The 115,343-nt window shown below is 66.7% G+C and carries 103 protein-coding genes, 2 tRNA genes and 1 pseudogene (1 of these 106 running past the window's edge); 53 read left to right on the forward strand and 53 right to left on the reverse strand.

The window, feature by feature from the left end; genetic code table 11:
* Nucleotides 1-1,194, forward strand: a 1,194-nt coding sequence (locus GM1_RS10765) for a low temperature requirement protein A (protein ID WP_008378737.1), incomplete at its 5' end; no start/stop codon positions are given.
* On the opposite strand, the gene GM1_RS10770 is transcribed toward GM1_RS10765, so the two are convergent.
* The 8 genes from GM1_RS10770 to GM1_RS10805 are packed head-to-tail and all read right to left on the reverse strand — an operon-like array spanning nt 1,179 to nt 11,978.
* A complete protein-coding gene (locus tag GM1_RS10770; protein ID WP_008378738.1) occupies nt 1,179-2,213 on the reverse strand; it encodes an agmatine deiminase family protein in 1,035 nt (344 codons plus the stop codon). The genes GM1_RS10765 and GM1_RS10770 overlap by 16 nt on opposite strands.
* Nucleotides 2,210-3,208 carry a nitrilase-related carbon-nitrogen hydrolase gene (locus GM1_RS10775; protein WP_008378740.1) on the reverse strand — a complete coding sequence of 333 codons (999 nt, stop codon included), beginning with the start codon at nt 3,206-3,208 and terminating at the stop codon, nt 2,210-2,212. The genes GM1_RS10770 and GM1_RS10775 overlap by 4 nt, the downstream gene beginning before the upstream one ends.
* On the reverse strand, nt 3,208-4,746 hold the full coding sequence (locus tag GM1_RS10780; RefSeq protein ID WP_008378742.1) for an APC family permease: 1,539 nt from the start codon (nt 4,744-4,746) through the stop codon (nt 3,208-3,210). Before GM1_RS10780 ends, GM1_RS10775 begins: the two co-directional genes overlap by 1 nt.
* Before the next feature lie 32 nt (nt 4,747-4,778).
* Entirely contained in the window at nt 4,779-6,254 is a 1,476-nt protein-coding gene (locus tag GM1_RS10785; RefSeq protein WP_008378744.1) for an NAD-dependent succinate-semialdehyde dehydrogenase, read from the reverse strand.
* Complete coding sequence (gabT, locus tag GM1_RS10790) at nt 6,251-7,600, reverse strand: 4-aminobutyrate--2-oxoglutarate transaminase (RefSeq protein WP_008378746.1); 1,350 nt, start codon at nt 7,598-7,600, stop codon at nt 6,251-6,253. Before gabT ends, GM1_RS10785 begins: the two co-directional genes overlap by 4 nt.
* Nucleotides 7,601-7,648: 48 nt before the next feature.
* Nucleotides 7,649-8,503 (reverse strand): universal stress protein, encoded by an 855-nt coding sequence (locus GM1_RS10795; protein ID WP_008378748.1) that lies wholly within the window; start codon nt 8,501-8,503, stop codon nt 7,649-7,651.
* Between the two features lie 10 nt (nt 8,504-8,513).
* Entirely contained in the window at nt 8,514-10,505 is a 1,992-nt protein-coding gene (locus GM1_RS10800; RefSeq protein ID WP_008378750.1) for a primary-amine oxidase, read from the reverse strand.
* Between the two features lie 45 nt (nt 10,506-10,550).
* A complete protein-coding gene (locus GM1_RS10805) occupies nt 10,551-11,978 on the reverse strand; it encodes an aminobutyraldehyde dehydrogenase (RefSeq protein ID WP_008378752.1) in 1,428 nt (475 codons plus the stop codon).
* A 138-nt stretch (nt 11,979-12,116) separates the two neighbouring features.
* Between GM1_RS10805 and GM1_RS10810 the strand changes: the two genes are divergently transcribed.
* Complete coding sequence (locus tag GM1_RS10810; protein ID WP_008378754.1) at nt 12,117-13,649, forward strand: PucR family transcriptional regulator; 1,533 nt, start codon at nt 12,117-12,119, stop codon at nt 13,647-13,649.
* A gap of 4 nt (nt 13,650-13,653) precedes the next feature.
* Here GM1_RS10810 and GM1_RS10815 read toward each other — a convergent pair whose 3' ends face one another.
* The 3 genes from GM1_RS10815 to GM1_RS10825 are packed head-to-tail and all read right to left on the reverse strand — an operon-like array spanning nt 13,654 to nt 17,127.
* Nucleotides 13,654-15,153: a class I adenylate-forming enzyme family protein gene (locus GM1_RS10815; RefSeq protein WP_040519931.1), complete on the reverse strand. Its 1,500-nt coding sequence runs from the start codon at nt 15,151-15,153 to the stop codon at nt 13,654-13,656.
* A gap of 5 nt (nt 15,154-15,158) precedes the next feature.
* Complete coding sequence (locus GM1_RS10820; protein WP_008378757.1) at nt 15,159-16,286, reverse strand: DUF5938 domain-containing protein; 1,128 nt, start codon at nt 16,284-16,286, stop codon at nt 15,159-15,161.
* Nucleotides 16,287-16,332: 46 nt separating this feature from the next.
* Nucleotides 16,333-17,127 (reverse strand): SDR family NAD(P)-dependent oxidoreductase, encoded by a 795-nt coding sequence (locus tag GM1_RS10825; RefSeq protein ID WP_008378759.1) that lies wholly within the window; start codon nt 17,125-17,127, stop codon nt 16,333-16,335.
* Between the two features lie 187 nt (nt 17,128-17,314).
* On the opposite strand from GM1_RS10825, the gene GM1_RS10830 reads away from it, so the two are divergent.
* Together GM1_RS10830 and nucS are read left to right on the forward strand one after the other, a co-directional pair.
* Nucleotides 17,315-17,971 (forward strand): TetR/AcrR family transcriptional regulator, encoded by a 657-nt coding sequence (locus GM1_RS10830; protein ID WP_052005379.1) that lies wholly within the window; start codon nt 17,315-17,317, stop codon nt 17,969-17,971.
* Between the two features lie 21 nt (nt 17,972-17,992).
* Nucleotides 17,993-18,676, forward strand: coding sequence for an endonuclease NucS (gene nucS / locus GM1_RS10835; RefSeq protein WP_040519897.1), 684 nt, complete (start codon nt 17,993-17,995; stop codon nt 18,674-18,676).
* A 12-nt stretch (nt 18,677-18,688) separates the two neighbouring features.
* On the opposite strand, the gene GM1_RS10840 is transcribed toward nucS, so the two are convergent.
* Together GM1_RS10840 and mce are read right to left on the reverse strand one after the other, a co-directional pair.
* On the reverse strand, nt 18,689-19,645 hold the full coding sequence (locus GM1_RS10840) for a hypothetical protein (RefSeq protein ID WP_008378765.1): 957 nt from the start codon (nt 19,643-19,645) through the stop codon (nt 18,689-18,691).
* Between the two features lie 82 nt (nt 19,646-19,727).
* Nucleotides 19,728-20,219, reverse strand: coding sequence for a methylmalonyl-CoA epimerase (gene mce / locus GM1_RS10845; RefSeq protein WP_008378767.1), 492 nt, complete (start codon nt 20,217-20,219; stop codon nt 19,728-19,730).
* 88 nt (nt 20,220-20,307) lie between these two features.
* Between mce and GM1_RS10850 the strand changes: the two genes are divergently transcribed.
* Genes GM1_RS10850 through GM1_RS10860 form a run of 3 tightly spaced genes read left to right on the forward strand, consistent with a single transcriptional unit; the run spans nt 20,308 to nt 22,809 of the window.
* Nucleotides 20,308-21,501 (forward strand): acetyl-CoA C-acetyltransferase, encoded by a 1,194-nt coding sequence (locus GM1_RS10850; RefSeq protein ID WP_008378768.1) that lies wholly within the window; start codon nt 20,308-20,310, stop codon nt 21,499-21,501.
* A gap of 7 nt (nt 21,502-21,508) precedes the next feature.
* The gene (locus tag GM1_RS10855) at nt 21,509-21,928 is read left to right on the forward strand and encodes a DUF3817 domain-containing protein (RefSeq protein WP_008378771.1); all 420 of its coding nucleotides are present in this window, start codon (nt 21,509-21,511) and stop codon (nt 21,926-21,928) included.
* The gene (locus GM1_RS10860; RefSeq protein ID WP_008378773.1) at nt 21,925-22,809 is read left to right on the forward strand and encodes a tetratricopeptide repeat protein; all 885 of its coding nucleotides are present in this window, start codon (nt 21,925-21,927) and stop codon (nt 22,807-22,809) included. The genes GM1_RS10855 and GM1_RS10860 overlap by 4 nt, the downstream gene beginning before the upstream one ends.
* Nucleotides 22,810-22,935: 126 nt before the next feature.
* On the opposite strand, the gene glgB is transcribed toward GM1_RS10860, so the two are convergent.
* From glgB to GM1_RS10880, 4 genes are read right to left on the reverse strand one after another with little or no spacing between them, the layout of a single operon-like run.
* Nucleotides 22,936-25,023, reverse strand: coding sequence for a 1,4-alpha-glucan branching protein GlgB (gene glgB, locus GM1_RS10865; protein WP_008378774.1), 2,088 nt, complete (start codon nt 25,021-25,023; stop codon nt 22,936-22,938).
* A 3-nt stretch (nt 25,024-25,026) separates the two neighbouring features.
* Complete coding sequence (locus GM1_RS10870) at nt 25,027-27,033, reverse strand: ATP-dependent DNA helicase (RefSeq protein ID WP_008378775.1); 2,007 nt, start codon at nt 27,031-27,033, stop codon at nt 25,027-25,029.
* Nucleotides 27,030-27,635 (reverse strand): isochorismatase family protein, encoded by a 606-nt coding sequence (locus GM1_RS10875; protein ID WP_008378777.1) that lies wholly within the window; start codon nt 27,633-27,635, stop codon nt 27,030-27,032. Before GM1_RS10875 ends, GM1_RS10870 begins: the two co-directional genes overlap by 4 nt.
* Entirely contained in the window at nt 27,635-28,978 is a 1,344-nt protein-coding gene (locus tag GM1_RS10880) for a nicotinate phosphoribosyltransferase (RefSeq protein WP_040519900.1), read from the reverse strand. The genes GM1_RS10875 and GM1_RS10880 overlap by 1 nt, the downstream gene beginning before the upstream one ends.
* On the opposite strand from GM1_RS10880, the gene clpS reads away from it, so the two are divergent.
* From clpS to murD, 6 genes are read left to right on the forward strand one after another with little or no spacing between them, the layout of a single operon-like run.
* Entirely contained in the window at nt 28,977-29,279 is a 303-nt protein-coding gene (gene clpS / locus GM1_RS10885) for an ATP-dependent Clp protease adapter ClpS (protein ID WP_008378781.1), read from the forward strand. The two genes, GM1_RS10880 and clpS, sit on opposite strands and share 2 nt — an antisense overlap.
* Before the next feature lie 39 nt (nt 29,280-29,318).
* Nucleotides 29,319-29,930 carry an oxidative stress transcriptional regulator AosR gene (gene aosR, locus GM1_RS10890; RefSeq protein WP_008378783.1) on the forward strand — a complete coding sequence of 204 codons (612 nt, stop codon included), beginning with the start codon at nt 29,319-29,321 and terminating at the stop codon, nt 29,928-29,930.
* The gene (locus GM1_RS10895) at nt 29,927-31,048 is read left to right on the forward strand and encodes a P1 family peptidase (RefSeq protein ID WP_008378784.1); all 1,122 of its coding nucleotides are present in this window, start codon (nt 29,927-29,929) and stop codon (nt 31,046-31,048) included. The genes aosR and GM1_RS10895 overlap by 4 nt, the downstream gene beginning before the upstream one ends.
* Nucleotides 31,045-31,647, forward strand: a complete 603-nt coding sequence (locus GM1_RS10900) for a rhomboid family intramembrane serine protease (RefSeq protein ID WP_008378785.1) — start codon at nt 31,045-31,047, stop codon at nt 31,645-31,647. The genes GM1_RS10895 and GM1_RS10900 overlap by 4 nt, the downstream gene beginning before the upstream one ends.
* Nucleotides 31,648-31,650: 3 nt before the next feature.
* Complete coding sequence (locus GM1_RS10905) at nt 31,651-33,006, forward strand: MurL-like N-terminal domain-containing (RefSeq protein WP_008378787.1); 1,356 nt, start codon at nt 31,651-31,653, stop codon at nt 33,004-33,006.
* Complete coding sequence (gene murD, locus GM1_RS10910; RefSeq protein ID WP_008378788.1) at nt 32,987-34,321, forward strand: UDP-N-acetylmuramoyl-L-alanine--D-glutamate ligase; 1,335 nt, start codon at nt 32,987-32,989, stop codon at nt 34,319-34,321. The genes GM1_RS10905 and murD overlap by 20 nt, the downstream gene beginning before the upstream one ends.
* On the opposite strand, the gene GM1_RS10915 is transcribed toward murD, so the two are convergent.
* A complete protein-coding gene (locus tag GM1_RS10915) occupies nt 34,311-35,411 on the reverse strand; it encodes a GNAT family N-acetyltransferase (protein ID WP_223291337.1) in 1,101 nt (366 codons plus the stop codon). The genes murD and GM1_RS10915 overlap by 11 nt on opposite strands.
* Nucleotides 35,412-35,683: 272 nt before the next feature.
* Here GM1_RS10915 and GM1_RS10920 point away from each other — a divergent pair, with 272 nt between their 5' ends.
* The 4 genes from GM1_RS10920 to rdgB all read left to right on the forward strand — a co-directional run bounded on the left by GM1_RS10920 (nt 35,684) and on the right by rdgB (nt 38,454).
* Nucleotides 35,684-36,457 carry a cyclic nucleotide-degrading phosphodiesterase gene (locus GM1_RS10920; RefSeq protein WP_008378792.1) on the forward strand — a complete coding sequence of 258 codons (774 nt, stop codon included), beginning with the start codon at nt 35,684-35,686 and terminating at the stop codon, nt 36,455-36,457.
* Nucleotides 36,458-36,801: 344 nt separating this feature from the next.
* Nucleotides 36,802-37,047, forward strand: a complete 246-nt coding sequence (locus GM1_RS22300) for a bacteriocin immunity protein (protein ID WP_157435953.1) — start codon at nt 36,802-36,804, stop codon at nt 37,045-37,047.
* A 28-nt stretch (nt 37,048-37,075) separates the two neighbouring features.
* A complete protein-coding gene (rph, locus tag GM1_RS10930) occupies nt 37,076-37,831 on the forward strand; it encodes a ribonuclease PH (RefSeq protein ID WP_008378795.1) in 756 nt (251 codons plus the stop codon).
* On the forward strand, nt 37,828-38,454 hold the full coding sequence (rdgB, locus tag GM1_RS10935; RefSeq protein WP_008378797.1) for an RdgB/HAM1 family non-canonical purine NTP pyrophosphatase: 627 nt from the start codon (nt 37,828-37,830) through the stop codon (nt 38,452-38,454). The genes rph and rdgB overlap by 4 nt, the downstream gene beginning before the upstream one ends.
* Nucleotides 38,455-38,476: 22 nt before the next feature.
* Here the strand turns inward: rdgB and GM1_RS10940 are convergent, their stop codons facing one another.
* Genes GM1_RS10940 through GM1_RS10965 form a run of 6 tightly spaced genes read right to left on the reverse strand, consistent with a single transcriptional unit; the run spans nt 38,477 to nt 42,625 of the window.
* The gene (locus tag GM1_RS10940) at nt 38,477-38,833 is read right to left on the reverse strand and encodes a DUF3817 domain-containing protein (RefSeq protein WP_040519940.1); all 357 of its coding nucleotides are present in this window, start codon (nt 38,831-38,833) and stop codon (nt 38,477-38,479) included.
* 43 nt (nt 38,834-38,876) lie between these two features.
* Nucleotides 38,877-39,281, reverse strand: a complete 405-nt coding sequence (locus GM1_RS10945; protein WP_040519903.1) for a glucitol operon activator — start codon at nt 39,279-39,281, stop codon at nt 38,877-38,879.
* A 37-nt stretch (nt 39,282-39,318) separates the two neighbouring features.
* The gene (locus GM1_RS10950) at nt 39,319-39,855 is read right to left on the reverse strand and encodes a M15 family metallopeptidase (RefSeq protein ID WP_008378800.1); all 537 of its coding nucleotides are present in this window, start codon (nt 39,853-39,855) and stop codon (nt 39,319-39,321) included.
* A 29-nt stretch (nt 39,856-39,884) separates the two neighbouring features.
* Complete coding sequence (locus tag GM1_RS10955; RefSeq protein WP_008378801.1) at nt 39,885-41,276, reverse strand: sensor histidine kinase; 1,392 nt, start codon at nt 41,274-41,276, stop codon at nt 39,885-39,887.
* Between the two features lie 4 nt (nt 41,277-41,280).
* On the reverse strand, nt 41,281-41,967 hold the full coding sequence (locus tag GM1_RS10960) for a response regulator transcription factor (RefSeq protein WP_040519906.1): 687 nt from the start codon (nt 41,965-41,967) through the stop codon (nt 41,281-41,283).
* A gap of 7 nt (nt 41,968-41,974) precedes the next feature.
* Nucleotides 41,975-42,625: a phosphatase PAP2 family protein gene (locus GM1_RS10965; protein WP_008378803.1), complete on the reverse strand. Its 651-nt coding sequence runs from the start codon at nt 42,623-42,625 to the stop codon at nt 41,975-41,977.
* Between the two features lie 54 nt (nt 42,626-42,679).
* On the opposite strand from GM1_RS10965, the gene GM1_RS10970 reads away from it, so the two are divergent.
* From GM1_RS10970 to GM1_RS10985, 4 genes are all read left to right on the forward strand, one after another.
* Nucleotides 42,680-43,375 carry a DNA alkylation repair protein gene (locus GM1_RS10970; protein ID WP_052005380.1) on the forward strand — a complete coding sequence of 232 codons (696 nt, stop codon included), beginning with the start codon at nt 42,680-42,682 and terminating at the stop codon, nt 43,373-43,375.
* Between the two features lie 44 nt (nt 43,376-43,419).
* The gene (locus GM1_RS10975; protein ID WP_008378806.1) at nt 43,420-45,915 is read left to right on the forward strand and encodes an ABC transporter ATP-binding protein/permease; all 2,496 of its coding nucleotides are present in this window, start codon (nt 43,420-43,422) and stop codon (nt 45,913-45,915) included.
* Nucleotides 45,912-47,606 carry an ABC transporter ATP-binding protein gene (locus tag GM1_RS10980; RefSeq protein ID WP_008378807.1) on the forward strand — a complete coding sequence of 565 codons (1,695 nt, stop codon included), beginning with the start codon at nt 45,912-45,914 and terminating at the stop codon, nt 47,604-47,606. The genes GM1_RS10975 and GM1_RS10980 overlap by 4 nt, the downstream gene beginning before the upstream one ends.
* Nucleotides 47,607-47,910: 304 nt before the next feature.
* Entirely contained in the window at nt 47,911-48,879 is a 969-nt protein-coding gene (locus tag GM1_RS10985) for an acyl-CoA thioesterase (protein WP_008378809.1), read from the forward strand.
* Nucleotide 48,880: 1 nt separating this feature from the next.
* Here the strand turns inward: GM1_RS10985 and GM1_RS10990 are convergent, their stop codons facing one another.
* Both GM1_RS10990 and GM1_RS10995 read right to left on the reverse strand, forming a co-directional pair.
* On the reverse strand, nt 48,881-49,492 hold the full coding sequence (locus tag GM1_RS10990) for a LysE family translocator (protein ID WP_040519943.1): 612 nt from the start codon (nt 49,490-49,492) through the stop codon (nt 48,881-48,883).
* 142 nt (nt 49,493-49,634) lie between these two features.
* Nucleotides 49,635-49,716: transfer RNA gene (locus GM1_RS10995), tRNA-Leu, on the reverse strand.
* A 54-nt stretch (nt 49,717-49,770) separates the two neighbouring features.
* On the opposite strand from GM1_RS10995, the gene GM1_RS11000 reads away from it, so the two are divergent.
* Entirely contained in the window at nt 49,771-51,270 is a 1,500-nt protein-coding gene (locus GM1_RS11000; RefSeq protein WP_008378812.1) for a DUF7782 domain-containing protein, read from the forward strand.
* Between the two features lie 11 nt (nt 51,271-51,281).
* On the opposite strand, the gene GM1_RS11005 is transcribed toward GM1_RS11000, so the two are convergent.
* Nucleotides 51,282-51,947 (reverse strand): lysophospholipid acyltransferase family protein, encoded by a 666-nt coding sequence (locus GM1_RS11005; protein WP_008378815.1) that lies wholly within the window; start codon nt 51,945-51,947, stop codon nt 51,282-51,284.
* Between the two features lie 69 nt (nt 51,948-52,016).
* On the opposite strand from GM1_RS11005, the gene GM1_RS11010 reads away from it, so the two are divergent.
* The gene (locus GM1_RS11010) at nt 52,017-52,526 is read left to right on the forward strand and encodes a TetR/AcrR family transcriptional regulator (RefSeq protein WP_008378817.1); all 510 of its coding nucleotides are present in this window, start codon (nt 52,017-52,019) and stop codon (nt 52,524-52,526) included.
* Nucleotides 52,527-52,559: 33 nt separating this feature from the next.
* Here the strand turns inward: GM1_RS11010 and GM1_RS11015 are convergent.
* The 3 genes and pseudogenes from GM1_RS11015 to GM1_RS11025 all read right to left on the reverse strand — a co-directional run bounded on the left by GM1_RS11015 (nt 52,560) and on the right by GM1_RS11025 (nt 56,740).
* Nucleotides 52,560-53,779, reverse strand: a pseudogene (locus GM1_RS11015) (trans-sulfuration enzyme family protein).
* Nucleotides 53,776-54,924 carry an OpgC domain-containing protein gene (gene opgC, locus GM1_RS11020; RefSeq protein WP_008378823.1) on the reverse strand — a complete coding sequence of 383 codons (1,149 nt, stop codon included), beginning with the start codon at nt 54,922-54,924 and terminating at the stop codon, nt 53,776-53,778. Before opgC ends, GM1_RS11015 begins: the two are co-directional and overlap by 4 nt.
* Before the next feature lie 28 nt (nt 54,925-54,952).
* Complete coding sequence (locus GM1_RS11025) at nt 54,953-56,740, reverse strand: AMP-dependent synthetase/ligase (protein ID WP_008378824.1); 1,788 nt, start codon at nt 56,738-56,740, stop codon at nt 54,953-54,955.
* Between the two features lie 120 nt (nt 56,741-56,860).
* On the opposite strand from GM1_RS11025, the gene GM1_RS11030 reads away from it, so the two are divergent.
* The gene (locus GM1_RS11030) at nt 56,861-58,585 is read left to right on the forward strand and encodes a DEAD/DEAH box helicase (RefSeq protein ID WP_008378826.1); all 1,725 of its coding nucleotides are present in this window, start codon (nt 56,861-56,863) and stop codon (nt 58,583-58,585) included.
* Nucleotides 58,586-58,667: 82 nt separating this feature from the next.
* Here the strand turns inward: GM1_RS11030 and GM1_RS11035 are convergent, their stop codons facing one another.
* Nucleotides 58,668-59,273: a TetR/AcrR family transcriptional regulator gene (locus tag GM1_RS11035; protein WP_008378828.1), complete on the reverse strand. Its 606-nt coding sequence runs from the start codon at nt 59,271-59,273 to the stop codon at nt 58,668-58,670.
* 100 nt (nt 59,274-59,373) lie between these two features.
* Between GM1_RS11035 and GM1_RS11040 the strand changes: the two genes are divergently transcribed.
* Nucleotides 59,374-60,366 carry a hypothetical protein gene (locus GM1_RS11040; protein ID WP_008378830.1) on the forward strand — a complete coding sequence of 331 codons (993 nt, stop codon included), beginning with the start codon at nt 59,374-59,376 and terminating at the stop codon, nt 60,364-60,366.
* A 27-nt stretch (nt 60,367-60,393) separates the two neighbouring features.
* Here GM1_RS11040 and GM1_RS11045 read toward each other — a convergent pair whose 3' ends face one another.
* Genes GM1_RS11045 through GM1_RS11065 form a run of 5 tightly spaced genes read right to left on the reverse strand, consistent with a single transcriptional unit; the run spans nt 60,394 to nt 63,401 of the window.
* Nucleotides 60,394-60,948 (reverse strand): hypothetical protein, encoded by a 555-nt coding sequence (locus GM1_RS11045; protein WP_008378832.1) that lies wholly within the window; start codon nt 60,946-60,948, stop codon nt 60,394-60,396.
* Nucleotides 60,945-61,679: an SIR2 family NAD-dependent protein deacylase gene (locus GM1_RS11050; protein ID WP_008378834.1), complete on the reverse strand. Its 735-nt coding sequence runs from the start codon at nt 61,677-61,679 to the stop codon at nt 60,945-60,947. Before GM1_RS11050 ends, GM1_RS11045 begins: the two co-directional genes overlap by 4 nt.
* Nucleotides 61,676-62,107, reverse strand: coding sequence for an HIT family protein (locus GM1_RS11055; RefSeq protein ID WP_008378835.1), 432 nt, complete (start codon nt 62,105-62,107; stop codon nt 61,676-61,678). The genes GM1_RS11050 and GM1_RS11055 overlap by 4 nt, the downstream gene beginning before the upstream one ends.
* Nucleotides 62,108-62,166: 59 nt before the next feature.
* Nucleotides 62,167-62,556 (reverse strand): DUF4189 domain-containing protein, encoded by a 390-nt coding sequence (locus tag GM1_RS11060; protein WP_008378837.1) that lies wholly within the window; start codon nt 62,554-62,556, stop codon nt 62,167-62,169.
* Nucleotides 62,557-62,600: 44 nt separating this feature from the next.
* Nucleotides 62,601-63,401 carry an LppX_LprAFG lipoprotein gene (locus tag GM1_RS11065; RefSeq protein WP_008378839.1) on the reverse strand — a complete coding sequence of 267 codons (801 nt, stop codon included), beginning with the start codon at nt 63,399-63,401 and terminating at the stop codon, nt 62,601-62,603.
* 298 nt (nt 63,402-63,699) lie between these two features.
* On the opposite strand from GM1_RS11065, the gene GM1_RS11070 reads away from it, so the two are divergent.
* Nucleotides 63,700-72,918 carry a type I polyketide synthase gene (locus GM1_RS11070; protein WP_008378841.1) on the forward strand — a complete coding sequence of 3,073 codons (9,219 nt, stop codon included), beginning with the start codon at nt 63,700-63,702 and terminating at the stop codon, nt 72,916-72,918.
* A 16-nt stretch (nt 72,919-72,934) separates the two neighbouring features.
* Nucleotides 72,935-73,327: a holo-ACP synthase AcpS gene (acpS, locus tag GM1_RS11075; RefSeq protein WP_008378843.1), complete on the forward strand. Its 393-nt coding sequence runs from the start codon at nt 72,935-72,937 to the stop codon at nt 73,325-73,327.
* 4 nt (nt 73,328-73,331) lie between these two features.
* Here acpS and GM1_RS11080 read toward each other — a convergent pair whose 3' ends face one another.
* Complete coding sequence (locus GM1_RS11080) at nt 73,332-73,946, reverse strand: TetR/AcrR family transcriptional regulator (RefSeq protein ID WP_008378844.1); 615 nt, start codon at nt 73,944-73,946, stop codon at nt 73,332-73,334.
* A gap of 14 nt (nt 73,947-73,960) precedes the next feature.
* A complete protein-coding gene (gene bcp / locus GM1_RS11085; RefSeq protein ID WP_008378846.1) occupies nt 73,961-74,434 on the reverse strand; it encodes a thioredoxin-dependent thiol peroxidase in 474 nt (157 codons plus the stop codon).
* A gap of 117 nt (nt 74,435-74,551) precedes the next feature.
* Between bcp and GM1_RS11090 the strand changes: the two genes are divergently transcribed.
* The 5 genes from GM1_RS11090 to GM1_RS11110 all read left to right on the forward strand — a co-directional run bounded on the left by GM1_RS11090 (nt 74,552) and on the right by GM1_RS11110 (nt 78,669).
* Nucleotides 74,552-74,773 carry a DUF3618 domain-containing protein gene (locus tag GM1_RS11090; RefSeq protein ID WP_008378848.1) on the forward strand — a complete coding sequence of 74 codons (222 nt, stop codon included), beginning with the start codon at nt 74,552-74,554 and terminating at the stop codon, nt 74,771-74,773.
* A 90-nt stretch (nt 74,774-74,863) separates the two neighbouring features.
* Nucleotides 74,864-74,936 (forward strand) — tRNA-Lys (locus tag GM1_RS11095).
* Nucleotides 74,937-75,068: 132 nt separating this feature from the next.
* On the forward strand, nt 75,069-75,857 hold the full coding sequence (locus GM1_RS11100) for an esterase/lipase family protein (protein ID WP_008378849.1): 789 nt from the start codon (nt 75,069-75,071) through the stop codon (nt 75,855-75,857).
* Between the two features lie 303 nt (nt 75,858-76,160).
* On the forward strand, nt 76,161-77,387 hold the full coding sequence (locus GM1_RS11105) for a L,D-transpeptidase (protein ID WP_040519915.1): 1,227 nt from the start codon (nt 76,161-76,163) through the stop codon (nt 77,385-77,387).
* A 142-nt stretch (nt 77,388-77,529) separates the two neighbouring features.
* Nucleotides 77,530-78,669, forward strand: coding sequence for an acyl-CoA dehydrogenase family protein (locus GM1_RS11110; protein ID WP_040519946.1), 1,140 nt, complete (start codon nt 77,530-77,532; stop codon nt 78,667-78,669).
* A gap of 22 nt (nt 78,670-78,691) precedes the next feature.
* Here the strand turns inward: GM1_RS11110 and GM1_RS11115 are convergent, their stop codons facing one another.
* Genes GM1_RS11115 through GM1_RS11125 form a run of 3 tightly spaced genes read right to left on the reverse strand, consistent with a single transcriptional unit; the run spans nt 78,692 to nt 82,832 of the window.
* Nucleotides 78,692-80,176, reverse strand: a complete 1,485-nt coding sequence (locus GM1_RS11115) for a pyridoxal phosphate-dependent decarboxylase family protein (protein ID WP_008378856.1) — start codon at nt 80,174-80,176, stop codon at nt 78,692-78,694.
* Nucleotides 80,173-81,489, reverse strand: a complete 1,317-nt coding sequence (locus tag GM1_RS11120) for an MFS transporter (RefSeq protein ID WP_008378858.1) — start codon at nt 81,487-81,489, stop codon at nt 80,173-80,175. The genes GM1_RS11115 and GM1_RS11120 overlap by 4 nt, the downstream gene beginning before the upstream one ends.
* Nucleotides 81,486-82,832 carry an amidohydrolase family protein gene (locus GM1_RS11125; protein WP_008378860.1) on the reverse strand — a complete coding sequence of 449 codons (1,347 nt, stop codon included), beginning with the start codon at nt 82,830-82,832 and terminating at the stop codon, nt 81,486-81,488. Before GM1_RS11125 ends, GM1_RS11120 begins: the two co-directional genes overlap by 4 nt.
* Before the next feature lie 592 nt (nt 82,833-83,424).
* On the opposite strand from GM1_RS11125, the gene GM1_RS11130 reads away from it, so the two are divergent.
* The 6 genes from GM1_RS11130 to GM1_RS11155 all read left to right on the forward strand — a co-directional run bounded on the left by GM1_RS11130 (nt 83,425) and on the right by GM1_RS11155 (nt 90,582).
* Entirely contained in the window at nt 83,425-83,922 is a 498-nt protein-coding gene (locus GM1_RS11130) for a nuclear transport factor 2 family protein (protein WP_008378862.1), read from the forward strand.
* A gap of 88 nt (nt 83,923-84,010) precedes the next feature.
* Nucleotides 84,011-86,254 carry a glycerol-3-phosphate 1-O-acyltransferase gene (locus GM1_RS11135; protein ID WP_008378863.1) on the forward strand — a complete coding sequence of 748 codons (2,244 nt, stop codon included), beginning with the start codon at nt 84,011-84,013 and terminating at the stop codon, nt 86,252-86,254.
* On the forward strand, nt 86,251-87,759 hold the full coding sequence (locus GM1_RS11140; protein ID WP_008378865.1) for an HAD-IB family hydrolase: 1,509 nt from the start codon (nt 86,251-86,253) through the stop codon (nt 87,757-87,759). The genes GM1_RS11135 and GM1_RS11140 overlap by 4 nt, the downstream gene beginning before the upstream one ends.
* A complete protein-coding gene (locus GM1_RS11145; protein ID WP_008378867.1) occupies nt 87,752-89,188 on the forward strand; it encodes a wax ester/triacylglycerol synthase domain-containing protein in 1,437 nt (478 codons plus the stop codon). The genes GM1_RS11140 and GM1_RS11145 overlap by 8 nt, the downstream gene beginning before the upstream one ends.
* 19 nt (nt 89,189-89,207) lie before the next feature.
* Nucleotides 89,208-89,996, forward strand: coding sequence for a bifunctional hydroxymethylpyrimidine kinase/phosphomethylpyrimidine kinase (thiD, locus tag GM1_RS11150; protein ID WP_008378869.1), 789 nt, complete (start codon nt 89,208-89,210; stop codon nt 89,994-89,996).
* A 25-nt stretch (nt 89,997-90,021) separates the two neighbouring features.
* Nucleotides 90,022-90,582 carry a dihydrofolate reductase family protein gene (locus GM1_RS11155; protein ID WP_008378871.1) on the forward strand — a complete coding sequence of 187 codons (561 nt, stop codon included), beginning with the start codon at nt 90,022-90,024 and terminating at the stop codon, nt 90,580-90,582.
* Nucleotides 90,583-90,722: 140 nt separating this feature from the next.
* On the opposite strand, the gene GM1_RS11160 is transcribed toward GM1_RS11155, so the two are convergent.
* A complete protein-coding gene (locus GM1_RS11160) occupies nt 90,723-92,231 on the reverse strand; it encodes an HNH endonuclease signature motif containing protein (RefSeq protein WP_008378872.1) in 1,509 nt (502 codons plus the stop codon).
* A 213-nt stretch (nt 92,232-92,444) separates the two neighbouring features.
* Here GM1_RS11160 and GM1_RS11165 point away from each other — a divergent pair, with 213 nt between their 5' ends.
* The 3 genes from GM1_RS11165 to GM1_RS11175 are packed head-to-tail and all read left to right on the forward strand — an operon-like array spanning nt 92,445 to nt 94,140.
* Nucleotides 92,445-92,819 (forward strand): VOC family protein, encoded by a 375-nt coding sequence (locus tag GM1_RS11165; protein WP_008378874.1) that lies wholly within the window; start codon nt 92,445-92,447, stop codon nt 92,817-92,819.
* A gap of 42 nt (nt 92,820-92,861) precedes the next feature.
* Nucleotides 92,862-93,371 carry a GNAT family N-acetyltransferase gene (locus GM1_RS11170; RefSeq protein ID WP_008378875.1) on the forward strand — a complete coding sequence of 170 codons (510 nt, stop codon included), beginning with the start codon at nt 92,862-92,864 and terminating at the stop codon, nt 93,369-93,371.
* Between the two features lies 1 nt (nt 93,372).
* Nucleotides 93,373-94,140, forward strand: coding sequence for a crotonase/enoyl-CoA hydratase family protein (locus GM1_RS11175; RefSeq protein WP_008378877.1), 768 nt, complete (start codon nt 93,373-93,375; stop codon nt 94,138-94,140).
* A 19-nt stretch (nt 94,141-94,159) separates the two neighbouring features.
* On the opposite strand, the gene GM1_RS11180 is transcribed toward GM1_RS11175, so the two are convergent.
* Entirely contained in the window at nt 94,160-94,720 is a 561-nt protein-coding gene (locus GM1_RS11180) for a Type 1 glutamine amidotransferase-like domain-containing protein (protein WP_008378879.1), read from the reverse strand.
* A complete protein-coding gene (gene allB, locus GM1_RS11185) occupies nt 94,721-96,094 on the reverse strand; it encodes an allantoinase AllB (protein WP_008378880.1) in 1,374 nt (457 codons plus the stop codon).
* A 234-nt stretch (nt 96,095-96,328) separates the two neighbouring features.
* Here allB and GM1_RS11190 point away from each other — a divergent pair, with 234 nt between their 5' ends.
* Both GM1_RS11190 and GM1_RS11195 read left to right on the forward strand, forming a co-directional pair.
* On the forward strand, nt 96,329-97,822 hold the full coding sequence (locus tag GM1_RS11190; protein ID WP_373278341.1) for an NCS1 family nucleobase:cation symporter-1: 1,494 nt from the start codon (nt 96,329-96,331) through the stop codon (nt 97,820-97,822).
* A gap of 25 nt (nt 97,823-97,847) precedes the next feature.
* Nucleotides 97,848-98,570, forward strand: a complete 723-nt coding sequence (locus tag GM1_RS11195) for an aspartate/glutamate racemase family protein (protein WP_008378884.1) — start codon at nt 97,848-97,850, stop codon at nt 98,568-98,570.
* A gap of 200 nt (nt 98,571-98,770) precedes the next feature.
* On the opposite strand, the gene GM1_RS11200 is transcribed toward GM1_RS11195, so the two are convergent.
* Both GM1_RS11200 and GM1_RS11205 read right to left on the reverse strand, forming a co-directional pair.
* Nucleotides 98,771-99,586 (reverse strand): bifunctional allantoicase/(S)-ureidoglycine aminohydrolase, encoded by an 816-nt coding sequence (locus tag GM1_RS11200; RefSeq protein ID WP_008378886.1) that lies wholly within the window; start codon nt 99,584-99,586, stop codon nt 98,771-98,773.
* Complete coding sequence (locus GM1_RS11205; RefSeq protein ID WP_008378888.1) at nt 99,583-100,857, reverse strand: DUF6986 family protein; 1,275 nt, start codon at nt 100,855-100,857, stop codon at nt 99,583-99,585. Before GM1_RS11205 ends, GM1_RS11200 begins: the two co-directional genes overlap by 4 nt.
* A 150-nt stretch (nt 100,858-101,007) precedes the next feature.
* Here GM1_RS11205 and GM1_RS11210 point away from each other — a divergent pair, with 150 nt between their 5' ends.
* The 5 genes from GM1_RS11210 (at nt 101,008) to GM1_RS11230 (ending at nt 104,810) form a co-directional block, all read left to right on the forward strand.
* Complete coding sequence (locus GM1_RS11210; RefSeq protein WP_008378890.1) at nt 101,008-101,781, forward strand: IclR family transcriptional regulator; 774 nt, start codon at nt 101,008-101,010, stop codon at nt 101,779-101,781.
* Nucleotides 101,782-101,856: 75 nt separating this feature from the next.
* Nucleotides 101,857-102,351: a helix-turn-helix domain-containing protein gene (locus GM1_RS21580; RefSeq protein WP_075051976.1), complete on the forward strand. Its 495-nt coding sequence runs from the start codon at nt 101,857-101,859 to the stop codon at nt 102,349-102,351.
* Nucleotides 102,344-103,030, forward strand: a complete 687-nt coding sequence (locus tag GM1_RS11220; RefSeq protein WP_008378894.1) for a nucleotidyl transferase AbiEii/AbiGii toxin family protein — start codon at nt 102,344-102,346, stop codon at nt 103,028-103,030. The genes GM1_RS21580 and GM1_RS11220 overlap by 8 nt, the downstream gene beginning before the upstream one ends.
* A 236-nt stretch (nt 103,031-103,266) precedes the next feature.
* Entirely contained in the window at nt 103,267-104,073 is an 807-nt protein-coding gene (locus GM1_RS11225; RefSeq protein ID WP_008378896.1) for a hypothetical protein, read from the forward strand.
* Nucleotides 104,074-104,240: 167 nt separating this feature from the next.
* Nucleotides 104,241-104,810 carry a hypothetical protein gene (locus GM1_RS11230; protein WP_008378898.1) on the forward strand — a complete coding sequence of 190 codons (570 nt, stop codon included), beginning with the start codon at nt 104,241-104,243 and terminating at the stop codon, nt 104,808-104,810.
* A 33-nt stretch (nt 104,811-104,843) separates the two neighbouring features.
* Here GM1_RS11230 and GM1_RS11235 read toward each other — a convergent pair whose 3' ends face one another.
* A complete protein-coding gene (locus GM1_RS11235) occupies nt 104,844-105,692 on the reverse strand; it encodes an alpha/beta fold hydrolase (RefSeq protein WP_008378900.1) in 849 nt (282 codons plus the stop codon).
* Between the two features lie 43 nt (nt 105,693-105,735).
* On the opposite strand from GM1_RS11235, the gene GM1_RS11240 reads away from it, so the two are divergent.
* The 5 genes from GM1_RS11240 (at nt 105,736) to GM1_RS11260 (ending at nt 108,359) form a co-directional block, all read left to right on the forward strand.
* The gene (locus GM1_RS11240; RefSeq protein ID WP_157435955.1) at nt 105,736-106,011 is read left to right on the forward strand and encodes a 4a-hydroxytetrahydrobiopterin dehydratase; all 276 of its coding nucleotides are present in this window, start codon (nt 105,736-105,738) and stop codon (nt 106,009-106,011) included.
* Nucleotides 106,012-106,125: 114 nt separating this feature from the next.
* Nucleotides 106,126-106,455, forward strand: a complete 330-nt coding sequence (locus GM1_RS11245; protein WP_008378904.1) for a PadR family transcriptional regulator — start codon at nt 106,126-106,128, stop codon at nt 106,453-106,455.
* A gap of 1 nt (nt 106,456) precedes the next feature.
* Nucleotides 106,457-106,813 carry a DUF1048 domain-containing protein gene (locus GM1_RS11250; protein ID WP_008378906.1) on the forward strand — a complete coding sequence of 119 codons (357 nt, stop codon included), beginning with the start codon at nt 106,457-106,459 and terminating at the stop codon, nt 106,811-106,813.
* Nucleotides 106,810-107,586 (forward strand): ABC transporter ATP-binding protein, encoded by a 777-nt coding sequence (locus GM1_RS11255; RefSeq protein WP_008378907.1) that lies wholly within the window; start codon nt 106,810-106,812, stop codon nt 107,584-107,586. The genes GM1_RS11250 and GM1_RS11255 overlap by 4 nt, the downstream gene beginning before the upstream one ends.
* Nucleotides 107,583-108,359: an ABC transporter permease gene (locus GM1_RS11260; RefSeq protein ID WP_008378909.1), complete on the forward strand. Its 777-nt coding sequence runs from the start codon at nt 107,583-107,585 to the stop codon at nt 108,357-108,359. Before GM1_RS11255 ends, GM1_RS11260 begins: the two co-directional genes overlap by 4 nt.
* 224 nt (nt 108,360-108,583) lie before the next feature.
* Here GM1_RS11260 and nuoN read toward each other — a convergent pair whose 3' ends face one another.
* The 6 genes in view from nuoN to nuoI are tightly spaced (at most 4 nt apart) and all read right to left on the reverse strand, a layout consistent with a single transcriptional unit that may run on beyond the window.
* Nucleotides 108,584-110,269: an NADH-quinone oxidoreductase subunit NuoN gene (nuoN, locus tag GM1_RS11265; protein ID WP_008378910.1), complete on the reverse strand. Its 1,686-nt coding sequence runs from the start codon at nt 110,267-110,269 to the stop codon at nt 108,584-108,586.
* On the reverse strand, nt 110,266-111,822 hold the full coding sequence (locus tag GM1_RS11270) for an NADH-quinone oxidoreductase subunit M (protein WP_008378912.1): 1,557 nt from the start codon (nt 111,820-111,822) through the stop codon (nt 110,266-110,268). Before GM1_RS11270 ends, nuoN begins: the two co-directional genes overlap by 4 nt.
* A complete protein-coding gene (nuoL, locus tag GM1_RS11275) occupies nt 111,819-113,735 on the reverse strand; it encodes an NADH-quinone oxidoreductase subunit L (RefSeq protein WP_008378914.1) in 1,917 nt (638 codons plus the stop codon). Before nuoL ends, GM1_RS11270 begins: the two co-directional genes overlap by 4 nt.
* Before the next feature lie 4 nt (nt 113,736-113,739).
* The gene (gene nuoK / locus GM1_RS11280; protein WP_008378915.1) at nt 113,740-114,039 is read right to left on the reverse strand and encodes an NADH-quinone oxidoreductase subunit NuoK; all 300 of its coding nucleotides are present in this window, start codon (nt 114,037-114,039) and stop codon (nt 113,740-113,742) included.
* A complete protein-coding gene (locus tag GM1_RS11285; protein ID WP_008378917.1) occupies nt 114,036-114,911 on the reverse strand; it encodes an NADH-quinone oxidoreductase subunit J in 876 nt (291 codons plus the stop codon). The genes nuoK and GM1_RS11285 overlap by 4 nt, the downstream gene beginning before the upstream one ends.
* On the reverse strand, nt 114,908-115,343 hold the 3' portion of the coding sequence (gene nuoI, locus GM1_RS11290; RefSeq protein ID WP_008378920.1) for an NADH-quinone oxidoreductase subunit NuoI. It continues 83 nt past the right edge of the window; 436 of the gene's 519 nt are visible here — the last part of the coding sequence; its start codon lies beyond the right edge, outside the window; its stop codon occupies nt 114,908-114,910. The genes GM1_RS11285 and nuoI overlap by 4 nt, the downstream gene beginning before the upstream one ends.

Below are 115,343 nucleotides of genomic sequence, written 5' to 3' on the forward strand. Positions count from 1 at the left end.
ACAGCCTGTATGACGGGCGCATCCACTATCGTTCTCAAGATGAGCGAGCAGGCGACGACGACACCGACCGACGACGAACAGCGGGGTGCGTCCACGCTCGAGCTGTTCTTCGACCTCGTCTTCGTCTTCACGATCACACAGTTCACTCACGCGTTCGGCCACGAACCGACGTGGAAGTCAGCCGGAACGATCGCACTGCTCTTCGCGGTCATCTGGTGGATGTACTCGGGATATGTGTGGCTCACCAACGAAGTCGCTCCGTCGACGCCGGCACGACGAACGGTGCTCGTCGTCGGAATGTTCGGCTTCTTCACCCTCGCTCTCGCGGTGCCCGATGCAGTCCATGGTCACGGGGTCGTGTTCGGGTGGGCATTCCTCGGCGTCACGCTCGTTCACGCTGTGCTGTTCCGAGTCAGTGGAGGTGACGACGCGTCCGCGGCGATCCTGCGTATTCTGCCGACCAATCTGGCGGCGGCGATCTGCATGGTCATTGGCGGGTATGCCCACGGCAGCGCGACATACCTCTGGTGGGTCGGCGCCCTGCTGGTGATCGGGGTGTCGCCGCTACTGAGCACGGCTCGGGGATTCGTCCTGCGGACCAAGCACTTCTGCGAACGCCATGCTCTGGTCCTGATCATCGCCATCGGCGAATCCATCATCGGCGTCGGGACCGGTCTGGCAGAGGAGACGATGAACCTGCAGTTCTTCGTTCAAGTATTGCTCGGATTGACGGTGATCTACGTGATGTGGTGGTCGTTCTTCGGAAACGACAACGAGCACGGTGAAGCTGCGCTCGACGACCTGCCCATGACCGACCGGACGCGCACTGCGCTCATCGCGTACGGATACTGCTTCGTCCCGATGCTGCTCGGCATCGTCTTCGCCGCGGCAGGACTCGGCATGGCGATCGGACAGGGGGAGCGACAAGCGAGCTGGGCGGCGGCCACAGCGTTGTCTGGAGGTGTGGCGCTCTATCTCGCCGGACAGGCGTTGTTCCGGGCCGCACTCGGACTACCTCGACCGTGGATGCGACTTCTGGCCGCGATTCTGGCCGTGCTGACCACTGCACTCGGCGTGTACGTCGCCGAATGGGTCCAACTGGCTGCGATCGCCGTCGTCGTGTACGGGGCGATCATCGTGGACGACGTCATCGGCCTACGAGCCGGTGAACGCAGCAGCTACCTCGCAGGCTGATTCTGCGTGATGCAGTGGATTCCGCCGCCACGGGCGAAGATCGGACGGGCGTCGACGGAGACCACTGTGCGTCCGGGATACACCGAACTCAAGATCTCGACGGCCTCCGCGTCCGACGGGTCGTCGAACGAGCACGCCACGACGAGTCCGTTCGCCACGTAATGGTTGATATAGCTGTAGTCGACGAACCCTTCGTCGTCAGTCAGGGTGCGCGGAGCAGGGACGTCCACGATTGTCATCGGAGAGCCGTCCGACGTGACGGCGCCGTTCAACACGTCGCGGATGCGACGGGACACCTCGTGGTCCGGATGACCGGGATCCCGCTGGTCGTGGACGATCACCGTGCCGGGAATCGGCATGGCGGCGACGATGTCGACGTGCCCGCGAGTGCCGTACTGCTCAGAATCCCGAGTGAGTCCGCACGGAAGCCAGATGACTGTGTCGACACCGAGTGTCCGTGCGAGTTCGCGTTCGACGCCCGACTTGGCCAGCTGCGGATTTCGCCCGGGGTCGAGCTGCACGGTCTCGGTGACGAGAACAGTGCCTGCACCGTCTACCTGGATGCCTCCGCCTTCGTTGACAAGCGTTGAACCGATGCGCTCGACGCCGGCGCTCGCGATCACTGCCCGGGCGATGTGCTGGTCGTGGCCCCACGCGGCCCAATCCTGTCCGCCCCACCCGTTGAACACCCAGTCGACGCCGCCGACGCCTCCGTTCTCGGAGACGACGAACGTCGGCCCGATGTCGCGCATCCATGCGTCATCGAGTGGCGCCTCGACGATGTCGACGGTCGCGGACAAGTACTTCTTCGCGAACTCCGTCTGAGTCGGGTCGACGACGACGGTGACCGGTTCGTGGTCGACGATCGTGTTCGCCACCGCCGACCAGGCGGTCCGAGCCTCGTGATGGTCGGTTTCGGTGTCACCGAGGGAGTAGCCGGGAGCAGGGAACGCCATCCACGTTCGTTCGTGCGGTTCGTGCTCGGCGGGCATCCGCCAGGGGCCGGTGTCCAGCGTCATTGTGCTGATCCCGTCCGCGCCGAACCGAAGGGCGCCGCGCGATCGACCGGTTCGGTCAAACGGTCGTAGGTGTCGGGACGACGCGTGGCCAAGAACGGAAACAAGGTGAGCCAGTCGCGGCGCTGATCGAGATCGAGGTCGGCGACGAGTACAGCGGACGCGTCACGCGGTGCCTGAACGAGTACGCGGCCGTACGGATCGGAGATGAACGAGGAGCCGTAGAAGGTGATCGCCCCCTCGTCGCCATAGCGGTTGGGAGCGATCATGAACGTGCCGTTCGAGATGCCGTTACCCACGATGACCTGCTGCCACAGTGGCTGGGTGTCGAAGTCCGGATGGCCGGGCTCCGATCCGATGGCTGTCGGGTAGACGATCATCTCGGCGCCGCCGAGCGAGTACATGCGTGCGACCTCGGGGAACCATTCATCCCAGCAGGTCGGCATCGCGATGCGAGCGTCGTCGAGGCCGTCGGGCGTGTGGACGGTGTACGCCTCCTCGTCTGCGGGGCCGCCGCGGAAGTACGTGTCTTCGTAGTAGCCCTCGGTGACGGGGATGTGCAGCTTGCGGGTGCGGGCCACGAGCCCGTTCGCGTCGGCGAGGATCGCGGTGTTGAATCCGAGACCGTCGTCATAGGTGTGCTCGCCCGAGGACGAGGACTTCTCGTACAGCGACGCGTGGACGTAGATCCCGTTGCGTTCAGCCGCCGCCGTGGCGAACGCCAGGGTCGGGCCGGTGGCGAGGTCCTCAGCGGTCTCGCCCGGATCGTCTCCACCGCGGACGAATGCGGGATAGCGACTCAGCGTCAGTTCGGGGAGGAAGACGACACGGGCGCCCTGCGCGGCGGCAGCGTCGATTCCCTCGTCGAGTTCGGCGAGCATCTCCTCATCCGACTCGTGCCAACGGTGCTGGACCACCCCGACTCGCAGGGGAGCGCGTGTCGGTTCGTCGACGCGGGCGAATGAGGCCGGGGGAGTGAGGGCTGTGATGACCTGCATCAGAGAACTTCCTTCGAGGGTTCGGGAGTGCTGCGCTTCAGCGTCTCGCCGACGAAGAACGCAGGCGACGCGATGCGCATGACGACCATGAGGACGGCGCCGAGAATGAGGAGGCCGAAGCCGATGTAGAAGACGAGGCCGATGCCGAAGATCTGGGCGCCGCTGCCGTTGTCCGGGTTCAGGCTCTCTCGAACCGATACGACGAAGACCACGAGCAAGGCGACGCCACCGAGAAGCGGGAAGAGGAACCGGAAGACCACGTTGTGGACGTTGTCGAACAACGAGTGGCGGAAGTACCAGACGCACGCGAACGCCGTGATGCCGTAGTACCAGCAGATCATGATGCCGAGTGCGGCGATCGTGTCGCCGAGTGTCTTCTCCGACAGCAGTGTGACCGCCGTGTAGAAGACCGCGGTGACGACTCCGGCGACGATCGCGGCGAAAGCAGGGGAGAGGAACCGTGGGCTGATCTCGGCGAACTTCGCAGGGAAGGCACGGTAGCTGCCCATCGCGAGCATGGTGCGGGCGACGGGCAGGAAGGTCGTCTGCAGGCTCGCGACAGCGGACGCGAGGATCGCGAGGAACAGGAACATGCCACCCCATCGACCCATCACCGGCTCGGCCAATGCGCCGAACACGTTGTCGCTGATGTCCTCGTTGCCCAGCCCCAGTCCGGTGTCGCCGACCCCCGCGTACATCATCGTGGCGAGCGCGACCATGAGGTAGGTGCCGAGAATCGTCAACACGCAGAGCAGCCCGGCGCGACCGGGAGTGCGTTTGGAGTCCTTCGACTCCTCACCGAGGGTCAGACACGTGTCCCAGCCCCAGAACGCGAAGATCGATCCGGTGAGGCCGAGTGCGAACGACGCGATCGACAGGCTCCCGAGGCCGCCGAACGGGTTGAACCATGACCAGCTGAAATCCAGGTGTCCCACATGGCCGCCCGCTTTCGCGAACGCGATCACCGAGAACACCACCAGCACGATCATCTGGAACCCGACCAGCCAGTACTGCAAGCGCTCACTCGTGGTGATGCCGCGCATCGACACATACGTGGCCGCCGCCAACAGGACGAGCGTGGTCAGGATGTTGACCGGCTTGTTAGACGTCCCCAGCTGCTCCCAGCTCGGGTGATCGAACAGCCTCGCGAGCATCAGGTAGAAGAACTGGACACCGACGGCCGCCAGGTTCGACAGGACGATGATCGTCGCGAGCACCATTCCCCAACCGCACATCCACCCCACGTACGGGCCGAATGCCTTCGTCGACCACGTGAACGACGCGCCGGCGTCGGTCGTGTCCGAGTTGAGCTCGCGATACGCGTACGCGGTGAGGAACATCGGGATGAACCCGGCGATGAAGATCGCGGGCATCTTGAGACCGACCGCCGCGACGATCAGTCCGATGCTCGCGGTGAGCGTGTATCCGGGCGCCACCGTGGACACGCCGAGCACTGCTCCGGAGAGGACACCGACCTTGTTCGCGGCGAGGCCCTTGTTAGAGATCTGTGGTGTAGCCGATTCTGCTGGTGTAGCCATCGGTGACTCCTCGGGACTGGGGATGGGAGGTACTACGGGGTGAGCGCGATGTACTTGGTGTTGAGGTACTCGTCGATGCCTTCGCTGCCGCCCTCGCTGCCGAGGCCCGACTGTTTGACACCGCCGAACGGTGCGGCGGGATCGGAGATGACTCCGCGGTTGACACCGACCATCCCCGCTTCGAGTGCCGACGACACTCGCAGCATCCGGTCGAGACTCTGCGTGTAGAAGTACGCGGCGAGGCCGTACTCGGTGTTGTTCGCCAGCGCGATCGCCTCGTCCTCGGTGTCGAAGCCGGTGATGACTGCGACGGGGCCGAAGATCTCCTCGCTGAGGATTCGTTGACCGGCGGGGACCTCGTCGATGACTGTCGGCTCGAAGAAGTACCCGGGGGCATCGACCGCCGCACCGCCGGTGCGGACTCGGGCGCCGGATTCGACGGCCTCACTGACGAGGGCCGCCACGGAGTCGCGCTGGCGGGCGTTGATGAGAGGGCCGAGAGCCGTTCCCTCGACATAGCCTGCTCCCACCGTGGTGGCCGCGATCCTCTCGGTGAGCGCCGCGGTGAACTCTTCGCGGACGCTGTTGTGCACCAGCAGACGGTTGGCCGCAGTGCACGCCTCGCCGCCGTTGCGCATCTTCGCCGCCATCGCACCGTCGACGGCCGCGCTGATGTCGGCGTCGTCGAACACGATGAACGGCGCGTTGCCGCCGAGCTCCATCGATGTCCGCAGCACCTGATCGGCAGACTGCGCGATCAACTTCTTGCCCACCCTGGTCGACCCGGTGAACGACACCTTCCGCAGACGCGGATCACTCATCAGCGCGGCGACGACGTTCGGTGCGTCCATGGTGGGCAGTACCGACAGCACGCCCGCCGGTAGTCCGGCGTCGGCGAAGACCTGCGCCAGCAGCATCGTGGTGAGCGGTGTGTCCTCGGCAGGCTTCACGATGACCGTGCATCCCGCGGCCAGGGCGGGACCGATCTTTCGGGTGCCCATCGCGAGCGGGAAGTTCCACGGGGTGATCGCCAGACACGGTCCGACGGGCTCCTTGGTGACCAGGATCCGTCCGTTGCCGGACGGGGCGGTGGCGGTGCGCCCGCCGACGCGGACCGCTTCTTCAGAGAACCATCGCAGGAACTCGGCGCCGTAGGCGACTTCGCCACGACTCTCCGCAAGCGTCTTGCCCATCTCGATGGTCATCAGAAGCGCAAAATCCTCGGTGCGCTCGATGACCAGTTCCCATGCGCGCCGCAGGATCGTCGACCGTTCGCGTGGAGCTGTCGCGGCCCACGCCTTCGCCGCTGCGGTGGCCGATGTGAGTGCGGCGTCGGCGTCGGCGACGGTCGCGTCTGCGATTGTCGTGAGGACGTCGCCGGTCGCGGGATTCCGGACCTCGAACTCGGCCGATCCCGACGCGGGTCGGGCTGCTCCGTCGATCCAGACTCCGGTGGGCACCGATGCGATCAGAGCCGACGCGTTCGCGGGGAGTTCGGTGCGGGTCACGATGCGGCCCCTGCAACTGCGGTGCGGACAGAGTCCTCGAGGACGGTCAGACCGTCGTCGAGCAGCTCGTCGGAGATCGACAGTGGCGGCAGCAGCCGGAACACGTTGCCGTACGTGCCGCAGGTCAAAGTGACGACTCCCGCTGCGAGCGCGGCGGCCGCCACCGCCTTCGTCAGGTCGGGGTCGGGAGTGTCGGTGCCCTTCTTGACCAGTTCGACGGCCAGCATCGCGCCACGGCCACGGACGTCGCCGATGACGCCGGTCTCCTCGGCCAGTGCCTTCAATCGCGGGACGACCTGATCGGCGATGGCCCTGGCCCGAGCTGCGAGATCCTGCTTCTCCATCACGTCGATCGCCGCGAGGGCGGCCGCACACGCTACGGGATTTCCTCCGTACGTGCCGCCGAGTCCGCCCGGGTGGACCTTGTCGAGAAGGTCCGCGCGACCGGTGACAGCGGACAGCGGCATGCCGCCGGCGATGCCTTTCGCCATCGTGATCATGTCGGGGACGACACCCTCGTGATCGCATGCGAACCACGAACCGGTGCGTGCGAATCCGGTCTGGACTTCGTCGGCGATGAACACGATGCCCTTGTCTCGTGCCCACTGGGCGAGCGCCGGCAGGAATCCCGGTGCGGGCACGATGAAACCGCCCTCACCCTGAATCGGCTCGATGATGATCGCGGCGACCGAGTCGGAGCCGATCTGCTTGTCGATCTGGGTTATCGCCCGCTCGGCGGCCTGCGCGCCGGTCATGCCCTGCGGGTCCCGGTACGGGTACGACATCGGCATCCGGTACACCTCGGGGGCGAACGGCCCGAAGTTCGTCTTGTACGGCATCGACTTCGCGGTCAACGCCATCGTCAGATTGGTTCGACCGTGATAGGCGTGATCGAACGCGACAACAGCTTGGCGGCCGGTCGCCAGGCGTGCGGCCTTGACCGCGTTCTCGACGGCTTCGGCGCCGGAGTTGAACAGCACCGACTTCTTCTCGTGATCTCCGGGGGTGAGCTCGGCGAGCTTCTCTGCGACGGCGACGTAGCCCTCATAGGGGGTGACCATGAAGCACGTATGGGTGAAGTGCTCGGCCTGAGCGGCGACAGCCGCCGCGACCCCGGGCTCGGACGCGCCGACACTGGTCACTGCGATGCCCGATCCGAAGTCGATCAGCGAGTTGCCGTCGACGTCGACGATCACGCCGCCGTCGGCGTCAGCCGCGTAGACCGGGACCGACGAGCCGACGCCTGCGGCCACGGCACGGGCGCGTCGAGCGGCGAGCTCGGCCGAACGGGGGCCGGGCATCGCTGTGACGAGCGAGCGGATCTGGGGAAGGCGGTAGTGCGACATGGTGTTCTTCTGACTCCAGAGATTGTGGGGGAGATGACGTGGCACAGATCAGTCGGCAGGGGTGACGACCATCGGAACCTGCAGGACGCGCAGCATCTTGGCGGCCGTGGAACCGAGGAACAACCGACGTGGTGCGGCGAGGCGGCTGGAACCGACCATGATGAGATCGCCGTCGTTCCACTCGAGTTTGTTGACCGCCTCTTCGACGGTCGGTCCGTCGACGACGTCCCAGGTGACGGTCGCATCGGCAGGCAGATGACTGCGGGCTTCGTCGAGCCGTTCGTGGGCGTGACGGGTGGCGTCGGCAAGCGCCTCCTCGGGCGAACCCCGATAACCTGCGGCCCGGTCGAGGGCGACGAGCGAGACCACCCGCAGTGGGACCTGCGCCCGTTGGCTCGCGGCGACCGCGGTGTCGAACAGTGTGTCGGCCCCGGCCCGGGTCCCCAGCGCACACGTGATCTCCCGAACGCGGGTGACCTTCGATCGGCGCAGGCCACGCGGAGCGAGGACGATGGGCAGCGGCGCTGAATGGACCAACTCGGTGACGACGGAACCGAGTGTGTGGCCGCCGACGATTCCGCCGCCGCTGCCGCCGACGACGATCGCGTCCGCACCGAGCCGCTGCGCTTCAGTGATGATGCCCTCGGCCGCCGAATCGTGGAACGCGATGTGCGTCTTGATCTCGATGTCGTCGGGGAGTCCGACTGTCGCCTCGGTGAGCCAGTCGGTGGCTTGCGAGGTGAGGACGTCCTCGAAGTCGCCGGAGTGAAGTGCCGCCGATCGGTCGGGTGGCAGGACCATCCCGATGTCTAGCTGGGCCGACATCGTGCGGGCGAGTCGGACGCCGAGGGCGACGGCGTCTGCGCCGCCGTCGGTGGCGAGATATGCGACGTACAGTCTCATGACGCCGCCCTCACTCGTGCCCGCACTGGCAGCCGTCGCCGCACCCGCAACCATTCGAACTGCAGCACGCCGACTTCTTCGGCGACGGCTCGACGTCGAGCGAGGGGTTCCGGTCGAAGAAGCCGAACGGCTTGAGCCAGAAGCTGACGATGTCGGCGGGCATGATCGGCCAGTCCTCGGGCCGCGTGATGTGGTGGATGCCGAACGTGTACCACATGACGACGTCGGTGTTCTCGATCCCGCGGTTGGCCTGCGTCCACTGGGGAAGCCCCATGCCCGCCCCGCCCTGGTTCACGAATTCGCCTGCAGGCCAACGCTCGTCGGCGTCGTTCGGGGTGACCCACAGGGTGTGCCGGATCGCTTCGCAGCGGGCCGCGATGGGAGAGTCGTCCGGGAACATCGCCGGGAACGCGCCGCTGGGTGACAGCTTGTACGCGGGTTGACGTCCGATCCCGGTCGTCACGTTGTCGTTGGCGATCTTCCACGAGCGCTGGGTCGCGAAGTTCGGGTTCTGCTTGCCTTCGGATTCGGTGCGCAACGGCGTGTTGACCTGACGCAGTGACAGGCCGTACGGGTTGTCGGGCCCCACCGGCTCCATCACGGTGTCGCTGGCGTAAACGGTGTTCTCGGTGCCGTCGATGTCCATGTCGAGACGCGCGGTGATGAAGTGCTGGTGATAGGGCGCGAACGTCTGGTGATCCACGAGCGTTCCGTGATCGCTCGACTCGCCGGGGTTCATGTGGCTGACCACCATGATGCCGGTGGCTCGCACCTCACACTCGATGTTGCCGTCCTGGTAGAACCGCCAGTACGTGAGGTACTCGTAGTTCGCGACCGTCACGTGAAACGACACCGTGAGCCGGCGCATGCGACGCACCTGCGTGTCGCCGTTGTGGTCCGCGTGCTTCCAGAGCACGGCGTTGTCTTCCTCGTGGATGCAGATCGCGTTCTTGATCGAGTACGGCTCGCCCTTGCTGTTGTGCAGCGTCGCGTCCAAGTAGCGGATCTCGCCGAGACAGTCGCATCCGAGTTCGAGTGAGGTGGTCATGAAGCCGAGACCCCATTCGCCGATGTCGAAGGCGGTGCGGCGGTAGTGATCGTCGCAGTGATCGCGGTACGGCACCATCATCTCGGCGAACGACATGCGGTGCGCGATCTTCCGCTCTGAGCCGTTGTCGTTGTACGAGATCGCATGAAGGGTCATGCCTTCGCGATAGTTGAATCCGACCCGCAACGACCAGTTCTGCCAGGACAGCTTGTTGCCCTCGAGGGTGAACGACGGCCCTTCGGACTGGGTGATGTCGAGCGGCTTGAGCGGCTCCCGCGTGCTGGCATTGCGGATCCGCTCCGGTACATGCGACGGGATGTACTCGCCCATGATCTCGGGACGCTCGACGCTGAACGTGTCCTCGATCCGGAGTAGTTCCATCGAGTTGAGATCGATGACGCAGTGGAATCCGTTGACCGGACCCGCGTACGGGTTGGCGCCCTCGCTCGCCCGGACCCAGGTGTCGGACCATCCGATGCGGCGGCCCGCGAACTCCTCTGGAATGAGTTCGGCGCCGTACGTCCAGGTGTCCATGAACACCAGGTCGAGATCGGTGATGCCACGTGCGGCAAGAGCTGCCACGACGTCGGGGTGAGCGCGCAGCGCCGTATCGGCCTCCTCCCACTCGTCGACTGTGACGTTCGGTTGGACGCCGGGGATGTGCTCCCACGTGAGGACCACGCCGTCGGTGAGCGAGATCAGCGTTGCGTAGGTGCTGTTCGTCGCGCGTTCGAGCAGCACGGCGCGGGCACGGCGGTCGCAGGGGGTTCCGTCGGCGTCGAACGCCGCGATGTCGGCCTTCGACGGCTCGATCATCTCGATCGAGGTGTAGCGCCAGCCGTCGCCCACCGAACGGGTGTCGGCGAGGATTCGAGTGACCGCCGTGAACTCGGCCGCGGACAGCGGGTCTAGCGGATGGAAGTGAGTGAGAGTGTCGAGCTGGATGTCAGTCATCGGGAGAAGGTCCTTCGGTCGGGCAGACGGGCAGGCGGGGCGATCTCAGTCGTGTGCGCTCATGACGTGCTTGACGCGGGTGTAGTCCTCGAGGCCGTATATCGAGAGGTCCTTGCCGTAGCCGGAGTGCTTGAAACCGCCGTGCGGCATCTCGGCGACCAGCGGGATGTGGCAGTTCACCCACACGCAACCGGAGTCGATCCGCGCCGTCGCACGTGTCGCGGTGCCGTGGCCGGTGGTCCAGACGCTGGCAGCCAGGGCGTAGTCGACATCGTTGGCGAGCGTGATCGCCTCGTCCTCGGTGCTGAAGCTCTGGACGGTGATGATCGGACCGAACGTCTCCTCCTGCACGATCGGGTCGTCCTGGCGGACACCGGTGATGACGGTCGGCTCCACGTAGAAGCCCTTGTCGCCGATGCGTTTTCCACCGGTCGCGATCGTGGTGTGTGCACCGAGGGCGTCGATCTTGCCGAGCACCGCGGTGAAATGGTTGACGTTGTTGAGGGCGCCGTAGAACGCGTCTTCGTCGTCGGGCGCTCCGGGACGGAGTTGCTCGGCCTGCGCGACGAGGGCTTCGACGAACGTGTCGTACACCGAATCGTGAACGATCGCGCGGGTGGCGGCCGTGCAGTCCTGTCCACCATTGAAGAACGCCGCCTGTGCGATTCCCTCTGCAGCCTTGGTGATGTCGGCGTCGCCGAACACCACCGCGGGAGCCTTGCCGCCGAGCTCGAGGTGAGCGCGCCGGACGTCCTTGGCCGCCGCGGTCGCCACGGCGATGCCCGCTCGCACCGAACCGGTGATCGCGACGAGGCCGAGTGCAGGGTTCCCGACGAGGTCGGCTCCCGTGCCTCCGTTGCCGAGGACAACGTTGAACACGCCGTCGGGGAGGATGTCCTTGGTGAGTCGAGCGAGCACAAGGGTGCTTTCGGGTGTCGTGTCGCTCGGCTTGAGGACGATGGTGTTTCCTGCGGCGAGCGCGGGTGCGATCTTCCAGACGGCCATCATGAACGGGTAGTTCCACGGAGTGACCTGGCCGACCACACCGATCGGCTCGCGGCGGACGTACGAGGTGAAGCCCTCCATGTACTCGCCCGCGGCGCGGCCCTCGAGCAGACGAGCGGCGCCTGCGAAGAACCGGATCTGGTCGGCGCCGACCATCACTTCTTCCGACTTCACGAGCGTGGCGATCTGGCCGGTGTTGCGAACCTGTGCGGCGACTATCTCGTCGGCGTGCTCCTCGACGGCGTCGGCGAGTTTGAGGAGTGCGGCCTGACGGACACTCGGCGTGGTGCGTCCCCAGGTGACGGCGGCGCGCTCGGCGACGCGGACGGCGGCGGCGACCTCGTCGGCCGTCGACACCGGCGACACGGCCACAACGGTCTCGTCGGCCGGATTGACGACATTGAGAGTCTCGGTTGATGTCGAGTCGACGAATGAGCCGTCTACGTAGTTCTGGAGCCGGATCGTCATGTCTGGCAGCCTCTCTGTCCGCGGGGGGTGGTCAGAATCACAGTGCACCTTCGTACTGTGCGCGACTACCTGACGAAACGGCTAGTCTGGGCTGGATCGACTAGACGATATGGAGTGCCGAAAGGAGCGTGGCCGCTGATGCCGGTGACCGTCCGGTGGCTCCTGCGACAATCTGAATTGCATCTGGCCACCGCGGGAAGCTCCGACGATCTGTCCGGCGAGATCGACTTCGTGGTGACCACTGAACTCGCCGATCCGGCGCAGTGGCTGTCCGGTGGCGAACTGGTCCTCACCACCGGAATCGGTCTGCTCGACCGCACAGGAGGCGTCGCCGACCGAGCCGGATGCGACGCCTACGTTCAACGCCTGGTGGACCGGGGCATCGTGGCGCTCGGGTTCGGTGTAGGGCTCACATTCGACGACGTTCCCCAAGACCTGACGGACGCCGCATCTGCGGCGGGGCTCCCGCTCATCCTGGTCCCGCGACCCACGCCGTTCGTGGCGATCGCCCGAGCCGTCGCCGACAGGTCCGCCGAACTCCAGTACCGATCGCAGGAACTCGCCGCCCGCGCGCAACCGAAGATGACGCGCGCCGCGGTGTCCGGCGGCGCCGTCGCAGTGCTCAAGGAACTCGCGACCGCCTGCGACGGTGCGGCGCTCCTGCTCGACGACGACGGGCGCGTGACCCAGAGCGCGCCGGCGGGGATTTCACCCGCGGTGATGCGCGCCGTCGGTGAACAGGTCCGGGGACATCGGACGTCGTCGGCCGTCGCGATCGACGCCGAGACGGCCATCGTCACGCAGCCGATCCGGGTGGCCGGCCGCACCTATGGACACCTCGCCGTCGCGTCGCGTCATGAGCCTCGACCCACCGACCACGTCCTGATAGGTCACGCCAACTCGCTCCTCGCGCTCGACTTCGACAAACCGCATCGCCTCGACGCGTTGGCTGGCCGCGTCAACATCGCAGTGTTCACCCTTCTCCTCGGTGACGAACCGGACGGCGCGCAGGTTCAGACTCTCGCCGTCGACGCCGCGGACGGCGACGGGCGTGTTCGAGTGCTGGTGTGTCGGGATTTGGGTGCGAACGCCGAACGCGTCGCCGACAGGCTTGTGGCTCGTCTCGCAGAACTGCGACGCCCGGCGTTCGGTGTCGCTCGCCCCGGCGGCGATGTCGCCGTGCTGCTCCGCGGTACGGACGACGAGAAGTCGATCGCCGACCTGCTGAGCGCGTTGCCACGATCGACGCGGCGGCATCTACGGGCGGGGGTCAGCGCGAGTGTTCCGCTCACCGGTGTCGCCGACGCCTACCGAGACGCGATCACCATCGCCGGCGCAGCGCTCCGGGGCGGTCCGGTCGCCGATCGGACGTCGGCCGCGGGTGCGTCACTCGTGGCGACGACCGGTGGTCGACAGGCACTCGACGGCCTCTCGCGACTGCTGGTCGATCCGCTCGTCGCCTACGACACCGCGCACGGCACGGCATTGACGGAGTCGCTGCAGTCGTACCTCGAGAATCACGGGCAATGGGAGACCGCAGCGGCCGACCTCGGCGTGCATCGGCACACGCTGCGCGCGCGGATCGCGAAGGTCGAGAGCGAACTGGACATCGACCTGGGATCCGCGCGCGTCCGTGCCGAACTCCTGCTCGCGCTCCTGATTCGCCAGTGACGTCCTACCGGGACGTTCGGCCAGGCGACGTGCGCTCGGCGTCCCGCCGACGCAATGTCGGTTTGTCGATCTTGCCCACTGGATTCTTCGGCAACTCGCTCAGTTCGATGATCTCGACGGGATTCTTGATCAGTGCGATTCGACGTCGAAGATCATTCGCGATCGTCTCGACATTCGACGCCGCTCCGGCTCGGAACGACACGTAGGCCACGGGCTCTTCGCCGAGGACGTCGTGGGGTCGCCCGATGACCGCTGCCTCGAACACACCGGGATCGTGGTAGATCTGCGCCTCGATCTCTTTCGGATAGATGTTCTCACCGCCGCGGATGATCATGTCCTTCACCCGGTCCACGAGCTGCAGGTAGCCGTCGTCGTCGATTCGGCCGACGTCTCCGGTCCGCAGCCATCCGTCGACGATCGTCTCCGCGGTGGCCTCCGGTCGATTCAGGTAGCCGGCCATCACCACGTCTCCCGCGATCACGACCTCACCCGACTCGCCAAGTGGGACGTCGTTGAGCTGGGCGTCCACGATTCGGATTCGTTGCCCGGGCAGCGGTGGACCGACCGTTCCGGGCTTGCGGACGCTGTCGAGCGGGTTGATCGCCGACGCCGTCGTCGTCTCCGACAGCCCGTATCCCTCGACGATCGGAATCCCGAACCGCCGCTCGAATCGTGCGATCAGATCGGCGGGCATCGGCGCCGCGCCGCAGATCCCGAAACGCACCGAGTCCGTCGCCGGGCGCACGTCGTCGGGGAGCGCCGTCAGCATCGCGTAGATGGCAGGCACGGCGGAGAAGTATGTCGGACGATGACGTTGTACGGCTGGGAAGAACTCGTCGGGCCGGAATCGGCCCGCGATCGTCGCGCGGCCGCCCGCACGCAGGGGAGTGAGGGTTCCGAGGACAACCCCGTTGGCGTGGAACAGCGGCAGGACCAGCAGACTGTGATCGTCGGCGGTGAACCGGAAATGCTCGATGAACGAAGCCGTCATCGCATCGATGTTGTGATGCGTGATCATGACACCCTTGGGCTTTCCCGTGGTGCCCGCCGTGTAGATGAGCAGTGCGACGTCGGTGCCGTCGACGTCCTCCTCCGGTGCGGCGGGTCCGGGTGCGGGCTCCAGCAACGCCGTGCATTCGACGGCGGTCATCAGGGAGGGCGCCTGTGCGCCCGGTTCGACGACGAGGACCCGCACGCCCGCGTCGGCGGTCTGGAACTCGACCTCGGGGACCGCGAGCGCGGGGTTGACCGGTGTAACCGCCGCACCCAGCCGCCATGCAGCGAACAACGCGACGACCAGCTCGACCCGATTGGTCAGCAGGAGTCCGACCACGTCACCGCGTCGGACTCCGGCTGCGGCGAGATGCGTGGCGGCCGTGGCCACGGCGTTCGAGAATCTCTCATTCGTCAGCTCGATCCGATCGTCGGCGAGGGCAGGTGCGCCGGGCGCATCCGCCGCCCGCGTCTGAGGCAGACGCGGGACGGCGAGACCTCCGGTGCTCATGTCGGTCACTGGTGCACCGTGACGATCGGCGGTGCGATGAATCCGAAGGAGCGGAGCACTCCCTCGAGTTCGCGGTGGCCGAAGGCTTGGCAGCCTGATGCCAGTCCGACTCGGCGCGGAGGCTGCTGCAGCAGACTGTAGGCGGCGTACGCCTGGAGAAGGCCCGTCTGCTGGTAGTTGCTGTTGCCGTGGATCACCACGTGCGCGCGGCCGAGTGGACCGGACGCGTGAACGGAGTCGAGGGATTTGTTGAGCCGCGGGTTCTCGCGCGGTGGCATCGAGTTCATCACCTGGGCGGCGACGGCGTCGAGGGCGGCGTCACGTTCGTCCGGGGTCATGTCCTTGGTGGCTTCGAGCGCATCCGCGACGATCACGGGCACGCCGTGCATCAGTGCGGCGTTGAACACGCCTCCCTGTGCCTTGCACGTCGAGACGCGCGGGTCGCGCTTGAACCAGACGGGATGCGAGGTACCGCCCCACGGAAGCGACTGGGCGAGTTCGTGCTGACCCGGAACCACCAGCGGGACCAGGCCCTGGGCGGGATCGAAGGGGACGTACTGGTTCTCTTCGAGGTGGTATGCCGAGCCGCCTGCCGCGTTGACCAAGATGGTTCGCGTGGAGGCGATCGTCGGACTTCCTCCCCAGAACACCGCGATGTCGAGGGTGTCCAGCCCCGGCGTCTCCAACGCGATCTGTGCCGCGATCTCGCCGGTCGTGTACATCTGTGCGATTCCGGGAGCGAGCAGAAGGCCGGCGGCTGCGTAGCGCTCGCCGAACGTCTCGTCGAGATGAATAATCCAGTCCTGCTCGCCGGTCGTGTCGGTGTAGTGCGCGCCGACAGCCAACGCTGCTTCGACGACCGGGTCGCCGAGCTTCATGAATGGGCCGACGGTGTTGAGGACGACCGAGCTCCCGCGGAACAGGTCGGTGAGCGCGTCGACGGTGTGCTCGACTGCGACCACCTCGTAGTCGGCGGTCTCGATGCCCGGCACATGTGAGTTCATCGATTCGTTGAGTGTGTCGGCGTTGCGTCCCGCAGCGGTGAACGGGACGTTGTACTGCCGCAGGAACTCGCACACGAGTCTGCCCGTGTATCCGGACGCTCCGTAGACGACGACTGGCTTGCTGGTCATGACTTCTCCTGGGTGAGTGGGATCGAGTGAATGGTCGGTGGTCGGGTCACATGCCCATGCCGCCGTCGACGGGGAGTCCGATCCCGTTGACGAAGCGCGAAGCGTCGGAGGCGAGGAAGACGACGGCGTCGGCCATGTCACGCACTTCGCCGAGCCGGCCGCTCGGAGTGAGTCCGACGACGGCTTCGACAGCCTCGTCGGCCGACCCGAACAGGCCGAGCTGGGCCATGTCGTTCGCGAGTCCGGCCCCCATCGCGGTGGGAACGAGCCCCGGGTAGATGCAGTTGACGCGGACGCCGTAGCCGAGCTTCCCCGATTCCATCGCGGCCACCCTGGTCAGTCGGTCGATGGCCGACTTGGTCGCGGAGTAGATCGAGATGCCGGGAAAGGCGATGGTGGCGGCCACCGACGCGACGTTGATGATCGTGCCGCCCTGTCCTGCCTGGCCGCCGGGCCGCATCGCCCGGAGCCCGTGCTTCACGCCGAGTGCGGTCCCGAGGACGTTGACGTCCAGTTGGCGGCGGATCTCGTCCGGGGTGATCTCGGTGATCAGGTTGCTGATCTCGATTCCGGCGTTGTTGACGACGACGTCGAGTCCGCCCAGCGTCTCCGTCGCGGACCTCACCGCGGAGACCCAGCTGTCCTCGTCGGTCACGTCGAGGTGGACCGATCCGTGGCCTTCGCCGAGTGCGGTTGCGACGCCCGCGGCGGCGGCGTCCTGCAGGTCGGCGATGACGACGTGAGCACCGGCGGCGGCCAGCGCCTGTGCCATTCCTTCGCCGAGTCCTTGAGCTCCGCCGGTGACGAGTGCGCGGCGGCCGGTGAGGTCGAGTGTGGTCATGAGGTCTCCTTGGTCGATGTCGAGCGGGATCGAACTCGTGGTGTGAGTCACACTAGCGAAATCTTGACGATCGTCAAGGAAAAATCGTGACAATCGTCAAGATTCTTGCTCCGGTCCGTCGAACACGCTTGCCTGTGCGGGTACTCTTGGTGGACTGTGCGATCCGAACGTCGGGAGAGGGGTGCTGATGACAGCCGAGACCATTGATCGTTCGGAGACCTCCGCGCCCGCGGAACGAGGTGTCGCCCGCAGGTCGTCGAAGGTTGCGGCCAAACGCGACGAGTTGGCGAGGGCTGCATTCCGCACGTTGTCCGAACTCGGATACGCGGGCACGAGCCTGCGGGAGATCGCTGCGAACTCCGAATACAGCCACGGAGTGCTGCACTACTACTTCGCGGACAAGCTCGAACTGATCTCGCACTGTGTCGCGCTCTACAAGCGCGAGTGTGTGGCCGCCTACGACGACATCCTCGACGACGTGACCGACGCCGACGTGCTGCGTCGGCGGTTCTCGGACCGACTGGTCACCACGATGACCGACGATCTGCCGACCCACAAACTCTGGTACGACCTGCGGATTCAAGCGATGTTCGAACCGTCGCTCCGCAACGGGGTGCGGGAGATCGACGCCGAGCTCGAAGCGATGATCTGGCGTGTCGTGTCCCGATGCGCCGCACTGTCGGGCACCACCCCGCTTCTCGACTCCGCGGGCGTCTACGCCGCGCTCGACGGGCCATTCGAGCGGGCGGTCCGAAGGCTCGCGATCGGCGACTCCGCAGCCGCCGCGGACCTCTCCGTGCAGCTCGACACGCTCCTCGCCGCGGTGGTTCCGGCGCAGTCGTAGGCGATCACTACACTGGCCGATGTGCGCCTAGTGATTGCCGAATGCAAGGTCGAATACGTCGGACGTCTCACCGCGTTCCTCCCGATGGCGAAGAGGTTGATCCTCTTCAAATCGGACGGTTCGGTCAGCATTCACGCTGACGACCGTGCATACAAGCCGCTGAACTGGATGACTCCGCCGTGCTGGACCACGGAAGAGTCTGCGCCGGAGGACTCCGACGCTCAGGCGGTGTGGGTGGTCACGAACAAGGCGGGTGAACAGCTTCGGATCACCGTCGCGTCGATCGATCACGACTCGTCGCACGAACTGGGATTGGACCCGGGGCTGGTGAAGGACGGCGTCGAGGCGCACCTCCAGGAACTGCTCGCTGAACACGTGACGACCCTCGGCGACGGCTACACGCTGATCCGCCGTGAGTACATGACGCCGATCGGTCCCGTCGATCTGCTCTGCCGCGACGCCGACGGTCAGACCGTGGCCGTTGAGATCAAGCGTCGTGGAGAGATCGACGGTGTGGAGCAGTTGACCCGCTACCTCGAACTGCTCAACCGTGACACCACGATCGCGCCGGTCGCCGGAGTCTTCGCGGCGCAGGTGATCAAACCGCAGGCCAAAACCCTCGCCAATGACCGCGGAATCCGATGCGTCACACTCGATTACGACCGTCTTCGCGGTACCGAGAGCACCGAGTTCCGGCTGTTCTGAATCAGTCCGCCGTCAGGCGGTAGCGGAGTCGGCGCCGTCCTTCGACGACGGGCCGTAGTGCTTCGCGTCGTAGTCGTCGTCGCTGTACTCGTCACTGATCGCGTCGAGGACGTCCGTGGCCTCCGCTGCTCGCGTATCGGTGCGCGACGGATCAGCGGAGACGAAGCGGTCACGGCCGTCGAGTGTGCGGTTGAGCAGCGTCAGGTCATCCGAGTCGTCGGCGTTCACGAGATCGAGTTCGTCACCCGACAGAGCCAGTGCGTCCGGCAGGTCGCCGAGATGCTGACGGAGTGCGCCCAGATGGTCGAGAATCTGGCGGTGCGCGTCGTGCGCGGCGCCTGCGATCTCGCGTGAACGGCCGAGCCTGTTCATCGCGATGTTGTGCGCGGCCCCGCGGAGTCGGGCGGCCTCGTCTTCTGCATCGGCGATGATCTGCGCTGCTCGCTCCTTCGCGTCGGCCTGAGCCTTCTCCGAGGCGATCCGGACAGTCTCGGCGTCCGCGTCGATGGCGGCTGCGCGCTCCTCGGCGTCGGTGATCAGCGTGTCGGCGTGGTCTTGTGCCAGTTCCCGAGTGCGAGCGGCATCGGTCGCCGCGCTGTCACGTTCGGCCTTCGCCTCCTGGCGGGCGACGCTGATGGTCTCCGCGGCCTCCTCGCGGGCGTTGGCACGCAGTTCCGCGGCTTCGTCGGTGGCCAGCTGAAGCATCCGGGACACTCGCTCGGTCATCCCTGCGACGGTCGTCGGCGGCACCGACAGCGTGTCGACGTCGCGCTGCAGACTGTGCACTTGGGCGCGGGCCTGTTCGAGGCGCTCGTGCAGTTGATCGGCGCTGGCGTGTGCCGAATCGCGGTCGGCGGCCATCATCTGCAGCTCGGCGTCGAGCCGACGGATGTGGTCGGTGACCTGGTCGCGGTCATAGCCGCGCATGACGATGGGGAACGGGCTCTGGCGCTGACCGGGTGCTGACATGCCAACAGTCTAGGGCCGCCGGACCCCGAAACGCCGGACCCCACGCGCTGTGTCGGATCCGGCGTCTGCTAAGGAGCGGCGCTCAGTGGGCGCTCGCGGCGGGCTCCACCAGTTCGAGCAGCACGCCGCCGGCATCCTTCGGGTGCACGAAGTTGATGCGGGAATCGGCTGTTCCGCGCTTGGGCTGCGGGTAGAGGAGGCGGACGCCCGCGGCGGTCAGGCGCTCGGAGACCGCGTCGAGATCGGTGACGCGGACCGCCATCTGCTGAAGGCCCGGTCCATTGCGATCGATGAACTTCGCGATCGTCGACTGGTCGTTGAGGGGCGCGAGCAACTGGATCAGCGCGCCGCCGCCTCCGCGCGGGCCGACCATGGCTTCGCGGACGCCCTGCTCCTCATTGATCTCCTCGTGCAGGTTCTCGAAACCGAAGTTGTCGAGGTACCACTTCGCCGACGCGTCGAGATCAGCGACGGCGATGCCGACGTGATCGATGCCGACGACGAGGTCGGAGACGGAGGCCAGGGCGCTTGCCGAGGTGTCGTTGTTCACAGGATCGGATGCGGAGTTGCTCATGTCCTAACGGTAGCGTGGAGACCGACTACCGCTGCTGCGCGCAGGGCACAAACGCGCCCGCGCGACCTTCAACAAGGAGTTGGCTCCAATGTCCGACAACACCACCGTCATCGTCTCCGGCGCTCGCACGCCGCTCGGTCGCCTGCAGGGATCCCTCAAGGACTTCTCCGGCGTCGACCTCGGCGCAGTCGCCGTGAAGGCGGCGCTTGAGCGCGGAAACGTCGACCCCGCAGTGGTCGACTACGTGATCATGGGCCAGGTCCTCACCGCCGGTGCAGGCCAGATGCCCGCGCGTCAGACGTCGGTCAAGGCGGGAATCGGATGGGACGTCCCGGCGCTGTCGATCAATAAGATGTGCCTGTCGGGCATCGACTCGATCGCTCTCGCCGATCAGTTGATCCGCGCAGGCGAGTTCGACGTCGTCGTCGCAGGCGGTCAGGAGTCGATGACTCAGGCCCCGCACGTTCTGCCCGGCAGCCGTGGCGGCTTCAAGTACGGCAACACCGAACTCGTCGATCACATGGCGTTCGACGGCCTGCACGACGCGTTCACCGATCAGCCGATGGGTCTGCTGACCGAGCAGGGCAACGACACCGACGGCTACACCCGTGAGCAGCAGGACGCGTTCGCCGCCGAGAGCCACCGCCGCGCCGCACAGGCCATCGCCAACGGCGTCTTCGACAACGAGATCGTCCCGGTCGAGATCCCGCAGCGCAAGGGCGAAGCGATCCAGTTCACGACCGACGAGGGCGTCCGCGCCGAGACCACCGTCGAATCGCTCGGACGTCTGCGCCCGGCGTTCCGCAAGGACGGCACCATCACCGCCGGTTCGGCATCGCAGATCTCCGACGGTGCATGCGCAGTGGTCGTGATGAGCAAGAGTAAGGCGCAGGAGCTCGGCCTCACCTGGCTCGCCGAGATCGGCGCCCACGGTGTCGTCGCGGGTCCGGACTCGTCGCTGCAACTGCAGCCGGCCAACGCCATCAAGAAGGCGTGCGAGAAGGAGGGCATCAGCCCGGCCGACTTGGACCTCGTCGAGATCAACGAAGCGTTCGCAGCTGTCGGTCTCGCCTCCACCGACGCACTCGGCGTCGACCCGGAGATCGTCAACGTGAACGGCGGCGCGATCGCGCTCGGCCACCCGATCGGCACGTCCGGCGCACGCATCACGCTTCACCTCGTACTCGAACTGGCACGTCGCGGCGGCGGCGTCGGCGCGGCCGCACTGTGTGGCGCAGGCGGCCAGGGCGACGCCCTGATCGTGCGCGTTCCGAAGGCGTGATCCGGCGATGAAAGACTTCTTCACACTCACCACGCCCGCAAGGGTGTTCCGGTTCGTCGCCGTCATCGAGGCGATCACCTGGGCCGCTCTACTCATCGGGATGGGCTTCAAGTACATCGGCGGGATCGACTCGGCGGTTCGGATCCCGGGAATGGCCCACGGCGGTGTGTTCGTCGTCTACTTGATCGTCACGGTGGTCGCGGCGTCGTCCCTGAAGTGGTGGACCGAGCGCCCGACTCTCAGCCTGCGGATCAAGGGCATCGGGGCGGATGTCAAAGTGCCGGTGATCCTGCTGGCCCTCACCGCGTCGATCCCGCCGTTCTTCACGGTGTGGTTCGAGGTGTGGGCACGCCGTAACGGTCACCTCGGTGAACTGTCCGCGGCTCCGGCCACGCCGGACGACGAGCGCGACAAGGTCTCGGCGTGACCGGTCCGATGGGCGCACGTCGGGGCGTCGGGGGAGCTGTCGACCTGTCGGCGCTGGCCGCACCCAAGCCCGAACCGACGCCGCCGCCCGCCGACGGCGGACCGTCGATCATCGAGGTCAGCGAGCCGACGTTCGAAGCGGACGTGATCGTCCGTTCCGAACGGGAACTGGTGCTGCTCCTGCTGTGGGCGCGATGGAGTGAGCCGAGCGTCCACCTCGGGCAGACGATGGAACAGCTCGCCGTCGCCGCGGGCGGTGCATGGACGTTGGCGCTGGTCGACGTCGACGCAGCGCCTCGCATTCCGCAGGCCTTCGGCGCGCAGAACGTGCCGATGGTGATCGCGATGTGGAATCAGCAGCCGGTGTCGGCGTTCGACGGCGCGAAGGAGCCCGCGGAGATCGCCGCGTGGATCCAGGACGTCGCCGCGCAGGCCGGCGTCCCGATGGCGTCCGCGGCCGCCGAGCCGGAACCTGCGGACGATCCGCGGATGGTCGCGGCGGAAGAACTTCTCAACGCGGGTGACACAGACGCCGCGCTTGCCGCGTACGAGGCGATCGCCACGACTGACGGACCGAAGTCGGAGGCCGCCTCGGCGGTCCGCAACATCAGATTCATGGTCCGCGCGCAGCAGCACGATCCGTCGATCATCTCTACTGCGGCGGCCGACGATGTGGACGGCCAACTCGCGGCCGCCGACGTTCTGCTCCTCGGGCAACGTCCCGAGCAGGCGTTCGACGCGCTGATCAACCTGGTCCGCCTCACGGACGGCGACGATCGCACCCGCGCCCGCACTCGGCTCCTCGAGTTGTTCGACCTGTTCGACCCCGCGGAACCGTTTGTCGTCGCAGCGCGCCGGAAGCTCGCCACCGCCCTGTACTGATTCGCCCCTCCTGCTCGTCGAGCGGCGCCCTTTCCTGCTGTTCTAGGCGGGGCCCTTCCCGCTTGCTGGGCGTCGCCGCCTCCCGCTCAACGAGCAGGGAGAGCGGCTCGCTCAACGAGCAGGAGGTCAGGAGGGAACGAGCCAGATCGAGGAGCGGGCGGGGAGAGTGATCGAGGCGCTGAAGGGACGGCCGTGGCTCGGTCGGGCCTCGGCGTCGACGGCGCCGAAGTTGCCGAGCCCGCGGCCCTGGTAGTCCAGCGCCCCGGAGTTGAGCACTTCGGCCCAGCGGCCGCCGCGCGGAAGGCCGATCCGGTAGTCCGGCAGGTCGGCGTCGGAGAAGTTGAACAGGCAGGCGACGAGACCGTCGCCTGCTGGGTCGCGTCGCACGAAGCCGATGACCTGGTTGCTCGTGTCGTTTGCGGTCAACACGTCGAGCCCGGTGGCGTCGCAGTCTCCCGCATAGAGCGCGGGAGTCTTTCGCAACAACCTGCCGAGGTCGCGGACGAGCGCTGTGACCCCTCGGTGCACCGGGCCGTCGTCGCCGTGCAGCAGATCCCAGTCGAGGCCGCGATGGTCGGACCACTCGTCGACCTGCGCGAATTCCTGACCCATGAACAGGAGCTTCTTCCCGGGATGCGCCCACTGATAGGCGAGCAGCGTTCGGACGTGATCCGCCCGTGTCCGCAGATCATCCCCGGGCATCCGGCTGACGAGGGTGCCTTTGCCGTGCACCATCTCGTCATGACTGAGTGGGAGCACGTAGCGTTCCCTGCTCGCCTCCGACAACGATGCGGCGAGCGATAGGACGCCGTCGCCGGTCGGCGCGGCGAAGTGGCCGAGGGTGGTGTGCATCCAGCCGAGGTCCCATTTGAAGTCGAACCCGAGACCTCCGTCTTCGGTGCGCGTGGTGACGCCCGGCCACGCGGTCGACTCCTCGGCGATCATCATCACGCCCGGGTGACGGTCGTGCACGAGATCGGTGAGGTCAGACAGGAAGTCGACGGCCTCCTCGTTCCGGTGGCTTCCGTCGGCCGCAGGCCGCCAATGGCCTTCGCCGCGCGAGTAGTCGCGGTATAGCATCGCGGCGACCGCGTCCACCCGCAGACCGTCGACGTGGAACTCGCGGCACCAGTAGTCCGCGCTCGCGAGCAGGAACGCGCGGACCTCGTCGCGCCCGAGGTTGAACGCGTACGTGCCCCAGTCGGGTTGGTCGCGGCGCAGGGGATCGGCGTGCTCGTACAGCGGGGTGCCGTCGAACTCGCCGAGCGCAAAGGTGTCCTTCGGGAAATGGGCGGGCACCCAGTCGAGGATCACGCCGAGTCCGCGCGAATGCAGATGATCAACGAGGAACCGCAGGTCGTCGGGTTCGCCGAAGCGAGCGGTCGGAGCGAAGAACGAGCCGACCTGGTAGCCCCACGACGGACCGTACGGATGCTCGGTGACCGGCAGGAGCTGTACGTGTGTGATGTTCAGGTCCGTCAGGTGATCGGCGAGCAGGCGGGCCGCGAGTCGGTAGTCGAGGCCCCGGCGCCACGACCCCAGATGGACCTCATACGCGCTGAACGGAACGCGGCCGTGGTCTTCGACGACTCGGTCACCGAGCCAGGTCGCATCGCTCCACTCGAACTCGCTCGGCGCGGTGACGATCGATGCGGTCTCCGGTGGGCGCTGGGTGCGGTGGGCGAGTGGATCGGCTTTGTCTCGGGTGAGGCCGTCGGCTCCGACGACCCGGTACTTGTACCTGTCGCCGATGCGGGCGCCCGGGACGAAGACCTCCCAGACGCCGTCGCGCAACACCATCGGGAAGCTGCCCGCACCCCATGAATCGAAGTCGCCGAACACGGTCACACCGCGGGCGTTCGGCGCCCACACCGCAAAATGCACACCGTCGTCGACGGGGAACGATCCGAGCAGGTCGACGAGGAACCCCGCTCCCAGCCGAATGTCGCGGCGGTCGTCGTCGGTCAGACGCGATGGGACGCGGTAGGGGTCGTGAACGGTCTGCACGTGGTCGCCGTAGCGCACCTGCATCGTCGAGTCGCCGGTGCTCGTGCCCTCCAGGAGCGGGCCGCGAATCCGACGCATCTCCGCACCGTCGATCCACGCCTGGTCTGCGCCGGGAAGGAGTGCGCGCAGCACGCCGTCGTGCCGCCCGAGGAGTGCGTCGGGGCGCGGATGAGTTCCGGCGAGCAGGCGATCGATCGGGTCGCGCATCGGTCAGCTCGACGCCAGGCGCCGCAGAGCCGCGACAACGGGCTTCGGATCGCGGGTGCGCCAGAACGGCGGCAGGCCGGCCATCAGATAGCCGCCGTATCGAGCTGTCGCGAGACGGGAGTCGAGGACGGCGACGACACCCTTGTCCGACGTGGATCGCAGCAGCCGGCCCGCGCCCTGGGCGAGCAGAAGCGCCGCGTGGTTGGCCGAGACGGTGAGGAAGCCGTTTCCGCCGCGCGCGTCGACGTCGCGCTGCCGCGCCGACAGCAGTGGATCGTCGGGGCGGGGGAACGGGATCCGGTCGATCATCACCAGTCGCAGTGACGAACCGGGGACGTCGACGCCCTGCCAGAGCGACAGCGTGCCGAACAGACACGTCCGTTCGTCGTCGGCGAACTTCTTGATGAGCGTCGACGTCGCGTCGTCGCCCTGGCACAGGATCGGGAAGTCCATTCGATCGCGGAGCTTCTCGGTGGCCTCCTTGGCTGCTCGCATCGAGGAGAACAAGCCGAGTGTGCGTCCACCTGCGGCTTCCATCAGGCCGACCATCTCGTCGAGGGTCTTCGGGGAGAGCCCGTCGCGTCCGGGCGGGGGGAGGTGCCCGGCCACGTACAGGATCGCGGCCTTGGGGTAGTCGAACGGCGAACCCGCATCCATTCCACGCCAACCCGCGCCCTCCACAGCGGTGCTGTCCGGTGAGCCGCCCTGAGGGGGAAGTCCCCACGTACGAGCGAGTGCGTCGAAGTTGCCGCCGATCGTCAGCGTGGCCGACGTCAGTATCACCGTCGAATCGGTGAACAGCGACGTCCGCAGGAGCCCGGCGACCGACAGCGGCGCGATCCGGAGCACGTGACGGGTGTTGTTCCGGAAGTCGTCGACCGACTTCCACACCACGTCGTATCGCTTGGTGATGTCCTTCTCGCCGAACATCGTGAGGACACGGACCACGGCGTCGTGCATGGAGTCGGCGGACGACATCGCCATCTGGCGGGCGGCGGCCGCTTCCGGGTCGGCGCCGGCCGATCCCTGCTTGGCGGGTCCGATGCTGCTCCGAGCGTTCCAGAGGCGGTCCCGCAACGATGCGAGTATCTCGCCGGCGCCGTTCGGAAGCCGCACCCATTCGCCCGCGGGGGAGTCCTCGAGCAGGATGCCGAGCTGTTCGCCCGCACCGACGAGGGCATCGGCGGTCTCGTCGTCGATGAGCTTCCCGCAGCGTCGCGCGACCTGTGCGACTCCTGCGGCAGAGATCTCCTCGGTGGTGACCGAGGTGATGCGGTCGACGAGTTCGTGCGCTTCGTCGATCACCACCACCTTGTGCTCGGGGAGGATCGTCGCCGGGCTCATGGCGTCGATCGCCAACATCGCGTGGTTGGTGACGATGACGTCCGACGCGCCGGCTTTGCGGCGGGCGATCTCGGCGAAGCAGTCTTCGCTGTACGGGCAGTTGTTGGCGCCGAGGCACTCTCGAGAGGAGACGCTGACCTGTCGCCACGACTGATCGCTCACGCCCTGTGGGAGATCGTCGCGGTCACCGGTCTCGGTGTCGGAGACCCATTCGCGCAGGCGGGTCACCTCGCGCCCGGTCCGGGACAGCTCGAACGCGTCGAACAACTCCGTGTCGGGTTCCTCCGCGACACCCGAATGGATCTTGTTCAGGCAGAGGTAGTTCGCCCGGCCCTTGAGGATCGCGAAGGTGGGCTCGCGGCCGATGGGCTTCGCCAACGCCTTCGACAACCGGGGGAGGTCCCGTTCGGTGAGCTGGCGCTGCAGGGCGATCGTCGCGGTGGACACCACAACGGTGTCGTTGCTCTCGACCGCGTGCCGGATCGACGGCACGAGGTAGGCGAGTGATTTACCGGTACCGGTTCCGGCCTGGACGGCGAGGTGCACGTCGTCGTCGATGGCAGCGGCGACGGCAGTGGCCATCGCCAGCTGCCCCTCGCGCCGACTGCCTCCGAGTTCGGTGACCGCGTGGTCGAGGAGTTCGGGAACGGCGGGGATGTCGGTCACTGGGCGTCGGGCGTCGAACTGTCGGCGGGAGCACCGGTGTACAACAGGTCGCCGGAGAGCTCGACGCCGAGCTCACGCATCTGCGTGAACGCGGACTCGGTCGTGGCCTCGGCGACGGCTGCGGTGTACGGGAGCAGCACTCGCGTGCGCAGTCCCGCTTTCACTGCGTCGACGGCCGTCGCCCGGACACAGTGATCGGTCGCGATGCCGACCACGTCGACCTCGGTGACGCCGTGGTCGGCGAGCCATTCCGCGAGCGACGTGCCGTCGGCGTCGGAGCCTTCGAAACCCGAGTATGCGGCGCTGTACGCGCCCTTGTCGAAGACCGCCGCGAACGGTTCGGTGTCGAGCGTCGGGTGGAATCCGACGCCGTCGGTGCGGGCCCGGCAATGCGGAGGCCAGGAGTCGACGTAGTCGGGGTCGTCGGAGAAGTGGTCACCCGGATCGATGTGGTAGTCGCGGGTGGCGACGACGGTGCTGTAGTCGTCGGTGATCGTGTTGATCGACCCGGCGACGGCCGCTCCGCCGCGAACCGCGAGTGCGCCGCCCTCGCAGAAGTCGTTCTGCACGTCGACGACGATCAATGCGCGGTTGTCGGTCATCACTTCTCCGGTCGGGTCACGTATCGGGTGGGGACCGCAGGGTCGCCGTGGCTCAGGCCGAGGCCCTCCCATGGAAGCGACACGAGGCCACGAGCGAGGTGATCCCGCGCGTCGACCAGCGTGGGCAGACCCTCGACGACACGACCTTCGCGCACCAGCGGGATCTGCAGGTCCCGAACGTCCAGATTACCCGCGTCGACGAGATCGGCGGCGGCCACGTCCGTGCCGCCGGTCACGACGATCTCCTCGACGATGGTCCCGGTGTCGCGGGCTGCACGGATTGCGCGCTTGGCGCCGCCGTGGCTCTCCTTGTGACTGGCTCGCTTGGCGACCGGGACGCCGTCGACCTCGACGAGCTTGTAGACCATGCCCGCAGTCGGTGCGCCGCTGCCGGTGACGAGCGAAGTCCCGACGCCGTAGGTGTCGACGGGTTCCGCGCGCAGCGACGCGATCGCGTACTCGTCGAGATCACCGGAGACGACGATCTTCGTGTCGGGTGCGCCGAGCCCGTCCAACTGCGCTCGGACCTGACGTGCGAGGACACCGAGATCGCCGGAGTCGATGCGGACGCCGCCCAACTCGGGGCCGGCGACGGCGACGGCGTTCGAGACACCCGTCGTGATGTCGTAAGTGTCGACGAGCAGGGTGGTCCCGACGCCGAGCGCGTCGATCTGCGCAGCGAATGCGGCCTTCTCGTCAGTGCCCGCGTGGGTGGAGAACAAGAGGGTGAAAGCGTGCGCGGCGGTGCCTGCACTGGGGACGCCGTAGGTGCGTGCGGCCTCGAGGTTCGACGTCGCGGTGACGCCCGCGATGTACGCGGCTCGCGCCGATGAGACCGCCGACCGTTCGTGGGTGCGTCGACCGCCCATCTCGATGATCGGTCGACCGGCGGCCGCGCTCACCATTCGAGCGGCGGCCGAGGCGATGGCGCTGTCGTGATTGAGGATCGACAGGATCATCGTCTCCAGGATCACGGCGTCTGCGAAGCCGCCGCGCACCGTCATGATCGGCGACCCGGGGAAGTAGAGCTCACCTTCCCGGTAGCCGTCGATCTCGCCGGTGAAGCGGTAGTCGGCGAGCCAGGCGAGAGTCTGCTCGTCGACGATGCCGTCGAGCGCGGCGATCTCGTCGTCACCGAAGCGGAAGTCGGCGAGCGCGTCGAGCACCCGCCCGGTGCCCGCGACGACGCCGTAGCGACGTCCGTCGGGCAGTCGGCGCGCGAATACCTCGAACACGCAGGGACGATCCGCTGTCCCGGCGCGCAGGGCGGCCGAGATCATGGTCAGTTCGTACTGGTCGGTGAGAAGCGCTGTAGCGGTCACGTTCGCTACCCTATTACTCATGGTGCGCGATGACGTGACGCCGGGCACGAGCACCGGTACGGCGGTAGCCGAACCCGAGGTCGTGACCGACAGGCCGTGGGTCACGGTGGTCTGGGACGATCCCGTCAATCTCATGAACTATGTCGCTTACGTCTTCCAGAAGCTGTTCGGGTACTCCGAGGTCAAGGCGCGTGAGCTGATGATGCAGGTGCACAACGAAGGCAAGGCCGTCGTGTCGTCGGGCGATCGCACCAAGGTCGAGGGTGACGTGCAGAAACTCCAGGCCGCAGGCCTGTGGGCGACCATGCAGCACGACAAATGACGGCTTGCGGCACGAGGAGCTCGGTATGAGGACTGCGGTATGAGAACTTGGCGGCGCACCGGATCCGGTGCCGACGTGCGGATCTGCTCGAACCTCGAGAGCTACGAGTGCCAACTCCTCGCATCGATGGTCGAGTCGATCGCGGAGATACTCACCGAGCGAGGCGACTCCGCGCCTCGCGACGAACTGTCGGCCCTCACCGGCATCACAACCGGACACACCACAGCGCCGCAAGACGTCACCCTCGGGCGCCTCCTGCCCGATTTTCACCGGCCGGATCAGGAGCCGGAGCTCACGGCCGCGTCGTTGGCCTCCGATCTCAACGGCGGTCTCCGCAGCGTCAACGAACCGAAGATCATCGACGCGAAACTCGAGGCGGCGGCCACCGTCCTCGACACGCTGCCGCCGGGCGGCGGCGACATCCGGCTCACCGAGGGCGAAGCCGACCGGTGGCTCGCCGCACTCACCGACGTGCGACTGGCGCTCGGCGCGATGCTCGGGATCGACGAACAGCCGATGCGCCTGGCGCCGGATCATCCCCAGGCGGCGCACCGCGACGTGTACGACTGGCTGTCCGTCGTCCAAGGACTGCTCGTCGAGGCACTGATGGCCGATGAGTGGACCGAGTCGGACTGGGAGACCGGCGAATGATCGCTGCGACCGGTGGCACGATCTCGGACGTCGCAGGCGTCACGGTGGGACATGCGCACCGGATCGACGACGAGGTGGTCGTCGCGACCCTGACCGAACCCGGAGTCGGATGGGCGACGGGCACCACCGTCGTGCGTGTCCCCGACGGTTCGACGACCGCGGTCGACGTGCGCGGAGGTGGCCCCGGAACTCGGGAGACGGACCTGCTGGAGCCGGGCAACAGCGTCCGCGGCGCACACGCGATCGTTCTCACCGGCGGCAGCGCCTACGGACTCGCAGCGGCCGACGGCGTGATGCTCGGACTGGAGGCCGACGGCGTGGGTCTGCCGATGGACCTGCAGGGCCACGTGGTTCCGATCGTTCCGGGAGCGGTGATCTTCGATCTGCCGGTCGGACGATGGGACAACAGACCCGACGCCGACTTCGGACGCCGAGCGCTCGCCGCCGCGACCCGCGACGTCGAGGTCGGTTCCGTCGGTGCGGGTGCGGGAGCACGAGCCGGTGCACTCAAGGGTGGAGTCGGGACGGCGTCGTTGACGCTGGCCGACGGACCAGCCCGCGGACTGACGGTCGGCGCTCTTGTGGTCGCGAATCCCGTCGGCCAGGTGATCGATCCGGCAACCGGCCTCCCGTGGGGCTCGGACGACCTCGCTTGGCACGGGCTCACGACGCCCACGGCGGGGGAGATCACCGGACTTCGAGAACTGTCTGCGAAAGGAACAGTCTTGAACACCACGATCGGTGTGGTCGCGACGGACGCCGCGTTGCCGGTCGCGGCGCTGCGACGTCTCGCGATGTCCGGACACGACGGTCTCGCTCGCGCGGTCCGGCCGGCCCACTCGCCGTTGGACGGTGACACCCTCTTCGCCGTCGCGACCGGAGGGACCCCGGTGGACGCCGATGCCGCGGTGCCCATCCCGCCGGGCATGGAACCCGACACCGCCGTCGTCGCCGCGTTGAGCGAGGCGTCCGCGGTCGTCGTTCAACGCGCCATCGTCTCGGCCGTCGTCAACGCGACGTCGGTCGCGGGGATCCCCGCCTATCGCGACGCCGTGCCGTCCGCGTTCGTGGCGCCGGGCCGCGACTCCGGTTCATCGAACGGAGTCGAGACGGAATGATCCCCGACACGACGAGGCCAGCGAAGCCGGACGCCCCCTGGGGCCGGTGGTTGTCGGCGGTGATCGCCGTCGCCGTGATGGCCGCGGTGCTGTTCGCGATCGAACTGATCGACACCGTGATGGACGGCCGGCTCGATGCGCACGGCATCGTTCCACGCAGTTGGTCGGGCCTGCTTGGCATTCTCTGGGCGCCGTTCCTGCACGCCGACTTCGCACATCTTGTCGGCAATCTCCTGCCGGGCGTTGTGCTCGGGTTCTTCGTGGTGCTGTCCGGACACGCGGTCGCCGTGACCGCCGTCATCTGGGTGACGTCCGGGCTGGGAGTGTGGCTGATCTCGCCGTCCGACTCGGTGACGATCGGCGCGTCGGGAATCGTCTTCGGTTGGTTGACGTTCCTGATCGTGCGCGGTGCGTTCAACCGCGACGTGTGGCAGGTGCTCGGCGGGATCGTTGTGCTGTTCATCTACGGCGGCATTCTGTGGGGAGCGTTGCCGGGCACCGCGGGCGTCTCCTGGCAGGGGCATCTTTTCGGAGCGATCGGCGGCGTGCTCGCGGCGTCCGTGACCTCCGTCTCCGCTGGTCACCGTGATAGAATCTGATTTATGGGTGTGACAACTGAATTCAATCCGGCTGACTATCGGAGGCTTCTGATCAGGGAATGCCAGATTGAAGGACGAGTTGTTTCTGCGCGATATTCGCTCATCGGATCGAATGGTGCCGACGACGTCGAATTCGCCGAGACTTTCGATTTCGGCGGCATCGATTCGACTGTGGCCTTCGATCCTCGTCTCCTCCGTCTGCTGGCACTGACTGCCGGAGTCAGTTACTACAAGGCGTCGGCACCGGAGACGGTGTCGATCGACTTCCCGATCACCGAGTCGGAGGCGGCGTATGTGGCCGCGGTGATCCGCGGCGGTCTCGGCGAGTTCGCGTTCGAGAATCAGTTGCCCGACGCGCTCACCCCGATGCTCGACTACCGGCTCGGCGGCGACGTTGAGATCGCAGCCGCGGAGTCGGCGTGGACCCTCGACGCGGAGCCGCTCGTCGCCGTCGGCGGCGGCAAAGACTCCGTCGTGTCGATCGAGGCGCTCAAGGCCGCTGGCCGGACGCCGACGCTGTTCAGCGTGAACAGGTATCAGCCGATCGAGGACTGCATCGCGGTGAGCGGACTGTCGTCGGTGCACGTGCTGCGCAAGATAGACCGCACGCTCATCGAACTCAACGGCGCGGGCGCCTACAACGGGCATATCCCGGTGACGGCGATCAACAGTGTTATCGCGCTGATCGCCGCAGATGTGGCGGGCCTGGGGTCAGTGGTGATGTCGAACGAGCAGTCGGCCGACATCGAGAACCTCAGCTGGCACGGTTTCGAGATCAATCACCAGTGGTCCAAGAGCCGCGAGTACGAGAACCTGCTTCGGTCAATGCTGGCCGATTACGGGATGGATCCGGCTCGGTACTTCTCCCTGCTGCGAGGCCTGCCCGAATCCGACATCGCCGACCTGTTCCGTGGCTGCACCGCGTATTTCGATGTGTTCGTCAGCTGTAACAGGTCGTTCGCGTTGGACGAGAGCCGCCGTCGTTCGCGGTGGTGCGGCGAATGCCCCAAGTGCCTGTTCGTGTTCGTCCTGTTGGCGCCGCGGATCGGGCGCGACCGACTGTGCGCGATCTTCGCGCAGAACGTCCTCGACAATGACCAGAACACAGAGCTGTTCCTGGAACTGGCCGGCCTCACTGCTCACAAGCCGTTCGAGTGCGTCGGCGACTACTCGGAGGTCGCGGAGGCGTTCGTCGATCTGATGGACGATTCCGAATGGTCGGACGACGCGGTGGTGCGGCGGATGGCCGACGATCGGACACGACTGATGGCGAGCGCGGCCAACCGGGTGCCGGTCGCCGAGTCGGAGAACATTCCCGCCCCGTACGCAGGTGTGCTCGGTGCTCTCGTATCGCGCTGACCTGCAGGGCCGCCGCGTCGGCGTGTGGGGGCTGCGCGTGGAGGGGCTGGCCGTGGTCAGAGCGGCCGTGGAGTCGGGTGCCACCAGCGTTGTCGGGGTCGACTCGTCGACGGTGACGCGTCCGGCCGAGCTGCCCGCCGACATCGTGGAGTTCCATGCGGGTGACGACGCGCTGTCACGGTTCTTCGACTGCGACGTCGTGTTCCTCAGTCCGGGCATCCCATGGCGTCACGACGTGGCCGTCGCGCTTCGTGAGTCGGCTGGCGTGACGGTGTCGTCGGCCACCGACCTCTTCCTGTCCGTGGCGGGAGCGCAGACCGTAGGCGTCACGGGGACCAAGGGCAAGAGCACGACGTCGTCGTTCCTCGCGCACCTGCTGACGGTTGTCGGCGCGCGAGCGACTGTCGCGGGCAACATCGGGATTCCGCTCGTGCAATTGGAGCCTGCCGACGACGAGATCGTGGTGGCAGAGATGTCGAGCCAGCAGTGCGCGGTCCTGCGGCATTCGCCCCAGGTCGCCGTCGTCACGAATCTGGGGGAGGACCACCTCGACTGGCATGGCGACGTCGACGAGTACGTGCGCGCGAAGTCTCGAATCTTCGAGTCAGGCAGTGACGTCCTGATCTGTGAATCGCGTGCTCTGGCCCGGTTGCGCGAGCTCAGTGCCACTGCCGTCGACGTGCCCGACGTCGTGCTCAGTGAGGACGCGGCGGCTGATCGTTGGCCGACGGTCGGAATCGATGCGAATTCGCCGATGTCGCACCCGCACAATCGGGTGAACGGTCTGCTGGCGTTGCTGGCCGCGGAGTGGGTGTTGGGCCGGTCGATCGGCGATGACGAACTGCTCGCCGCGATGAACACGTTCGGTGCGTTGCCGCACCGTCTCGAAGTGGTTCGCCAGACGGCCGGTCGGACGTGGGTGGACGACACTCTCGCCACCACTGCCGACAGTGTCGTCGCCGCGATGCGCGCGTTGCGATCCGCAGGTCCGACGGCGGTGATCGTCGGGGGGCTCGACCGCGGTATCGACTACACGGCAGTCGACGACTATTTGGCGGAGCACCCCGGCGACGTACATCTCGTACAGATCCCGTCCAACGGACATCGGATCGGTGAGCGGTATGCAGCGGAGCACCACGACTTCGTGTCGCGTGCGGACAGCCTCGCCGATGCTGTCGCCGTCGCTGCGCGGCTGCCGGTGTCGAGCGTTGTGTTGTCGCCTGCGGCACCGAGTTACGACATGTATCGGAGCTACAAGGCGAAGGCCGCAGACTTCGTCGAGTGCATCGACGCTCTGGGCGCTGTCATCGAGTGACGAGCGCCTTCGCGTAGATTGTCCGCTCGCCGTACGACGTTTGGGTCTTGCCCATGTACTTGTAGCCGAGGGTCTCGAACAGGCGTCGGCTCGGGACGTTGTCGGGGTGGATTGTCGCCCGGATCTCGCGCTTGCGGCGGAGGCGGGCTTCCTGTTCCAGGCGGAACGCAAGACTGTGGCTGAGGCCGTTCCGCTTGTGAGCGGGGTGCGTGATGATCAGTTTGAAGTTGACGGAAGCGAGCATCTCGGCCGGGTCGTCCGTCGTGTAGCGGCGGATGCTCTCGTGCCCAGTCTGGCCGTCGTAGAGGATCGCGATCGACACGAGCTCGCCGTCTTTTCGCCAGCCGACCACCTTGTGCAAGGTGTGACCCGATTCGGTGCCGCCGCCGTCAAGGCAGAGGTGGAGCATGTCGTCGTCGTTCGTGCGGAGCCACGGTGACGATCCGAGTTCCTGCAGGGTCGCGCGCTGAAGTTCGCGAACTTCGTCGAGATCGTCGACGGTGAGCTCGACGCGGACGTAGCCTGCCTGCTCGGCAGTCGCCTCGGCGTAGGTGACGTAGCCGGGCGGGGTCGGCTTGCCGTTGGTGACGATGTGATCCACCCATTCTGTGACGAGGTCTCGGATATTCTTGAACGACTCTGGATTCTTCAGAATTGTCGCACGCAGGATCGCCGGATGACCGATGGCGCGGAAGAATCGGTTTCGAAAGAGATCGTCGGTGAGCGAGAAGTCGAGGGCCCCCCGCTGGTGCAGCAGGTGCAGCGTCTCGAAGAAGGTGAGATAGTTACTCATCGCGAAACGGTCCGTCGCGGTGATCTCCTCCTCGAGGAGGATCTTCTTCCAGAGCGCGCCGATCTCGGGATCGGATGTGAAGCTCGTTTGAAGGTCGCGAATGAACTCGGCTTGCGCGATTTGCTTGGTCAGGCGGACCTCGTAGAGGACCATGAGTGCGCCGACCGTACCGCCGACTGCGATGAACACGCCGAAACCTGCGGGCCAGATGAAGTTGACGCCGATGAGAAGCGCAAGGAACAGGATGGCTACGACGATGAGGAACGTCTGCTGCCGACGCCGTTTGCGGTGTTTCACGCCGTTCACGATAGCCCAGTCGTTGACGAGATTCGCGGCGGTTGGCAAGGGCGTCGCAGTTGGTCGTTCATCGAGTGGCATGCTGCCCTAACGCCTTGTTGCGCAGTGGATTTCATACTTCTTTAGGTCTGAATCGCGAACGCTGCAGGTGGAGCGAGTGTTGTATCTCGATGTTGTGTGACCCGTCCCATAAATGGACGGCGGTGAATTCGTCAGTCACGCGGCGGCCGTTCGACTCTTGATTCGCGACAGTGCGTGGCAGAGTGGTGCCCATGCGATTGACGGTGCTCGGGTGCTCAGGGAGTGTGAACGGCCCCGGTGCTGCCTGTTCGGGATACCTCGTGCAGGCCGACGGCCACCCGCCCGTGTTGATCGATTGTGGACACGGCGTCTTCGGCGAACTTCTCCAGCACGCGAACCCCAACCACGTGGCTGTCCTGCTGAGTCATCTGCACGCGGACCACTGCATGGACCTCCCGGCGATGCTCGTGTGGCGTCGATGGGCGCCCGAGAGTGCGACCGAGCGCTCCTTCCTGTTCGGGCCGGAGGGGACCGCACTGCGAATCGGGGCCGGCTCCAGCGAGTACCCCGGCGAGATCGACGACATCTCCGACACCTACGACGTCCGGGAGTGGCAGGACCGAGTGGCGGTCGACGTGCACGGCCTCCACATCGAGCCGTTCAAGGTCAATCACCCTCCCGCCACATTCGGTCTGCGGATCACCGGGCCCGACGGTGAGGTCCTCGCGTACAGCGGCGACACCGGCGTCTGCGACGAGGTGGTCGAACTGGCGCGCGACGCCGACCTCTTCCTCTGTGAGGCGTCGTGGACACACGACCCCGACGTCCGACCGGAGGGGCTGCACTTGTCGGGCGTGGAAGCCGGGCAGGTCGCGGCGGACGCCGCCGTCCGGTCCCTCGCGCTTACTCACGTGGTCCCGTGGACCGACTCCGACGCCATCCTCGACGAGGCGTCCGGCGCGTACGCCGGCCCCCTCCAACTCGTTCACCAAGGTCAGATCATCGAGGTCCGCAAACCCGTCTGACGCGTGCAGCCCCTTCCTGCTCCTTGAGCCGTCGAGGAGCGCAGCGACGAGGCGTGTCGAAACGTCGCGAGCCGTTCGGACGTCGACGCAGATGCATGGGCGTCGCTGTATCGAACGGAGTCCCGTCCGTTCGATCGACCGTCACCTTCACTGCGATGCGTCCGGTGGACCTGGTCCGCTCCCGCGGCACTACTCGTTCCCGCGCTTCGTCCCGCCGAAGCGCGGGAACGGAAACTGCCGCGGGAACGCGCGGCGCTGTCGTCGCACGCCAGCGCGTGATCGAGGAATCGCTCAGACACGGCGGCCGCGCATGGACCGCATCAATCGGCGATAACCTGCACTACATGGACGAGCTTTCATCCACCGTGGGTCCCTTCGGCATGACCCGCGACGAGCTGATCGAGTTGGTTCGTGAGGCGATGGATCCTGAATCGGCCGCCGACGACCATGCCGCGGACGCGATCATGCAACGCATCTGCGACGCGGTGTCCGACCCGCAGATCAGCGATTACATGTGGTGGAGTCCGACATCGTTGACGCCTGAGCTGATCGTCGACAAAGCTCTGTCGTACCGGCCGCTCGCCTTCTGAGTCGCCGCCGAGCGATAGAGTGGGCAGCGTGAGCACACGAGCAGACGGCAGGGCCGACAACGAACTTCGACCCATCAAGTTCACCCGCGGATTCACCTCGCACCCGGCGGGTTCGGTCCTGGTGGAATTCGGCAACACACGAGTGATGTGCACGGCGTCCGTGAACGAAGGGGTGCCGTCGTGGCGCCGGGGTTCGGGACTGGGCTGGCTGACGGCGGAGTACTCGATGCTCCCGGCGGCCACGCACGAGCGCAACAAGCGTGAGTCGGTCCGGGGCAAGATCGGCGGCCGCACACACGAGATCAGCCGCCTCGTCGGACGGTCCCTGCGGGCGTGCATCGACCTCGCGGCCCTCGGTGAGAACACGATCGCCATCGACTGCGACGTTCTCCAGGCGGACGGCGGCACCCGGACCGCAGCCATCACAGGCGCATACGTCGCACTCGCCGACGCCGTCACCTGGCTCGGCGCGGCCGGCAAGCTCAACGACCCGCAGCCGCTGTCCTGCGTCATCGCGGCGATCAGCGTCGGCGTGGTCGACGGCCGCGTTCGGCTGGACCTTCCCTACGAAGAGGATTCGCGCGCGGAGATCGACATGAACGTCGTCGCCACCGACGCTGGAACCCTCGTAGAGGTCCAGGGCACCGGCGAAGGCGCGACGTTCCCGCGACGCACCCTCGACGCGATGCTCGACGTCGCAGAAGCGGGCATCGCACAGATCGTCGACGCGCAGCGCGCCGTCCTCGCAGAGCCGTATCCCGGCGATCTGCCGACCGCCAAGTGACCGGTCGAATCCTCCTCGCCTCCGGCAACGCGAAGAAGCTCAAGGAACTTCGTCGCGTTGTCGAGGCGGCAGGCATCTCCGGGCTCACCGTGGTGGGCCTCGGCGACTTCGAGGCGTACCCGGAACCTGTCGAGAACGGGGCGTCGTTCGAGGAGAACGCGCTGATCAAGGCGCGTGAGGCGGTGGCGCGGACGGGACTGCCGTCGCTCGCCGACGACTCGGGAATCTGCGTCGACGCGTTGAACGGAATGCCCGGCATCCTGTCGGCGCGTTGGTCCGGCGGCTTGGTGTCAGGGAGTTCCGTCGACGAGGGCAACAACGATCTGCTCCTCGCCCAGCTGAGCGACGTGCCGGAGGATCGACGCGGGGCCGCGTTCGTGTCCGTGTGTGCGCTCGTCATGCCCGACGGCGCCGAGACCGTCGTGCGAGGGGAGTGGCGTGGGGCGATCATCGCGCAGCGCCGCGGCGGTGAGGGATTCGGCTACGATCCGCTGTTCGTACCCGACGACGCCGCTGCGGGCGGCCGCACGTCGGCTGAACTGGCGCCCGACGAGAAGGACGCGCTCAGCCACCGCGGCAAGGCCCTCGTGCAGCTCGTTCCGCTGCTGCGGGCCCTGGCCTGATCAGGACAGGGTCGAACTGCGCCTACGCGAGGTTGAATTCCGACTTCACTTCGCGGGTGCGGATGTGCTCGAAGTAGAACGACAGGAACGGGATGGTTCCGGCGATGGCGGTCAGCGCCAGCTTGGGCAGGGGCCAGCGAGCCTTGATGCTCAAGTCGACCGTGAAGATCAGGTACACGAAGTAGATCCAGCCGTGAGCGATGCCGACCCAGCCGTAACCGTCGACGTCGAAGCCGTACTTGGCGACCATCTCGGCGACCAGAGCCAGCAGCCAGATACCGGTGATCCAGGCGAGGACGCGGTAGCGGACGAGGGCGCCGTGCACGCGCTTCTGAGTGGCGGCAGACTCGGCCTTGGGCATGGACTCGGCCTTGGACATGTCGGTCACAGATGTTCCTTCGGTGCAGATCAGACAGTGCAGATCAGCGGACGTCGTCGCCGCGATCATTGAGTTCGGAGAGATACCGGTTGTAGTCGGCGAGACCGTCGTCGGGTTCGTCGAAGACCGCGATGTGCGGATCACCTGCCGTCGGACGCGCAGGTAGGACGCCATCGGGGATCTCGGTGGGCCCCCGACGCTCGGCGGCGGTGTGAACAGCGTCCGGATCGGACTCCATCACGACGAACCGGCGATACGCGTACACGACGGCGATGGCGAACGCAGGCCACTGCAGTGCATAGCCGAGGTTCTGGAAGCTGCCCGATGACGATTCGAACCGGCCCCACTGCCACCATGCAAGCGCCAGGCAGGCTCCCGCGGCGACCACCACGAGTGCGATCAACGCAGGTCGGTGTCGCTTCGGGTGGGATGCTGCAGTGTCGGCCACGACCTCTACGGTACCTGGCCGGTCAGAGCGACCGGGGTCACAGCGCACTCGCATCGGGCAGGAGGTCTGGGCAGCCGTCGTCGGCCACGAGTTCGTAGTGCCAGAGCTCATTCGCGAAGATCTGGCACAACCCGTAGTCGGATCCGTTGCGCGACATCCAATCCATCGCGTCGGTGGGACCGACGTCGACCGCTTCGCCGGTCACGTGCTTCGACTTGTCGGGGGAGGCGACGAACCGGGACGCTGCGTCTTCGGAACCGTACGTCCCGACCGCATCCGCGAACAACGACTGCTGGAAGTCCCTCGACCTCCAACCCGAGGTGATGCGGATGTCGATGTTCTGCGATCGTGCGTCGGCGACGGCACGACGCAGCGCATCCAACAGATCCGGATCCAGTCGAGTTATCGCGGCCGACGACGAGTCGACGGTGACGCCTTCGTCGGGCAGCGACCCGTTGTCGGACGTGTCGACGAGCGAGCGGGAGACGTCGCCGATGCGGCAGGCGGTCGAGACGAGTATGAGCGACACGGAGACGACGGCGACGGCGAGGAGGCGAACAATTCTGGTGGTCATGCACCCAGAATCGGCGGCGGATGTCCCGGTCAGGTCCCGCCGGTGGAGCGACTGTGCGGCGGTCGTGTCGTAGGTGGTCGGGTCTGGGAGTCGGCGACCTCTGCGACAAAGACCGTCGCAGGTGAGCCCTCGACGTCGGTGCGCAGGTATCGGACGTCGCCGCCGAGCAGTTGAGCGTTCTCCCTGGCGATCGCGAGGCCGAGGCCCGCGCCCCCGGTGCGCGTCCGAGCGTCCGACGCCTTGTAGAGGCGCTCGAAGATCCTCGACACGTGTTCGGCCGGGACCCCTGGGCCGCGGTCGACGACGGCGACCGTCAGCACTCCCGGTCGGTGCGAGATGTGAACCGACACGGGGGAGGCGCCGTGCCGGACGGCGTTCCCGACGAGATTCGTGACCACTGCGACAAGGCGCCTCGGGTCGGTCGACACCGATATCGTCGACCCTCGGATCTCGACGTCCGACCAGCCGCGGCGATCGAGCGCGTCGGTCAGGACCCGCAGGACGTCGACTGTCTCGACGGAGATGTCGGCCAGCCCCGCATCGCGGCGCGTCATCTCGAGCAGATCCTCGACCAGGGCCGCCATCGCGGTGACCTCACGGGAGACCAGGCTCGCCGCTCGTCCCGCGTATCCCGGGTCGTCGGCCAGTTCCTCCTGCAGCACCTCTGCGGCGGGCACCATCGCGGCGAGCGGGGACCTCAGCTCGTGTGACACGTCTGCGACAAACCGTTGCGCGCGTTGTTCCTCTTCCTTCAGCACGGTCAGCGCGGCGTCCTGCTCATCAAGCATGTCGTTCAACGATGCCGTCACGTCCTGCAGCTCGCGCACGTCTGTCGGCGGCATGCGGACGCCGTCGTCACCTGCTGCGATCCTCTTGGCCGCGCTTTCGACATTCTTGAGCGGGCGCACGACGGACCGGACCACGAACGCGCCGAGCGCGATGCCGAGCACCACGCTGCCTGCCACGGCCGCAGCGAGAATCGTCATGAGGTGATTGAGGCGTTCGGACACGTCGAGCAGCGGCCTGACGACGAAGTAGCTGCGAGTGGGAAAGTCTCCGCCCGGCTGATACCCGATGGCTATCCGCTCGGAGGACAGTCGTTCGAACCGGAACAGGGTGGGATTGCGGTCGACGTTGGCGCGGAGGTCGGTCGGCACGAGATCGGCGGTGGCCCGCGGATCGGCGATCACCTCGCCGCCGACGGTGACGATGACATCGGCGGGGACGTCCATCGGGTTGTCGCGGAGCGCTGCCATCTCGTCGGTGAACGTCGCCAGAGCGGCGTCCTGCGCGTCCTGGTAGGCCCAGGATCGGGCGGACAGAGCGGTGGCGCCGCCCGCGCCGAGCGCGGTCACGAGCACAACGAGCACAGTCCCCAGGAGGACTCGGGCTCGCAGGCTGGGGAGCAGTCTGGCGATCACGGCGTCACTCGCATGGTGCGAACCGATAACCGAAACCGCGGACCGTCTCGATGTGGTGGTCTCCGATCTTGGTCCTCAAACGCTGAATCGCGTTGTCGACGAGGCGTGAATCTCCGAGATACGACTGGTCCCACACGAGTTCGAGGAGCTGATCCCGGCTCAGGACCTGGCCGACGTGATCGGCGAACGTCAGCATCAAGCGAGTCTCGGTCGGGCTCAGCGGCAATGGTTCCCCGTCCCGCCGCACCTGGGCGGCACCGCGATCGACGATCAGGTCGCCGAGGGCCACGGAGCCGGGGGTCGCCGTCGACGGAGGTGGACCGACCGTGGCACTCGCGACGCGTCGGACGTTCGCCTTGATCCTGGCGTCGAGGACTCGCGGGCTCACCGGTTTGACGACGTAGTCGTCCGCGCCGGCTTCCAGCCCAGCGACCATGTCGATGTCGTCCGACCTGGCGGTCAGCATGATGATCGGGATGTCACTGATCGCCCGAATCGAACGGCAGATGCTGAAGCCGTCCGCGCCGGGCAGTCCGATGTCGAGAATCACGACGTCTGCTGCGTCGAGAAGCCCCGGCAGTCGGACGCCGGGATCGGCGGGCTCGGCCCGCACAGTGTGATCGAGGCGTTCCAGGCTCATCTGAAGCGCCTCGACGATGTGCGGGTCGTCCTCGATCAATAGAAGTCGCATGCTTGGACTAGCTTTGCACAGTGTGGAGCCTGGTCCCGGGGTTCGTCTGCTGCATGGCCACGCGGGGACCACGAACGGGCACCAGGCACTCAGCGGCAGCCGCGGCGGCGATCGCGATGAGCCAGCCCCCGATCACATCCGACGGCCGGTGCCACTGCAGGGCGACGACGGCGGCCGACACGACGACGGCTCCGACGCTCGATCCGACTGCTACCACGGTCCTGACCCGCTGCGGAACCACAACGACCAGGGCCATCCCCGCTGCGACGAACGCCGCGACGGTGTTCGACGGAAACGAGTTGTTGGCGGTCCCGACACCGAACGACGGTCGGTCGAGGCCGTGCTTCAGGAACACTGCGGCGGCGACGGCGCCGAGAATGACGGCCGCGGCGTGCACTGCCAGACGCGTCGATCGGCGCCACACACAGGCCGCGCCGATCACGACGCCGATGACGGCGAGCAGTATCAGCTGATGGGCGCCGAGCCAGCCGGTGGTCGGCACGTCGTTGCCCCACCGCGCCGCCCATGCCTTCATCGCGGCGTCGTCTGCGGCCTGTCCGGGGTAGGAGGCGACGAACATCGCGAAGGAGGCCACCGCTAGGCCGAAAGCTATGACGGCGCAGGTGAACGCGCCTATCCGGTGAGCAGAATTGGTCATGGTGTCCACCTTGCCGATCGGATGTCTCGGATGGGGGCGTCGGCGGACGCAGGAATGTCGCAACTGTGTCGCAGTTATCCTCGACTGGTGACCGATGTCGAGACGATCCTCGCCGAACTCGCCGACCTCGCTGACGAGAAGACGTCGGCGATCAATCGCAGGCACGGAGACGACCACGCGGTGAAGCTGTCGACGCTGCGTGCGATCGCGAAACGATGCAAGACGCAGCAACCCTTGGCCGTCGACCTGTGGGCGACCGGGGACACCGCGGCGCGACTGGTCGCTCTTCTGGTCTGTCGGCCGAAGGAGTTCACCGCGACCGAATTGGACACGATGCTGCGCGAGGCCCGCACACCGAAAGTGACCGACTGGCTGATCGGCAACGTCGTCGCGAAGAGTCCCCATCGGGAGTCGTTGCGGGTCGCCTGGCTCGACGACGCCGATCCGGCAGTCGCGGCGGCGGGATGGTCGCTGACCGCGGACCGGGTGGCCAAGGACTCCGACGGCCTCGATCTTCCAGCTCTGCTGGACGTCATCGAAGCCGAGATGAAGGACGCGCCGGACCGGCTGCAGTGGTCCATGAACACCACTCTGGCGCAGATCGGCATCGGCCACGCGGAACTGCGTGACCGGGCAGTCGCGATCGGTGAACGGTTGGGGGTGCTCGAGGACTACCCGACATCGCCGGGATGCACCTCGCCGTACGCGCCGACGTGGATCGCGGAGATGGTGCGCCGCGCGGAGGCGTGAACCACTCCTCTAAGATTAGGCAAACCTAATCTTCAGGAGAGTTCATGGGAACTGGATTCCAGGGCGCGATGCTGCGTGCACTCGGCGCGAAGAACCATCCGGCGACGGTCACCGGCGTCCGGTGGATCACCGACCACGTCGTTCGCATCGACTTCAGCTGCACCGAGATCATGTACCCGGCAGGCGAGAAGCCGACCGCCTGGATCCGTGCATGGTTTCCCGACGCAGACAATCCGTCCAAGTTCCACCAGCGCGGATACACCTTCGTCGACCCGGACCCGGCCGCCGGGACGTTTGCGCTGTGCTTTCTCGTCCACGAACCGGCAGGTCCGGCGTCGACGTGGGCCCGAACCGCGTCGATCGGCGACGAACTGCTGATGACCAGGCTCAGCGGTGACGGCTACGACGTGCCCGAGGACCCGCTCGGGTACCTGCTGCTCGGCGACGTCGCATCGTGGCCCGCGTTCGTCTCCCTGGTCGAGAAGATTCCGGCAGGCGTGCCGATCCGGATGGTTCTGGAGTATCAGAACGACGACGACCTCGACCTTCCCATGCCCGCTCACGACGGCCTGACCATCGATTGGGTGCCGACGAGCCCCGACCGCCGCGCGCTGGTGGACGCCATCGGCGACGACGACTACCGCGGGTGGGCCACCTGGGTGACCGCCGAAAGTACCGCGGTGCGGCTGGCGAAGTCCGCGCTGGCACGCGATCACGGCCACAACAAGGCTACGATGCACGCGCAGGCGTACTGGGCTGCCGGCCGTGCGATGGGCAAGCAGGCGGATGTGGACATCGCCGCCGACGCGCCGGATGTCCGGGAAGAGACCTCCACGAAGGCCACGTCGGTGCTCGCCCCCGCCGTGCCGGCGATGGTCATCGCCGGATTGTTCGCACTGGTCCTCGCGGTGCTCGAGGTGATCCCACTCGTCCTCTTCGCCGAACTGGCTCGACGACTCGTGTTTGGCGCCGAACGAGCCGAACTCGTCGGCGTTGGTGTCACGGCGTTGATCGTGCTGGTCGCAGGCGGCGTGGGCAGCGCCCTCTTGATCGCCGTCATGCACTTCTACGACCAGGTGTATGCGGCGGCGCTGCGCCGCCGGGTGCTCGACAAACTGTCGCGACTCCCGCTCGGATGGTTCGCCGGGCGACGCCACTCCGACGTCCGCAAGTCAGTGCAGGACGACGTCTCCGGACTGCATTATCTGATCACGCATGCGGTGCCCGACGTCATCGCCGCGATCGTCACACCGCTGGTGATTCTCGGATACCTGTTCTCCGTCGACTGGCGTCTCGCGCTGGTGCTGCTTGTCCCGGTGATCGTGTACGTCGTGATGATGGGCCGCCTGGCCACAGCCGACAAACCGCGTTTGACCAGGCGAATGCAGTGGTACGCGACGCTTCCCGGCGATGCAGAGCGATTCATCGGCGGGCAGCAGACCTCGCGTGTGTTCGGCGATAGGGCGACCGTCGATCTGCCCGGCGAGGTGCGGCGCCTCACCGATTTCGTGAAGGACTGGCAGAACGCGACTGTCGGCACCAAGTCGGTCCTGTTGCAGCTCAATCGACCGATGACGTCGATGGTGCTGGTCTGCCTCGCCGGCACCGCGTTGATCACCGCGGGCTGGATGGATGCTTTCGCGGTCCTGCCGTTCCTGATTCTCGGGACGTCGTTCGGCGACCGACTTCTCGGCGCGTCGTTCGCCGCCAACGGGCTGCGTGAGGGGATGGAGGCCAAGGCCGGCCTCGACCTGCTCCTGACCACCGGGGAGCTTCCTCTCGCCGACGACGACGTGCCGCCCACCTCCGGACCTGCGACCGTCGCGCTGCGCGGGGTCACGTTCGGGTACACGCCCGGACGCCCGGTGCTCGACAACGTCGATCTCCGACTCGCGGCCGGAACGACGACCGCGCTCATCGGGCCGTCCGGGGCCGGAAAATCGACGGTCGCGGCGCTGGTGGCACGACTCTGGGACCCGACATCGGGCACGGTGCTGATCGACGGCGTCGACTATCGAGATGTGCCCGAAGCGCAGTTCCGCAGCCAGGTCGCCGTGGTGTTGCAGGACGTGCAGCTCGTCCGCGGGACCATCGCCGACAACATCGCGCTCGGGATGCCGGACGTCGACCGGTCGGCGGTCGTGGAGGCCGCGCGCGCCGCGTACATCGATGACGTGGTCTCGACGTTGCCCGACGGATACGACACCGTCGTGGACCGCGAGAGTCTGTCCGGTGGCCAGCGGCAACGCATCGCGATCGCCCGCGCCATCCTCGGAGATCCGCGGCTGGTGGTGCTCGACGAGGCCACCGCAGCCGCTGATCCCGATTCCGAATGGGAGGTGCGACAGGGTCTCACTCGGCTGCTCGACGGCCGGACGGTACTCGTCGTCGCACATCGTCTGCACACGGTCGCCGATTCGGACCGCATCGTGGTGCTCGACGGCGGGCGGATCGTCGAGCAAGGACCACCGGCCGAACTGCTCGAGGCGGGTGGGCGATACGCGGCGATGACCGCACAAGCACAGGAGGCGCTCCGATGATCTTCACCGACCTTGCTGCGGTCACCGGCGGGACACATCGTGCCGACCGGGCAGCCTTTTACGGACTGACGATCTTCTCGACAATCCTGCAAGCCGCTGCCACGATCGGCCTGATACCGGTGCTCGCGGCGCTTTTCGGTGACGAGCCGGCCGATGCGTGGCCGTGGGTGGCGATGATGGCGGCGGCGCTGATCGTCGGATGGGCGACCGACATGGCCGTCACCAAAGCCGGCGTCCGAGTCGGATTCGGCGTGATCGACGCGGCGGAACGGGCGGGTGTGCAGGCGATCCGGACGCTTGACACCGCCGACCTGCACGGTGAGCGCGCATCGATGCTCCGTGACCTCGTCGCGAAGTCGGGACCGGACGCCGTGTCGGCGATCGTCCTGCTGTTCTCCCCGCTGATCCGAGCGGCTCTCCTCGTGCCGTTCCTGTCGATCGGCCTGTTCCTGGTGTCGTGGCAACTCGGCCTCGTCGGTCTCGTGGCCGGAGCCGCCCTGTTCGGCGCGTTCTTCCTCAGTCGACGCGCCGTGGCGAAGGCCGAGGACGGATTCGCTGCCGCCGGCCGCGAACTCGACGACCGGATGCTGGAGTACGCGTGGGCACAGCCGACACTGCGAGCCGCCGGTGTGGGGCCGCGCCTGGTCGACGGCGTGATCTCCAGGTCTCGCAGTCGTGGCTTCCGCCTGCTCGCGTGGCAGATCCCCGGGGACATCCTGTTCAGCGTGGTCGGACAGATCGTGCTCATCGCGCTAGGCGTCACGGCGGGCGCCCTGTACCTGTCCGACGACCTGTCCGGATCGACGGCGGCCGCGCTCATCGTCGTCGCCTTGCGCATGGTCGAGAGCACCGGATCTCTGTCGTTGCTGGCGACGCCGTACGCGGGAATCCAACGGACGCTCGCCGACCTGCGGGAACTCGTCGAGTCCGAGGTCGCCGTCCAGACATCGGCTGACGGCGCGGACGGCCCGGTCGACGTCGTCCTGGAGGCGGTCGACTACAGCTATCCGGACGGAACTCGTGCGCTGGACGGTGTTGATCTGACGTTCCGTCGCGGTGAGATCACGGTGATCGTCGGACATTCGGGATCGGGCAAGTCGACGCTGCTCGATGTCGTCGCGGGCCTGCGCGAACCGTCAGGCGGACAAGTGTCGGTCGGTGGTTCGACGTCGGACGCGGACACGCGACTCGCGGGCTCCGCGGTCGTCTTCCAGACCACACTCCTTCGGCCCGGAACCGTCCGCGAGAACGTGATGACCGGAGACGCCGCCGACTTGGTGGAGATCGCGGATCTCGCTCAGCTGGACTCCGTGTTGGCGGGCCTGCCCGACGGCTGGGAGTCGAAGATCGGTGAGGGTGGAAACACCCTGTCCGGAGGCGAACGCCAGCGGGTCGGTCTCGCTCGGGCACTGGCCAAACCGGCCGGTGTGCTGTTGGTGGACGAAGCGACGTCGTCGCTGGACGTGGTGACCGAACGGGCGGTCGTGGACTCGCTGCAGCGCATTCGGGGCACTCGCACGATCGTGGTCGTCACGCACCGTCCTGCGCTCGTGGCGATCGCCGATTCGGTCGTGGTGCTCGATGGCGGGCGTGTGGCCGAGTCCGGCCCTGTCGACGGTCTCCTCACAGGCGGCGGTGTGTTCGCCGATCTCTGGGAACGCTGGCGAGCGTCGGAGGGCTGGCAGGTCTGACACCACGGTTCCTCCGTGCACCGCAATGGACCGTCCTGCCAGGTGCCTGAGCACAGGATCGCTCGGCCGTTTGGATCCCGCGACACGCTCTCGACCGAGGAATCGCAGGGTTCGCCGATGTCGTGTACGGAACCGTCGTCGTCCCCGTGCGTGACCCATCGCGGTGGTGCAGCCGAACCCATCTATGTGCCCGTAACGGCCGTGTTACCGCGACATGGCCGACCCCTCGCATCGTCACCCCAGCTCACTGTGCGTTTCCGGAACCTCCGACCATGGTGCGATACGACGATGAGGAGGCCGAAGGATGACGAGGAACGATCGTGAGATGACGCTGCGTTTCATGGCGGCGCCAACCGACGTGGCGACGATCGGCGGCGGTGTCCGGGGCGGGCGGATCCTGGAGTGGGTCGACAAGGCGGCGTATGCGTGCGCGGCGGCATGGTCGGGCGGGTACAGCGTGACCGCGTACGTCGGGAACATCAGCTTCGGCCGGGACATCGAGTCGGGCGACATCGTCGAAGTGACGGCGACCCTCGTCCACACCGGACGGACGAGCATGCACATCGAGTGCTCGGTGGCTTCCGCGGATCCTCGCGTCGGCACGTTCACCGAGGCGAGTCGATGTCTTCTGGTGTTCGTCTCGGTCGATGAGGAGGGGACCCCGACGCCCGTTCGACAGTGGGAGCCCGTCTGGGCGGCCGACGTCGCACGGTCGGACGCAGCGTGTGCCCGCACCGAGGTTCGGAACAGGATCACGGCGGCGATGAGCGACGCGGACTACTCCGGCACGTCAGCGGCGCTCAACGTCTCGACGCGCTTCTTGGCGGCCCCGACCGATGTCAACTGGGGCGGCAAGGCCCACGGTGGGCGGGTGATGGGGTGGATCGACGATGCCGCGTACCTGTGCGCGGTGCGCTGGTGGTCGGGGGAGGCGGTGACCGTCTACATGGGCGGGGTGCGCTTCTATCGGCCCATTCACATCGGTCAAGTGGTCGAGGTGCAGGCGCGTCTGATCCACACCGGCCGTCAGACGATGCACGTCGCCGTCCACGTGTACGCGCATTGGCCGCGGGAAGGACGTGAGACGAGGCGGCTCGCCGCGCATAGCCTGACTGTTCTGGCCGCTCTCGACGTGAACGGTGATGCCACCGACGTGAAGCCCTGGACCCCACAGCTCCCGAAAGACATCGCGCTCGACCTGCACGCGCGTGACCTGATCACGATTCGCGGCAAGCGCCGACCAGCCCGCGAACATCGGATGGTCGAGATCTGACCTACTCGGTCGCGAGCCGGACTCCGAAGCCGATGAGGGCGACGCCTGCGACGGCATCGATGCGTCGTCGGATACGCGGCGTCTGCATCCAGTTGGCGATCCGGCCCGCGGCGAGGACGAGGGCCGCGAAATACACGCAGGTCAGGGCTACGTAGAGCATTCCGAGGCCGAACGTGGTCCATGCTGCCGAGTAGCCGTCCGGCACAAAACCGGGCAGGAGCGTGATGAACAGGATGCCGATCTTGGGATTCAGAATGTCCGTGAGGAATCCCGCGAGGAACCCTCCTGCGCGCCCGTCGGCCGGCGCAGGCTCCGGTTGGGCAGGCAGGGCACGCATCGACCGCAGAGTCTGGACGCCCATCCAGACCAGGTAGACGCCTCCGACGATCTTCAGGATCTCGAAACCGATCTCGCTGGCTTGAAGCAGCGCGGACAGTCCGAGGACTGCGGCGATCACCCAGACGAGCAGTCCGCAGACGACGCCGAATGACGTCCGCACTCCGCCCGCCCGCCCGTCGCGTGTCAGGCCGCGGATCACTACAAGTGAGTCGGGTCCGGGGAGGATCACGAGGAGGACGGCCGCCACGGTGAAGGACGCGAGGGAGGCGAGCATGTCGTCCATACTAAAGGCCGACAGTGTGACTGAAATCGTCCCAGGGAGCTGACTCCGAGGGCAGTGCGCCCTCGGAGTGCGGGCGTGGGGACGATTTCAGTCATCGCCCGACGCTCAGTGCCGCTTTTGCGGGCATGATCTGTGCGCAAGAAGGGACTTGAACCCTCACGTCCGAAGACACTGGAACCTAAATCCAGCGCGTCTGCCAATTCCGCCACTCGCGCGCGACGCCGAATCGGGTCGGCGTGCGAAGAACACTGTACCGGTACGCTCGGGCGGTGACGGCATACCCACTCTCAGATCCAGACCTCGTCGACGCCCTTGGCGGGGCACTGCGTGCCGCGGACTTCTCCTCGGAGGGCATCGACGGTCTTCTCGGCGAGCAGGCGAGCACGGCGCTCGTCAACGGATCATGGTGGCCCGCGCTGCGTGCCACTCGCCGGGTCGACGCCGATCCTGCGCTCGCAACCCTCGTCAGGCTCTTTCTGCTCGGTTCCACCGAGCCCGAGTTCCAGGTCGCCGAAGCACTCGCTCCCGTGACGGTGCAGGCGCTCGTCGACGGAGGTGTGCTCGATCGGTTCGACGGTGGGGTCCGCGCGCTCCTCGACATCCGTCCTCACGGCAGTGACGCGTCCGACTACCTGGTGGTCGCCGATCAGGATGCGTCGATGCGTCCGGGCTCCGTTGAGCACGATCATGTGCTGGGCATCGGCGGTGCGTCGATGTCGTTGGCGCAGGCTGTGATTCGCACTCCGGCCCGGCGTGCGCTGGACCTTGGAACCGGATGTGGTGTGCAGGCGCTCCACATGGACGGCCACTGCGATGAGATCGTCGCCACCGACACCAATCCGCGGGCGCTCGCACTCGCGGCAGCGACGGCACGGCTCAACGGAATGCAGTGGGATCTGCGGGACGGCAGCTTGTACGAACCGGTCGAGGGGGAGACGTTCGACCTCATCGTCTCCAACCCGCCGTTTGTGGTCGGGACCGGAGCGCAGGACTACATCTACCGTGACTCCGGCATCGTCGGAGACGGCGTCAGCAGGCAGCTGATCGAGAACGCCGCCACGTACCTCAACCCCGGTGGGATCGCGCAGATGCTCGCCAACTGGGTGGTCTACGACGAGGAGCGCTGGGACGAACGCGTCCGAGCGTGGGTGGAGACCAGTGGTCTCGACGCCTGGGTGGTGCAGCGCGAACTCGCCGATCCGATCAGTTACGTGTCCCTCTGGGTGTCCGACGCAGGCGAGTCGCCCGAGGACGCGGCCCGTCGAGGGGCGGACTGGCTCGACTGGTTCGAACGCGAGGGCATCGTCGGGATCGGCATGGGGTCGGTCACTCTCCGTCGGCCGCTGGAGGATCGTGCGGTGGACGTCACGATCGAGGAGATCACCGCGGCAGGGCAGGAAGTCACTGGTTTCGAGGCTCAGGCTTGGTGGCGACGCCGTGACTTCCTGCGCAACACATCCGACGAGGACCTCCTCGCCGCGCGTCTCACCACGCCTCCGGTCTTTCTGGAAACCCAGTCGCTTCCCGGGGACGAGGGCTGGCAGCAGGTCGGTGCGTCCGTCACCCGCCCGGGCGGTCCCGGGGCGGTGCTCGGCGTCGACGAAGTGTTGACCGCGCTGCTCGCCGGCTGCCGCGGCCAGGTACCGCTGGCTGCGCTGATCACCCTGCTCGCCGACTTCCACGGTGTCGACGCCGACGCATTGGCACAGGCCGCGTTGCCGTCTGTGCGCGACGCGATCGGCCGGGGGATCCTGCACGTCGCCGACTAGGCGCCTCGACGTCAGCGTCGGGCGTACTCGTCGACGTACGGCAGGTCGCCGAGGCGGCGGATGGCGGCCATCAGGTCGTCGGTTGCCGCTCGAACATCGTGCTCGCGTCCCAGGATATCGTCTGTCGACAAGGGCTCGCCGATGTGAACCGTCACTGCTCCGCGACGAACCCGACGTGATCCGGCGGGCGTCACGTCGCGCGTCCCGGAGATCGCGACGGGGACGACAGCGGTGCCCGGCACTCGCGCAGCGACACGCATCGCACCCGTGTGGCCACGGTGCAACCTCCCGTCGGGAGACCGAGTGCCCTCGGGGTAGATGGCCCACGCCCGACCGCTGCGAAGGACTCGTTCGGCGGCGTCGAGGGCTGAGTGATCCCCGCCCGAACGGTCCACCGGGATCTGACCGGTGCCGGCGAAGAACGCTCGTGCAGCGCGTCCGCGAAGGCCGGAACCGGTGAAGTACTCGGCTTTCGCGAGAAACGACAGTCGTCGTCGGATCGCCAAGGGGAGGATCAACGAATCGATCTCGGCGAGGTGGTTCGACGCGACGATCACCGGTCCATCAGCGGGAACGTTGTCCCGGCCGATCACGGTGACGCTGATCCGCCGCCTGAGTGCAGGGCCGATGAGGACGTGTTTGCAGAGCGGGTACAGGACTGAGGCGGCAGTCGGCATCGGTATCCTCCACGAGTGGTAGACAGTGTCTACTCGACATTCTGTGGTGCCTTCGTAGACACTGTCAACATGGAGGCCACGCGTGACCGTCTCGTGGCGGCAGGAGTCGAGATCGTCGACGAGTCGGGACTCAGCGCTGTCGGCATTCGAGCGGTGGCCGCGAGAGCCGGTGTCTCGCACGGTGCCCCGCGGCGATACTTTCCGACGCTGGAGAGCCTGCTCTCCGCGATCGCGGCGAGTGGCGTCGCCGACCTGGACCGAGTGCTGTCGCCCGCGATCGAGCACGGCATCGCCGACGCGGCTGTCGAGTACTGGCGATTCGCGCAGCGGCGACCGGGGATGTTCGAACTGATCTTTCGTCACGATCTGCTCGACGGTGCAGGGGAGGATCTGCGGTCGAAGACGGGTCCGTGGTTTCGTGCGATCGTGTCTGCAGTCGGTGAACCCGACCGCGCGCTGACCTGCTGGGCCGCGGTCCACGGTCTGTGCGTCTTGGCGGCCACCCGAGTCCCCGACGCCGTCGGCGTGACCGTCGACGAGGACGTGATACGCCGCGTCGCAGCTGGATTCGGGCGCTGAGTCGGAACGTCGGACTGCAGTCGTCGCCTGCGGTCAGGAGCAGGCGATGTCGAGAGCCGCGGCGAGATCGGCCTTCAGATCGTCGACGTCCTCGAGACCGACGGAGAAGCGCAGGTGACCGTACTCGCGGAACCCGTCGGGGTAGGCCGCGACACGGGGTCCGGTGGTGCCGACGTGCACGATCAACGATTCGTCGTGACCGACCGACACCGCCGACGTGATCACGCGCAGCGCCGCGACGAAGCGATTCTGCAGGTCGGGATCGCCCTTCAATGCGAACGACATGATGCCGCCGAATCCCGCGTCGGGCGCGCCGCGCCGCCGAACTGTCGGACGGCGAGGTCGTGCTGGGGATGTGATTCCAGCCCGGGGTAGGCGACGTATGCGATGCGCTCGTCGGACTCGAGGAATCGCGCGAGTTCCAGAGCCGACGCCTGATGCTGGCGAAGGCGCAGGGGGAGAGTGACGGAGCCGCGCATGATCAGCCATGCGTTGAACGGCGAGATCACACCGCCGACGTCGACCATCGCCTCCGACCGGATCGGCTCCACCGCCGTCGCCGTGCCGATCACCGCACCGCCCATCGCGTCGCCGTGCCCGTTGATGTACTTGGTCAACGAGTGCACGACCAGGTCGGCGCCGTGGTCGAGCGGACGGAACAGCGGCGGGGGAGTGAACGTCGAATCCACCATGAGCAGTGCGCCTGCGGCATGAGCGAGGTCGGCGAGCGCCGCGATGTCCGCGACCTTCGTCGTCGGATTCGCGATCACCTCGGTCACGATCAACTTGGTGTTCGGCCGGATCGCCGCGCGCACGTCGTCGAGGTCGGCGATGTCGACGAACGTCGCGTCGATCCCGTACTTCCTCGGCAACAGAGACGTCCACAGTTTGTAGGTCGCCTCGTACGTCGCGTCGGCCACCACGACGTGATCGCCGACCGAGACATGCGAGAAGAAGACCGCGTGCAGCGCGGCGACTCCGGACGCCAGTGCAACCGCGTCCTGCCCGTGCTCCAACGCGACGAGCTTGTCCTGCAGTGCGATCTGGTTGACGCCGGTGTTCCGGGTGTACGTGAGGTGCTCCGGGTTCGACCAGTCCATCGTCGACGGGTCCGCAGGCAGGTGATACGAGTTCGCCATCGTGACCGGAACCCGGATCGCGCCGCCCTCGCCCTCGGCGTGATTCCCTCCGTGGACACTCCAGGTCTGCTCACCGACCGTAGACGCGTCGTGCTTGTCCGGGCGCTGTGTCATCGCTGTGCTCTCCCTGCTCGCTGTATCCCCGCCGCGCCTGCCTGGACCATCTGCATCGGCAGCCGGTGGAGCTTGTCGATCCGGAACCGACTGCGGGCTTCGGCCCACAACCAGCATGTCGCGAAGACCGCCACGGCCACCGTCATCGCCGTCGAAGGCGACCAGGGACGCGCGACGAGGACCGCGGGGACCGCGAGCAGCGCCAGCGCCTGGATCACGTACGAATCGAGACTGCGGGCACCGGTCGAGACAAGCGGACGCAGCACATCGCGACGAGTCCAGCGTAGGACTGCGCGGAAGACGCCGTACAACGTGGTCACCACCAGGAACGCCACGATCACCCGGACGACCCCGAGGTCGACTTTGTCGATCAGCCAACCGGAGTGGCGAACAACGGACTTGGACCGGATCACGTCACGAACGGTGAGGCCGACTGCCAGCGACACGGCGACCAGCACGGGGAGTGCGGCGTCGACCCGCTCGGGAACGCGCAGCCGGTCCCAGTGCCAGCCGATCACCAGCGCGACCACGAACAAGACCTGCCAGGCCGCCCAGTTCTGCACTTCGAGCCCGCCGGGGAACGACGTGACGACCATCCACCCGGCAGTCGAGGTCTGACTGACCACGTACAGCCCGATCGATCCGACCACGACGAGCGGCCACCATCGACGCATCAGAATCGGGATCACGGCCAGCGCGATAATCATCAGAATCAGGTAGAGCAGCAGGATGTTCCCACCACTGGGCAGGTAGCGCAGACCGAGCGCCCAACGGATCTTCTCGCCGACGTCGTCCGGATACGGCAACAGCGAGACTCGGCGGAACTCACGGCGAGTGAATGCCTGGGCCGCCACCACTGCGGCGAGCCCGATCGCGGCCTGGCACACGTACAGGACGGCGATCCGACGAATCAGCCGGTCCACGCTGTATCGCAGCGAGAACCGGCTGATCCACCGTTGATGGACGATGCCGAGCACCAGACCGGACAGCAGGACGAACGCACTCATCCCGTCCATGTAGGGGAACAGATGAGTCGGTTCGGCCGCCCAGGTGCCGTCCGCGAAGTGCAGACTGACCATGCTCCAGATGGCCAGCCCGCGCAGCGCATCGATCGCCAGATCGCGGCCGTGAGCGGACCGCGTCACGAGGTGAACGCGGGCGCAGCCCTGTCGATCACGAGTACAGGTCGGCGATCGCCTGCTGGTACGTCTCGTGAATCACGTTGCGCTTCAGCTTCATCGTCGGGGTCAGCTCGCCGGTGTCGATCGTGAAGTCGGTGTCGAGGACCTCGTACTTCTTGATCGCCTCGGCGTTCGACACCTTCTTGTTGGCGTCGGCGACCGCCGCGTCGAGTTCGGCGCGGATCGCCGCGTTCGTCGTCAACTCGGTCAGTGACGTGTCGGCGGGGAGCCCGTTGCGCTCGAGCCACCCGGGCACGGCCTCGGGATCCAGGGTGATCAGCGCTGCGATGAACGGCTTCTTGTCGCCGACGACGAGGCACTGGCTCACCAGCGGGTGCGCACGGATCGAGTCCTCGAGCTGTGCCGGGGAGACGTTCTTGCCGCCTGCGGTGACGATCAATTCCTTCTTGCGGCCGGTGATGAACAGGAACCCGTCCTCGAGGCGACCGATGTCGCCGGTGTGGAACCAGCCGTCCCGGATCGAGTCGGCGGTGGCCGCCTCGTTCTGCCAGTAGCCGCTGAAGACCATTCCGCCCTTGAGCAGGACTTCGCCGTCCTCGGCGATCTTGACGGTCACACCCGGCACCGGGCGGCCGACTGAACCGATCCGGCTGTGCTCCTGGCTGTTGGCGGTGACGGCGGCCGTCGTCTCCGACAGTCCGTAACCTTCGTAGATCGGAACCCCGGCGCCGCGGAAGAAGTGGCCGAGACGATCGCCGAGCGGTGCGCCGCCGGAGATCGCGCCCTCGCAGTTGCCGCCGAGGGCGTCGCGCAGCTTGCCGTAGACGAGCTTGTCGAAGATGGTGTGCTTGATCTTCAGAACCAGACCCGCTCCGCCTGCCTCCTCGGCGCGGCTGAACTCGATCGCGGTGTCCACGGCTTTGCCGAAGATGGAGCCCTTGCCGCCGTCGATCGCCTTCTGCTCGGCGGTGTTGTAGACCTTCTCGAACACTCGAGGGACCGACAGCACGTAGTTCGGCTTGAACACGGCCAGGTCGGCGATCAGGTTCGGGATGTCCGAGGTGTGCCCGAGGACCACTCCGTTCTCGAGCGCGGCGACGGCGACGACACGGGCGAACACGTGGGCCAGCGGCAGGAACAGGAGGGTCGACTTGCCCTCCTCCATGCCGGTGCCGACCGCGGCGGCCGTCGCCGCGGTCTCGGAGAGGAAGTTCTCGTGCGTCAGGACGACACCCTTCGGGCGGCCCGTGGTGCCGGAGGTGTAGATGAGGGTCGCGGCGTCGCTGCTCTTGGCAGCTGCCTCGCGCGCGTCGAGTTCGGAGTCGGGAACGTCCGCGCCGCGCTTGCGGAGGGCGTTCACGGCGCCGTCGTCGATCACCAGGGTCTCGCGCAGCGCCGAGGCGCCTGCGATCACTTCCTGGTGCTTGCTGCGCTGGCCTGCGTCTTCGACGATCAGGACCGACGCCGCGGAATCGGTGAGAATCCAGTCGACCTGATCGGGGGACGAGGTCTCGTAGATGGCGACAGTGGTGGCGCCCGTGCGCCAGATCGCGTAGTCGAAGAGGGTCCACTCGAAACGGGTGGACGAGAGCAGCGCGACGCGGTCGCCCGCGGTCACACCGGCGGCGATCAGCCCCTTGGCGACGGCGTCCACCTCATCGGCGAACTGTCCGGCAGTCACCGTCACCCACTGCCCGCCGTCTCCACGACGCTTGAACAGCGGGAGAGTCGGGCGTTCCTTGCGGTAACGCTGCAGAGTGCTGATCGTCGTTGCACTCGGATCGACGACCAAACTGGTGGGAGTGGTGTACTCCTGCATGTTCATTCCCCTCAAGTGGAAATCGCTCGAACCGCCCGGCGGGCGAATTCTTCGCTCGCACAGTACCAGTAGACCGGTGAGGCATGTCACAGGCCCTTTTCGGGGTAGCATCTACAGACGATGACTAAAGATTCCGCCGACGATTCGGCACCGGTGTCCAGCTTCGACGACTTCGACATCGACGGTCGCGTGCGCGCAGCAGTCGACGAAGTCGGGTACGAGACGCCGTCGCCCATCCAGGCGGCGACCATTCCTCCGCTTCTCGAGGGACGCGACGTGGTCGGCCTCGCGCAGACCGGCACAGGTAAGACGGCGGCGTTCGCCATCCCCGTGCTGTCGCGCATCGACACCTCTGCCCGCAAGCCGCAGGCGCTCGTCCTGGCGCCGACGCGTGAACTCGCGTTGCAGGTGTCCGAAGCGTTCGGTCGGTACGCCAGCAAGATGCCCGAGGTGAAGGTTCTGCCGATCTACGGCGGCCAGAGCTACGGGGTTCAGCTGTCGGGTCTCCGCCGCGGTGCGCAGGTCATCGTCGGCACCCCGGGTCGAGTGATCGACCACCTCGACAAGGGCACGCTCGACCTGTCTGAGCTCGAATTCCTCGTCCTCGACGAGGCCGATGAGATGCTCACAATGGGCTTCGCCGAAGACGTCGAGCGCATCCTCGCCGACACTCCGGACAAGAAGCAGGTCGCGTTGTTCTCGGCGACCATGCCCGCCTCGATCGGCCGCTTGGCACGCAAGTACCTGAACAATCCGCAGGAGGTGACGGTCAAGGCGAAGACCGCCACCGCGTCGAACATCACGCAGAAGTACCTGCAGGTGTCGCACCAGCGGAAGCTCGACGCGTTGACTCGTGTCCTCGAAGTCGAGACCTTCGACGGGATGATCATCTTCGCCCGCACCAAGTCGGCGACCGAAGAACTCGCCGAGAAGCTGCGCTCGCGTGGCCTGTCGGCTATGGCGATCAACGGCGACATGGTCCAGGCGCAGCGCGAGCGCACCATCAACCAACTCAAGGACGGCTCGCTCGACATTCTCGTCGCCACAGACGTGGCCGCGCGAGGGCTGGACGTCGACCGCATCTCGCACGTCGTCAACTACGACATCCCGCACGACGTGGAGTCGTACGTCCACCGCATCGGCCGCACCGGTCGCGCCGGACGATCGGGCACCGCGCTGCTCTTCGTCTCGCCGCGTGAGCGTCACCTGCTCCGCTCGATCGAGCGCCATACGCGTCAGAGCATCGAAGAGATCGACCTGCCGAGCGTCGACGACGTGAACGCGCAGCGTGTCGCCAAGTTCGCCGACTCGATCACGTCGAATCTCGGGTCGAGCAATCTCGACATGTTCCGCGGCCTCGTGGAGAACTACGCCCGCGAGAACGACGTCGCGATGGCGGACGTCGCGGCCGCTCTTGCGCTCGAATCACGGGACGGCGGGTTCCTCATGGCGCCCGATCCGCCCGCGGGGCAGCGACGTGAGCGCAACGAGCGTCCGGAGCGTGCACCGCGCGGCAGCAACGGCGGTCATTTCGCGACCTACCGCATCGCCGTCGGACGCAAGCACAAGGTGTCGCCTGGAGCCATCGTCGGTGCGATCGCCAACGAAGGCGGCCTCACCCGAGGCGACTTCGGAAACATCAGCATCCGTGACGACTTCTCGCTGGTCGAGCTGCCGAACGATCTCGACTCCGAGACTCTGAACCTGCTCAAGCACACACGCATCGGCAAGAACCCGATCGATCTGCGCGTCGACATGGGCGCACCGCGTGGCCGCGGCGGATACAACAAGCGTGACGGCTACAACAAGCGGTCGCCGCGCGTCGCCGGTCGCGGCCGCGGCTGACGACACGCTCCACGCGTAACATTCACCGATTCGACGGGAAACGGGCCGATACCGGCCGGTAACCGTCGGATCGGTGAATCTTTTACGGCGAGACGGTTCCGTCGGCGTCCACGATCAGCTGGAGCCGGGGCCCGTACATCGCGATCACCTCGTCACGGCTCATCTCGGCGAACGTCGGGACTCCGATGAGATAGCGAACCATCGCCATGCCGAACACGCAGCTGATGAGCACGCGGGCGGTGTCCAGATCCACCCCGGCCTTCTCGGAGAGCAGTGGGACCATGCGGTGCGAGGCGAACTCGCCGAACGCATTCGATCGTCCGGGGTCGTTGACGATGGACCTCAGCAGTCCCTGGAGTGCAGTGCCGGTCGTCTCGCCCTCCCATGCTCCGGTGAACTCGGTGATCATCCTCGTGCCCAGCGCGGACCGGGGCCCAGTCGCGGCGCGCGTCAATTGCTCGGCGGGGTCGACCGGGACTTCGAGTGCTTCGACGAACAGGCCGTGCTTGCTGCCGAAGTAGTAGGAGACGAGCGCGACGTCGACGCCGGCCTCGGCGGCCACCGCGCGCAGTGACGTGCTCTTGAATCCGTTGCTTGCGAACATCTCTCGCGCCGCGGCCAGGATGTCGGCACGTGCCGTGGACTCTCCGCTGCGTCGTCCGGCTCGGGTGGATGAAGGCTCTGCCATGTGGTTCAGTCTACCTGAAATTCAACAGTTGTTGACTTGGCCCGGGGTTGGTCGTACCGTGTGCGTCAACAGTTGTTGAATTAATCGGAGGTTGTTGGCCATGTCCACGACAGTCCGCAAGCTGGGAGCCGTCGTCCTCGGACTCTCGATCGTCATTCCGCTCGTCCTGCTGATGTTCATCGGACCCGCGTCTCGGGGCACGCCGCACAAGGTGCCGATCGGTGTGGCGGGGCCCGCCGCTGCAGTGGGCCAGGTGAGCGCTTCGCTCGACCAGCACCAGCCGGGGGCCTTCGACGTCCGTGGGTTCGAGTCGTCAGACGACCTGCAGGACGCCGCGCGCAATCGTGAGGTGTACGGCGGGTTTGTGCTCGGCGCGCAGCCTCAGACGATCGTCGCGACCGGTGGCAGCCCCACGGTCGCGACGATGCTCACGCAGATCGGGACCGGGCTGGCCGCTCAGTCGGGTGCGCCCGCCGCCCCGGTCGTGGACGTCGCGCCGGCCACCGACGACGACTCGCGTGGTGCGGGGTTCGGTTCGATGGTCATGCCGGTCTTCATGGCCGGTGTCGCACTCGGCGCCACAGCGGCGCTAGTCGGACGTCGCCGCAGGGTGATCCTGTGGGCTCTGCCCGTCGGCGCCGCGGCCGTTTCGGCCGCGTCGATCGGCGTCGCGATGGCGGTGGGTGTGCTCGGCGGGGGATTCGTGCTTCAGTGGTTGGCTCTCGCCGCGGGGATCCTCGCGATCGCGGCGCCGGTCGCGGGTCTTGTCCGTGTCGTGGGTGCACCGGGGATCGGCGTGGCCGCGTTGCTGTTCATGCTCGTCGGAATGCCGCTCGCGGGCGTCTCCGCACCGCCGGAGTTCCTGCCGTCGATCTGGGCGACGGTGGGACAGCTGCTGCCGCTCGGCGCCACCGGGACCGCGCTGCGCAGTGCCGCGTTCTTCGACGGGGCCGGCTCTGCGGCGGCGTTCGCCGTGCTCACGGTGTGGATCGTCATCGGCTACCTGCTCCTGTCGGTTCCGAAGAAGACTCCAGAGGCAGCGAGTGACGGCGCCGCCGACGTCGATGAGCTGCGTGAACCAGCCGCAGTCTGACGGCTGAGTTCACCACCCGGGTCACGCTCAGACGAGCATCAACCGTTGACGGACGCTGAGCCACCTGGCTTCGGCGATCTGTTGATGATCGGTGAGCGCCCGCCAGAAGTCGGCGAGGTCCGCAGTCGGAGACTCCTCGCAGGCGAGCGACATCCGAGCCAGGAGCGTCGGGTATCCGCGCCGGTACCAATGGTCGATGAGCGCGACTGCGAGATGCGCGACGTCGGCGCCTCCCGGAAGCGGCCCCGCACCCGACGGCGCGGCGATGTCGAGAAGCACACTTCGCAGGCTCGCCTTCTCTTTCGGATCGGCGATGCTCTCGGTGAGAAGCGTCGGGGTCACCGGCAGTCCGGCGTCCGTGCGGGCCACCACGGCGGCGAAGACGGCGGTGTGAACCGGACGAAGGAAGAGCTCGGTGTCGACGGGGAGCACGTCCCGCGACGAGGGGTCGCGATCGTCCCGTCCGCCGACCAGCGCGTGCACGGCGGCGAGCGACACTGCCGCCGGAGCCCAGACGAGTGAGGTGAGGAACTCCAGTTCCAGGCGGATGGTGTCGTCGAGATCGGCCGATGTGTCGGTCATCCGATCACCCGCGGAAGCGTCTCGGCTGCAGATCCGGCGAGACGGATGGTCGCCAACCGCGTGAGCTCTGACGGCTCCGGGTTCACCTCGATGATGGGGACTCCCTCGACATGTGCTCGTTCGGGAAGACTCGCGGCAGGTTGAACGACTCCGCTCGTCCCGATCACGATCATCAGGTCGCAGGCGGCGACCGCATCCGATGCCGCAGCCCAGGCGTCGCGAGGAAGCAGTTCGCCGAACCAGACGACGCCGGGCCGCAGGGAGTCGCAGCACAGCGGGCACATCGGCCGGGGTGTGATGAGCGCTGTATCCGCGCTCTCGGGACGCCGACAGGATTCGCAGCGGGGCGCGAACAGGCTGCCGTGGAGGTGACTCGCGACCGTGCTGCCTGCACGTTCATGGAGATCGTCGACGTTCTGCGTGATCACCCTGACCGCACGACCGTCGATGCGTGCGGCGACGGCCAACTGCGCGAGCGCGATGTGTCCGTCATTCGGGTCGACACGGCGGACGTCGTTCGCACGCTGCGCGTACCAGTCCCACACGAGGTCTCGGTCGGCCGTCCAGCCCTCCGGCGAGGCGAGGGTCATCGGGTCGTGGTTCTCCCACATCCCGACGAGGGCGTCGCGGAACGTCGGGATGCCGCTCTCGGCCGACATGCCCGCACCGGTGAAGACGACAGTCCGCTCGGCATGCGCGATGAGCTCGGCGGCCCGTTCGGTGTCCGTCACGTGCGGTCTCCGATCAGGGATCGGAGGTGCGCTGCGGTCGTCGCGAGATCGCCTGCGCGGCGAGTGACGAGCCCCGTGGCGAACGAGAGTTTGTCGCCGACCCGCCGTGGCACGACGTGCAGGTGAGTGTGGAACACGGTCTGCATCGCGGCGCGGCCGTCATTGACTGCGAGGTTGACGCCGTGCGCGCCGAACTCGAGGGTCTTCATGGCGTCGGCGATCCGTTGAGCCGCCGCGAACAGGGGAGTGCCGAGTGCTGGATCGAGGTCGGACAGGCCGGACGAGTGTTTCCGCGGAATCACGAGCGTGTGGCCGCGGGTGACAGGAGCTCGGTCGAGGAACGCGACGACGTGCTCGTCGGAGTAGACGAGGTGTGCGGGTCCGCGTCCGGCGACGATGTCGCAGAACACGCAGGGAACGGTCGACATGGAACAAAACTAACGGCCCGGGCGCGCTTGTGCGCTCCCGGGCCGTCGGCCGGCGGAGATCAGCTGTGCCCGGAGGTGCAGACCCAGTCGTAGATGTAGCCGCCCTCGGAGTAGTAGCGGGCGTACGACTGGGCTGTGTACAGGTGGTTCGCCGTGCCGTAGCCCCAGTAGTTCGTGCCCTTGGCGATGGCACCGCAGCCGTTGACGAACTGAGTCACGACCTTGCAGTCGGAGTACGAGCAGTAGCTCAACGCGACGTTTGCGGCGTCACGGGAGTTGTCGTAGTCCCATGAGCGACCGGTCTGCCCGGTGCTCGGCGAGAGCGCGATCGCGCCGTAGTAGCTGTAGGCGTGCGCCGGAGCGGGGTCGACGATGGACGGGACGGTGAGCGCGGAGCCGACTCCGACGGCGATCAGTCCCGCGGTGACGAGACGCTTGCGGATGTTCATGGTGTTTCTCCTGTGGAAGAGAGGAAGGAAGGGGGACGAGAGGGTCAGCTGCCGGTCTTCTCACGCGGGGTCTCGCCCGACGTTGTCGACTTCGGCTTCGCGGTGGGCGCCTCGACGTTCTTCGGCTTGGTCACGTCGACCTTCTGGCCCCACTTGCTGATGTCGACGGTCAGTGTGGCGTCCTTGGCGGGGGAGACGACGACCCTGGCGACGTTGTTCTTGCCGTCGTTGGTGACGAAGACGGTGGCGTCGTAGGTCGCTTCGGCGAGCTCACCGGTGGACGGTGTCGATGCGAGACCTGCGAGGTCCTTGCCGCTGACGGTGCCGGTGATCTTGGTGGTCTCGACGCCGTTGACGGTCTCGGTGCCTGCCTTGTTGGCGCCCTGGAGTGCACGAAGGATGGCGGGGACGCCGTTCTTCGAGTCGAGGATCTTCGAGACGTCGTAGATGGATCGGCCGTCGCCGTAGTCCTGGTAGCCCTTGTCGGCGACGTCGGCGTACAGCTTGCCGTCGATGTAGACGAACGGAGCCTCGGTTGTGCGGTTGCCCATGTTCAGGGTGGTCCGTCCCTTGCCCTTGAGCTCGGGCTTGGTCTCGACGTCGGCCTCGACTTTGGTGGCGTTCAGGCTCTGCAACTTGCCGTCGATGGACAGCACGATGTGTGCACCGGTCAGGGCCTCGGTCGCGGTGGCCGCGGCGTCGAGGGTGGATTTCGCGGCCGAATCGGAGGCTGCGGTCGTCGAGCTGCTGCCGCTGTCGTCGCTGCTGGAGCACCCGGTCAGGATGACCGACGCTGCGACGACTCCTGCGAACGCTCCGGCGACGAGTCGGTATGAACGGTTCATGGATGGTGCTCCTCCCCGCGCGATCGCACCCGGTGTGCGATTCACTGCGAATTTTCTGGCTCGAAATCTAGTACGTATCGGCGTGAAGTGGGGGATACACGTCGTTTCTGCGGATGACGCGGCGCGTCCGTCGGCGCGTGTGACCACAGTCACTGGACTTTCCGGCGGCGCAGGTCCGAGTGGTTACCGACGGGTCTACCAGTGGGTATACCTCCCGGTCACCATGAAACATGAGGGATCCCTCATGTTTCTGTGGCACTATTGCCGAGTTCCCCCACACAGGCCGACAGGAGTATCCGTGACCCTCGACCAGTTCCGTACCGGCGATCGAGCAACCTCAACCGACGACGGTTCGACGAGTCTGATCGACCGCTTCGCGGCCGGCGAGAGCTATGCGATCAGCTTCGGCGGACAGGGTGGGCCGTGGTTGCCGACCCTCGCCGAGCTCGTCGCCGACGCCGACCTCGGCCGACGGATCTCCGCGATCGTCGACTCCGCCACGCGTTCCCTCGAGCCCGTCGCCGATCGTCTGGCCGCCGCAGGCGGCGATCGTTTCGCGCCTGCCGACTGGATCGCCGCCATCGACGAGGACCGCGACGTGCCGACAGACGCCGAGCTCGCGGCCGCTGAGCTGTCGGTCCCGGGCATCCTCCTCGCTCAGATCGCGGCCATCGCCAACCTGTCGAAGCAGGGTCTGGACCCGAGCAGGCTCCCGGCGAGCGCGGTCATCGGCCACTCGCAGGGGCTCCTCGCCGTCGAGGCCATCACCACCGCCGAGCATCCCCGCGAAGCCGACGACGCCGCGCTGCTCGCCATCGCTCAGCTCATGGGCGCAGCGGCGACCGTCACCGCCCGCCGCCTCGGGCTGCTCGGCTCCGCAGATCAGACCACCGAGGGCACCTCGCCGATGGTCGCGGTCAACGGCGTCCCGCCGCGCGAGATCGACGCGATGCTCGACGAATACCGCGCGTCGCTGCCCGCCGGGACCTCGGGACTGCCGACCGTCGCCATCGTCAACAACCGACGATCGATCGTCCTCTCGGGGTCACCGCGTCATCTGACCGGATTCCAGGCGCTGTGCGCGCGTCGCGCAACCGCCGAAGCCGCAGACCGCAAGGCCAAGCTGACCGGCGGAAAGCCGTTCGCACCGACCTTCGAGGAACTGGCCGTCACCGTGCCGTTCCACCATCCCGATCTCGCGCCCGCCGTCGACCTCGTCGTCGAATGGGCAGGCCTCTCCGGGCTCGACCCGCAGTTCGCGGGCCGTCTCGCGACCCGCATTCTCGTGGACCCCGTCGACTGGGTGGACCAGATCGGCGACGCCGTCGCCTCGGGTGCATCGTGGATCATCGACTTCGGCCCGGCCGATCTCGGCGCTCGACTGGCCGCCCCGCTGGTCCGTGGACAGGGCGTCGGCGTCATCGCCGCCGCCACCCGTCGTGGCCAGCGCAGTCTCTTCGTTCCGGGCAGCGCCCCCGCCGTCGCGCGGCCGTGGTCGGCCTTCTCGCCGCGCCTCGTGTCGCTGCCGACAGGCCGCACCGTCGTCGACACAGCTTTCACTCGACTCACCGGCCGATCGCCGATGCTCCTCGCGGGCATGACCCCGACCACCGTCGACCCGGCGATCGTCGCGGCGGCCGCCAATGCGGGCCACTGGGCCGAGCTCGCAGGCGGCGGACAGGTGACCGAGGAGATCTTCGCGTCCAACGTCGCCAAGCTCACCGATCTGCTCGACGAGAACCGCCAGGTGCAGTTCAACTCGCTGTTCCTCGACCCCTACCTGTGGAAGCTGCAGCTCGGCGGCAAGCGCCTCGTGCAGAAGGCTCGCGCCCAGGGGGCTCCGTTCGACGGTGTCATCATCACCGCGGGCATCCCCGAGCTCGACGAGGCGGTGGATCTCGTCGGCGAACTGAACGACGCGGGTCTGCACTACGTCGCCTTCAAGCCGGGCACCGTCGACCAGATCCGCGCCGTCATCCGCATCGCGATCGCGGTTCCGCAGTTCCCGGTCATCGTTCAGATCGAAGGCGGACGCGCAGGCGGCCATCACTCGTGGGAAGATCTCGACGACCTGCTCCTCGCCACCTACGGCGAGCTCCGCGACCGACCGAACGTCGTCGTCTGCGTCGGCGGAGGCATCGGAACCCCCGAACGCGCGTCGGAGTACCTGACCGGCGAATGGTCCGCGCGGTACGACTACCCGTCGATGCCGCTGGACGGCATCCTGATCGGCACGGCCGCGATGGCGACGCTGGAGGCCACCACCTCACCCGAGGTGAAGCAGCTGCTCGTCGACACCGAGGGCTGCGACACCTGGATCGGCGCGGGCCACAGTGAGGCCGGCATGGCTTCGGGCCGCAGCCAGCTCGGCGCGGACATCCACGAGATCGACAATTCAGCGTCACGCTGCGGTCGCCTCCTCGACGAGGTGGCGGGCGATGCCGACGCCGTGGCCGAGCGACGCGACGAGATCATCGCCGCGATGGAGCGCACCGCCAAGCCGTACTTCGGCGACGTCAGCACCATGACCTACCTCGAGTGGCTCACCCGCTTCGCCGAGCTCGCAGTGGGCGCCGACGGCGAGTACGCATGGGCCGACATCACGTGGGAGCAGCGTTTCGTCGACATGCTCCGGCGCACCGAGGCCCGGATGCACCACCTCGACACAGGCGAGTTCGAGTCGCTGTTCGGCGTCCGGGTGGACGACGCGCACGGTGCGATCGCTCGCCTGGCCGAGACCTTTCCCGCTGTCGAGGCCGACATCCTGCATCCCGCGGATGTGGCGTTCTTCCTGGAGCAGTGCCGCACGCCCGGCAAGCCCGTCAACTTCGTCCCCGTCATCGACAAGGACGTCCGCCGCTGGTGGCGTTCGGACTCCCTCTGGCAGGCGCACGACGCCCGCTACTCCGCAGACGAGGTCTGCATCATCCCGGGCACTGTCGCGGTGTCCGGCATCACCCAGGTCGACGAGCCGGTCGGCGACCTGCTGAATCGATTCGAAGCCCAGGTCGTCGCCGATCTGCGCACCTCCGGTGAGCAGGCGCAGGTCGTCGCCGCGCGTCGTCGGCGGGGCATCGTCAGCGAGTCCGGGCCGCTCAGCATTCTGATCGAAGCCGAAGACGTGCTCTGGGCAGGTCGCCAGGTCCGCAATCCCATCGCTCTCCTCGGCGACCGCGAGGCATGGACCGTGTACGACGGCGAGTACGCCGAGCACTCCACGGGCGCGATGATCGCTTACGTCCCGGACGCGGAGACCGCGGACGACGAGATCCGTCTCGACCTGGTGATCCCGGTGTCCGGCTCGATCCTGCGCATCCCGTTCACCGGCGACCTCAAGGTGGTCGACGGCGGCAGCCCCCGCGTCACCACCGCGGGCGCAGCCGATGCCATGCGCGACCTGCTCACCGTCGCCGCAGGCGGCGATCTGCTCACTCTCACCGACGGCGCTACCTCCGGCACCGTCGCGTGGCGCGCCGATTCGGTCGCCGATCACAGCGGCGCGACGTCGTCGGGTCTTCCGACTCGATTCGGCGCGACCACGCCGTCGTCGCCCAACGGTTTCGCGGTGCCCGACGCGCTCGTCGTGGCTTGCTGGCCGACGGTGTTCAGCGTGATCGGCGGAGTCTCGACCGATGACGGCCGACCAGTGGTCGAAGGGCTGCTCGACCTGGTCCACCTGGATCACGCCATCACCCTGGAGACCGCGCTCCCGACAGTCGACACAGACCTGACCGTCGCAGCGCGCTGCGTCGGCGTCAGCGACGCCGACGTGGGACGCGTCGTCGAGGTCGAGGTGACCGTCACCGACGGCGACACCCCGATCGCCCAGCTCGTCGAGCGCTTCGCGATCCGCGGCCGCACCGGCGACGCGAGCCTGGCCGACCCGGCCCGGGCCGGCGGCGCACTGAGCGACGAGCGGACCGGCACCCGTAAGCACCTGCGATCGGTGACGGTCAACGCACCGTCCCGCATGCACGGCTTCGCCGTCGTCTCGGGCGACCGCAACCCCATCCACACCGATCCGCTCGCGGCCCGCCTGGCCGGACTCGGCGACCCGATCGTCCACGGCATGTGGCTCTCGGCGCTCGCCCAGCAGGTCGTGACCGCCTCCGACTCCGGTCAGCCGACCCCCGCACCGCGCGCTCTGCTCGGTTGGACCGCGCGCTACCTGGGCATGGTCCGTCTCGGCGACGCCGTGGACGTCCGTGTCGACCGTGTCGGAATCGACTCCGGTCGCGAAGTCATCGAGGTGACCGCCAAGGTCGACGGTGAGCTCGTGATGGCGGCCACCGGACTGCTCGCCGCGCCGCGGACCGTCTACGCGTTCCCCGGCCAGGGCATCCAGAGCAAGGGCATGGGCCTGGAAGCTCGGTCACGCAGTGCTGCCGCCCGCGACATCTGGGACCGCGCCGACAAGCACACCCGCGAGACGCTCGGCTTCTCCATCCTCGCGGTGGTTCGCGACAACCCGACAACACTCGTCGCCAACGGCGAACGATACTTCCACCCGGACGGGGTGCTGTTCCTGACGCAGTTCACGCAGGTCGCGATGGCCACACTCGGCGTCGCGCAGATCGCTGAACTGCGAGAAGCGGGCGCATACGTCGAAGACTCGATCACCTGTGGCCACTCGGTCGGCGAGTACAACGCACTCGCCGCCTGCGCCGGTGTGCTGCCGCTCGAAGCGGTCCTCGAAGTCGTGTTCCAGCGCGGCAGCGCCATGCATCACCTGGTTCCCCGCGACGCGAAGGGCCGAAGCGACTACCGTCTCGCAGCGATCCGACCGAGCCAGTTCGGTCTGGCCGACGCCGACGTCGAGGCGTTCGTCTCCGGAATCGGCGCCGACGCAGATGAGTTCCTGCAGGTGGTCAACCTCAACCTGCTCGGGTCCCAGTACGCGATCGCCGGCACCGTCCGCGGGCTCGAACTGCTCGAAACCGAGATCGACCGGCGTCGCGCCGAGTTCGGCGGCAAGCGGGCGTTCATCCTCGTCCCCGGCATCGACGTGCCGTTCCACTCGACGGTTCTGCGTGCCGGTGTGCCGGAGTTCCGCGGGAAGCTCGACGAACTCCTGCCGGAGGTCATCGACCCCGACATCCTCGTCGGCAACTACATCCCGAACCTCGTCCCGCGCCTGTTCAACCTGGGCCGCGACTTCGTCCAGGAGATCGCCGATCTGGTTCCGTCCGAGCCGCTCGACGCAGTTCTCGCCGACTGGGAGTCGTGGGAGGCCCGTCCGGCCGAACTCGCCCGGGTCATCCTCATCGAGCTCCTGGCGTGGCAGTTCGCCAGTCCGGTCCGGTGGATCGAGACGCAAGACCTGCTGTTCTCGACCGTCGAACAGGGCGGACTCGGGATCGATCGCTTCGTCGAGGTCGGCGTCAAGTCGGCCCCGACACTGACCGGGCTCGCCCGCAACACCCTCAAGCTGCCGCCGTATGGCGCAGCGGTCACCGAAGTCCTCAACGCGCAGACCGATGAACAGCTCCTGCGTGCCGAGGACAGTGCCCCAGAACCGGTCGAGGACCCTGAGGAAGGTGAAACGGCGCCGGCCGAGGCGGCCGTCGAAGCCGCACCAGTCGCCGCCGCCGCACCAGTCGCTGCAGCCGCCGGTCCGCGCCCGGACGACATCACGTTCGGTCCCGCCGACGCGGTCCGCGCAGTCATCTCGCTCTGGACCAAGATGACACCGTCGCAGATCGGCTCCGCGGACACGATCGAGTCCCTGTGCGACGGTGTGTCGTCCCGACGCAACCAGTTGCTGCTCGACATCGGCGGCGAGCTCGGCCTCGGCGCCATCGACGGTGCCGCAGAGGCGGAGATGCACGCTCTCGCTGCAACAGTCGAGACGATGGCCCGCGGGTACAAGCCGCTCGGCGACGTCCTCACCGACGCCGTCGGCGATCAGATCCGCAAGGTGGCCGGACCCGTCAACAAGCGTCAGAACTACATCGTCGACCGTGTGACCGACACGTGGCAACTCGGTGGTGGATGGGCGCAGCACACGCTCGTCGCGGTCGCGCTCGGATCGCGCGACGGCGCCAGTGTCCGCGGCGGCGATCTCGGCGACCTGCTCGAGAGCGCCGTCACCACGGTGAACGATCTCGACAACCTCGTCGACCGGGCGGTCCGCTCGGTCGGTGCGGCCCGCGGCATCAGTGTGGAACTGCCCGCGGCGGGCGGAGCAGCGGGAGGTGCAGTCGACTCGGCTGCACTCGACGCACTCGCCGAGCACATGGGCGGCAAGGACGGAGTCCTTGCGGCCACGGCAAACACGATCCTCGCGAAGCTCGGCCTCACCTCGACGGCGTCGACCGAGGAGATCCTCGACGACCCGAACGCCGTCGCCGCACAGCGGATCAGCGACGAGCTCGGCGCGGACTGGGTCCGCACCGTCACTCCGTCGTTCGACGAGCAGCGCGCCGTCCTCCTGGACGACCGTTGGGCCAGCGCTCGTGAAGACCTCGCACGCTTGTGGCTGCTCGACGAGACCACGATCGATGCCGACCACGATCGCATCGTCGCCCGGCTGGCGGGCAGCGGCGAGACCGTCGCCGAGCACGCCACCTGGTGGCAGGGCAAAGCACTGCACAGGGGCTTCCGTGTGCACGCCCGTCTGTTCGCCGCGATCGCCGAGGCGGCGCAGTCGACGCAGGCAGGAGCCTTCGCGGACGACGTCGCCGTCGTGACCGGTGCATCGCCCGACTCGATCGCCGCGTCGGTCGTCGGAGAGCTCTTGAGCGGGGGAGCGACGGTCGTCGCGACCACCTCGCGATTGAGCAGCGAACGCCTCGGGTTCTACAAGGAGCTCTACCGAGACCACGCGAGCCACTGCGCCGCGCTCTGGGTGGTGCCGGCGAACCTCGCGTCGTACGTCGACGTGGACGCCGTCGTCGAGTGGATCGGCACCGAGCAGACCGAGAACCTCGGCGCCACTACGGGTGTCATCAAGCGGGCCATGACGCCGACCCTGCTGTTCCCGTTCGCAGCACCTCGGGTCGCGGGCGACCTCACCGACGCTGGTGGTCGTGCCGAGATGGAGATGAAGGTCCTCCTGTGGTCCGTGGAACGGATGATCGCTGGTCTCGGCGCCATCGGTGCAGATCACGACCTCGACTCGCGCCTGCACGTGGTCCTGCCGGGCTCGCCCAATCGTGGCATGTTCGGCGGTGACGGTGCGTACGGCGAGTCGAAGGCGGCGCTCGACGCGCTCGTCACCCGCTGGGGCGCCGAGGAGTCGTGGGGATCGCGCACCACGATCGCGCACGCCCTCATCGGGTGGGTTCGCGGGACCGGCCTCATGGGCGGCAACGACGGCATGGTCGCCGCAGTGGAGGCGGCGGGTGTCCGCACGTGGAGCACCGAGGAGATGGCAGGCGAGCTCGTGTCGCTGTGCACCGCCGACAAGCGCGCACAGGCCCGGGTGGAGCCGATCGTCGCCGATCTGACCGCCGGGCTCGATCCGAACATCGATCTGAAGGCATTGGCGAAGGCCGCTGCGGCCGACACCGTCGACGAGCCCGAGACGGACGTCGACGAGCCGGTCAACCCGCTGGTCGCGGCACTCCCGTTCCCGGCACGCGCCGACCTCCCGACCGCTCATGAGTGGCCGGAGATCACGGCCCGCCCTGAGGACATGGTTGTCATCGTCGGCGCGGGTGAGGTGGGACCCTACGGTTCGTCGCGTACCCGATTCGAGATGGAGGTCGACGAGAAGCTGTCGGCCGCAGGCGTTCTCGAACTCGCATGGAACACCGGTCTCGTCACCTGGGAGGAGACCCCGAAGCCGGGCTGGTACGACGTCGAGTCGGGCGATCCGGTCGCCGAGGCCGACATCGCCGACCGCTACCACGACGAGGTCGTCGCTCGATGCGGCATCCGCCGCTACGTCGACGAGGGCGCGATGGTCGACAACTCGTCGCCGCTGCTCGAGTCGGTGTTCCTCGACGAGGACCTCACGTTCACCGTTCCGAACGAGGCCGCCGCTCGTGCGTTCGCGTCGGCTGACCCGGAGCGCACGCGCATCGTGGCCACCGAGTCCGGCGACTGGAGCGTGACCCGCCTGGCGGGCACCGAGATCCGCGTCCCGCGTCGCTTCGAACTCTCGCGCACCGTCGGCGGCCAGATCCCGACAGGCTTCGACCCGGTCCGCTGGGGCGTCTCGCCCGACATGGCGGAGTCGGTCGACCGCGTCGCCCTGTGGAACCTCGTCGCGACCGTCGACGCGTTCATCACTGCGGGCCTCACCCCGTCGGAACTGATGCGGTGGGTCCACCCCGGTCTGGTCGCCAACACCCAGGGCACCGGCATGGGTGGCATGACGTCGATGCGTTCGCTGTACGTCGACACGCTGCTCGGCGAGTCGAAGGCGAACGACATCCTGCAGGAAGCGCTGCCCAATGTGGTCGCCGCGCACGTCGTGCAGTCGTACATCGGCAGCTACGGCGCCATGATTCACCCGGTCGCCGCGTGCGCCACCGCGGCCGTCTCGGTCGAGGAGGGCGCAGACAAGATCCGCCTCGGCAAGGCGCTGTTCGCAGTGGCGGGCGGCTTCGACGACGTCGGCATCGAAGGCATCGTCGGCTTCGGCGACATGTCGGCGACCGCCGATTCGGCGGCGATGAAGGCCAAGGGCATCGACGAACGTCGCTACTCGCGAGCCAACGACCGTCGACGCAGCGGATTCGTCGAGTCGGCGGGCGGCGGAACCGTCCTTCTGGCTCGCGGCGACGTCGCAGCCCAGCTCGGGCTTCCGGTCCTCGGTGTGGTGGCATGGGCGCAGAGCTTCGGCGACGGCGTTCACACGTCGATCCCGGCTCCGGGCCTCGGCGCACTCGGTGCGGCTCGTGGACAGAAACTGTCCCCGTTGGCCACATCCCTCGCCTCGCTCGGTGTGAGCCCCGACGATGTCGCAGTCGTGTCCAAGCACGACACGTCGACCCGGGCCAACGACCCGAACGAGTCGGAACTGCATGAGCGTCTCGCCGGTGCGATCGGCCGTGGCGACGGAGCTCCGCTGTTCGTCGTGTCGCAGAAGTCGCTGACCGGTCACGCCAAGGGCGGCGCGGCGGCATTCCAGCTGATCGGCCTGTGCCAGGTGCTCCGCGAGGGCGTGGTCCCGCCGAACCGCAGTCTCGACTGCGTCGACGAGAAGATGGCCGAGTACCCGCACCTGGTGTGGCCGCGGGAGACCCTGCGGATGGGAGAGCGTTTCCCGCTCAAGGCCGGCCTGCTGACCAGCCTCGGCTTCGGGCACGTCTCCGGTCTCATCGCCGTGGTCCATCCCGAGGCGTTCGTCTCGTCGCTCGACGAGAACGCGCGCGCGGACTACCGACGCGCGGCCGCAGCTCGACTGCGTGACGGACAGCAGCGTCTGCTCTCGGCCATGTGCGGCGGTGAACCCGCCTACCAGCGGCCGGCGGACCGTCGTCTCGGCGACGGCGACGAGCACACCGCTGAGGCGTCGCTCCTGCTGAACCCGGAGGTCCGTCTCGACGCAGAGGGCTCGTACGCATGACCACACCGGATGCACGATGAGCATCGTCGGAGTCGGCATCGACATGGTGTCGGTGACTGAGTTCGCCGAGCAGCTCAAGCAGCCCGGCTCGACGTTCGCCCGCCGGTTCTCGGTAGGCGAACGTCGGGATTCGGCCGACCGGACCGGTGCCGACGACCGTCACCTCGCGGCGCGCTGGGCGGCGCGTGAAGCCGTGATCAAGGCGTGGTCGTCGAGCCGGTTCGGTCTGGCGCCGGTGCTGCCCGAGACGGCGGTGAACGAGGTGGAGGTGCAGTCGGACGCCCACGGCCGTCCGCGCATCCGTCTGCACGGCGACCTGGCCGAGCAGATCGGACACCTGCGGATCCACGTGTCGTTGACGCACGACGGCGACATGGCCGCAGCGGTCGCGATCCTCGAGGAAGCCTGACGCTTCAGCGGCTGACGGCGTCCTCAAGGAGCAGGTAGCCGGCGAGCATCCGCTTGAGCTCGCCGACGACCTTCTGATGATCGTGCGGCTCCTGCACCGAGAAGCTCAGCAGCGAGTACGACGCGTGGACCAGCACCTCGGCCATCATCTGACGTCGTTGTCTCTCCGACGTCGGGGTTAGCGGCGCGAGGATCCGCGCGACCTGCTCGGCCAGGATCTTCTCGGTGATCGACGCGGTCGCTCGCGTCGCAGGCGTCGACTGGACGGCCAGCCACACCGCGCGCCTCGACGGGTCCGTGCGCCACAGTTCCGCGAGGTGATCGAGGAACTTCTCCAACAGCTCAGGCCATTTGAGGGACGGGATCTCGGCGGCGAACGCCGACAGCTCGTTGCTGACGGCGGTCGTGTCCTGCCGGTCGAGTTCGCACACCACGACGTACTTGTTGGCGAAGTACTGGTAGATGGTGCCGATCGGCAGGTCGGCGCGCTGGGCGATCTGTTCACACGTCAACGATTCGAATCCGACGTCGATGAGCACCTCGCGCGCGGACGACAGGATGGAGTCGAACGTGCGCCGACTGCGCTCTTGGGTCGGACGCTTGCGGGGAACGAGTTCCACTGGGAGCGGTGCCGCTAGACTGAGAGGTCGCGGCGCAACTTGGCGACGTGGCCGGTGGCGCGCACGTTGTACTGGGCTGCTTCGATCACACCGTTCTCATCGACGAGGAATGTCGACCGGATGACGCCCTGCACGACCTTCCCGTACAGCTTCTTCTCGCCGAACGCGCCCCACGCCGTCAGTACTTCTTTCTCGGGGTCGCTGAGCAGCGGGAACGTCAGCTCGTCGCGTTCGACGAACTTGGCGAGCTTGGCGGGCTTGTCGGGGGAGATGCCGACGACGTCGATGCCCTGACCGGTGAGTTCGGCGAGACTGTCGCGGAAGTCGCACGCCTGCTTGGTGCAGCCGGGTGTCATGGCGGCGGGGTAGAAGTAGACGATCACCTTGCGGCCCTCGTAGTCCGCGAGTGACACGGGCTTCTCAGTGGAGTCGAGCAGGGTGAATTCCGGGGCCTTGTCACCAACGGTGAGGCGTGCGTTCTCCGACATACCGCCAGGCTATCCGATCGCCCGACCTGATCGGCCGCCATGCGCCACAGCCCTTATAGGCTGGTCTGCACAAGTAGGCTTGCCTGCACAGACACAACAAGCAGAAGTGGAGACGCCGTGGCCGGGGAAACCGAACGGATCGAGAAAGAAATCGCACAGGCGCGCGAGGAGCTGGCCAAGACGCTCGATCAGCTCGCCGTGCGCGCCAATCCGGAACGTCTCGCGAACGACGCGAAGAGCAAGGCCCTCGCTGTGCTGGCGAGCCCCCCGGTGAAGTTCGGCCTCATCGGAGTCGGCGCGCTCGCCGTTGTGGTCGTGATTCGCAAGATCGTCCGCTGATGAGCCGCGAGAAGAGCTGAAAATAGAGTCTGACCAGCCGATTTTTGTTCTGGTTACATCTACTGTTAATGTTTCTTCTCGCAAGGCCAAGCGCCATTAGCTCAATTGGCAGAGCAGCTGACTCTTAATCAGCGGGTTCGGGGTTCGAGTCCCTGATGGCGCACATAGGAAAAAGACCCCCTCCAGTCGGAGGGGGTCTTTTTCGTTGCCGGCGAGAGCCGGTCCTCATCCGCGTCGTGTGGCGTCCGCCTCAGCCTCGTCCATTCGAAGCTAGGTGACGCTAACCTAATTCACCATGATGATCAGGAGAGCTGCCGTCCTCGGTGCCGCTGCCGTCCTCGCCGCGTCGATGGTCGGAACCGGAGCGGTGTCCGCGGAGAAGCCGACGCGCGACGCGGGTATCACCGATGTCGTGATCGTTCCGGGCCAGACCTTCGGCGGCACGCCATATCAGCCGCTCGCCGCGACTCTGCGCGACAAGGGATACCGGACGCATGTCCTCGAGCTCGCGGGCACGGAACTGCGCGAGGATCCGGCGAAGATCGGGGCTGCGGTCGACCGGATCCGTGCCGATCGACCGAGTGCGAAGATCGCGCTCGTCGGACACAGCATCGGCGGACTGACGGCCCGCTGGTATCTGAAGGAACTCGGGGGCGCGTCGAAGGTCGCCGCGTACATCGCGGTCGGAGCGCCGCAGTACGGCTCGATGGGCGGCTGCTCGCAGCGGGGGCAGGCGCGACTGGTCTGCCCGGGCACCGACTACATCACCCAGGTCAACGCGGGGGACGACACCCCTGGGGACACCGCATACTTCGGCATCCGCAGCGAGCGGGAATGGGCGAGCGGCCACCTCGACGGTGGACAGTGCCGTGTGACCCCGGTGCGGGGCTACTCGCCGCTGCCGGACGTCGGTGTCGAGCACATGGTGGAGACTATCGATCCGGCAGGACAGGCCGCGATCGCGACAGCGCTGTCCGGGCGTTGCGACGGTGAATTCGTCGACGAGAAGGACGGGGTGATCACCTACGAGTCGTCGGAGTTCCCCGGCGGTTACCCGGATGTCGCCGCTCCGCGGGCCAAGTAGACGTCCAAACCTCGACTACGACTCTAGGTGGACGCGTCGTTCGGCTGAATGCTCCGACTGTGATCCTGTGCGTCCTCGGTGGTGCTTGTCGGAGGGTGTCGGTACTCTCGAACGCGAATCCTCGCAGGCTGAATCGCCATTGACCTGCCGCTACGCCGTTGGGCGGCGTAGGGGTGGGCGATGGCCGGTCGTGTGGTGGGGGATGACGGTCAATGTCGGATACGTGAAACGTGTTCGGCGTCTCGTACAATCGAGAAAACGGAATACCGGTCCGTTTACGGGTCACACAGTTTTGGGAGCAAGATGGGCATCACTCGGAGCGGCCTCCGTCGACCTCGCGTCAAAGCGACCTCTGCAGTCGCTTTGATGGTCGCGGCCACCGCATTCCTCTCGGCGTGCAGCGGCGTCAGCGGCTACGACACGGAAGTGCACGCGAACGGCGAGTTCGGCGACATGATCAAGCCTGCCGTCTCGATCACCGACGAGGACGGCAAGCCGCTGACGAAGAACGAACTCGGCGTTCAGCCGGGCCGTCCGGTCGTCGTCAAGGCCACCGAGGGCGCCATCTCCGATGTGCGCATCAAGAAGTCCGACGGTGGTCTCATCAAGGGTGAGTTGAGCGACGACGGCACCACCTGGACAAGCGCCGAGCCGTTCGGCTACGACCGGACCTACACGGTCAACGCGACGGCCACCGGCGTCGGCGGCAAGACCGTGCAGACCACCAAGTTCCGGACCCGTTCGCCCGAGAACCAGACCGCTGCCTACATCGGCCCGCCGGACGGCGAGACCGTCGGCGTCGCGCAGACCGTCTCGGTCCGCTTCGACGAGGCGATCGGCAACCGCAAGGCCGCGCAGGACGCCATCAAGATCACGTCCACTCCGGCCGTCGAGGGTGCTTTCTACTGGATCAGTGATCAGGAAGTCCGCTGGCGTCCCGAGAACTACTGGGCCTCGGGCACCAAGGTGAACGTCAAGGTCAACATCTTCGGCATCGACCTCGGCAACGGCACCTTCGGCCAGGAGAACGCCTCGTCGAGCTTCAAGGTCGGCCGCGACCTCGAGATGTTCGTCGACGACAACGACAAGATGGTCGTCGTCAAGAAGAACGGCAAGGTCATCCGGACCATGCCGACGTCGATGGGCAAGGAATCCGCGCCCACGAACAACGGCATCTACATGATCGGCGACCGCGTCGACCACATCATCATGGACTCGTCCACCTACGGCGTCCCCACGAACTCGGCTGACGGCTACCGCACGCCGGTCGACTACGCCACTCAGATGTCCTACAGCGGCATCTACCTGCACTCGGCACCCTGGTCGGTGTGGGCACAGGGCAACACGAACACCAGTCACGGCTGCCTCAACCTCAGCCCGGACGACGCGCTGTGGACAGTGCGCAACACACTGCGCGGCGACCCGGTGACCGTCAAGAACACGATCGGCGACCCGCTGCCGGGCACCGACGGCCTCGGCGACTGGAACATCCCGTGGTCGACGTGGAAGAAGGGCAACGCGAAGGGCTGATCGCGAAGTAGCGAGTCGCCTCGGAGCGAAGAGTTTCCGAACTGGTCAAGGTCCGGTGGGGTCATCCCCACCGGACCTTGTCATTGGTCAGTGTTAAGATCGCGGCGATCGAAAAAAGTCACCGAAGATTGGTATGAACACCATGGCTCGTCCCAGCTGGGAAACCGAGGATCTGTCCGCACTGCGTGAGATGGCCCGCGCCTTCTGCGAGAAGGAGATCGCGCCCAACACCGAGCGGTACATCGAGCAGCATCACGTCGATCGTGACCTGTGGACCAAGGCAGGCGAGGTCGGCCTTCTCGGCATGTCGATTCCCGAGGAGTACGGCGGCGGCGGCGGCACCTTCGCTCACGAGGCCGTCCTGATCGAAGAGCAGGCGCGTGTCGTCGACTCCGCCTGGGGCCAGAGCCTGCACAACGGGATCGTCGCTCACTACATCTTGGCGTACGGCTCCGAAGAGCAGAAGAAGACGTGGCTTCCGAAGATGGCGTCGGGAGAGGTCGTCGGCGCGATCGCGATGACCGAGCCGGGTACAGGTTCGGACCTGCAGAACATCAAGACCAAGGCAGTCAAAGACGGTGACGACTACGTCATCGACGGCTCCAAGACCTTCATCACCAACGGTGGTCAGGCCGATCTGGTGATCGTCGTGGTCAAGACCGATTCCAACGAGGGTGCGAAGGGTATCTCGCTCGTCCTGGTCGAGACCGACCGCGAAGGTTTCAGCCGAGGCCGAATCCTCGACAAGGTCGGCATGCGCGGTCAGGACACCGCGGAACTGAGTTTCTCCGGCGTCCGCGTCCCGCAGTCGAACCTGCTCGGCGAGCAGGAGGGCCTCGGCTTCATCCAGCTCATGACGCAGCTTCCGCAGGAACGCCTCATCATCGCCGTCGCTTCGGTGGCGGGCATGGAGGTCGCGTTGGAGAAGACCGTCGCCTACACCAAGGAACGCACCGCGTTCGGTCGCCCGGTGTTCGGATTCCAGAACACCAAGTTCAAGCTGGCCGAGGTCGCCACCGAAGCTCACGTGGCCCGCGTGTTCCTCGACGACTGCATGGAGAAGCACCTGCGCGGCGAGCTCGACATCCCGACGGTGGCCATGGCGAAGTGGTGGACCACCGACCGCGCCATGCAGGTCGCCGACACCTGCCTGCAGCTCTTCGGCGGCTACGGCTACATGAACGAGTACCCGATCGCTCGCATGTGGGCCGACAACCGTGTCCAGATGATCTACGGCGGAACCAACGAGATCATGAAGGAGATCATCTCTCGTTCGCTGTGAGCTAGGTGTCGGGGAAGTACAGCTAGGGGTTGGTGAAGGCGGCGAGGAACTCGGTCAGCATCTTCGCGGTGACCGGCCGCGGCAGAAGGTCGATCGCCGCTATCACCGCGCTCAGGTCCAACGCGTCCGACGCGGCGGCGGGGTCGGTGTGCGGATCGATTCCCGCACCGACGAGCACCGCCTCGGTCGTCGCGGAGTCGAGACCGAGCGCGTCGTCGACACCGACGGCACCCGAGGCGAACGCTGCACCGAGTTCGGCCAATGCGGCGGGTGCCTGAGCGGGCGCGACTCCACGTGCGTCGGCCGCTCCCAGCACCAACGCCTCCGACAACTCTCCGACGATCCTCTCGGTGACAGGGGTGATCGTTAGATGGGTGCTCGGTGCGAGAACCGTTCCGTCACTCTGCGTGAACCCGGGCTGGGCCTGAAGGATGAATCCACGTGCGGCCACTTCATCGGCCCAACGATGCGGGTCGACGGGGTCGGGGGCGTCGTGGTCGGCGGCGACGGCGAAAACGGGTCCCTGCGGATCACCGACCACGCGGAGTCCGTCGATGTTCCGGATGGTGTCGATCAGTGCAGACTGGGCCGAGGAGATGTCGCCGACCAGCTTGCTGAACCCCTCGGCGCCCAGATGGCGGGTGATCGCCCAGGCTGACGCGAGCCCCGCCGCCGATCTGGAACCGAGCAAGGTGGCGTTGACGATCGGGTATCCGGGCCAGTCGGTGGTCGCGAAGTACGCGGCACGATGACGGTCACGGTCGGTGTGCAACAGAATCGACGCGCCCTTGGGCGCGTATCCGTACTTGTGGAAGTCGGCGGACAGGCTCGTCACGCCGGGCACCCGGAGGTCCCAGGCAGGCAACTCCTCCGGCCACCACGCCAGCGCGAATCCGCCGAGGCACGCGTCGACGTGCAACGGCAGTCCGAGGTCGAGCGCGACTGCTCCGATCTCCTCGATCGGGTCGAGGGCTCCGGTCGGGTAGTTCGGAGCGGATGCGACAAGCAGGAACGTGTCGTCGGTGACGGCGCCGGCCATCGCTTGCGGGTCGACGCGGGTGGTGATGGGGTCGACGGGTACCCGGCGCGCGGTGACACCGAGGAGTTTCGCGGCCTTGTCGAACGCTGCGTGGGCAGTGGACGGCATCACGATGCTGCCGGATCCGGCGCGGGTTCCGGAGTGCTCGCGAGCCGCGAGAACGGCGAGCACGCAGCTCTCGGTTCCGCCGGACGTGATCGATCCCACCGCGTCGTCCGATCCGAACGCGGTGCGCGCGAAGGTGATCAGATCTCGTTCGCACGACGCGACCGAGCCGAAGACAGTCGGATCGAGACCGTTGACCGGCTGGACCATGGCGGCTGCGTCAGCGGCGAGGCGGTCGATCTCGGCGAGTCCGGGATCGTAGACGTACGACAGGATCCGTCCGCCGTGCGTCGGAGCGTCGCCGGCCCGCCTGGACGCGAGTTCGTCGAGGACGTCGTCGATGGGACTGCCCGGTGAGGTCACTGTGTCGTCTTTCGTTCGTAGCGGAGGAGGACTGCGACGCTGACCGCGACGAGCAGGGCGGGCAGCAACGAGAACCCGAGGGAGATGCCCGTGCGAGCGAGGTCGGTCTGCTGTGCCGTCTCGTCCCCGCTGGAGGAGACGAAGCCGGTGGCGGCCAACACGAGCAGGTAGACGCCGGGACCGAGCGCGAGGCCGAGCGTCTCGCCCGCCGTCCACAAGCCGGAGAGTGCACCGCCCTGATCACGTCCTCGATCCTGCGACACTTCATCGATCACATCGGGCAACATCGCGAGGGGGAACGTCTGCATGCCGGCGTAGCCGACACCCGCGATCGCGACGAGCGCGAACATCCACGGCCCCGGTGCGGCGACCGCCCCGGACAGGCCGAGCGCCGCGACGCCGAACAGGACTGACGCCGCGAGCAGACCTGCGCGTTTGCCTTGGCGTACACCGACCCGCACCCACAGGGGCATCACCAGAAGCGCGGGCGCGACCAGTGCGACGAACACGATCGTCAATGCGCCCTTGTCCTCGAGCACATACGTCGCCACATACTGAGCACCCGCGAGCATGACCGCCGAGGCGAGAGCCTGCAGGACGTAGACGGTCAGCAGAATCCGGTAGTGGGTGTTGGTCGTGAACGCGGTGAATGCGTCGCGGTGATGCAGGTCCGTGGCGTCGGCGCCGGTGACCGGGCGGGCCCTGGTCGCGGCGAACGAGGTCGCGACCGTCATCCCCGTCGCGATGAGGGCGACGGACGCGACCGCCATGACCGCGTAGCCGACGGCTCCGCCGCCGAGAGCGTCTCGCACGGCGGGTGCACCCGCCCCGATCACCAGGATCGTCAAAGCGAGCACCGCGATCCGAACCGAGATGAGTCGGGTTCGCTCGTTGTAGTCGGGTGTCAGTTCGGTGGGCAGCGCCACGTATGGAACCTGGAAGCACGCGTAAGCGACGGCGCTGAGGGTGAAGAACAGCAGCACCCAGGCCGCGGCCGCCGCAGGCCCGAACGACTGCGGTGTGCTGAAGGTGAGGATGAACGCGGGAACTAGCGCGAATGCGCCGAGCCGCATCAGTCGCGTTCGCGTGCCCGTCGCGGCGGCCGCTCGGTCGCTGATCGCGCCGATGACCGGGTTGATCACCACATCGATCGCCTTGGGTATGACCACGACGATCGACGCGATGAGGGCGGCCACCCCGAGAGTGTCGGTCAGGTAGTACGCGAGGACGAGCCCCGGCAGGACGCCGAAGCCTCCGGTGCCGACGCTTCCGGCGGCGTACCCGCCGACAACTCTGCGGGGGAGCGCCGTCATGGCCGGTAGGCCTCCACACGTTCCCACATCGCGGCGTACGATTCCGCCGCCCGGTACAGGTCAGCGACCAGTGCGGCGCCGTCAGCGCCCGCCTGAAGCCGCATCCCCTGGATCCAGTCGGGAAGGAGGCCGTAGTGGGCGGTGCCGTCCTTCGTCACGTCGAATACTCGTACACCGGTCCGCTGGCGACTGACGACGGCGCCGTTCGGCATGGTGAAGGGGTAGGTGACAGGTGTTCCAGTCTTCCGCGGTGGCGCCTGCGCGCCCAGCCCGTTCATGTCCGGACCGAACCCGAGGCCGAACGGGCGGTCTTTCGGCGCGGCCTTGCGTGCCTCTCGCCACTCGTCGATGAACGACTCGGTCTCACCGCCGTACAGGCCGACGACGCCGCCCGCCGCCATGATGCGACGGTAGTTCAGCTCGTCGGTCCACGAATGGGACGAGACGACACCCGGATAGCGGAGAGCACTGACGATGTCGAGCGCACGGTCGGACGACTTCGCCGACAGATGATCGACGTCGACCACCATGTTCCGCTTGATCGTGGCTCTGACCGCGTACTCGCCGAGGCGGGTGAGGCCTCGGACGTTGCAGCGCTCCGAGCCGCGCCCGACCGCATCGTTGTCATGCGTGTGACCCGGGCACTTGCCGACCTGCCAGAGTCCGCCGCCCGCGTAGACCTGACCGATCTCGACGCCGACGCCCGTGAGGCCGCCGTCCATGCGTGCACCGCCCAGGGCGTTGTCGAACTTGTGAGTGAGAATCACCTGTCGGACTCCGAGGCCGTGAAGTTCGTCGAGCCCACGGTCGATGTCGGCACTGGAGCACAGCGGACGTCCTCCGACCGCGCCGCAGCCGAACGGCTCGGAGATCTCGATGCCCAGCGTGACAGCGAGTTTGCCGGACGCGACGATACGGCGCAGTTCCTGGGAATTGGTCGCGATCTGGAAGAAGCCCTTACCCGGCCCGCCCGCCTGCGCGTCGATGTAGTCCCGAAGCTGCAGCAGCCGACGGTGCTGGATTCGGACGGACTCCATCTCGTTGCACGGTTCGTCGGACAGCGGGTAGATCTCGCACAGGACGCGGTTCTGGACGTAGTAGTTGTTGAGGACGCGTAGTCCGGATCGCCACGTCCTCTCGATCCACTTGTAGTACGTCTGCTCGTGAGTGAGCGAGTACCAGGCGGGATACCCCTTGAAGGTCGGCCAACCCTTCGTGTCATGCGGGCCGGGTCTGCTGAGGATGTGCTCGCTGACCGCCGGAATGCCGTCGGGTCGGTGATCGGGGCAGTCCGCAAGTGCGACGGTGATGCCGAGAGGACTGAACGGGCGGCCGCAGTGCATCCGGCCGCCGAGGACTGTTCGGCCATGAGGTGCGCGTGCGAGTCCACGAAGCCCTGGAGTCGCCCGTCTGCGTCGGTCCCGGTCTGAGTCGGCCCGTTCACGTCGACCTGCGCCTCGGGGAAGGCGCGACACCCGGTGGCCGGGGTCACTCGGACAGCGCGGGTCAGTCCCTTGGTTGAAGTGAACCGGTATGTGGAACCGGTCCGGTCGACTTTCCAGATCGCGTCGTCAGTCGGTGTCGCAGTCCGGACGGCCTTGCTGCCCTTGGCTGTCAGCAGTGTGCCCGCGGTGTCGTAGAACAGGAACTTGCCGAGCGCGGCGGCCTTGGCGGTGGACGGCCCCTTGCCCGGCAGCGCGGCGCCGCCGATCGCCGACATCGCGAAGCAGCCGTTCGCGATGTCGTAGGCGGGAGTGGCGGGCTCTGCGATGGCGGCCTGCGGGGTCAGCAGCGGCACGACGGCGATGACGGGCACCAGGAGGGCGGCGGCGAGACTTCGCCATTTCATCCGTGAGACGTCCATGGTCGATAAACGTAGTCGATCGATCGATCTAATTGTGAGCTTTCGCTCATCGTGAGCATTACCGTGAGCTGATGGACACCTTTTCGGCACAGATCGCCGCATTGACGGCGATCTCCGACATAACGGCGCTCAAGCACAACTACTGGCGGGCATGCGATGCGAAAGACGTGGACGGCTTCCGTGCGTCGTTCATCACCGACGGTGCGATCATCGATTACGGGCCCCTCGGCACCTTCGACGACGCCGCGCCGATGGTCGCGGTCTTCGAGCGAGTCGCCCTCGCGAAGGTCGACGGCCGGTACGTCGTTCTCGACATGCACACGGGAGGACACCCGGAGATCGAAGTGACCGGACCCGACAGCGCACGTGGTCGCTGGTCGCTGCGATTCCGCCAGGTCAACACCGTCCAACGGACTGAGACGGTGTCAGTGGGCGAATATCACGACGAATCCCGTCTCGAGGGTGGGAAGTGGCGGATGTCGGTCTGCCGATTCACTCAGCACTGGTCGATCACGCGTCCGATCGGTGACGACGTCGTCGTGGCCGAGGGGGTGTTCGCCGCCGGCTGAACGGGCTGTGGTGGCGATTCGGGTCCGTCGGCCGCGCCGATCGACCACAATCGGTCTTCTCGACTGATGTAGAGGGGTGGACTGTTCCGTGGGTGTGATCGTTCTGGCCGATGTGCGTACGACGACCGAGCAAGAGATCGTCGCGGAGTGGGCCGCATCGAGCTATCCGGGGGTCGATGTCCGTCGACTCGGCGAGGTGGACTTCGTGGCACTCGATCCGGAGACGATGCTGGTCCCGGCACGTGTGGTGTGGCTGCCGCCGGTCCGCAAGGGGGAACGGAGGGTCGCACTGGCCGACGCCATCGTGCTCTCGAACCCGCGACGCCCTCCGGCATTCCGGCAACAGGCCATCAGGAGACTCGGGCAGGATCGAGTGCGTGTGGTGGAAGGCGTTCCCGCGACCGTCGCCGACCTCGGGGCCCGCTACGGAACCCAACAGGCCGAGGGGGAGTCGTTCGCCTCCTTCGTCGGGATGCAGGCGTCTCTGTCGGCCGAACGAGCCGAACTGGAGCTCGTCGGCACGCGGTACAAGGTGCCTCGGCTGGTGGCCGAACAGATCAGTTCGTCAGCGCGCTTCCAGGCGGCGGCTGCCCAACTCGCGGCCGATCTGGGGCGCAGTGCGTCGTCGGTGGCCCAAGAGGCGACCGAGAAGATGGGGACGTTCGTCGCCACCCAGAGCCGACTCGTGCAGGACGTCTTCACGTCAACCTTCAGCGGGCTCTACGAGAGAGCGTGGACGGTCTCGGCCGACCTGGACACGCTCGGCCGATTGCGGACGTTGAACAAGTCGAACTCGCTGGTGTTCCTGCCGTCGCACCGGTCGTACGTCGACACCCTCATCCTGGCCAGCGTGTTGCACGACCACGACTTTCCGCAGAACCTCGTCCTCGGCGGCGACAACCTGGCGTTCTGGCCGATGGGCTCGATCGCCCGTCGGGCGGGCACGATCTTCATCCGTCGCAAGTTCGGCTCCGACCCGGTCTACAAGTTCGCGATGCGCTCGTACCTGTCGTTCATCGTCGAGAAGCACTTCAACCTCGAGTGGTACATCGAGGGCGGCCGGTCGCGTACCGGCAAGCTGCGGCCTCCGATGCTCGGACTCCTCGCGTACGTCGCCGATGCCGTCGAAGCGCTCGACGACGGTGACGTGATGTTGGTCCCGACGTCGATCGTCTACGACCAACTGCCCGAGATCGCGGCGATGGCGCGGGAGTCGGCTGGCGGTGCGAAGACCCCGGAAGACCTGAAGTGGCTGTTCAAGTACGCGCGGGCCCAGCGGGAGTACCGGGGTGAGGCACGTGTGCGATTCGGCGAGCCGATCTCGCTGCGGACGGCGTTGGACGAAGCGGGAACCGGTCGCGCACGCCTGGAGAAGGTCGCCTTCCGCGTGATGGACGAGATCAACGCCGCCACCCCGATCTCGGCGACGTCGCTCGCCGGCTTTGCGCTTCTCGGTGCGGAGGACCGGGCCTATACGGCCCGCGAGATCGAGGAGATCCTCGCGCCGCTGCTGACCTACATCGACGCGCGGAAGTTGCCCGGCCCCGATCCGTCGTTGTGCCGCGGACTCGGTCTGCTGACCACACTCAGCGAACTGACTGACGCGGGCGTCCTCGACACGTTCGACGGCGGTCCCGAGCAGGTGTGGTCGATCGCGCCGGACAACCACGCGGTGGCCGCGTACTACCGGAACGGCGCCCTGCATCACTTCGTCGATCGGGCGATCGTCGAACTCGGCATGCTCGCGCTCGCGGACGGGAAGCCGACGCCGTCGGACGGACTGCTCGCCGCCGGACAGGCCGAAGCACTCCGGACCCGAGACCTGCTGAAGTTCGAGTTCTTCTTCCCGCCGAAGGAGGAGTTCCTCCATCGCCTCGGCCAGGAGATGGACCTGATCTCCGCCGATTGGCGCACCCGCCGTCCCACAATCGAGTGGGTGTACGACACTCTGTTCGCCAGCGCCGGAATGCTGCTGGCGCGGCGCTCGTTGCAGACATTCTTCGACGCGCAGTACGTCGTCGCGACGCATCTGGCGAAGCTTGGATCGGTCGACGTCGACAAGGACACGGTGTTGGCCGACTGCCTTGGTCTCGGTCGGCAGCTCGCGATGCAGGGACTCGTCAAGATGGACTCGGTGTCGCGTGAGCTGTACGACGCCGCGTACCGGCTGGCCGACAATCAGGGCGCCATCGCGGGAGATTCTGATGACGTCGTCCAGGCGGCGCGTCGGGCGTGGCTCGACGACGTGCAGGAGCTGCGGTCGCGTCTCACCCGGCTGGCCGCGATCGAAGCGGAACAGGCCGCCGCGAACCGACGAGAGGACAACCAGTGAGTGCGCTGGCCGACCGGCTGCAGGAGATCAAGGCGGCACCGTCGGGAAAGCAGGTATGCGCCTTCTTCGACTACGACGGAACGCTGCTCGACGGTTTCTCCGCGGTCGCCATTCTGCGCGCCCGACTGAGGAGCCTCGAGTTCACCGGAGCCGAACTGCTCGACGGCCTGATGGTCGCGCTGCGCGGCTGCTCGTCGGAGCAGGACTATGCCGAAGTGCTCGAAGCGACCCGGCCGGCGTTCGCGGGCAAGACGTATGCCGAGCTCCTCGCCATGGGGGAGAAGCTGTTCAAGGAGGACACGGCGTCCAAACTGCGACCGCAGATGTGGCAGGTGATCCGCGCACACCGCGCCAAGGGGCACCGAATCGTCATCGCGTCGTCGGCCACCCGCTTCCAGATCGAGCCGATCGCCAAGCAGATCGACGCCGACCACGCCCTCGCGACCGACGTCGAAGTGATCGACGGAGTCGTCACCGGACGGATCCTCGGGCGTCCGCTGTGGGGGCCGGGCAAGGCCGCGGCAGTGCGTCGTCTCGCCGCCGAGCACGATCTCGACCTGGCGTCGTCGTTCGCGTACAGCGACGGGAACGAAGACGTGCCATACCTCGAGTCGGTGGGGCATCCTGCCGCGATCTCCCCGCAGAGCGGTCTGCGGGCCGTCGCCGAGGCGCGAGGGTGGCCGATTCTGGAACTCCGCAACCCGTCGCACAGCGCGCTGAGCATGATCGCCAGGACCAGCGCGTTCTACGGGTCGTTCCTCGGCGGTGCAGCCGTCGGAATCGCGAAGGGCCTGATGGGCGGTGAGGACAGCACCGCCGCCATGCAGGACGCGGTCGCATCGGGCATCGACACCGGATTCGCATTGGCAGGCGTGAGCGTCGACGTGCTCGACGGTCGGGAACACCTGGAGAAGGCCCGACCGTGTGTGTTCGTGTTCAACCACCAGTCGAAACTCGACCTGCCGGTGATGATCCACCTGGTCCGCGATCATGCGACAGGCGTCGCGAAGAAGGAGATCCGCAGCGTTCCGTTGTTCGGACAGATCCTCCAGATCGGCGGTGTCGCCTTCATCGATCGAGCCGACGCGGGCAAGGCCATCGAACAACTCGAGCCGGTGGTCCAGAAGATCCAGGAGGAAGGGCTGTCGTTGGTGGTCGCCCCAGAGGGAACACGGTCGGCGACGCCGCGGATCGGGCCGTTCAAGAAGGGGCCGTTCCACATCGCGATGCAGGCCGGTGTGCCGATCGTGCCCGTTGTGATGCGCAACGCGGGCGAACTGATGTGGCGTGGCGCGCAGCTCATCAAACCCGGAACTGTCGAAGTACGGGTCCTACCGCCCGTCGACACCTCGGACTGGGTGCCGGAGAAGGCCGGCGAGTACGCCGAGCAGGTGCGTGAACAGTTCTTGGACGCATTGGCGGACTGGCCGGTGACAGCGTTCGACGACGGACGAATGACCAGGACCATGGGAGTCTTCGAATGGAAGGAGTCGGCGGGTGACTGACGACAAGCCGCTCGACTGGGGCAACGACGCCGAGATGAGCGCAGTCGACACCGTCATGTGGCGAGGCGACGCCGACCGTCGTCTCCGGTCGACGATCTCGGTTGTCGAAGTGCTCGACTGCGAACCCGACTGGGACCGCCTCGTCGCCGCCCACGACTGGGGCACCCGCATGGCGCCCCGATTCCGCCAGCGGGTGGTGGAGTCGCCACTGCGCACCGGAACACCCAGCTGGCAGGTGGATCCCGACTTCGACCTGCACTATCACCTGCGGCGTGTCCGGGTGGCGGGCGACGGTTCGATGAGCGAGCTCTTCAGCCTGTGCGAGCAGATCGCGATGACACCGCTCGACCCGGCTCGCCCGCCGTGGGAGGGCTACCTGATCGACGGCCTCTCCGACGGCAAGACCGCGTACTTCATGAAGGCTCACCACGCGTTGACCGATGGGATGGGCGCGATGCTCGTCGTCGCCCAACTCCACTCGACGACGCGCGAGCCGAAGCCGGGCAAGCCTCAGCCGCCCGCACCGAAGCCCGCTGAGCTGTCCGGGCTCGACGTGCTGTCGCGCCAGGTGAGTGAGGAGCTCAGCCGACTGCCCAAGCTCGCCGGTCTGGCAGTCGACGGTGTCCGGGCGCTCACCGATCCGAAGAAGACGTTGAGCCGCGTCCTGCGCTACGGACGCTCCGTTCCGCGGGTCGCCGGGATGATCAGTCCCGAGGGATCGCCTCTCCTCGCAGGCCGCAGCGTGTCGTGGCGGTTCAGTGCGTTCGAGGCTGATTTCGGAGCCATCCGGGCCACGAGTGCCGCGACGGGAGCGTCGGTCAACGACGTGTACCTCGCCGGGCTCATCGGCGGGTTCCGCAAGTACCACGACGCGAACGGTGTGTTCGTCGAGTCGATCCCCGTCGCCATTCCGATCTCCGTCCGCCAGGAAGGCGATTCGGCGAGCGGCAACCGAATCGCCGTCGGCCGTCTCGCCGGTCCCATCGGCATCGACGACCCGTTCGAGCGGGTGCTGACGATTCGTGAGCAGGTGCGTGCGGCACGCGGCGAGCCCGCAGTCGACATCTTCAACACGATCGGGCCGGTTCTGGCGTGGCTGCCGGGTCAGGTTCTGACGCAGTTCAGCGGCACCACGTCGATGAACGACCTGCAGGCGAGCAACGTGCCCGGCATCCCGTGGGACACGTACTTCGCGGGTGCAAAAGTGGAGCGGATGTATCCGTTCGGCCCGCTGCCCGGCTGTGCCGTGATGGCGACGATGATCACGCACAACGGCGTCGCCTGCCTCGGCCTGAACATCGACGCTGCCGCTGTCACCGACATCGACCTGTTCGCGGAATGTCTTGTCGAAGGATTCGACGAGGTGTTCGACCTTGCCGAGTCGTCATCGGACCACCCCGTGGGATCACGAATGGTGAGGGTGATCTGACGGCCACTACCATGGCCTCATGGTTGACTTCGCATACGTGATCGCAGGTTCCGAGGCCACCGGCGGCGCCGGTATTCAGACGGACTTGAAGACGTTCCAGCAGCTCGGTGCGTTCGGGCTCGGCACGATCACGTGCATCGTCTCGTTCGACCCGAAGAACAACTGGGGTCACCGCTTCGTGCCGGTCGACCCGGCCGTCATCGCGGACCAGATCGAAGCCGCGACCAGCGCGTACGACCTCGACGTCGTCAAGATCGGCATGATGGGCACGCCCGCGACGATCGACGTCGTCGCCGATGCGCTGGCACGGCAGTCGTGGCGGCACGTCGTCCTCGATCCGGTCCTCATCTGCAAGGGGCAGGAGCCGGGGGCCGCGCTCGACACCGACCAGGCGCTGCGAGCGAAGGTGCTGCCGCAGGCCACCGTGGTGACGCCGAATCTGTTCGAGGCGCAGATCCTGTCGGGGATGGACTCGATTCAGACCGTCGACGACCTCGCTGAGGCCGCGCGCCGAATCGGCGCGCAGGGGCCGCAGTACGTTCTCGCCAAGGGCGGCGTGGAGTTGCCGGGTGACGACGCCGTGGACGTCCTCTTCGACGGCGAGGACGTGACGGTGCTCCGCGCACCGAAGATCGGAAGCGAGCGCGTGTCTGGGGCCGGCTGCACACTCGCCGCCGCGGTCACCGCGGAACTCGCGAAGGGCGCCACCGTTCTCGAAGCGGCGCGTCGGGCGAAGGATTTCACAAGCGACGCCATTGCGGCTCGTGTCAGCGGTAACCTCCCGTTCGACGCAGTCCGACAGGGCTGACACACCAGGCGAGGAGATCAGACGCATGGGCCTCTTGACCTACAGCATCAACGTCACACTTGATGGTTGTGTCGACCATCAGGAGGGCATCGCCGACGACGAGACCCACGCGTACTTCACCCGGCTCATGAACGACAGCGGCGCGATGCTGTGGGGCCGCGTCACATACGAGATGATGGAGAGCTACTGGCCCGCCGTGGCTCGCGGCGAGATCGACGCGCCGCTCGCGCTGCAAGACTGGGCTCGTGCCCTGGAGTCGAAGGCGAAGTACGTCGTGTCGACGACACGGACCGACTTCCCGTGGACGAACAGTCATCACCTCGGCGGTGATCTGACGAGCGCGGTCGGCGAACTCAAAGAGCGCACCCCGGACGGTGTGCTCGTCGGCAGTGTCGCTCTCGCTGCAGAACTCGACCGACTCGATCTGATCGACGAGTACAAGTTTCTGATTCACCCGATGATCGCGGGCCACGGGCCGACGCTGCACCAGTCAGGTCTGCCCACAACCCGTCGTCTCGAACTGATCTCGGCGGAACCGCTGACCAACGGCGCCATCGCAGTCCACTACCGCCGCTCGCGCTCCTGAGCGAACCGACCCTGCTCTTGAGCGAGCCGCCCCCTGCTCCTTGAGCGAGCCGCCCCCTGCTCCTTGAGCGAGCTTGCGAGTCGAAAGGCAAGCGACGATTCACCTGGGAGCAGGCATGGCGGTGTCCCCGCCTGACCAGCTCAGGCGGGGTTCCGCACCACGTCCACCCCTGGCGGGGCCGGCGGTCCCGGTGGTGGTGCCGGGATCCGGCACGACAACCATTTCTCGACCGCCGACCCGGACTGAGTGGCACGGATGGCCGGGAGCAGCTTCTCCGGCTGCAGCGAGTGGTTGACTTTCCACGGCTGGTTCGAGCCGGTGGGTCGCCATCCGACCCGGCCTTTGAACGGGCCCGAGGTGAGGATGGTGGTCTCCCATCCGCCGGGTGTCGTCGCAACACTCCGGTTGTGAGGACCGCAGGCCCCACCCAAATGATCGATGTCGGTGGGTCCGCCGTCTTGCCAGTCAGGCATGTGATGCGCCTGCGTCCGTGACCACGGGGTGGTGCAGCCGGGCGCGGTGCAGCCGCGGTCCCGACCGAACAGGGCCAGCCGCTGGGCCAGCGACGCCAGGCGGCGGCCGCGCCCGAAGTGCAGGATCTGTGAGGACTGGCCTTCGAACACTTCGAGCCACGGGGTGGCGTCGGCGGCGACGTCGACCAGATCAGTGACCGGGAGGCGGGTGCCGGTGGCGGTGACCGCTACACCGGCACGGTTCTCGAGGTCCTCCAGCGAAGCGGTGACCACGAGGTGTGAGGGGAGGGCGGCGGAGTCGCCGAGTGCGCCGTTGGCGAGCAGGTGGTCGAGCATCGCTTCGAGCGCGTCGTGGTTGCGCTGGGACTGCGACCGCGTGTCCCGCTTGCGGGCGGCGGAAAGGGCCTCGGCGTCCGCTCCGAGGGCCGCGCCGCGGGGCGATTCGGGGTCGTCCGGGTTGTTCATTCCGGGTTCGGCCCAGAGTGTGAGGATTGCTTCGAGTTTTGCTCGAAGCGGCGGCGACAGTTGTGCCCGGATCTTGGACATGAGCCGCTTGTCTTGCGGTTGGATCGCAAATCCGCGAGTCCGGGCGCGGTCGGCGTCGTCGGTCAATGACCCGTCGGGGTCGAGGTGGGCCAGGATCCGGCGGCCGACCTCCCGGGTGCCCTCGGGGGTGAGTTCCCGGGACAGTTCGGCGAGCTCCCGCTCAGCGCGAGCCTTGTCCTCGGCCGGGATGGCGGCGGGTATCTCGTCGATGACGGCGGCGATCTCGGTGATGTGGTCGACCGACAGGTCGCCGTCTGCGACTGCGGCTGCGGTGGCCGGCAGTGCCGGGTCGAGTTGGTCGCCGGAGTAGTTGTACATCGGGGCGAGTGCCAATGCTGCGGCGACGCGGCGCTTGCTGGCGCCGATACCTAGGCGCAGGGTGGCGGTGAGGTACTTGCCCGGAGTCTGGACCCCGGCTTTGCGGTACGCGCCGCGGGTGGAGACCTCGGCGTACACGCGGGCGTCGACGCCGTCGGACCGGCGATGTGAACGCTCCAGGACATCCGCGGTGAGCAGGACGTCGTCGTCGGTCATCGCCGTCAGCGAGACGGACGACAGCTTCACAGCCACCGCATCCTGCAGACGCGCGAGTTCGAGAGGCGAATCGGGGAGATCAAAGGTGCTGGTCATGGCGTCCGCCTCCCTTCCGTAAATCGTGGACCGTGTCCAGTTTTGCTGTTATCTCCATAGTACTCCGAAGGTGTCGAAAATCATAGTGCTATCGCTAATCAGTTCGATTGCGCGGAACGAGAGCAAAGCGGACCGAAACTGGCCGGAATGGCTCCTATGTTCAGGGCATCGGCCCAATACGAGGTCGAGTGATCCGACTCCAGGAGAGACACCGTGACCTTCGCAGCAACTCGCATCATCACCGACGACGTCGACGGACTCGTCGCTTTCTACGAGGCGGTGACCGGCGGCACCGTTGAACGCCTGCATCCACTGTTCGCACAACTCAACACGTCGATCGGAAGCCTTGCGATCGCGAGTTCGGCCACCGCCGGACTGTTGGGGGAGGGCGCCGTGGAACCGGCGGCCAACAGGTCTGTTGTGCTCGACTTCCTCGTGGCCGACGTTGACGCTGAGTACCAGCGGCTGCAGGGTGTGGTCACGTCGTTCGTCAACGAGCCGACCGACATGCCGTGGGGCAACCGTTCCCTCCTCTTCCGCGACCCGGACGGCAATCTGGTCAACTTCTTCGCGCCACTGAACGGGTGAAGTGAGGTCGGGACGTCCGACGGCGCTCGGTAGGGTGACAGGATGACTGTGACCCTCCGCGCGCAAGAGACAACCGATCTGGAGTTCCTGCATTCGCTGTTCAGCGACCCGGAGGTGGTTCGGTACTGGTTCGTCGAGCCGTACGTGACGCGTGCTGATTTCGAAGCCAAGTTCGAGGCGCGTCGCGGTGACCCGACGTCTCGCCGCTTCATCATCGATGACGACGGAGAATCAGTCGGCATCGTCGAACTCGTCGATATCCGTCGCATCCATCGGAACTGCGAGTTCCAGATCATCGTCGCGCCAGGCCGGCAGGGGCATGGCTACGCGCAGACGGCCACCACGCTTGTGCTCGACTACGCGTTCAACACCCTCAACCTCCACAAGGTGTATCTGCAGGTGGACGACGAGAACAAGGGTGCGATTCACGTGTACAGCAAGTGCGGCTTCCACGTGGAGGGGCACCAGCGAGACGAGTTCTGGGTGGATGGTGCGTACCACGACGTGACGCGGATGGCAGTGTTCGCCGACGACCCTCGTCCACAAGCCTGACATGAGCGACGTCCGTGTGGAGCGCGACGGCGATGTCCTGATCGTCGTGATGGACCGCGGTGACCGGCACAACGCGGTCGACGGGCCGATGGCGGCTGAGCTCGCCGCAGCGTTCCGTGACTTCGAGGCGTCGGACGCCAAGGTCGCGGTCCTCGCGGGCGAGGGACCGTCGTTCTGCGCAGGCGCCGACCTCAAAGGCGTCGGAACCGAGCGAGGCAACTCGGTGACTCCGGACGGTGACGGCCCGATGGGGCCGACCCGGTTCGACCTCGACAAGCCGGTGATCGCGGCGATCCACGGTCACGCCGTCGCCGGCGGACTCGAACTCGCCCTCTGGTGCGACCTGCGGGTGGCCGAGGAGGGTGCAACACTCGGAGTCTTCTGCCGGCGATGGGGAGTGCCGCTCATCGACGGCGGAACCGTCCGCCTTCCGCGGCTCATCGGGCACAGCCGGGCGATGGACCTCATTCTCACCGGACGCCCGGTGGACGCCGCAGAAGCGTTGTCGTTCGGGCTGGTCAACAGGGTGGTATCGGACGGCTCGGCTCGGGCCGCCGCAGTGGAGCTCGCGCACGAGATCGCGCGGATGCCGAACACGTGCATGCGCGGCGACCGTCGGTCGGCTCGTGATCAGTGGAGCCTCGACGAGGCGTCCGCGCTTTCTGCCGAATTCGAGATCGGGATGACGTCGCTCATGGCCGACGGTATCGGCGGCGCCGGCCGGTTTGCGTCCGGCAAGGGCCGCGGCGGATCGTTCGACGACATCTGACGCTCTCGCTCCAGCTTGGTCAGGGGCTCCGAATGAGGCGAAGTGTCGAGTCGTGGACCTCGACGGCTTGGTCGTCGTCGACGGGCAGGAGTGGGAACCGCGGCCCGTACGTACGCAAAGTCTGCGCTATCAACGACGACGGATAGGCCGGAAGCATGCCTCCGGCGTGGGGGATCACCACCTGATCGATCAGGCCGAGACCAGCGGTGGAGCCCAGCTCCGGAGCCTCGGCGGGATCGTCGAGAAGTGCGGCGGGCTCGATGTCCGGGCCGACGATCACCGATCCGGCGCTGAGTCCGATGTAGGGCAGACCTGCGCGTACCCTCGCTGCGAGTTCCAGATCCATGCCCGAGCGTCGTAGGTCGCCGAGGATTCGGAACGTGTTGCCGCCGCCCACGTAGACGGCGTCGACGTCGTCGAAACTGAAGTCGTCGACTGTCGTGTAGCCGCGGTCATGTAATAGTTCGCGGCCCGCGCCGGCGACGACGCCGATCCGAACGTCCGATGCGGGTTTGGAAACGCGCTCGGCGACGAAGCGCGTGAGCGCTCCGTCGCCGAGGGACAGCAGTAGAAGGTGCAATTACACGTCGCCGCGACGCAGCATGCGACCCTGTGCGGTCGTGAAGTCGATCTTCTTTCCGCGAAGCCACGTGCTCTTGACGACGCCTGCGAGAGCCCGTCCGTCGTAGGGGCTGATCGGGTTCTTGTGGTGAAGCTTGTTGACGTCGACCACCTGCGCAGATTCCGGCTCGAAGATCGCGAAGTCGGCGTCGTAGCCGAGAGCGATGCGGCCCTTGTTGTTCAGGCCCGCGAGAGCGGCCGGCTTGGCCGACATCCACTCCATGACCTGAGTGAGGGGGATCCCGCGCTTGCGGGCCTCGGTCCAGATCAGGGACAGGCCGAGCTGCAGCGACGCGACGCCGCCCCAGGCGACACCGAAATCGCCGTTCTCGACGTCCTTGAGGTCGATCGTCGACGGGGAGTGGTCGGAGACGATGCAGTCGATGGTGCCGTCTTCGAGTCCCTGCCACAGGAGTTCACGGTTCGACGCCTCGCGGATCGGCGGGCAGCACTTGAAAGCGGTCGCGCCGTTCGGGATCTCCTCCGCGAGCAGCGTGAGGTAGTGCGGGCAGGTCTCGACCGTGATCTTGACACCGTCGCGGCGGGCCGAGGCGATCATCGGCAGTGCGTCGGACGACGACAGGTGCAGCACGTGGGCGCGCGCACCGGTCCAGCGTGCCCGCTCGATGACCTCCGCGATCGCCACGTTCTCGGCGCCGCGCGGACGCGAGGCCAGGAACTGCGAGTACTGATTCCCCTCGGCGGTGGGAGCATGGTCGATCGCGCGGGAATCCTCCGCGTGCACGATCATGAGGGAGTCGAAACCGGCCAGCTCGGCCATGTCCTCTTCCATCTCGTCCGCGGTGAGGTGCGGGAACTCGTCGACGCCGGAGTGCAGAAGGAAGCACTTGAAGCCGAAGACGCCTTCGTCGTGCAGGCCGCGCAGGTCTGCCTTGTTGCCGGGGACCGCCCCGCCCCAGAATCCGACGTCGATGTGGGTCTTTCCTGCAGCGGCTGCGCGTTTCGCGTTGAGCGCCTCGACGTTGACCGTCGGCGGGATCGAGTTCAGCGGCATGTCGATGAGGGTGGTGACACCGCCGGCGGCTGCGGCACGGGTGGCGGAGTCGAAGCCCTCCCACTCGGTGCGGCCGGGTTCGTTGACGTGCACGTGGGTGTCGACGAGGCCGGGGATCATCACCTGGTCGGACGTCAGCTCGATGACCTCGGCGCCGTCCAGTCCGCTGCCGAGCGGTTCGATTGCGACGACACGACCGCCGGAGATTCCGATCTCGCGTGCAACGATGCCCGCCGTGGTCAGGGTCTTCTCGCCCCGGACGACAAGATCGAATCGGGCCTGCGGTGCCTGTGTCGAATCGGCAGCGTCGTCGGTCATGGACGGGTCTCCTTAGCGAGATGAAAGTTCCTCATCGTGGAACTAGAAGTCTACTCAACGGAAATGGTAGATGTGACGGGAGACACGGGTCAAGGCGGCCCGGGGCTTGACAGTTTGGCCTAAGGTACGCGTTACTTATCGAACCTGTGGAATACTCTTTCCGCAGAGTGGAATACAGCGGTCGGCTCCCCAGCTGCCGCCCCGAACGTGAAAGTTCTTCCCATGAGCACAGAGATGACCGAGCCGGTGGACGTCGTGTCGACCGTCAAGGACTCCGGATTCGTACCGAGTCCGGAGCTGTACAACGCCGACCTGGCCCCGACCAAACGCGAAGGGCGACGCTGGAACGCGTACAGCATCTTCACCCTGTGGGCCAACGACGTTCACAGCCTCGGCAACTACGGGTTCGCGCTGGGTCTGTTCGCGGCGGGCGGCCTCGGCGGCTGGCAGATCCTGCTGGCACTCGGCCTCGGCGGAGCCTTCCTCTTCCTGCTGCTCAACCTCTCGGGCTTCATGGGCGAGAAGACCGGCGTCCCGTTCCCGGTGATGAGCCGCATCTCGTTCGGCATCCGAGGAGCGCAGGTCCCCGCGCTCATCCGTGGCATCGTCGCCATCGCATGGTTCGGTGTGCAGACGTACCTCGCATCGGTCGTGCTGCGAGTCATGATCGTGGCGCTCGCGCCGTCGGCCGGCACGCTCGACACCAACGACTTCCTCGGCCTCTCCACTCTCGGCTGGATCTCCTTCGTCGGCCTGTGGATCATCCAGGTCTTCATCGTCAGCTACGGCATGGAGATGATCCGCAAGTACGAGGCCTTCGCCGGTCCGGTCATCCTGATCACCATGGTCGCGCTCGCGGCATGGATGCTGAACAAGGCCGACTGGTCGATCGCGTGGACCGCTCCCGACGCCAAGACCGGTGGCGCGATGTGGGCCAAGATCATCGGCGCTGCGAGCCTGTGGGTCGCGATCTACGGCACGTTCGTCCTCAACTTCTGCGACTTCACTCGTAGTGCGAAGTCGAAGGGCTCCATCGTTCGTGGCAACTTCGTCGGCATCCCGCTGAACATGCTGCTGTTCGGCGGCATCGTGGTGGTCCTCGCCGGTGGACAGTTCAAGATCGACGGCAAGGTCATCACGTCCGTCTCGGACATCGTCGAGACCGTCCCGAACACATTCCTGCTGGTCCTGGCCTGCCTCGCATTGCTGATTCTGACAGTCGCCGTGAATCTGATGGCCAACTTCGTCGCGCCGATCTATGCGTTGTCGAACCTGTTCCCGAAGGTCCTGAACTTCCGCCGTGCGGGCGTCGTGTCGGCCGTGATCGGCCTGGTGATCCTGCCCTGGAACCTGTACGACTCGCCCGCGGTGATCGACTACTTCCTCGGCGGCCTCGGCGCGCTGCTCGGCCCGTTGTTCGGAATCGTGATGGCCGACTACTGGCTCGTCCGCAGGGGCAAGATCAACGTTCTGGATCTCTTCTCGATGGACGAGAACGGTGACTACCACTACTCCAAGGGTGTCAATCCGCGTGCTGTGCTCGCGTTCGTGGTGACCGCGATCGTGGCGCTGCTGCTGGCGTTCGTTCCGGCGTTCAAGGTGGTCGCGGACTTCTCCTGGTTCATCGGAGCCGGCCTCGGCGCGGTGGTCTACTTGGTGGTCGCCGATCGCCAGGGGCCGTTCCGCGACGTCTCCGGCGAAGAGATCGCCGTCGCGAGCGCTCACTAGACCAACCGTCACCGAAGGAGACTTGATGAGGATTCTGGTAGCCAACGTCAACACGACGCAGTCGATGACCGACGCCATCGCCGAGTCGGCGCGAGCCGTCGCCTCGCCTGGAACTGAGATCGTCGGCATCACACCGCGCTTCGGCGCCGACTCGTGTGAAGGCAACTTCGAGAGCTACCTCGCGGCGATCGCTGTGATGGATGCGATCACCTCGTACCCGGAGCCGTTCGACGCCGTCATCCAGGCCGGATACGGCGAGCACGGTCGTGAGGGTCTGCAGGAGTTGCTCGACGTGCCCGTCGTCGACATCACCGAGGCGGCCGCGTCGACCGCGATGTACCTGGGACACAAGTACTCGGTCGTCACAACGCTCGATCGCACCGTTCCGCTCATCGAGGATCGGCTCAAGCTCGCCGGGCTCGACGCTCGCTGCGCATCAGTCCGCGCGTCCGGGCTGGGTGTCCTCGAACTCGAGTCCGATCCGGACCGGGCCGTCGAGGCGATCGTCGCGCAGTCGCGCGAAGCAGTCGAATCCGATCACGCCGAGGTGATCTGCCTCGGGTGCGGCGGGATGGCAGAACTCGAAGAACGCGTGCGTGAGGCCACGGGGGTGCCGATCGTCGACGGCGTCCGGTCGGCCGTCACAATCGCGGAAGGCCTTGTCCGCATGGGACTTTCGACGTCTAAGGTACGGACATACGCGCAACCGCGCGAGAAGAAGGTCATCGGCTGGCCGTTCACGATCTGACGGCCGCAGCGACCACGACGAAGCCGGGCATCACCTCCCAGGTGCCCGGCTTCGTCGTGTCGTGACCTCCGGCTCCTTCGGCTTTTCAGTTCTTCGTTTTTCGGCTCTTCGCGATTTCGGCTCTTCGGTTTTTCGAGCGCAGTCGAGAAGTGGAAACTGCCCGGCACGCTGTCGCGTGCTGGGCAGTGTCTGTGGGGACGTCAGAGCGTGATCTGGCGGTTGACGTCCTTGTAGAGGAGGTAACGGAAGTTCGACGGTCCGCCGGCGTAGCAGGCCTGCGGGCAGAAGGCGCGCAGCGACAGGTAGTCGCCTTCCTGGACCTCCACCCAGTCGCCGTTGAGGTGGTAGACGGCCTTGCCCTCGAGCATGAGCAGTCCGTGCTCCATCACATGGGTCTCGGCGAACGGGATCGATGCACCGGGCTCGAACGTGACGACGTTGACGTGCATGTCGTAGGCGAGGTCCTGCGGGTCGAGCATGCGAGTGGTGCGCCACTTGCCGTCGGTGCCGGGCATCGCGGACGGTTCGATGTCCTGCTCGTTGCCGAACTTGACGGACGGGATGTGGCCCTCGGCGGGCTCGTAGCGCTTCCGGATCCAGACGAACGTCGCGGGGGTGTCGCCGTCGTTGCGCGAGGACCAGATGGTGCCGGCGGGGAGGTAGGCGAACCCGCCCTCGGTGAGGGTCTCAGTCTGGCCTGCAGCGGCGACGGTGAGGGCGCCGGAGGTCACGAACACGAACCCCTCGACCTCTGCCTGCGGCTCCGGACGCTCAGCTCCGCCACCGGGCGCGACCTCGACGATGGCCTGGAAGAACGTGGTCGCGCCACCGGCGACAGGGCGATTGATGATCCACGCCCGGGTGTCGGTCCACTCGGGGAACACCGAGGTCACGATGTCGGAGAGGACGCCGCGGGGAATCACGGTGTACGCCTCGGTGACGATCGCGCGGTCGGTGAGCAGGTCTGTCTGCGGCGGCAGTCCGCCGCGAGGGGTGTAATACGACGCTGAGGTCACTGGTCTCTCCTGGTGGTGGTGGTCGCGCGGCCAAGGGCTGTGTCGCGGACGGTGGACATCGGAAGGTCTGTCGCCGACTCGGCTTCGTCGACCGTCACCGCACCGCAGGTGACGCCGCGGTCGATGACGGCGGCGAGGGCACGTGCCGTGGCGGGTTCGTCGAGGATCGTCGAGTCGAGTTTGTGCATGTAGTTGCGCAGACGTGTCGCCGCCGGGCCGAAACCGTCGCGGTAGAACGCGTACGTGGCCAGGAAACGGGTCACGAGCTGGGCGGGGTGCAGGTCCCAGCCCTGGTAGATGCCGCGTTCGAGGTGACGGCGCACCAGTCGGGCGTGCAGCTTCCAGGCGTGGGCCACGGTGTCGGCGTCGCCGATCGGCAGGATGTTGGTCGAGCCGTCGGACAGGTGGACGCCGGTGCCCGCGACAGCGAGCTGCATGACGTTCTTCGCGTGGTCGGCCGCGGGGTGTTCCATCGACTGGTACGCGGCGGCGATGCCGAGCGATGCGGAGTAGTCGTAGGTGCCGTAGTGGAGTGAGCTGACGCGTCCGTCGCCTGCGTGGATCATGCGGGCCACAGGTGCGGAGCCGTCGGCGCCGAGGATGGCCTGCGGCGTCTCGACCTGCACCTCGAAACGGATGCGGTGGTCGGGGAGGTTGTGCTCGGACTCCAGGGTCTCGGCGACGAACACCATCGCCTCCACCTGGTCGACCGACGTCACCTTGGGGAGGGTGAGGGTCAGTCCGTCGGGCAGGCCGCCGGTCTCCATCAGACCGCCGATGAACAGATCGAGGGTTCGGAGGCCGCGTCGACGTGTCGGAGCCTCGAAGCATTTGAACCGAGTGCCGACGAACGGCGTCGAGGTCCCGGCGTCCAGTGCCGTCCGGAGGCGACTGACGGCCTCGGCGACGTCGGCGTCCTCGGTCGTGTCGCCGCGGTTGCCGTACCCGTCCTCGAAGTCGATGCGCAGGTCTTCGATGGGCTCGGTCGTCAGCTTGCGGGCGACGAGTTCGGCGAGGGTGTCGGCGGTGTCCGTGCTGCCGATCATCGCGGCGACGGCGTCGAGGCCGCCCGCGTTCTGAGCGGCGTCCAGTGTTGCCGCGCCCCACTCCTGCGGCATGGTCGCCGTGTAGCGGTCGCCGGGCAGGTAGACGGTGTGGATCGGCTGGCGACGTCCGTCGTCGCCGGGGTACTGCGCCTTCAGTGCGGCGTCCGCTGATGTGAGACGGCGGTCGACGTCGTCGAGCAGGGCGTCGTCGAGATGTCGTGTCACGATGGTGGCCTCCCGGTTGGCTCGTACGGAATCGGAATCACAATTCCACGATGTGGAGTTTACTGTGAACGGGGTCGAATGCACAAGGATTCGCCGGTCTTCTTGCGGATCGTAGATTCCGCATTGCGGAACGAATCGTGAGCGTGTTGAATGAACCGTATGGTGGATGGCAGGTCGGGTGGCGTTCAATCGGTGGAGCGCGCATTTGAACTCATGGAACTGATCGGTCGCGCGGGCGGGGAGTGCTCGTTGACGGAGCTGTCGTCCGAGTCGCCGCTTCCGCCTCCCACCATCCACCGACTGCTCCGAACGCTGGTCGGCATCGGTTACGTGAGGCAGCTTCCCAATCGCCGCTACTCGCTCGGGCCGCGGCTCATCCGGTTGGGGGAGGTTGCGAACCGGCAGTTGGGCGCCGTGGCGGGCCCTGTCCTTCAATCGCTCGTCGACGAACTCTCGGAGACTGCCAGTCTCGCCGTTCTCGACGGCGACATGGTGATCTACACCGGCCAGGTCGCGTCGCTGCACAGCATGCGTACGAACAACGAGATCGGGCGTCGGGTGAACTTGCACAACTCGGGTGTCGGCAAAGCCGTTCTCGCCGAGCTGGACGACGCGCGGATCCTCAAGCTCGTGACGCAGGCCGGCCTTCCTGCCGCCACCGAGAACAGTGTGACCACGTTGTCGTCCGTCTTCGCCAACGTGGAGAAAGTGCGCGCCGACGGGTTCGCCGTCGACGAACAGGAGCAGGAGATCGGTGTCCGCTGCATCGCAATGGCCGTGCCCGGCGCGCCGACTCCGATGGCCATCGGCATCTCCGGCCCCGAATCCCGCATGGATGCGGACCTGCTGAAGCGTGCGGTCCCTGCTCTCCGTCACGCGACCGACGTGATCTCCGAAGCCCTCATCGGGGCTCGGGAGGAGTAGGAAACGAAGGTCGAAGCGGTCGCGGCCGATGGTGTCGGTGTCGGCCGCCCTGGCGGAATGTATAGAATGAGATACATGCCGTCGAAGAGTCCGCCAGTCTCCGAGTTCAGCCAAGGGGTACTGGCTGCGGTTGGTGCCGCTTTGAAGAGTCGTCGACGGCAGCTGGGGGTTAGTGCGGCCGTCGCCGCGGAGTCGGCTGGAATGTCGCGAGTGACGCTGCATCGCATCGAGAGCGGCTCGCCGTCAGTCACGGTCGGGGCATTGGTCAATGCTGCTGAGGCGGTGGGTCTGACCATCGAGCTGTCCACTACTCGCCCTCCGGTGGAGGAGCGCGACGAGCAGGCCCCTGTCGATCCGGGAATGGTAGAGATGGTGCGAGTTGGCGACTATCCGCTCCTGCGCGCCGCAGTCTGGCAGCTCGATGCCGATACTGTCCTTGACGGCTTCGAGGCCTTGCGAACTTACGAACGCAACTGGCGCCACCTTGATCACGCCACCGTGGGAACCCAGGAGAAGGCGCTCATCCAGGCCCTCGCGGACCGGTACAGTAAGGGAGTTCTTCTTGTTTAGCAGGGAACACCACAACCTCGTCAAGACTGTTCTTGAGTCGATTGACAGCGAACTCTTCCGAGATGCGGGATGTTATTTCGGTGGGGGTACTGCGATAGCGCTCCGCTTCGGAGAGTTCAGGGAATCGGTCGACATCGACTTTCTGATTTCCAATGCGGCCGGGTACCGAACCCTTCGGGAGCTGATCAGAAGTTCAGGGTTCGATGCGCTGACGGAACGCCCGGTGCGGGTGGCCCGCGAACCTGTGACAGATCACTATGGGATCCGGACGGTTCTGGACGTCGATGGCGTCGGCATCAAGTTCGAGATCGTTTCTGAGGGGCGTATCAGCTTCGACATTCCAGGTCAGGACGACGCAGTATGCGGAGTGTCGACGCTGTCTTTGCTCGACATGGCTGCGAGTAAACTGCTGGCCAATTCTGACAGATGGGCCGACACCTCTGTGTTCAGTCGCGACCTCATAGACCTTGCGATGATGGAGCCCAGTGGCACCCTCATGGATGCGGCAGTCAGCAAATCTGAGGAAGCCTATGGCTCGTCTGTCACGGGGGACCTCGCCAAGGCGATCGACTACCACCGAGAGAATCCTCATCGGCTCGAGCGGTGCATGCGCGAACTGAGAATGGATTCCACGCCCAAGGCGCTGCTGTGGGATCGGATACAACGTCTCTACAGATAGGGCGCCGGAGCCACGTCCTCGCAGCGGTACGCTGCTGCTGCGAATGGAACGCGCGGCGATGGAGATGCGGCCGCTCGCTGACGATCAGCGTAGAAGTTTGACCGGCATGTCGGATCAACGAGTGACGGGGGTGAATCTGTGTCATCAGTTGTGATGAGCGGACTTGAGCGGACTGAAGTGACGTAGCGTTCTGCGCAGACGTGACCGACATTCGCTGTTTGTAGTCCGGGGGTTCCGTGTTTCGACGTTCCATCGCCTGTGCGGCTGCGTTTGCAGCACTCATCGCCGTCGCGCCGGCAGGCAGTTCTGCGGCGGCGTCCACGCCGCGCCTCGTCTCGACCGTCATCTCGCACGACTGCGAGAACCTCGGTGTGACGATCAGTCTGACGCCGTCGCAGAAGCGACGCGCGCAGGCTCTGCTGCCCGCGGGCTTCCGGCTGGCAGATGCGGCCACCCTGCTTGTCGAGACGTCGAAGTGTGCGGGCGCAAGAGTAAACGGACACCCGATTCCGGCATTCAAACTGTCTGAGGCCGCATTGTCAGTGGTGCCGCCGCGGCGGGTGGAATCCCGCCAACTGCCGGATCTGGTTACCGAGAACATCTTCATGCTGTCGCAACTCGACACGAACCGACTGCTGTCGGAGACGAAGTCCAGGGCGGGCTACCGAACCGAGATGGCCGACATCTCCCTCGACCGCGGCTCGAACGGTGCGGTTCCGCGCATCATGACCGCGTCGGCGGGTGGTTCGCTCGCTCCGTCGTCGGCTCGGGCGCGGACCACGCCGATCCTCCTCCCGTCCAGTGTGGAAGTCCCGAACCCCGGCGTGGTCTACCAGCTGTGGACGAAGGACTCCGCCGGGCGATTCGTCGTGACGACCAACTCGAACATGCGGATCGGGGCACCCGCGGCGGGCGTCGGAACGGTCACCGCCGATCCCGGAACACTCCTGCATCGACTCCTCGGTGCGCGGTCCGCATCCGGGGTCGCGTTCTCCGGCCGGGCGAGCGGCTTCGTCAACGACACCTACGTGTTCGGTCGCTGACGCCGTGCCGATTCGCCGGGGAGTCGTCGCTCTACGGGCGGTGCGAGAGGAGCTGACGTCCACAGTGTCGTCAGTGTGAACAAATCGCCCGGGCCGCACCGGCCACTCGACAGATTTGTCGGGGGTGGGGGATACCATCACGGAAATCGACAAAGGGGGAGTTCGGGATGAAGCGCACTGTAACGGCCGTGACCGCGATCGGGCTGATGGGAGTGTTGGCGGGGTGTGCCGATGACCGCGCATCCGACGCCGCGAGCGGCGTGGACACCAGCACAACGACGACGGCATCGACGCGGACGGTGGCCAGTACACAAACCCAACCTCGAATCGTCGAGGTGGATCCGGCTGAGTTCGCGACGGCCGGTTCGCCGGGCTACTACCGGTGGACCTATGCCGCAGGAAAGGAATGCGCGGCAGCACCGGCGATGAACGGCATGGATGCCGCCGTCTACTGTTCGGCCAGCTTCCCGGCGGGGACGCCGGACGTGAAGAACGACATATTCGTCGGCGCACCGAACTCGATCCGGGTCACCGCAGAGGGGACTGAGGCGACCATTCAAGAGAGCGGGCCGCCGGGAGCTAAGCCACTCCCCGCTGGCAGTCGAATCACGATCGGTGCCCTCGCGTGCACCGCACTGCCCGACGGGATCACCTGCAACAGCGATGGTGGAGGCTTCACGTTCGAGGGCGGCGTATTGACACGAACAGGGACCGAGATCCCGCCGACCACGCCGTGAAGATCTCGCGGGACCTCCGCTCGAGGTTTCGAGTCAAGGCGTCGCCGACACGAGCTGCCTGATCGCGGGAAGCACGACGTCCCATGACTGTGGCGGCGGAATCTCGTGTCCCACTCCGGCCAACTCGAGAAACCGGGATCCCGGGATCATTGCGGCGAGCGCCCGGCCGTGCTCAACCGGATACATCGGATCGTCCACGCTGTGAACGACGAGCGTCGGTGCAGCGATCATGGCGGGATCGACGCCGCCGGACGGAGCTGCAACGAAGTGATTGGACATCGACGACTCCACGTTCGCGGTGCGGCGGACCTCGAGGGATGCGATGCGCCGGACGCGGGCTTCGTCGAATCGGTCTGGGCAGGCGTAGGGCCGTTCGACGTCGACGCGATAGTCGATCACCGAGTTGACGTCGGCCCAATCGATGTCGGGGGCGGGTTCGGTCCACGTGGCGGCGACCGCGGCAGTCGGTCCGGGCAGCGAGCCGTGGTCGCCTCCGGCCGGACTCGACTCGACCAGGGTCGCCGACGCGACACGATCGGGATGGCGCACGGCGAGAGTCTGCGCGATTCCGCCGCCCATCGACATGCCGACGAGGTGGGCGCGCTCAACGTCGAAGGCGTTGAGCACTCGCAGCGCGTCTGTCACCAGATCGTCGCCCGTGTAGTCGGGTCGGCGGCCGGGCGGGGACTGCGACGATCGGCCGGTGTCGCGGTGGTCATAGCGGATCACCTGGAGGCTGCCTGCACTGAGGGCGTCGCAGAATTCAGGTGTCCACCAGTCCATCGACTGGCCGCCGCCTGCGATCAGTAGGACCGTCGGCGCTTCGGCCGGGCCGCGTCGGTCGGCGGCGAGATCGATTCCATCTACGTGCAGCATCGTCATGGGAGGCCTTTCGACACGCTCTCCATCGTGCCATCGTGGAGTGATGGGCGACGGCAGTTCAACAGCAGGCTGGACGGCGACACCCGGTGGGCTCGTCGCGCGATTCCGCACCAGAACAATGGTCCGCGGTCTCGAGTTCGTCACGCGAGTCGTCGCGGCCGCAGAGGCGGCGAACCATCACCCGGACATCGACTTCCGGTACGGATCGGTGGTTCTCACACTGATCACGCACGATGCCGGCGATGAGATCACCGAGCTCGACCATCGCCTCGCGCGTGAGATCTCAACCATCGCATCCGGCCTGGACCTCCTGTCCTGACTCCCTGAACCGCGGCCCCGCACGGTCGGGATCGAACTCGAGGGGCCTCTTGCCATTCCACTATTCAGCGTTACTATGTACTGGTAGTCAACGTCACTTAGTAGTGGGAGGGTTGTGGGAAAACAGATCACCGAAATGCTCAAGGGCACGCTCGAAGGAATCGTTCTCGCGGTGCTGGCGGTCGCGCCGGCGTACGGGTACGAGATCACCGCGCGGCTGCGCGACGAGGGTTTCGCCGACATCGCGGAAGGCACTGTGTACGCACTGCTGGTCCGCATCGAGAAGCGCGGCATCGTCGACGTGGAGAAGGTCCCGTCGGAGAAGGGGCCACCCCGAAAGGTCTACTCACTCAACGACGCCGGGCGCGCGGAACTCGACGAGTTCTGGCGTACGTGGACATTCCTGTCCGACCGAATCGAACACCTGCACCGAGGAGCCAACTGACATGTCCATCATCAGCAAGATCGTCGGCGACAAGAAGCGCTACCGCGCCTACCAGGCGCGAGTCGCTGCTCTGCCGACTCCGCACCGGGAAACCGTTGAAGCACTCGCTCGCTACCTGATGTATTTCGGACCCGGCGACAGCGACAACCTGACGTCGATGCTCGAAGACCTCACCGACCTGTTCGAGCAGAGCGTCGCCGACGGCGTCGATGTCCGCGGCATCGTCGGGGACAACCCCGTCGAGTTCGCCGAAGAATTCCAGCGCAACTACCCCGAAGGCCAGTGGATCGGCCGCGAACGCGACCGTCTCAACGACACCATCACCAAGGCCGTCGGCGATGAGGGGACACCACGATGACCGACACCGACAACGCGATCAGCGTTCGTGGGCTGACCAAGAGTTACGGAGACCATGCAGTCCTCAACGGTGTCGACCTGGACGTCGCCAGAGGCTCAGTCTTCGCGCTGCTCGGATCCAACGGCACCGGGAAGACCACCCTCGTCAAGATCCTCGCCACAGTCCTGTCCGCCGATACCGGGACTGCGACTGTCAACGGGCACGACCTCGGACGGCAGGCACGGAGCGTCCGTCAGGCGATCAGCCTCACCGGGCAGTTCGCCGCCGTCGACGAGATACTGACGGGTCGCGAGAACCTCGTGCTCATCGCACGGCTGCGTCACCAGCAGGATCCGGGCATGGTCGCCGACAATCTGCTCGCCCGGTTCGGTCTTACCGACGCCGGCGCGCGTCGAGTCGGCACCTACTCCGGCGGTATGCGGCGACGCCTCGACATAGCGATGAGTTTGATCGGCGACCCGCCGATCGTCTTCCTCGACGAGCCGACGACCGGACTGGATCCGCAGGCCCGCATCGACGTGTGGAACTCGGTTCGCGAACTCGCCGACAGTGGGACCACAGTGCTCCTGACCACGCAGTATCTCGACGAGGCCGAGCACCTCGCGGACCGGATCGCGATCCTCCACGAGGGGCGGATCATCGTCGACGGCACCCTCGCCGACCTCAAACGGCTCCTGCCACCCGCGGAAGTGGAGTACATCGAGAAGCAGCCGACGCTGGAGGACGTGTTCCTCGCCGTTGTCGGAGACGACGACCTCAGGAGATCGGCATGACTACTCAGGCTCTCGGCTCGACAGCCGTCTCCGACACTCTGACCCTTCTCGGTCGGTCGTTGCGACACATCACGCGGAGTGTCGACACGGTGATCACGACGACGGTCATGCCGATCGCGTTCATGCTGCTGTTCGTCTACGTCTTCGGAGGGGCGATCGACACCGGAGCTCAGCGTTACGTCGACTATCTGCTGCCGGGGATCCTGCTGATCACCATCGCGTCGGGAGTCGCCTACACCGCGTTCCGCCTGTACCAGGACATGCAGGGCGGGATCGTCGAACGGCTGGTGTCCATGCCGATCAGTCGGACGAGTGTTTTGTGGGCGCACGTCTTCACATCGATGGTGGCGAACGCGGTATCGGTGCTCATCGTGCTGATCGTGGCCGCCGTGATGGGGTTTCGCACGAGCGCCGGGCCGGGCGCGTGGTTGGCTGTCGTGGGCATCCTCTGCCTGTTCACGCTCGCGATGACATGGCTTGCGGTGATCCCGGGGCTGACCGCGAGTTCGCCGGACGGGGCGACTGCGTTCTCCTATCCGCTGATCCTGTTGCCGTTCGTCAGTTCGGCATTCGTCCCGACAGCCGGCATGCCCGGTCCAGTGCGGGCCTTCGCGGAGAACCAGCCGGTCACCGCGATCGTCGACGCGATCCGAAACCTCTTTGCGGAGCAACCGGTCGGTGACGGGATCTGGATCGCACTGGGCTGGTGCGTCGCGCTGCTCGTCGCGGCCTACGCCGTCGCCATGCTCGTGTACCGCAGAAAACTGCAGTGATCAGGCTGTTCTAGACGCCGGGTGGAGGTCCCCACTGCTGTGGCTGCTGCTCGTAGCCGGGGCGGACGTACCGTTGCGGCGGCGCCTGCGGGTGCTGCGACGGCCGGACCGAGCGGAGTAGACGCGGAACGTTGTGCCGCAAAAGTCGCACAGGTGTGGTGGACGAAACGCACCCCGGCGTTACGTTCCTGCAAGGTCGTGGGGTTCCGTGATCCTCAAGTCATCTATCCGAGGAACGTCGCCACGTCGTGGGAGACGTCGAGCAGCCAGGCGGGCACGATGCCGAGAGCGATCGTGAGGCCGACGCTGATCGCGATCGGGATGGTGGTCAGCAGGCTCGGGTGAGCGACGGTGGGGGCACCTTCCGGGGGATCGGAGAAGAACATCGCGACGATCACCCGCACGTAGAAGTAGGCGGCGATCGCGCTGCACACGACTCCGATGATCACCAACGGCCACGCGCCCTCCTGGCCTGCGGCCGAGAACACTGCGAACTTGCCGATGAACCCGCCGGTGAGCGGGATGCCCGCGAAGGAGAGCAGAAGGATCGACATCATCGTGCCCACGAGGGGATGCTCGCGACCCAGTCCGGCCCACGCGCGGAGGTCGGACTCCTCTCGGCCGGTCGCATCGCGCACCACGCTGATCAGCGCGAATGCGCCGAACGCGGACACTGCGTACACGGCGATGTAGAACAGAGTGCCCGCGAGGGCGTCCCGCGAGAGAGTGATCGCCCCGACGAGGGCGAAGCCGACGTGACTAACCGACGAGTACGCAAGCATGCGTTTGCAGTCCCGCTGGGTGACGGCCATGAAGGTCGCGATCACCATTGTGGCGATCGTTATCGTCCACAGCGCGGGGCGCGCGATGTCGGCCAGGTCGGGGAATCCGACGTGCAGCACACGGAGCAGGGCGCCGAAAGCGGCCGCCTTCGTCGCGGATGCCATCAACGATGTGACCGGAGAGGGAGCGCCCTGGTAGACGTCCGGGACCCACGACCCGAAGGGAACGGCGCCGACTTTGAACAGCAGGCCGACGGCGATCAAGACCAGCGCGATCACACCGAAGGTGCGATCGTCCGCAGTCTGCAACGACTGCCCGACTTCCCGCAGCGACAGCGAGGCGCTCGCACCGTAGGCGAAGGCGGTCCCGAACAAGAAGATCGCCGACGCGAACGCGCCGAGCAGGAAGTACTTGAGCGACGCCTCTTGAGACAGCAATCGGCGACGTCGAGCCAGACCGCACAGCACATACAGGGGCAGTGACAGCACCTCGAGTGCGATGAACATCGTCAGCAGATCGCCGCACGAGCCGAACAGCATCATGCCGCCCACCGCGAACAGCGTGAGGGGATACACCTCGGTCGTCAAGAACCCGGCGCGTCCTGCGGCGAGTTCGTCCGTCGAACCGGGAACGGTGGCTCCGGACGGCGTGAATGCGTCAGCTGTCAGTTCGGCATCGGCATCCGAACCCGCGTCGTCGGAGCGTGTCCTCCGTTCGTCGAGCGGAGTCGAGACGTATCCCACCGCCGCCGGTTTGCCTGCCGCAGTCCGGACCTCGGCGGGCGCCCACACCCTGTCGAGCCGCCGTTCTCCCATGAATGCGACGGCTCCCAGTGCGACGACGAGGACGACTGCCTGAACGAACAGCCCAGGGCCGTCGATCAGGACAGCGCCGGACATGAGGGTCCGTTGCTGTGGCGAGTCCGTTGTGGCGGTGTGTGCGACGAATCCCAGCGCGACCATCGCGGCGACAATGCCCGCACAGGACAATCCGAGCTGAATGCGGTACCGCGCCTCGCTTCGCGCGAAGGCCTCCACGAGGACGCTGACCACGGCGACACCGAACACGATCAGCATCGGCGAGAGCCGGTAGTAGTCGATCGAGGGAAGCACGAGTCCGTCGGTCATCGGTCTGCTCCGTCGTTGGCAGTGGTCGAGGTCGTCGCCGGTGCGGCCGGATCGACGAAGTCCAGGATGATCCGGGGGAAGAACCCGAGGACGAACAACAGGACGATCAACGGTGCGACGACGACCTTCTCCCGCACCCCGAGATCGGTGATGCGCTTGTCCGCACCGTCCGGCGCAGGGCCGCCCATCATTCGCTGATATGTCCAGAGGATGTAGACGGCCGACAGGGCCAACGCGAGCGAAGCGATCACGGCTGCCGCGGGATACCGCACGAACGTTCCGATCAGGACGAGGAACTCGCTGATGAACGGTCCCAGCCCGGGAAGAGACAGGGTGGCGAGGCCTGCGATCAGAAATGTCCCCGACAACACCGGTGCGAGGCGTTGCACACCGCCGTAGTCGCTGATCAACGAACTGCCGCGACGCGAGACGAGGAACCCCGCGATCAGGAACAGGGCAGCCGTCGAGATGCCGTGATTGACCATGTAGAGAGTGGAGCCGACGTGGCCCTGATCGGTGAGCGCAAAAACGCCGAGCACGATGAAACCGAAGTGCGAGATCGACGTGTAGGCGATGAGCCGCATCACGTCGGTCTGGCCGATCGCCATCACTGCGCCGTAGACGATGCTGACGACCGCAAGAGTGCACAACACCGGGGCGAAGGTCTCCGAGGCGTCGGGGAACAGGCCGATGCAGAACCTCAGCATCGCGAACGTGCCCACCTTGTCCATCACCGCCATCATCATCACGGCCGCGGCCGGAGTGGTGGAGACGGCGGCGTCGGGCAGCCACGTGTGCAGCGGCCAGAGCGGGGCCTTCACGGCGAATGCGAATACGAAGCCCGCGAACAGGAGGTTCTGTGTGGTCGGCGACATCTCAAGGGCGCCGTCCGCCACGGCGGTGGAGATCGACTCGAAGCTGAACCGGCCGGCGACGACATACAGTCCGATCACCGCGGCGAGCATGACGAGTCCGCCGAACAGGTTGTACAGCAGGAACTGCACGGCCGCCCGCGACCGTTCGGCACGCACTCCGGGACCGGTCGTCCCGAAGCCGCCGATCAGGAAGTACATCGGGATCAACATCGCCTCGAAGAAGATGTAGAACAACAGCACATCGGTCGCGACGAAGCTCATCAGCACCATCGCCTCGACCGCGAGCAGCAGGGCGATGTAGATGTGGACGCTCTTGCCCTGCCCGTTCTCGGGTGTGGCCGACGGAGTCGCGGTGGAGTCTGCGTCCCGCCACCCTGCCAGCAACAGGAGGGGAGTGAGGACAGTGGTGAGGAGGATCAAGGCGAGTCCGACGCCGTCCAACCCGAGCGAGTAGCGGGCTCCGAACTGCGGGATCCAGCTCAGATCCTCGGTCATCTGGAAACGCCCGCCGCCGGGTTCGAAACGGGCCGCGATGATCACCGACCACACCAGCACCAGCAGGGCTGCGCCGACGCCGATCACCTTCGCGTTGTGGGCGCGGGCCGCGGGCAGGAACATCACCACGGCGGATGCGGCTGCGGGGAGCAGCCACAACACGGTGAGCCAGGGCATCGTCATAGGACGTTCACCACCATCGTCAGCGCGGCGATCACCACGGTTCCGGCGAGAATCGACAGAGCGTACGAGCGGACGAACCCGTTCTGAGCACGTCGGGCGACGGTCGACGTGCCCATGACGGCCGCGCCGATGCCTGTCGGAACCGCGCTGAGTCCACGCTCTTCCACCGTCACCAGGCCGGCCGTCGCGAGTGCCCCCGGACCCGCGAAAACCTTCTCGTTGACGGTGTCGCCGAACAGGTCGGCACGCGCCGCGACAGTCAGCATCGACACGTCGTCCGGCGGTGTCGTGGGAACCGGTTGTCGTCCGTACTTGGCCCATGCGACGGCGGCGCCTGCGACGACACATACGAGGACGATGGTCGTGACGGCCCACGCCGGGACGGAACCGTGGTGCTCGGGCGCCTCGCCGACGACAGGTGTGAGCCAGTCCGTCAGCGACCCGCCGATCGCGAGGAGCGCGCCTGCGCCGACCGAACCGATCGCGAGCACGATCATCGGGGCGGTCATCGATGCGGACGACTCGTGCGGGTGCGCGTCGTCCCGCCACCTGGCCGGCCCGAAGAACGTCAGGACCATCACGCGGGTCATGTAGAACGCGGTGATCGCGGCCCCGAGAACGGTCGCACCGCCGAGCAGCCATCCGCGAACCCCTCCCTCGGCGAGCGCGGCTTCGATGATGCCGTCCTTCGAGAAGAATCCCGAGAACGGCGGCACTCCGATGATGGCGAGGTACCCGAGGCCGAACGTGGCGAAAGTGATCGGCATCGCGGTCCGGAGCCCGCCGAAGCGGCGCATGTCCGTCTCGTCGTTCATCGCGTGCATCACCGAGCCCGCGCCGAGGAACAGACCGGCTTTGAAGAAGCCGTGTGTGATTAGGTGCAGGATCGCGACGGCGTAGCCGGCGGGACCGAGACCTGCCGCGAGGATCATGTAGCCGATCTGGCTCATCGTCGACGCCGCCAGCGCCTTCTTGATGTCGTCCTTCGCGCAGCCGATGATCGCGCCGAACAGCAGCGTCACGGCGCCGACCACGGTGACCGCGGTCTGCGCGTTCGGCGCGAGGTCGAAGACCGGACCCGACCGGGTGATCAGGTAGACGCCAGCGGTGACCATGGTCGCGGCGTGGATCAGCGCCGACACCGGGGTCGGGCCTTCCATCGCGTCGCCGAGCCACGCCTGCAGCGGCACCTGCGCCGACTTGCCGCAGGCTGCGAGCAACAGCATGAATCCGATGCCGGTCACCGCGGCGTCGCTCGCCCCCGAGGCGCCCGCGAACACGGTGTCGAAGTCGACGGACCCGAAGGTCGAGAACATGATCATCATCGCGATCGCCAGCCCCATGTCGCCGACACGGTTCATCACGAACGCCTTCTTCGCGGCCGTCGCCGCCGACGGCTTGTGCTGCCAGAAGCCGATGAGCAGGTACGACGCGACTCCCACGCCTTCCCAGCCGAGGTACAGGCCGAGATAGTTGTTCGCGAGGACGAGCACGAGCATCGCCGCGACGAAGAGATTCAGATACGCGAAGAACCGTCGACGGTCCGGATCGTCGGCCATGTAGCCGAGCGAGTACACGTGGATCAACGTCCCGACCACGGTGATCAACAGGACGAAGCACATCGACAACTGATCGAGTTGCAGGCCGAAGTCGACTCGAAGACTCCCCACCGGCACCCATGAGTACAGGTCGTCGGAGACGGTGCGGTCGCCGACGTCGCGGCCGATCATGGAGATCCACGCGACGATCGCGGCAACCGCCGATCCGGCGGCGAGTGCCGTCGCGAGAAGAGGACCCCAGGTGTCGGCAGCCTTTCGGCCCGCCGGTGCGCTTCGATCAAGGACCGGGGGAAGCACGAGGAGGAGCGCTGCGCCGAGGGCGGGCAGTGCGGGAATGATCCAGAGTTGCGTCACGGGGTCATCGCCTCAACAGGTTGGCGTCGTCGACGTTCGCGGACCGTCGTGTGCGGAAGATCGTCATGATGATCGCCAGTCCGATCACCACTTCGGCGGCGGCGACCACCATCGTGAAGAACGCGATCACCTGTCCGTCGAAGCTGCCGTGCATCCGTGCGAACGTCACGAACGCCAAGTTCGCAGCGTTCAACATCAACTCGACACACATGAACACCACGATCGCGTTGCGACGCAGCAGAACCCCGGACGCTCCGATCGCGAAGATGATCGCGGACAGGTAGAGGTAGTTGGCGGGGTTCACTTCTCGACTCCGCTCGAAGACCGGGGACTCGTCGAAGGCCGGGGACTCGTCGAAGGCTGGGGACTCTTCGACGACTGGGGACTCCTCGACGACTGGGGACTCAGCTGTGGGGCGGCGCGGCCCGACTCCGGGAGCCGAGGAGTGAGATTCCGATTGACCGAGAGCAGCGACGGGCTGCCGTCGGCCTGCCGACCGGGCATGTCGACGGCGTTGTGACGTGCGTAGACGCCGGGTGCGGGCAGCGGAGTCGGGTGCCCGGTCTTGAAGCGCTCGATGGACTGTTCGCGTTGTCCACGGACGGGTGCTGTCGGACGCCGGTGAGCGAGGACCATCGCACCGAGTGTCGCCGTGATCAGAAGCGCGCCGGTCAACTCGAACGCCCACAAGTACCGCACGAAGATCAGTTCGGCGAGCGCTCGGATGTTCTCGTTGCCCCCACCCGGCGACGTCCCGCGGCTCGCGTCGGGCGCACCGATGAAGGGAGCGATCGAGGCGGTGCCGATCGCCGTCACAAGCAGGATCCCGAACCCTGCCGACAGGCCGATCGCCACCAGTCGTTGGCCGCGGACGGCCTCCACCAGCGAATCGGCGGAGTCGACGCCGATGAGCATCAGCACGAACAGGAACAGCATCATCACCGCGCCGGTGTAGACCACCACCTGCACAACACCGAGGAACAATGCGCCCTGCATCACGTAGAAGACGGCGAGGATGATCATCGTCATCGCCAGGAACACCGCCGAGTAGACGGCTTTCGGCGACAGGACCACGCCGAGCGCGCCGATGACGACGATCACGGCGAGCACCCAGAACGTCACGGCCTCGGCGCCGGACGTCTCCATCAGCGGCGCGGCCGCGCTCACCAGACTCATCGCATGCCGTCCGGTCCCACGTCGCCCCGGTAGTAATTCTCGGGTCGTGCGCCGTCGGCCATCGGGTGTGGAGGCGCCGTCATGTCGTCACCCAGCGGTGCGAGAAGTCGGTCCTTCTCGTAGATCATCGACTCCCGACTGGTGCCGACGATCTCGTAGTCGCCTGTCATCGTCAGCGCTCGCGTCGGGCAGGCCTCGACGCAGAGGCCGCAGCCGATGCACCGCAGGTAATTGATCTGATAGACCCGGCCGTACCGCTCACCGGGGGAGAAGCGTTCCTCGTCCGTGTTGTCCGCGCCTTCGACGCAGATCGCGTCGGCCGGGCACGCCCACGCGCAGAGCTCGCAGCCGATGCACTTCTCCAGCCCGTCGTCGTACCTGTTGAGTTGGTGCCGTCCATGAGTACGCGGCAGCGACGGGCGTCGTTCCTCC

Source organism: Gordonia malaquae NBRC 108250 (assembly GCF_000344135.1).
Taxonomy (GTDB): domain Bacteria; phylum Actinomycetota; class Actinomycetes; order Mycobacteriales; family Mycobacteriaceae; genus Gordonia; species Gordonia malaquae.

Bases quoted from the DNA above. Each gene is read 5' to 3' on its own strand.
- GM1_RS10780 (WP_008378742.1), bottom strand. From the start codon at position 4,746: ATGGCTACACCAGCAGAATCGGCTACACCACAGATCTCTAACAAGGGC.
- GM1_RS10895 (WP_008378784.1), top strand. From the start codon at position 29,927: ATGATCGCTGCGACCGGTGGCACGATCTCGGACGTCGCAGGCGTCACG.
- GM1_RS10825 (WP_008378759.1), bottom strand. From the start codon at position 17,127: ATGACCACACTCGACCTCACCGGCCGCCGCGCACTCGTCACCGGCGGA.
- GM1_RS10920 (WP_008378792.1), top strand. From the start codon at position 35,684: ATGCGATTGACGGTGCTCGGGTGCTCAGGGAGTGTGAACGGCCCCGGT.
- GM1_RS11235 (WP_008378900.1), bottom strand. From the start codon at position 105,692: ATGACGATGCTGCACGTAGATGGAATCGATCTCGCCGCCGACCGACGC.
- GM1_RS11030 (WP_008378826.1), top strand. From the start codon at position 56,861: ATGACTAAAGATTCCGCCGACGATTCGGCACCGGTGTCCAGCTTCGAC.
- GM1_RS11055 (WP_008378835.1), bottom strand. From the start codon at position 62,107: ATGTCGACCGTTCCCTGCGTGTTCTGCGACATCGTCGCCGGACGCGGA.
- GM1_RS10815 (WP_040519931.1), bottom strand. From the start codon at position 15,153: ATGAGCACCGGAGGTCTCGCCGTCCCGCGTCTGCCTCAGACGCGGGCG.
- GM1_RS10795 (WP_008378748.1), bottom strand. From the start codon at position 8,503: ATGAGACTGTACGTCGCATATCTCGCCACCGACGGCGGCGCAGACGCC.
- GM1_RS11100 (WP_008378849.1), top strand. From the start codon at position 75,069: ATGATGATCAGGAGAGCTGCCGTCCTCGGTGCCGCTGCCGTCCTCGCC.
- GM1_RS10855 (WP_008378771.1), top strand. From the start codon at position 21,509: ATGAAAGACTTCTTCACACTCACCACGCCCGCAAGGGTGTTCCGGTTC.
- GM1_RS11065 (WP_008378839.1), bottom strand. From the start codon at position 63,401: ATGAACCGTTCATACCGACTCGTCGCCGGAGCGTTCGCAGGAGTCGTC.
- GM1_RS11160 (WP_008378872.1), bottom strand. From the start codon at position 92,231: ATGACCAGCACCTTTGATCTCCCCGATTCGCCTCTCGAACTCGCGCGT.
- GM1_RS10800 (WP_008378750.1), bottom strand. From the start codon at position 10,505: ATGACTGACATCCAGCTCGACACTCTCACTCACTTCCATCCGCTAGAC.
- GM1_RS11285 (WP_008378917.1), bottom strand. From the start codon at position 114,911: ATGAGTCTGGTGAGCGCGGCCGCGCCGCTGATGGAGACGTCCGGCGCC.
- mce (WP_008378767.1), bottom strand. From the start codon at position 20,219: ATGAGCAACTCCGCATCCGATCCTGTGAACAACGACACCTCGGCAAGC.
- GM1_RS10770 (WP_008378738.1), bottom strand. From the start codon at position 2,213: ATGACGCTGGACACCGGCCCCTGGCGGATGCCCGCCGAGCACGAACCG.
- GM1_RS10880 (WP_040519900.1), bottom strand. From the start codon at position 28,978: ATGAGTAATAGGGTAGCGAACGTGACCGCTACAGCGCTTCTCACCGAC.
- GM1_RS11195 (WP_008378884.1), top strand. From the start codon at position 97,848: ATGAGGATTCTGGTAGCCAACGTCAACACGACGCAGTCGATGACCGAC.
- gabT (WP_008378746.1), bottom strand. From the start codon at position 7,600: ATGTCGCACTACCGCCTTCCCCAGATCCGCTCGCTCGTCACAGCGATG.
- GM1_RS11005 (WP_008378815.1), bottom strand. From the start codon at position 51,947: ATGCCGACTGCCGCCTCAGTCCTGTACCCGCTCTGCAAACACGTCCTC.
- GM1_RS11120 (WP_008378858.1), bottom strand. From the start codon at position 81,489: ATGACGGCGCTCCCCCGCAGAGTTGTCGGCGGGTACGCCGCCGGAAGC.
- allB (WP_008378880.1), bottom strand. From the start codon at position 96,094: ATGACCGACGACGCTGCCGATTCGACACAGGCACCGCAGGCCCGATTC.
- thiD (WP_008378869.1), top strand. From the start codon at position 89,208: ATGGTTGACTTCGCATACGTGATCGCAGGTTCCGAGGCCACCGGCGGC.
- GM1_RS10980 (WP_008378807.1), top strand. From the start codon at position 45,912: ATGATCTTCACCGACCTTGCTGCGGTCACCGGCGGGACACATCGTGCC.
- GM1_RS10940 (WP_040519940.1), bottom strand. From the start codon at position 38,833: ATGTCCAAGGCCGAGTCCATGCCCAAGGCCGAGTCTGCCGCCACTCAG.
- GM1_RS10875 (WP_008378777.1), bottom strand. From the start codon at position 27,635: ATGACCGACAACCGCGCATTGATCGTCGTCGACGTGCAGAACGACTTC.
- GM1_RS11230 (WP_008378898.1), top strand. From the start codon at position 104,241: ATGAAGCGCACTGTAACGGCCGTGACCGCGATCGGGCTGATGGGAGTG.
- GM1_RS10830 (WP_052005379.1), top strand. From the start codon at position 17,315: ATGACAGCCGAGACCATTGATCGTTCGGAGACCTCCGCGCCCGCGGAA.
- GM1_RS10965 (WP_008378803.1), bottom strand. From the start codon at position 42,625: ATGACCAATTCTGCTCACCGGATAGGCGCGTTCACCTGCGCCGTCATA.
- GM1_RS10810 (WP_008378754.1), top strand. From the start codon at position 12,117: ATGCCGGTGACCGTCCGGTGGCTCCTGCGACAATCTGAATTGCATCTG.
- GM1_RS10970 (WP_052005380.1), top strand. From the start codon at position 42,680: ATGTCGCAACTGTGTCGCAGTTATCCTCGACTGGTGACCGATGTCGAG.
- GM1_RS11110 (WP_040519946.1), top strand. From the start codon at position 77,530: ATGGCTCGTCCCAGCTGGGAAACCGAGGATCTGTCCGCACTGCGTGAG.
- GM1_RS10960 (WP_040519906.1), bottom strand. From the start codon at position 41,967: ATGCGACTTCTATTGATCGAGGACGACCCGCACATCGTCGAGGCGCTT.
- GM1_RS10985 (WP_008378809.1), top strand. From the start codon at position 47,911: ATGACGAGGAACGATCGTGAGATGACGCTGCGTTTCATGGCGGCGCCA.
- clpS (WP_008378781.1), top strand. From the start codon at position 28,977: ATGGTGCGCGATGACGTGACGCCGGGCACGAGCACCGGTACGGCGGTA.
- GM1_RS11125 (WP_008378860.1), bottom strand. From the start codon at position 82,832: ATGCACTGCGGCCGCCCGTTCAGTCCTCTCGGCATCACCGTCGCACTT.
- bcp (WP_008378846.1), bottom strand. From the start codon at position 74,434: ATGTCGGAGAACGCACGCCTCACCGTTGGTGACAAGGCCCCGGAATTC.
- GM1_RS10975 (WP_008378806.1), top strand. From the start codon at position 43,420: ATGGGAACTGGATTCCAGGGCGCGATGCTGCGTGCACTCGGCGCGAAG.
- GM1_RS11175 (WP_008378877.1), top strand. From the start codon at position 93,373: ATGAGCGACGTCCGTGTGGAGCGCGACGGCGATGTCCTGATCGTCGTG.
- GM1_RS21580 (WP_075051976.1), top strand. From the start codon at position 101,857: ATGCCGTCGAAGAGTCCGCCAGTCTCCGAGTTCAGCCAAGGGGTACTG.
- nuoN (WP_008378910.1), bottom strand. From the start codon at position 110,269: ATGACCGACGGACTCGTGCTTCCCTCGATCGACTACTACCGGCTCTCG.
- GM1_RS11270 (WP_008378912.1), bottom strand. From the start codon at position 111,822: ATGACGATGCCCTGGCTCACCGTGTTGTGGCTGCTCCCCGCAGCCGCA.
- GM1_RS11060 (WP_008378837.1), bottom strand. From the start codon at position 62,556: ATGAACATCCGCAAGCGTCTCGTCACCGCGGGACTGATCGCCGTCGGA.
- GM1_RS11155 (WP_008378871.1), top strand. From the start codon at position 90,022: ATGGGCCTCTTGACCTACAGCATCAACGTCACACTTGATGGTTGTGTC.
- GM1_RS10990 (WP_040519943.1), bottom strand. From the start codon at position 49,492: ATGCTCGCCTCCCTCGCGTCCTTCACCGTGGCGGCCGTCCTCCTCGTG.
- GM1_RS11040 (WP_008378830.1), top strand. From the start codon at position 59,374: ATGTCCACGACAGTCCGCAAGCTGGGAGCCGTCGTCCTCGGACTCTCG.
- glgB (WP_008378774.1), bottom strand. From the start codon at position 25,023: ATGCGCGACCCGATCGATCGCCTGCTCGCCGGAACTCATCCGCGCCCC.
- GM1_RS11255 (WP_008378907.1), top strand. From the start codon at position 106,810: ATGACCGACACCGACAACGCGATCAGCGTTCGTGGGCTGACCAAGAGT.
- GM1_RS11025 (WP_008378824.1), bottom strand. From the start codon at position 56,740: ATGCAGGAGTACACCACTCCCACCAGTTTGGTCGTCGATCCGAGTGCA.
- GM1_RS11105 (WP_040519915.1), top strand. From the start codon at position 76,161: ATGGGCATCACTCGGAGCGGCCTCCGTCGACCTCGCGTCAAAGCGACC.
- aosR (WP_008378783.1), top strand. From the start codon at position 29,319: ATGAGAACTTGGCGGCGCACCGGATCCGGTGCCGACGTGCGGATCTGC.
- GM1_RS10950 (WP_008378800.1), bottom strand. From the start codon at position 39,855: ATGACCACCAGAATTGTTCGCCTCCTCGCCGTCGCCGTCGTCTCCGTG.
- GM1_RS10905 (WP_008378787.1), top strand. From the start codon at position 31,651: ATGGGTGTGACAACTGAATTCAATCCGGCTGACTATCGGAGGCTTCTG.
- GM1_RS11045 (WP_008378832.1), bottom strand. From the start codon at position 60,948: ATGACCGACACATCGGCCGATCTCGACGACACCATCCGCCTGGAACTG.
- GM1_RS11190 (WP_373278341.1), top strand. From the start codon at position 96,329: ATGACCGAGCCGGTGGACGTCGTGTCGACCGTCAAGGACTCCGGATTC.
- GM1_RS11170 (WP_008378875.1), top strand. From the start codon at position 92,862: ATGACTGTGACCCTCCGCGCGCAAGAGACAACCGATCTGGAGTTCCTG.
- GM1_RS22300 (WP_157435953.1), top strand. From the start codon at position 36,802: ATGGACGAGCTTTCATCCACCGTGGGTCCCTTCGGCATGACCCGCGAC.
- GM1_RS10850 (WP_008378768.1), top strand. From the start codon at position 20,308: ATGTCCGACAACACCACCGTCATCGTCTCCGGCGCTCGCACGCCGCTC.
- GM1_RS10775 (WP_008378740.1), bottom strand. From the start codon at position 3,208: ATGCAGGTCATCACAGCCCTCACTCCCCCGGCCTCATTCGCCCGCGTC.
- GM1_RS11260 (WP_008378909.1), top strand. From the start codon at position 107,583: ATGACTACTCAGGCTCTCGGCTCGACAGCCGTCTCCGACACTCTGACC.
- GM1_RS11240 (WP_157435955.1), top strand. From the start codon at position 105,736: ATGGGCGACGGCAGTTCAACAGCAGGCTGGACGGCGACACCCGGTGGG.
- GM1_RS10820 (WP_008378757.1), bottom strand. From the start codon at position 16,286: ATGACCAGCAAGCCAGTCGTCGTCTACGGAGCGTCCGGATACACGGGC.
- GM1_RS11010 (WP_008378817.1), top strand. From the start codon at position 52,017: ATGGAGGCCACGCGTGACCGTCTCGTGGCGGCAGGAGTCGAGATCGTC.
- GM1_RS10900 (WP_008378785.1), top strand. From the start codon at position 31,045: ATGATCCCCGACACGACGAGGCCAGCGAAGCCGGACGCCCCCTGGGGC.
- GM1_RS11250 (WP_008378906.1), top strand. From the start codon at position 106,457: ATGTCCATCATCAGCAAGATCGTCGGCGACAAGAAGCGCTACCGCGCC.
- GM1_RS11210 (WP_008378890.1), top strand. From the start codon at position 101,008: ATGAACCGTATGGTGGATGGCAGGTCGGGTGGCGTTCAATCGGTGGAG.
- GM1_RS11035 (WP_008378828.1), bottom strand. From the start codon at position 59,273: ATGGCAGAGCCTTCATCCACCCGAGCCGGACGACGCAGCGGAGAGTCC.
- GM1_RS10840 (WP_008378765.1), bottom strand. From the start codon at position 19,645: ATGTCAGCACCCGGTCAGCGCCAGAGCCCGTTCCCCATCGTCATGCGC.
- GM1_RS10805 (WP_008378752.1), bottom strand. From the start codon at position 11,978: ATGACGATCCGGCTCCAGAACTACGTAGACGGCTCATTCGTCGACTCG.
- GM1_RS11130 (WP_008378862.1), top strand. From the start codon at position 83,425: ATGGACACCTTTTCGGCACAGATCGCCGCATTGACGGCGATCTCCGAC.
- acpS (WP_008378843.1), top strand. From the start codon at position 72,935: ATGAGCATCGTCGGAGTCGGCATCGACATGGTGTCGGTGACTGAGTTC.